At 72.0% G+C, this 114,462-nt stretch carries 96 protein-coding genes and 2 pseudogenes (2 of these 98 cut by a window edge); 53 read left to right on the top strand and 45 right to left on the bottom strand.

Going from position 1 to position 114,462, the window contains the following annotated elements:
* The 5 genes from GFH48_RS07330 to GFH48_RS07310 all read left to right on the top strand — a co-directional run.
* Positions 1–67, top strand: partial view of an SAM-dependent methyltransferase gene (locus GFH48_RS07330; protein ID WP_153287482.1) — the 3' end only. The gene continues 746 nt to the left of window position 1, outside the view; 67 of the gene's 813 nt are visible here — the last part of the coding sequence; the start codon falls outside the window, past its left edge; it ends in the stop codon at positions 65–67.
* Positions 64–2,199, top strand: a complete 2,136-nt coding sequence (locus tag GFH48_RS07325) for a putative bifunctional diguanylate cyclase/phosphodiesterase (RefSeq protein ID WP_153287481.1) — start codon at positions 64–66, stop codon at positions 2,197–2,199. Before GFH48_RS07330 ends, GFH48_RS07325 begins: the two co-directional genes overlap by 4 nt.
* Before the next feature lie 92 nt (positions 2,200–2,291).
* A complete protein-coding gene (locus GFH48_RS07320; protein ID WP_153287480.1) occupies positions 2,292–5,018 on the top strand; it encodes a helix-turn-helix transcriptional regulator in 2,727 nt (908 codons plus the stop codon).
* Between the two features lie 332 nt (positions 5,019–5,350).
* Positions 5,351–6,175, top strand: a complete 825-nt coding sequence (locus GFH48_RS07315; RefSeq protein WP_153287479.1) for an alpha/beta hydrolase — start codon at positions 5,351–5,353, stop codon at positions 6,173–6,175.
* A 119-nt stretch (positions 6,176–6,294) separates the two neighbouring features.
* Complete coding sequence (locus GFH48_RS07310) at positions 6,295–7,074, top strand: oxidoreductase (protein ID WP_153287478.1); 780 nt, start codon at positions 6,295–6,297, stop codon at positions 7,072–7,074.
* A gap of 70 nt (positions 7,075–7,144) precedes the next feature.
* On the opposite strand, the gene GFH48_RS07305 is transcribed toward GFH48_RS07310, so the two are convergent.
* Positions 7,145–8,026, bottom strand: coding sequence for a LysR family transcriptional regulator (locus GFH48_RS07305; RefSeq protein ID WP_153287477.1), 882 nt, complete (start codon positions 8,024–8,026; stop codon positions 7,145–7,147).
* A gap of 120 nt (positions 8,027–8,146) precedes the next feature.
* Between GFH48_RS07305 and GFH48_RS07300 the strand changes: the two genes are divergently transcribed.
* From GFH48_RS07300 to GFH48_RS07280, 5 genes are all read left to right on the top strand, one after another.
* Entirely contained in the window at positions 8,147–8,818 is a 672-nt protein-coding gene (locus GFH48_RS07300) for a succinate dehydrogenase (protein WP_153292763.1), read from the top strand.
* Positions 8,819–8,820: 2 nt separating this feature from the next.
* A complete protein-coding gene (locus tag GFH48_RS07295; RefSeq protein WP_153287476.1) occupies positions 8,821–10,779 on the top strand; it encodes a fumarate reductase/succinate dehydrogenase flavoprotein subunit in 1,959 nt (652 codons plus the stop codon).
* Entirely contained in the window at positions 10,776–11,525 is a 750-nt protein-coding gene (locus tag GFH48_RS07290; RefSeq protein WP_153287475.1) for a succinate dehydrogenase/fumarate reductase iron-sulfur subunit, read from the top strand. The genes GFH48_RS07295 and GFH48_RS07290 overlap by 4 nt, the downstream gene beginning before the upstream one ends.
* Positions 11,526–11,770: 245 nt before the next feature.
* The gene (locus tag GFH48_RS07285; RefSeq protein ID WP_153287474.1) at positions 11,771–12,541 is read left to right on the top strand and encodes a GNAT family N-acetyltransferase; all 771 of its coding nucleotides are present in this window, start codon (positions 11,771–11,773) and stop codon (positions 12,539–12,541) included.
* Positions 12,541–13,374 (top strand): lysophospholipid acyltransferase family protein, encoded by an 834-nt coding sequence (locus GFH48_RS07280; RefSeq protein ID WP_153287473.1) that lies wholly within the window; start codon positions 12,541–12,543, stop codon positions 13,372–13,374. Before GFH48_RS07285 ends, GFH48_RS07280 begins: the two co-directional genes overlap by 1 nt.
* Before the next feature lie 189 nt (positions 13,375–13,563).
* On the opposite strand, the gene GFH48_RS07275 is transcribed toward GFH48_RS07280, so the two are convergent.
* Positions 13,564–15,918: an ATP-binding cassette domain-containing protein gene (locus GFH48_RS07275; protein WP_153287472.1), complete on the bottom strand. Its 2,355-nt coding sequence runs from the start codon at positions 15,916–15,918 to the stop codon at positions 13,564–13,566.
* Positions 15,919–16,045: 127 nt separating this feature from the next.
* Complete coding sequence (locus GFH48_RS07270; RefSeq protein ID WP_153292762.1) at positions 16,046–17,077, bottom strand: LLM class flavin-dependent oxidoreductase; 1,032 nt, start codon at positions 17,075–17,077, stop codon at positions 16,046–16,048.
* Positions 17,078–17,421: 344 nt separating this feature from the next.
* On the opposite strand from GFH48_RS07270, the gene GFH48_RS07265 reads away from it, so the two are divergent.
* The 3 genes from GFH48_RS07265 (at position 17,422) to GFH48_RS07255 (ending at position 23,128) form a co-directional block, all read left to right on the top strand.
* Positions 17,422–19,203, top strand: a complete 1,782-nt coding sequence (locus tag GFH48_RS07265; RefSeq protein WP_153287471.1) for an FAD-binding dehydrogenase — start codon at positions 17,422–17,424, stop codon at positions 19,201–19,203.
* A 484-nt stretch (positions 19,204–19,687) separates the two neighbouring features.
* Entirely contained in the window at positions 19,688–20,656 is a 969-nt protein-coding gene (locus GFH48_RS07260) for an aldo/keto reductase (RefSeq protein ID WP_153287470.1), read from the top strand.
* 564 nt (positions 20,657–21,220) lie between these two features.
* Positions 21,221–23,128, top strand: a complete 1,908-nt coding sequence (locus GFH48_RS07255) for a ricin-type beta-trefoil lectin domain protein (RefSeq protein ID WP_153287469.1) — start codon at positions 21,221–21,223, stop codon at positions 23,126–23,128.
* A gap of 79 nt (positions 23,129–23,207) precedes the next feature.
* Here the strand turns inward: GFH48_RS07255 and GFH48_RS07250 are convergent, their stop codons facing one another.
* The 3 genes from GFH48_RS07250 to GFH48_RS07240 all read right to left on the bottom strand — a co-directional run bounded on the left by GFH48_RS07250 (position 23,208) and on the right by GFH48_RS07240 (position 27,006).
* Positions 23,208–24,464 carry a polysaccharide deacetylase family protein gene (locus tag GFH48_RS07250; protein WP_194280520.1) on the bottom strand — a complete coding sequence of 419 codons (1,257 nt, stop codon included), beginning with the start codon at positions 24,462–24,464 and terminating at the stop codon, positions 23,208–23,210.
* A 325-nt stretch (positions 24,465–24,789) separates the two neighbouring features.
* On the bottom strand, positions 24,790–25,503 hold the full coding sequence (locus GFH48_RS07245) for a DUF4232 domain-containing protein (protein ID WP_153287468.1): 714 nt from the start codon (positions 25,501–25,503) through the stop codon (positions 24,790–24,792).
* Positions 25,504–25,623: 120 nt separating this feature from the next.
* A complete protein-coding gene (locus GFH48_RS07240; RefSeq protein ID WP_153287467.1) occupies positions 25,624–27,006 on the bottom strand; it encodes a serine/threonine-protein kinase in 1,383 nt (460 codons plus the stop codon).
* A gap of 46 nt (positions 27,007–27,052) precedes the next feature.
* Here GFH48_RS07240 and GFH48_RS07235 point away from each other — a divergent pair, with 46 nt between their 5' ends.
* Positions 27,053–27,604, top strand: coding sequence for an RNA polymerase sigma factor (locus GFH48_RS07235; RefSeq protein ID WP_153287466.1), 552 nt, complete (start codon positions 27,053–27,055; stop codon positions 27,602–27,604).
* 193 nt (positions 27,605–27,797) lie between these two features.
* Positions 27,798–28,289 carry a phosphatase domain-containing protein gene (locus tag GFH48_RS07230; protein ID WP_153287465.1) on the top strand — a complete coding sequence of 164 codons (492 nt, stop codon included), beginning with the start codon at positions 27,798–27,800 and terminating at the stop codon, positions 28,287–28,289.
* Between the two features lie 376 nt (positions 28,290–28,665).
* On the opposite strand, the gene GFH48_RS07225 is transcribed toward GFH48_RS07230, so the two are convergent.
* Positions 28,666–28,881 carry a dodecin gene (locus GFH48_RS07225; protein WP_153287464.1) on the bottom strand — a complete coding sequence of 72 codons (216 nt, stop codon included), beginning with the start codon at positions 28,879–28,881 and terminating at the stop codon, positions 28,666–28,668.
* A 217-nt stretch (positions 28,882–29,098) separates the two neighbouring features.
* On the opposite strand from GFH48_RS07225, the gene GFH48_RS07220 reads away from it, so the two are divergent.
* Entirely contained in the window at positions 29,099–30,358 is a 1,260-nt protein-coding gene (locus tag GFH48_RS07220; RefSeq protein ID WP_153287463.1) for an extracellular solute-binding protein, read from the top strand.
* Positions 30,359–30,386: 28 nt separating this feature from the next.
* Here GFH48_RS07220 and secY read toward each other — a convergent pair whose 3' ends face one another.
* From secY to egtA, 5 genes are all read right to left on the bottom strand, one after another.
* Positions 30,387–31,694, bottom strand: a complete 1,308-nt coding sequence (gene secY, locus GFH48_RS07215; protein WP_153287462.1) for a preprotein translocase subunit SecY — start codon at positions 31,692–31,694, stop codon at positions 30,387–30,389.
* A gap of 449 nt (positions 31,695–32,143) precedes the next feature.
* Positions 32,144–33,106 (bottom strand): L-histidine N(alpha)-methyltransferase, encoded by a 963-nt coding sequence (gene egtD / locus GFH48_RS07210; protein WP_153287461.1) that lies wholly within the window; start codon positions 33,104–33,106, stop codon positions 32,144–32,146.
* Positions 33,103–33,930: an ergothioneine biosynthesis protein EgtC gene (gene egtC / locus GFH48_RS07205; protein WP_153287460.1), complete on the bottom strand. Its 828-nt coding sequence runs from the start codon at positions 33,928–33,930 to the stop codon at positions 33,103–33,105. Before egtC ends, egtD begins: the two co-directional genes overlap by 4 nt.
* Positions 33,930–35,252 carry an ergothioneine biosynthesis protein EgtB gene (gene egtB, locus GFH48_RS07200; RefSeq protein WP_153287459.1) on the bottom strand — a complete coding sequence of 441 codons (1,323 nt, stop codon included), beginning with the start codon at positions 35,250–35,252 and terminating at the stop codon, positions 33,930–33,932. Before egtB ends, egtC begins: the two co-directional genes overlap by 1 nt.
* Positions 35,249–36,607: an ergothioneine biosynthesis glutamate--cysteine ligase EgtA gene (gene egtA / locus GFH48_RS07195; protein ID WP_153287458.1), complete on the bottom strand. Its 1,359-nt coding sequence runs from the start codon at positions 36,605–36,607 to the stop codon at positions 35,249–35,251. Before egtA ends, egtB begins: the two co-directional genes overlap by 4 nt.
* A 279-nt stretch (positions 36,608–36,886) precedes the next feature.
* On the opposite strand from egtA, the gene GFH48_RS07190 reads away from it, so the two are divergent.
* Positions 36,887–37,780 (top strand): TIGR02452 family protein, encoded by an 894-nt coding sequence (locus GFH48_RS07190; protein ID WP_194280519.1) that lies wholly within the window; start codon positions 36,887–36,889, stop codon positions 37,778–37,780.
* 146 nt (positions 37,781–37,926) lie between these two features.
* On the opposite strand, the gene GFH48_RS07185 is transcribed toward GFH48_RS07190, so the two are convergent.
* From GFH48_RS07185 to GFH48_RS07170, 4 genes are all read right to left on the bottom strand, one after another.
* Entirely contained in the window at positions 37,927–38,382 is a 456-nt protein-coding gene (locus GFH48_RS07185; protein ID WP_153287456.1) for a type II toxin-antitoxin system PemK/MazF family toxin, read from the bottom strand.
* Positions 38,383–38,622: 240 nt separating this feature from the next.
* Positions 38,623–40,110, bottom strand: a complete 1,488-nt coding sequence (locus GFH48_RS07180) for a flotillin family protein (RefSeq protein ID WP_153287455.1) — start codon at positions 40,108–40,110, stop codon at positions 38,623–38,625.
* Between the two features lie 145 nt (positions 40,111–40,255).
* A complete protein-coding gene (locus GFH48_RS07175; protein ID WP_153287454.1) occupies positions 40,256–40,474 on the bottom strand; it encodes a hypothetical protein in 219 nt (72 codons plus the stop codon).
* Positions 40,475–40,500: 26 nt separating this feature from the next.
* Positions 40,501–41,925 carry an amidase gene (locus GFH48_RS07170; protein WP_153287453.1) on the bottom strand — a complete coding sequence of 475 codons (1,425 nt, stop codon included), beginning with the start codon at positions 41,923–41,925 and terminating at the stop codon, positions 40,501–40,503.
* A gap of 169 nt (positions 41,926–42,094) precedes the next feature.
* On the opposite strand from GFH48_RS07170, the gene GFH48_RS07165 reads away from it, so the two are divergent.
* Genes GFH48_RS07165 through GFH48_RS07155 form a run of 3 tightly spaced genes read left to right on the top strand, consistent with a single transcriptional unit; the run spans position 42,095 to position 45,206 of the window.
* Positions 42,095–43,129: a LacI family DNA-binding transcriptional regulator gene (locus tag GFH48_RS07165; RefSeq protein ID WP_153287452.1), complete on the top strand. Its 1,035-nt coding sequence runs from the start codon at positions 42,095–42,097 to the stop codon at positions 43,127–43,129.
* Positions 43,126–43,731 carry an FAD-dependent monooxygenase gene (locus tag GFH48_RS07160; protein WP_322747024.1) on the top strand — a complete coding sequence of 202 codons (606 nt, stop codon included), beginning with the start codon at positions 43,126–43,128 and terminating at the stop codon, positions 43,729–43,731. Before GFH48_RS07165 ends, GFH48_RS07160 begins: the two co-directional genes overlap by 4 nt.
* Before the next feature lie 38 nt (positions 43,732–43,769).
* Complete coding sequence (locus GFH48_RS07155) at positions 43,770–45,206, top strand: aldehyde dehydrogenase family protein (RefSeq protein WP_153287451.1); 1,437 nt, start codon at positions 43,770–43,772, stop codon at positions 45,204–45,206.
* A 60-nt stretch (positions 45,207–45,266) separates the two neighbouring features.
* Here the strand turns inward: GFH48_RS07155 and trxA are convergent, their stop codons facing one another.
* Positions 45,267–45,653 (bottom strand): thioredoxin, encoded by a 387-nt coding sequence (gene trxA, locus GFH48_RS07150; RefSeq protein ID WP_153287450.1) that lies wholly within the window; start codon positions 45,651–45,653, stop codon positions 45,267–45,269.
* Between the two features lie 128 nt (positions 45,654–45,781).
* Between trxA and GFH48_RS07145 the strand changes: the two genes are divergently transcribed.
* Positions 45,782–47,215: a dihydrolipoyl dehydrogenase family protein gene (locus tag GFH48_RS07145; protein ID WP_153287449.1), complete on the top strand. Its 1,434-nt coding sequence runs from the start codon at positions 45,782–45,784 to the stop codon at positions 47,213–47,215.
* On the opposite strand, the gene GFH48_RS07140 is transcribed toward GFH48_RS07145, so the two are convergent.
* Together GFH48_RS07140 and GFH48_RS07135 are read right to left on the bottom strand one after the other, a co-directional pair.
* Positions 47,130–48,833 (bottom strand): ABC-F family ATP-binding cassette domain-containing protein, encoded by a 1,704-nt coding sequence (locus GFH48_RS07140; RefSeq protein WP_153287448.1) that lies wholly within the window; start codon positions 48,831–48,833, stop codon positions 47,130–47,132. The genes GFH48_RS07145 and GFH48_RS07140 overlap by 86 nt on opposite strands.
* A gap of 271 nt (positions 48,834–49,104) precedes the next feature.
* Positions 49,105–49,758, bottom strand: coding sequence for a peptide deformylase (locus GFH48_RS07135; RefSeq protein ID WP_153287447.1), 654 nt, complete (start codon positions 49,756–49,758; stop codon positions 49,105–49,107).
* Between the two features lie 202 nt (positions 49,759–49,960).
* On the opposite strand from GFH48_RS07135, the gene GFH48_RS07130 reads away from it, so the two are divergent.
* From GFH48_RS07130 to GFH48_RS07110, 5 genes are all read left to right on the top strand, one after another.
* Entirely contained in the window at positions 49,961–51,352 is a 1,392-nt protein-coding gene (locus GFH48_RS07130) for a PepSY-associated TM helix domain-containing protein (RefSeq protein ID WP_153287446.1), read from the top strand.
* A 36-nt stretch (positions 51,353–51,388) separates the two neighbouring features.
* Entirely contained in the window at positions 51,389–51,817 is a 429-nt protein-coding gene (locus GFH48_RS07125) for a BlaI/MecI/CopY family transcriptional regulator (RefSeq protein ID WP_153287445.1), read from the top strand.
* Between the two features lie 6 nt (positions 51,818–51,823).
* Complete coding sequence (locus GFH48_RS07120; protein ID WP_153287444.1) at positions 51,824–52,801, top strand: M56 family metallopeptidase; 978 nt, start codon at positions 51,824–51,826, stop codon at positions 52,799–52,801.
* 368 nt (positions 52,802–53,169) lie between these two features.
* Positions 53,170–54,504: a hemolysin family protein gene (locus tag GFH48_RS07115; protein ID WP_153287443.1), complete on the top strand. Its 1,335-nt coding sequence runs from the start codon at positions 53,170–53,172 to the stop codon at positions 54,502–54,504.
* A complete protein-coding gene (locus tag GFH48_RS07110) occupies positions 54,501–55,520 on the top strand; it encodes a CNNM domain-containing protein (RefSeq protein ID WP_153287442.1) in 1,020 nt (339 codons plus the stop codon). Before GFH48_RS07115 ends, GFH48_RS07110 begins: the two co-directional genes overlap by 4 nt.
* Positions 55,521–55,856: 336 nt before the next feature.
* On the opposite strand, the gene GFH48_RS07105 is transcribed toward GFH48_RS07110, so the two are convergent.
* The 3 genes from GFH48_RS07105 to GFH48_RS07095 form a co-directional block, all read right to left on the bottom strand.
* Positions 55,857–56,204, bottom strand: a complete 348-nt coding sequence (locus GFH48_RS07105; RefSeq protein ID WP_153287441.1) for a tetratricopeptide repeat protein — start codon at positions 56,202–56,204, stop codon at positions 55,857–55,859.
* A 150-nt stretch (positions 56,205–56,354) separates the two neighbouring features.
* The gene (locus GFH48_RS07100) at positions 56,355–56,807 is read right to left on the bottom strand and encodes a MarR family winged helix-turn-helix transcriptional regulator (RefSeq protein ID WP_153287440.1); all 453 of its coding nucleotides are present in this window, start codon (positions 56,805–56,807) and stop codon (positions 56,355–56,357) included.
* A gap of 107 nt (positions 56,808–56,914) precedes the next feature.
* Positions 56,915–57,379, bottom strand: a complete 465-nt coding sequence (locus tag GFH48_RS07095; RefSeq protein ID WP_153287439.1) for a MarR family winged helix-turn-helix transcriptional regulator — start codon at positions 57,377–57,379, stop codon at positions 56,915–56,917.
* Between the two features lie 205 nt (positions 57,380–57,584).
* Between GFH48_RS07095 and GFH48_RS07090 the strand changes: the two genes are divergently transcribed.
* From GFH48_RS07090 to GFH48_RS07065, 6 genes and pseudogenes are all read left to right on the top strand, one after another.
* Positions 57,585–58,550 (top strand): pirin family protein, encoded by a 966-nt coding sequence (locus GFH48_RS07090; protein ID WP_153287438.1) that lies wholly within the window; start codon positions 57,585–57,587, stop codon positions 58,548–58,550.
* Between the two features lie 240 nt (positions 58,551–58,790).
* Complete coding sequence (locus tag GFH48_RS07085; RefSeq protein ID WP_153287437.1) at positions 58,791–59,216, top strand: ATP-binding protein; 426 nt, start codon at positions 58,791–58,793, stop codon at positions 59,214–59,216.
* Positions 59,217–59,335: 119 nt separating this feature from the next.
* Positions 59,336–59,937: pseudogene (gene nthA / locus GFH48_RS07080) on the top strand (nitrile hydratase subunit alpha).
* A complete protein-coding gene (locus tag GFH48_RS07075; RefSeq protein ID WP_153287436.1) occupies positions 59,934–60,407 on the top strand; it encodes a nitrile hydratase accessory protein in 474 nt (157 codons plus the stop codon). The pseudogene nthA and the gene GFH48_RS07075 overlap by 4 nt, the downstream one beginning before the upstream one ends.
* A 138-nt stretch (positions 60,408–60,545) precedes the next feature.
* Positions 60,546–62,135 (top strand): glycosyltransferase family 39 protein, encoded by a 1,590-nt coding sequence (locus GFH48_RS07070; protein ID WP_153287435.1) that lies wholly within the window; start codon positions 60,546–60,548, stop codon positions 62,133–62,135.
* 454 nt (positions 62,136–62,589) lie between these two features.
* The gene (locus tag GFH48_RS07065; protein WP_153287434.1) at positions 62,590–62,973 is read left to right on the top strand and encodes a hypothetical protein; all 384 of its coding nucleotides are present in this window, start codon (positions 62,590–62,592) and stop codon (positions 62,971–62,973) included.
* 37 nt (positions 62,974–63,010) lie between these two features.
* Here GFH48_RS07065 and GFH48_RS07060 read toward each other — a convergent pair whose 3' ends face one another.
* Positions 63,011–63,382 (bottom strand): PRC-barrel domain containing protein, encoded by a 372-nt coding sequence (locus GFH48_RS07060; RefSeq protein ID WP_153287433.1) that lies wholly within the window; start codon positions 63,380–63,382, stop codon positions 63,011–63,013.
* Positions 63,383–63,680: 298 nt separating this feature from the next.
* Between GFH48_RS07060 and GFH48_RS07055 the strand changes: the two genes are divergently transcribed.
* From GFH48_RS07055 to GFH48_RS07045, 3 genes are all read left to right on the top strand, one after another.
* Positions 63,681–64,034, top strand: coding sequence for a PRC-barrel domain-containing protein (locus tag GFH48_RS07055; protein ID WP_153287432.1), 354 nt, complete (start codon positions 63,681–63,683; stop codon positions 64,032–64,034).
* A gap of 750 nt (positions 64,035–64,784) precedes the next feature.
* Complete coding sequence (locus GFH48_RS07050) at positions 64,785–65,144, top strand: ANTAR domain-containing protein (protein ID WP_228120431.1); 360 nt, start codon at positions 64,785–64,787, stop codon at positions 65,142–65,144.
* Between the two features lie 379 nt (positions 65,145–65,523).
* Positions 65,524–66,348: a hypothetical protein gene (locus GFH48_RS07045; protein ID WP_153287431.1), complete on the top strand. Its 825-nt coding sequence runs from the start codon at positions 65,524–65,526 to the stop codon at positions 66,346–66,348.
* An 88-nt stretch (positions 66,349–66,436) separates the two neighbouring features.
* Here the strand turns inward: GFH48_RS07045 and GFH48_RS07040 are convergent, their stop codons facing one another.
* Together GFH48_RS07040 and GFH48_RS07035 are read right to left on the bottom strand one after the other, a co-directional pair.
* Positions 66,437–69,166, bottom strand: a complete 2,730-nt coding sequence (locus GFH48_RS07040; RefSeq protein WP_153287430.1) for a cation-translocating P-type ATPase — start codon at positions 69,164–69,166, stop codon at positions 66,437–66,439.
* 137 nt (positions 69,167–69,303) lie between these two features.
* Positions 69,304–70,257 carry a polyphosphate kinase 2 family protein gene (locus GFH48_RS07035; protein WP_153287429.1) on the bottom strand — a complete coding sequence of 318 codons (954 nt, stop codon included), beginning with the start codon at positions 70,255–70,257 and terminating at the stop codon, positions 69,304–69,306.
* 290 nt (positions 70,258–70,547) lie between these two features.
* Here GFH48_RS07035 and GFH48_RS07030 point away from each other — a divergent pair, with 290 nt between their 5' ends.
* The 3 genes from GFH48_RS07030 (at position 70,548) to GFH48_RS07020 (ending at position 73,761) form a co-directional block, all read left to right on the top strand.
* On the top strand, positions 70,548–71,690 hold the full coding sequence (locus GFH48_RS07030; RefSeq protein WP_153287428.1) for a PP2C family protein-serine/threonine phosphatase: 1,143 nt from the start codon (positions 70,548–70,550) through the stop codon (positions 71,688–71,690).
* Positions 71,691–72,468: 778 nt separating this feature from the next.
* Positions 72,469–72,855 (top strand): lamin tail domain-containing protein, encoded by a 387-nt coding sequence (locus GFH48_RS07025; protein ID WP_407698617.1) that lies wholly within the window; start codon positions 72,469–72,471, stop codon positions 72,853–72,855.
* A 420-nt stretch (positions 72,856–73,275) separates the two neighbouring features.
* Complete coding sequence (locus GFH48_RS07020) at positions 73,276–73,761, top strand: hypothetical protein (RefSeq protein WP_153287426.1); 486 nt, start codon at positions 73,276–73,278, stop codon at positions 73,759–73,761.
* A 70-nt stretch (positions 73,762–73,831) separates the two neighbouring features.
* Here the strand turns inward: GFH48_RS07020 and GFH48_RS07015 are convergent, their stop codons facing one another.
* The 7 genes from GFH48_RS07015 to GFH48_RS06985 form a co-directional block, all read right to left on the bottom strand.
* Entirely contained in the window at positions 73,832–74,428 is a 597-nt protein-coding gene (locus GFH48_RS07015; protein WP_153287425.1) for a cysteine hydrolase family protein, read from the bottom strand.
* Complete coding sequence (locus GFH48_RS07010; protein WP_153287424.1) at positions 74,425–75,903, bottom strand: MFS transporter; 1,479 nt, start codon at positions 75,901–75,903, stop codon at positions 74,425–74,427. The genes GFH48_RS07015 and GFH48_RS07010 overlap by 4 nt, the downstream gene beginning before the upstream one ends.
* Complete coding sequence (locus tag GFH48_RS07005; protein ID WP_153287423.1) at positions 75,900–76,370, bottom strand: MarR family winged helix-turn-helix transcriptional regulator; 471 nt, start codon at positions 76,368–76,370, stop codon at positions 75,900–75,902. Before GFH48_RS07005 ends, GFH48_RS07010 begins: the two co-directional genes overlap by 4 nt.
* Positions 76,371–76,541: 171 nt before the next feature.
* On the bottom strand, positions 76,542–78,035 hold the full coding sequence (fumC, locus tag GFH48_RS07000; protein ID WP_228120429.1) for a class II fumarate hydratase: 1,494 nt from the start codon (positions 78,033–78,035) through the stop codon (positions 76,542–76,544).
* Entirely contained in the window at positions 77,999–79,672 is a 1,674-nt protein-coding gene (locus tag GFH48_RS06995) for an NAD-dependent malic enzyme (RefSeq protein ID WP_153287422.1), read from the bottom strand. The genes fumC and GFH48_RS06995 overlap by 37 nt, the downstream gene beginning before the upstream one ends.
* Before the next feature lie 545 nt (positions 79,673–80,217).
* A complete protein-coding gene (locus tag GFH48_RS06990) occupies positions 80,218–81,057 on the bottom strand; it encodes an RNA polymerase sigma factor SigF (protein WP_153287421.1) in 840 nt (279 codons plus the stop codon).
* Between the two features lie 203 nt (positions 81,058–81,260).
* Positions 81,261–81,842: a DUF2231 domain-containing protein gene (locus GFH48_RS06985; RefSeq protein ID WP_153287420.1), complete on the bottom strand. Its 582-nt coding sequence runs from the start codon at positions 81,840–81,842 to the stop codon at positions 81,261–81,263.
* A gap of 410 nt (positions 81,843–82,252) precedes the next feature.
* Between GFH48_RS06985 and GFH48_RS38485 the strand changes: the two genes are divergently transcribed.
* Positions 82,253–82,408, top strand: coding sequence for a DUF6131 family protein (locus GFH48_RS38485; protein WP_187286150.1), 156 nt, complete (start codon positions 82,253–82,255; stop codon positions 82,406–82,408).
* A gap of 420 nt (positions 82,409–82,828) precedes the next feature.
* Here GFH48_RS38485 and GFH48_RS06980 read toward each other — a convergent pair whose 3' ends face one another.
* Entirely contained in the window at positions 82,829–83,182 is a 354-nt protein-coding gene (locus GFH48_RS06980; RefSeq protein WP_153287419.1) for a PRC-barrel domain-containing protein, read from the bottom strand.
* 257 nt (positions 83,183–83,439) lie between these two features.
* Between GFH48_RS06980 and GFH48_RS06975 the strand changes: the two genes are divergently transcribed.
* The 6 genes and pseudogenes from GFH48_RS06975 to GFH48_RS06955 all read left to right on the top strand — a co-directional run bounded on the left by GFH48_RS06975 (position 83,440) and on the right by GFH48_RS06955 (position 90,782).
* Entirely contained in the window at positions 83,440–83,616 is a 177-nt protein-coding gene (locus GFH48_RS06975; protein ID WP_153287418.1) for a CsbD family protein, read from the top strand.
* A gap of 342 nt (positions 83,617–83,958) precedes the next feature.
* Positions 83,959–84,447: a DUF5709 domain-containing protein gene (locus GFH48_RS06970; protein ID WP_153287417.1), complete on the top strand. Its 489-nt coding sequence runs from the start codon at positions 83,959–83,961 to the stop codon at positions 84,445–84,447.
* Positions 84,448–84,492: 45 nt separating this feature from the next.
* A pseudogene (locus tag GFH48_RS40075) lies at positions 84,493–84,588 on the top strand (plasmid stabilization protein); the annotation flags it as partial.
* Positions 84,589–85,136: 548 nt separating this feature from the next.
* Positions 85,137–85,535, top strand: a complete 399-nt coding sequence (locus GFH48_RS06965) for a lamin tail domain-containing protein (RefSeq protein ID WP_407698616.1) — start codon at positions 85,137–85,139, stop codon at positions 85,533–85,535.
* Between the two features lie 461 nt (positions 85,536–85,996).
* Complete coding sequence (locus GFH48_RS06960) at positions 85,997–86,728, top strand: dienelactone hydrolase family protein (RefSeq protein ID WP_153287415.1); 732 nt, start codon at positions 85,997–85,999, stop codon at positions 86,726–86,728.
* Between the two features lie 268 nt (positions 86,729–86,996).
* Entirely contained in the window at positions 86,997–90,782 is a 3,786-nt protein-coding gene (locus GFH48_RS06955; RefSeq protein ID WP_407698615.1) for a S8 family peptidase, read from the top strand.
* A gap of 72 nt (positions 90,783–90,854) precedes the next feature.
* Here the strand turns inward: GFH48_RS06955 and GFH48_RS06950 are convergent, their stop codons facing one another.
* Genes GFH48_RS06950 through GFH48_RS06940 form a run of 3 tightly spaced genes read right to left on the bottom strand, consistent with a single transcriptional unit; the run spans position 90,855 to position 94,352 of the window.
* A complete protein-coding gene (locus GFH48_RS06950) occupies positions 90,855–91,652 on the bottom strand; it encodes a phosphatase PAP2 family protein (RefSeq protein WP_153287413.1) in 798 nt (265 codons plus the stop codon).
* Positions 91,653–92,606 (bottom strand): YihY/virulence factor BrkB family protein, encoded by a 954-nt coding sequence (locus GFH48_RS06945; RefSeq protein WP_153287412.1) that lies wholly within the window; start codon positions 92,604–92,606, stop codon positions 91,653–91,655.
* Positions 92,607–94,352, bottom strand: a complete 1,746-nt coding sequence (locus GFH48_RS06940; protein WP_153287411.1) for a diacylglycerol kinase family protein — start codon at positions 94,350–94,352, stop codon at positions 92,607–92,609.
* 377 nt (positions 94,353–94,729) lie between these two features.
* Between GFH48_RS06940 and GFH48_RS06935 the strand changes: the two genes are divergently transcribed.
* Positions 94,730–94,900, top strand: coding sequence for a hydrophobic protein (locus tag GFH48_RS06935; protein ID WP_153287410.1), 171 nt, complete (start codon positions 94,730–94,732; stop codon positions 94,898–94,900).
* Positions 94,901–95,180: 280 nt separating this feature from the next.
* Here the strand turns inward: GFH48_RS06935 and GFH48_RS06930 are convergent, their stop codons facing one another.
* Both GFH48_RS06930 and GFH48_RS06925 read right to left on the bottom strand, forming a co-directional pair.
* Complete coding sequence (locus GFH48_RS06930; RefSeq protein ID WP_153287409.1) at positions 95,181–95,606, bottom strand: SRPBCC family protein; 426 nt, start codon at positions 95,604–95,606, stop codon at positions 95,181–95,183.
* A gap of 31 nt (positions 95,607–95,637) precedes the next feature.
* Positions 95,638–96,651 carry an aldo/keto reductase gene (locus GFH48_RS06925; RefSeq protein ID WP_153287408.1) on the bottom strand — a complete coding sequence of 338 codons (1,014 nt, stop codon included), beginning with the start codon at positions 96,649–96,651 and terminating at the stop codon, positions 95,638–95,640.
* A 140-nt stretch (positions 96,652–96,791) separates the two neighbouring features.
* On the opposite strand from GFH48_RS06925, the gene GFH48_RS06920 reads away from it, so the two are divergent.
* Positions 96,792–97,691, top strand: a complete 900-nt coding sequence (locus tag GFH48_RS06920) for a LysR substrate-binding domain-containing protein (RefSeq protein WP_153287407.1) — start codon at positions 96,792–96,794, stop codon at positions 97,689–97,691.
* A gap of 356 nt (positions 97,692–98,047) precedes the next feature.
* On the opposite strand, the gene GFH48_RS06915 is transcribed toward GFH48_RS06920, so the two are convergent.
* The 3 genes from GFH48_RS06915 to GFH48_RS06905 form a co-directional block, all read right to left on the bottom strand.
* Positions 98,048–99,991 (bottom strand): ATP-binding cassette domain-containing protein, encoded by a 1,944-nt coding sequence (locus tag GFH48_RS06915; RefSeq protein WP_153287406.1) that lies wholly within the window; start codon positions 99,989–99,991, stop codon positions 98,048–98,050.
* Positions 99,988–100,731, bottom strand: a complete 744-nt coding sequence (locus tag GFH48_RS40070) for a phosphotransferase (protein ID WP_407698701.1) — start codon at positions 100,729–100,731, stop codon at positions 99,988–99,990. The genes GFH48_RS06915 and GFH48_RS40070 overlap by 4 nt, the downstream gene beginning before the upstream one ends.
* A gap of 902 nt (positions 100,732–101,633) precedes the next feature.
* Positions 101,634–103,070: a cellulose binding domain-containing protein gene (locus GFH48_RS06905; protein ID WP_153287405.1), complete on the bottom strand. Its 1,437-nt coding sequence runs from the start codon at positions 103,068–103,070 to the stop codon at positions 101,634–101,636.
* Between the two features lie 409 nt (positions 103,071–103,479).
* On the opposite strand from GFH48_RS06905, the gene GFH48_RS06900 reads away from it, so the two are divergent.
* Complete coding sequence (locus GFH48_RS06900; protein ID WP_153287404.1) at positions 103,480–104,325, top strand: GntR family transcriptional regulator; 846 nt, start codon at positions 103,480–103,482, stop codon at positions 104,323–104,325.
* Here the strand turns inward: GFH48_RS06900 and GFH48_RS06895 are convergent.
* From GFH48_RS06895 to GFH48_RS06885, 3 genes are all read right to left on the bottom strand, one after another.
* Positions 104,285–104,767 carry a group III truncated hemoglobin gene (locus tag GFH48_RS06895; RefSeq protein WP_228120426.1) on the bottom strand — a complete coding sequence of 161 codons (483 nt, stop codon included), beginning with the start codon at positions 104,765–104,767 and terminating at the stop codon, positions 104,285–104,287. The genes GFH48_RS06900 and GFH48_RS06895 overlap by 41 nt on opposite strands.
* A 134-nt stretch (positions 104,768–104,901) precedes the next feature.
* The gene (locus GFH48_RS06890) at positions 104,902–105,990 is read right to left on the bottom strand and encodes a dipeptidase (protein ID WP_153287403.1); all 1,089 of its coding nucleotides are present in this window, start codon (positions 105,988–105,990) and stop codon (positions 104,902–104,904) included.
* Positions 105,987–107,312 (bottom strand): amidohydrolase family protein, encoded by a 1,326-nt coding sequence (locus GFH48_RS06885; RefSeq protein ID WP_153287402.1) that lies wholly within the window; start codon positions 107,310–107,312, stop codon positions 105,987–105,989. Before GFH48_RS06885 ends, GFH48_RS06890 begins: the two co-directional genes overlap by 4 nt.
* 158 nt (positions 107,313–107,470) lie before the next feature.
* On the opposite strand from GFH48_RS06885, the gene GFH48_RS06880 reads away from it, so the two are divergent.
* Both GFH48_RS06880 and GFH48_RS06875 read left to right on the top strand, forming a co-directional pair.
* Positions 107,471–108,247, top strand: coding sequence for an IclR family transcriptional regulator (locus tag GFH48_RS06880; protein ID WP_153287401.1), 777 nt, complete (start codon positions 107,471–107,473; stop codon positions 108,245–108,247).
* Positions 108,244–109,197 carry an ornithine cyclodeaminase family protein gene (locus tag GFH48_RS06875; RefSeq protein WP_153287400.1) on the top strand — a complete coding sequence of 318 codons (954 nt, stop codon included), beginning with the start codon at positions 108,244–108,246 and terminating at the stop codon, positions 109,195–109,197. The genes GFH48_RS06880 and GFH48_RS06875 overlap by 4 nt, the downstream gene beginning before the upstream one ends.
* A gap of 101 nt (positions 109,198–109,298) precedes the next feature.
* On the opposite strand, the gene GFH48_RS06870 is transcribed toward GFH48_RS06875, so the two are convergent.
* Positions 109,299–109,898 carry a TetR/AcrR family transcriptional regulator gene (locus GFH48_RS06870; RefSeq protein ID WP_153287399.1) on the bottom strand — a complete coding sequence of 200 codons (600 nt, stop codon included), beginning with the start codon at positions 109,896–109,898 and terminating at the stop codon, positions 109,299–109,301.
* 79 nt (positions 109,899–109,977) lie between these two features.
* Between GFH48_RS06870 and GFH48_RS06865 the strand changes: the two genes are divergently transcribed.
* The 3 genes from GFH48_RS06865 to GFH48_RS06855 all read left to right on the top strand — a co-directional run.
* A complete protein-coding gene (locus GFH48_RS06865; protein WP_153287398.1) occupies positions 109,978–111,279 on the top strand; it encodes an MFS transporter in 1,302 nt (433 codons plus the stop codon).
* Positions 111,280–111,723: 444 nt separating this feature from the next.
* Entirely contained in the window at positions 111,724–112,548 is an 825-nt protein-coding gene (locus tag GFH48_RS06860; RefSeq protein WP_153287397.1) for an NPP1 family protein, read from the top strand.
* 603 nt (positions 112,549–113,151) lie between these two features.
* A protein-coding gene (locus GFH48_RS06855) for a helix-turn-helix transcriptional regulator (RefSeq protein ID WP_322746981.1) crosses the window boundary here: on the top strand, positions 113,152–114,462 show its 5' portion. Its footprint extends 1,374 nt past the window's final position; only the first 1,311 of its 2,685 coding nucleotides appear in the window; the start codon lies at positions 113,152–113,154; the stop codon falls past the right edge of the window.

Genomic DNA, 114,462 nt, shown 5'->3' with positions numbered 1-114,462 from the left:
CACCGCGCCCGAGGACGAGGATCCCTATTCCTTCTCCGGGTTCGCGGGCGTGGGGCGCACGGCGTGATCGCGGAGCCGGACGGGCCGGAGGACAGACTCCGCAGGTTCGCGACGATCTGGAGCCGGGCGGTCTTCCCGGTCACCTCGACCTCGCTGACCCGGCCTGAGTTCGAGCAGCAACTCGTACCGCTGGCAAGGCGGTTGAGCGAGGCACTGCGAGCCAGGACCTTCCAGGCGACCGAGGGGCACGCGGTCGGCGCCGCGATCGTCTCCGCGCACTGCACCGATCCGGAGGCACTGAGCCGCACCCTCGACTGCGTGGACGCCTATCTGGTGCTCTACTGCGGCGAGGACGGACCGCAGGAGGCCCTGCGCACCCGCTCGGCCCGCCTGCAGCACGCCATGGCCGCCGGATTCGCGCAGGCCCTGCGGGAGCGGACGCTCAGCGAACAGGAGGCCATCTACCAGGCCGCGTTGAACGCGCGCAGCACGGTGGCCGAGGCACTGCACGCCAGTGAGGCCCGCTTCCGCGCGGTCTTCGAGGGCGCGGCCATAGGCATCGCCATCGCCGACCTCGAAGGCAACATCCTGCAGGCCAACGGAGCCCTGCTGCGGATGTTCGGCGGCTCCGAGCAGACGATGCGCGGCCGCCGGGTCCCCGAGTGGACACACCCCGACGACGCGCCCCAAGTCTGGAAGCTCTACGAGGAGTTGGTCAGCGGCGAGCGGGAGCACTACCACGTCGAAAAGGCCTTCTACCGGCCCGACGGCACCGCCCTGTGGACCAATCTGACGGTGTCCCTGCTGCGCGACCCGGACGGTGAACCCCAGTACCAGCTCGCCCTCATGGAGGACACCACCGAGCGCCGGCTGCTCAATCTGCGGCTGCGCTACGAGGCCACGCACGACGCGCTCACCGGACTGCCCAACCGGACCCTCTTCTTCGAGCGGCTGGAGAAGGCGCTGTCCGCGGGCGACAACCAGCGGTTCGGGCTGTGCTATCTCGACCTCGACGGCTTCAAGACCATCAACGACAGCCTTGGGCACGCCGCGGGGGACCGGCTGCTCGTGGAGGTCGCCGACCGGCTGCAGTCCTGCGCGACCGCGCCCGGTGAGATGGTCGCCCGGCTGGGCGGCGACGAGTTCGTGGCCCTCACCATCGGCCCCGACACCGAGCGCGAGGTCGACGAACTCGCCGGGCGCATCATGAACGCCCTGGTCACCCCGATCAGCATCGACGGCCGCGAACTGGCCGTGCGCGGGAGCATCGGCATCGTCGAGGGACCGGCGGGCGAACGCGGCCCGGCGGAGGTGCTGCGCAGCGCCGACATCACGATGTACCGGGCCAAGTCCGCGGGCGGCAACCGCTTCGAGCTCGCCGACCCCGAGGCCGACGCGCGCGCCATCACCCGGCACGGGCTCACCACGGCGCTCCCGGCGGCCCTCGACCGGGGCGAGTTCTTCATCGAGTACCAGCCGCTGGTGCACCTCGGCGACGGCAGCGTGCACGGCGCGGAGGCGCTGGTGCGCTGGCTGCACCCACAGCACGGCGTACTCGGACCCGACCAGTTCATCCCGCTCGCCGAGCACACCGGACTGATCGTGCCGCTCGGCCGCTGGGTCCTGGAGCAGTCGGTCCGGCAGGCCCGCCAGTGGCAGGAACGACGTGCCGGGGCCGGCCCCCTGCGGATCAACGTCAACCTGTCGCCGTGCCAGTTGACCCATCCGGGTCTCGTCCAGGACACCGTGGACATCCTGGAGCGCGAGGGCCTCGACGCCGCCGCGCTGTGCCTGGAGGTCACCGAGTCCGCGCTGATCGGCGCCGACGACGACCTCCTCAAGCCGCTGCGCCGACTCGCCGAGATGGGCGTGGACATCGCCCTCGACGACTTCGGCACCGGCTACTCGAACCTCGCCAACCTGCGCCGGCTGCCCGTGAGCATCCTCAAGCTGGACCGCTCGTTCACCCAGGGCATGCAGCAGTTCCCGGCGGACCCCGTCGACCTCAAGATCGTCGAGGGAATCGTCTCGCTCGCCCACAGCCTCGACCTCGCGGTCACCGTCGAGGGCGTCGAGACGGGCGCCCAGGCGGAACAGTTGCGGATACTGGGCTGCGACACCGCCCAGGGCTGGTACTACGCCCGGCCGGGCCCGCCGGAGCGCCTGCACGAACTGGCCCTGGTCGACGCCACCGGCTGAGGCTTCGCGCGCCCGGTGGTCTCCTGGACAGGAGACCACCGGGCGGTCCGGAGCGGGTGACGAGGCACCGGGCAGGAGCGGGAGGCAGGGGCATGGCGGACGAGGGGCCGATCGTCGGCCGGGAGACGGAGCTCTCCGCGCTGTCCGGGCTGGCCGAGTCACCCGACGGACGGGCCCTGCTGCTGCGGGGCGAGGCGGGCGTCGGCAAGAGCGTCCTGCTGGACGCCGCCGCGGCACGGTCCCTCGCCCTCGGACACCGGGTCGTCCGCACGGCCGGCGTGGAGGCGGAGTCGGAGCTGCCGTTCGCGGGCCTGCACCAGATCCTGCATCCGCTGCTCCCGCAGGCCGCCGGCCTCGACCGGGTCACCCGCGCGGCCTTCGACACCGTCTTCGGGCGTACGGCGGGCGAGGCGCCCTCGGTGATGGCGCTCGGCGTCGCCGTACTCGACCTGCTGGCACTGGTGTCCGGCGACAGGCCGCTGCTCGTGGTCGTCGACGACGCCCACTGGTTCGACCCGCAGAGCGCCGAGGTGGGCCGGTTCATCGCCCGCCGGCTGTCGGCGCACGCCGTTCGGATGGCCATCGGGGTACGGGCCGACGTCGCCTCGGCCTGGGACGCGGCGGGGCTCCCCGAACTGACGGTCCCGGCCCTGGACGCGCACGCGGCCGCCCTGCTCCTCGACGCGCACGCCCCGGACCTCGCCGACGGCGCCCGCCACCAGATCCTCGAGCAGGCCCGCGGCAACCCGCTCGCCCTGCTGGAACTCCCGCGCGCGCTGCGCGAGGGCTCGGCCCCCGGCACCGGGCCCGGCGAGCTGCCCCTGTCCCGGCGCCTCGAACAGCTCTACGGCGACCGGATCAGGACGCTCGCCGCCGCCGAGCGCACCGAGCTGCTGCGAGGCGCCCTCGACGGCACCGGCGCGGCACCGTCACCGGCCGACCGGGCCCGCTACCGGCTCGGCGACGTCGACGGCGCGCTGGCCGCCGGACTGCTCACCGTGGACGCGGCCACCGGCGACCCCGTCTTCCGCCATCCGCTGGTCCGCTCGGCACTGCTCCAGTCCGCCACCCCGAACGAGCGGCGCGCCGCGCACGCGGAACTGGCCCGGCTGCACCACGCCGACGTCGAACGCCACGCCGCCCACCTCGCGGCCGCCACCGTCGACCCCGACGAGGCCGTCGCCGCCGTCCTGGAGCGCGCCGCCCGCTCGGCCACGGCCCGCGGCGCGGCGGCGTCCGCCGTCGCGCTGCTGACCCGCGCCGCCGAACTGAGCCCCGGCTCCGCGGCGCGCTCCCGCCGCCTCGGCGACGCGGCCTACGTGGCGGCGCAGTCCGCGCTCCTCGACCAGGCGCAGGAACTGCGGGAGGTCTCCGACCGGCTGGCCGGCGCCCACCAGTCGCCCACCGCGGTGATCACCTCGGCGTACGCGGCGCTGTACCGGGACGGCGACGTCAACTCCGCGCACCGCCGGGTCGCCGCGGCGCTCGGGTCCCTGCCCCCGGACAGTGACCCGGAGACCCGAACCCGGCTGCTCAACCTGCTGCTCGCCATCAGCCTGTTCGCCGCCGATCCGGCCCTCTGGACGGTCACCGACGCCCTGGTGGACGCTGCCCCGGTCACCCCGGCCACCTCGCTCTACCGCGACGCGTTCGGCGATGTCGCCCGGCGCGGGGCGGGTGCACGCGAGCGGGTCCAGGACGCGTTCGCCCGGCTCGGCGAGGAACAGCCGTGGGACGTCATGCGGCTCGGGGTCGCGGCCTACCACCTCGACGCGCTGGGCGACCAGCGCCTGCTGGTGCGCCGGGTCGCCGACCGGGAGGTGGGCAGCGGAGCCGTCACCAACGCGATGACCCTGCTGCAACTGGTCATGCTCGACCAGATCGACAGCGGCGAATGGGACGACGCCGAGCGCACCGGCGGACGCGGCCTGGACCTCACCGCCGCCCACGGCTACGCGCTCTTCGCGCACCAGTACCACGGCTTCCTCGGACTGATCGCCGCCTGGCGGGGCGACACCGAACGCGCCACCGCTGCGCTGAACCGCCTGGACCGCTGGGCCCGGCCGCGCGGTGTCGGCCACCTCACCCAGCTCGCCGAGGCCATCGGCGCCGCCGCGCACCTCACCGCGGGCGACTTCGAAGGGGCGTACGCCTATGCCGGGGGCCTCACCGCGCCCGGCACGTTCGCGCCCTGCTCGCAGCAGGCCCTGCGCACCCTGCTGGACCTGGTGGAGTCGGCCGTCCACACCGGCCGCGCCGAACAGGCCCGGGCGCACGCCGAGGCGGCCCGGGACCAGGGACTTCCCGCGATCTCACCGCGCCTCGGCTTCCTCACCGCCGCCGCCCTGGCGATGACCGCCGACGACACGCAGGCGCGGGCCGCGTACGAGCGGGCGGTGGCCCACCCCGCCGGGGCGGAGTTCCCCTTCGAGCTGGCCAGGGTGCGGCTGGCCCAGGGCATGTGGCTGCGCCGGGCCCGGGAGAGGGCGGCCGCCCGGACCGTTCTCGAACAGGCCGCCGAGGTCTTCGACCGGCTCGGCGCGGTGCCCTGGGCCCGGCGGGCCCGGGCCGAACTGCGCGCCGCCGGCGCCGCCACGCCGCAGAGCGCGCACGGCGCGGCCTCGGCGCTCACCGCGCAGGAGCGGCAGATCGCCGAACTCGCCGCGAGCGGACTGAGCAACAAGGAGATCGGCGCCCGGCTCTTCCTGTCGCCCCGCACGGTCGGAGCGCACCTCTACCGGGTGTTCCCCAAGCTCGGCATCTCCTCCCGGGCCTCACTGCGGGACGCGCTGGCGGGGAACTCCACCGAGGCCGGATGAGTCCCCGCCGGGACGCTCGCCCCCGGGCCCCACAACCGCATGCCGGTCACCGCGGTCACCGGCGTGTCGTCGTGTCGGTGGGTGGTCGTGGTGGTGGGTGTGTCGTTGTGTCGGCCGTCGACCGTGGTCGCCGGTGGGTCGCCGTGTCGGCCGTCCACCGTGGTCGCCGGTGGCTCGCCGTGGCGGCCGGTCGCCGTGGCGGTGGGCCGGTGACCCCGGGCGTCAGTCGGTCACCAGAGTCATTCGACCGATGCGGTACCCGTGACCGCCCGGCGATGGTGGACCCGTCGCCCCGCCCCCGGAGGCGGCCCCGAGGAGTCCAGGAGAAGGCCATGCCCGACTCGCGCACCCCCGTCGTCCTCATCCACGGCCTCTGGCTGCACGCCACCTCGTGGCAGCCCTGGGCCGACCTGGCCGACGAGCACGGCTACGCGCCGCTGGCCCCCGGCTGGCCCGGCGAGGCCGCCACCGTCGCCGAGGCCCGGCGGCACCCCGAGGCCGTCGCGGGACTCGGCATCGACGAGGTCACCGAGCACTACGCCGGAATCATCCGTGCCCTGGAGCGCCCGCCGGTGCTCGTCGGACACTCCTTCGGCGGCCTGATCGCGCAGAAGCTGCTCGGCGCGGGCCTCGGCCGGGCCGCGATCGCCATCGACCCCGCCCAGATCAAGGGCGTCAAGGCGCTGCCCCCGGCGCAGCTGCGCGCGGGCTTCCCCGTCCTGGGCAACCCCGCGAACCGGCGCCGCGCGGTCTCCCTGACCGCCGCGCAGTTCCGCTACGGCTTCGGCAACGCGCTGGAGCGGACCGAGTCGGACGAACTGTACGAGCGCCACACCATTCCCTCGCCCGGACGGCCGCTGTTCCAGGCCGCGTTCGCCAACTTCGCCCGGCACTCCCCGGCGGCGGTGGCCACCGGCAACGCGGACCGCGGCCCGCTGCTGCTGATCTCCGGCCAGGCCGACCACACCGTTCCCGACGTGGTGACCCGCTCCGCGTACAAGCTCTACGGCGACTCACCGGCGGTCACCGAGCTCAAGCAGTTCCCCGACCGCGGCCACTCCCTCGTCGTCGACCACGGCTGGCGCACGGTGGCCGACCACGCGCTGCGGTGGCTGGCCTGTCAGGGGATCCCGGGCCGGGGCACCTCCCGCACCTGACCGAACCCGAACCGGCCGCCAGCGGCCTCCCCCTCCACCCCTCCACACAAGACCCCCAGCCACCCGCACCACATCCGACGCCCTTCGAACCGGGCGCCGCACAAAAGGAGTTGAGAAGAATGAGCACGGAACTTCAGGGCCGGACCGCCATCGTCACCGGTGCCAGCAAGGGCATCGGACTGGCCATCGCCCAGGCGCTGGCCGGAGCGGGCGCGACGGTCGTCGCCGGGTCCCGTACCACGACGGAGGAACTGGACACGCTGGTCAAGGAGGGACCGGTCACCTGGGTCCCGGTCGACCTCGCCGAACCGGGCGCCGCCGAACACCTGGTCGCTGCGGCCGGCGGACGCGTCGACATCCTCGTCAACAACGTGGGCGCCGCCCCCGCCCGCACCGGCGGTTTCCTCTCGGTGACCGACGAGGACTGGCGGCGCACCGTCGACCTGAACCTGCTGACCGCCGTACGGGTGACCCGGGCCGCCCTGCCGGTGATGCTGGCCGCCGGCGACGGTTCCGTGGTGACGGTCGCGTCGGTCAACGCCACCCTGCCCGATCCCCTGGTGATCGACTACAGCGCGGGCAAGGCCGCGTTGGTCGCCTTCTCCAAGGCGCTGTCGAAGGAGGTCGGCCCGAAGGGCATCCGGGTCAACACCGTCAGCCCGGGTCCGGTGGAGACCGAGCTGTGGCTCGGCGGCGGAGGAGTGGCCGAGACCGTCTCGGCCGCCGCCGGGATCACCCCGGACGACGTGGTCGCGCAGGTGTCCGGCGCCACCGTCACGGGCCGCTTCTCCCAGCCGTCCGAGGTCGCCGAACTGGTCCTCTTCCTGGCCGGTGACCGCGCCCGCAACATCACCGGCAGCGACCTGGTGATCGACGGCGGTTTCATCCCCACCCGGTGATCCTCGTCCCCACGCGGTGATCTTCATCGGCACCCGGTGATCTCCGCGCCCCCGTGGTGACCGGACCGGTTCAGCGCTCCAGCAGCATCCGCTGGAGCTCCCGGGCGGCCCGCGGCGGCGCGACGTCACTGCGGTGCGCGAGCGCGATCGTCCGGTGCAGTCCGGGCGGGGCCAGCGGGGTGACCCGCAGGCCCCGCCCGGACCGCGTCGCGACCATGCGCGGGACGACGGCCAGTCCCAGGCCCGAGCGGACGAAACCCAGTACGGCGTCCATCTCGCCGCCCTCCACCGCGAAGTCCGGCTCGAAGCCCTCGGCACGGCACGCGGCCACCGTCAGTTCCCGCAGGTCGTAGCCGTGCCGGAACATGACCATGCGCGCGCCCTCCAGGTCGGGGACGCGGACCGTACGGCCCCCACCGGGCGCGGGTGACTCCGGCGAGGACACCACCACCAGATCCTCGCGCAGCAGTTCCACCGTGGTCAGCGCCGGGGACGGAGTCGGCAGCGGGAGCACGACCAGGGCGAGGTCGAGCGCGCCGCGGGCGAGCTCCCGGACGAGGTCGTGGGAGCCGCCCTCCTCGATCAGTAGCCGGATGCCGGGATACCGGTCGTGGAAGGCGCGCAGCACATCGGGCAGCAGGCCGGTGCACACGCTCGGGGTGGCGCCGAGGCGGACCCGGCCGCTGCGCAACTGGGCCAGCTCCTGCACCTCCTGCCGAGCGGTGTCCGCGTCGGCGAGGATGCGGCGGGCCAGCGGCAGCAGTGCCTCGCCCGCGTCGGTCAGCGTGATGTTGCCGCGCGCCCGCAGGAAGAGATCCGCCCCCAACTCCCTCTCCAGCGACTTGATCTGCTGGGACAGGGACGGCTGGGCGACATGCACCAGCTCGGCGGCCCGGGTGAAGTGCCGGGTCTCGGCGACCGCCACGAAGTACTGGAGCTGCTGGAACTGCATCCCCTCATGATAGGTCGCCCCTATCGAAACGAGCCATTCCATGTCTTGGACCGATCGGCCCTCCGCGGCCTACCGTGCTGAGCCATGGCACTGGCAACGCGGACGGACCGACGACCGTCCATCACCCGCACCGTGTGGGACAGCTCGCTCGGGAAGAAGACCGTGATGGCGGTGAGCGGCCTGATCATGCTGCTCTACCTGGTCGTCCACATGCTCGGCAACCTGAAGATCTTCTTCGGCGCGGGCGATTTCAACCACTACGCGCACTGGCTGCGCACCATTGGTGAACCGTTCCTGCACTACGAGTGGGCCCTGTGGATCATCCGCGTGGTCCTGGTCCTCGCCGTCGTCGCGCACGCCACCGCCGCCTACCAGCTGAGCCGCCGCGACATCCGGGCGCGCCCCAGCCGGTACGTCCACACGAAGCCCCGGTCGAGCTACGCCACGCGCACCATGCGCTGGGGCGGGATCATCCTCGGCCTCTTCATCGTCTGGCACCTCCTCGACCTGACGACCGGCACCGTGCACTCCGGTGGCTTCCAGTCCGGACACCCGTACCAGAACGTCGTCGACACCTTCTCGACCTGGTACGGCGACGTGATCTACATCGTCGCCATGCTCGCGCTCGGCCTGCACATCCGGCACGGCTTCTGGAGCGCGGCTCAGACCCTGGGCGCCGGCAGCCACACCCGCGACCGCGCCCTCAAGACCATCGCCAACGTCCTCGCGCTGGTGCTGACCGCGGGCTTCATCGCCGTACCCGTGGCCGTGATGACCGGAGTGGTGAGCTGAACATGACCGCATCGTCCGCATACACCGACTACGCGACCGGTGAGCCGGTCGCCGACGACAAGGCTCCGCGAGGACCGATCAACGAGCGCTGGGACACCCGCCGCTTCGAGGCCAAGCTGGTCAACCCCGCCAACCGCCGCAAGCACCGGGTGATCGTCGTGGGCACCGGCCTCGCGGGCGGCTCCGCCGGCGCCACCCTCGCCGAACAGGGCTACCACGTCGTCCAGTTCTGCTACCAGGACTCACCCCGCCGGGCCCACTCGATCGCCGCCCAGGGCGGCATCAACGCGGCCAAGAACTACCGCAACGACGGCGACTCCGTCCACCGGCTGTTCTACGACACCGTCAAGGGCGGGGACTTCAGGGCCCGGGAGTCCAACGTCCGCCGGCTCGCGCAGATCTCCGTCGAGATCATCGACCAGTGCGTCGCCCAGGGCGTCCCCTTCGCCCGTGAGTACGGCGGCCTGCTCGACACCCGCTCCTTCGGCGGCGTCCAGGTCTCCCGCACCTTCTACGCCCGCGGCCAGACGGGCCAGCAACTGCTGCTCGGCGCCTACCAGGCGCTGTCCCGCCAGATCGCCGCGGGCACCGTCGAGATGCACCCGCGCACCGAGATGCTCGACCTGATCGTGGTGGACGGCAGAGCGCGCGGAATCGTCGCCCGCGACCTGGTCACGGGCCGCGTCGACACGTACTACGCGGACGCGGTCGTCCTGGCCAGCGGCGGCTACGGCAACGTCTTCTACCTCTCGACGAACGCCATGAACTCCAACGCCACCGCGATCTGGCGGGCCCACCGGCGCGGCGCCTACTTCGCCAACCCCTGCTTCACCCAGATCCACCCCACCTGCATCCCGCGCACCGGCGACCACCAGTCCAAACTGACGCTGATGAGCGAGTCGCTCCGCAACGACGGCCGCATCTGGGTCCCGAAGGCCGCCGGCGACACCCGCCCGCCGAACGAGATCCCCGAGGACGAGCGCGACTACTACCTGGAGCGCATCTACCCGTCCTTCGGCAACCTGGTGCCCCGCGACATCGCCTCCCGCGCCGCGAAGAACGTGTGCGACGAGGGCAGGGGAGTGGGCCCCGGCGGACAGGGCGTCTACCTGGACTTCGCCGACGCCATCGGACGCATGGGCAAGGCGAAGGTCGAGGAGAAGTACGGCAACCTCTTCGACATGTACGCCCGGATCACCGCCGAGGACCCGTACACCGTCCCGATGCGGATCTACCCGGCCGTGCACTACACGATGGGCGGACTCTGGGTCGACTACGACCTCCAGACCACCGTCCCCGGCCTGTTCGCGATCGGCGAGGCCAACTTCTCCGACCACGGGGCCAACCGCCTCGGCGCCTCGGCCCTGATGCAGGGCCTCGCCGACGGCTACTTCGTCCTGCCGGCCACGATCAACGACTACCTCGCCCGAAACCCGCACCACGAGGAGGTCACCGACGAACACCCCGCCGTCCAGGAGGTGATGGCGGAGACCGAGGACCGGCTGCGGCTGCTCCTCGCCGTCGACGGCGACCGCACCCCCGACTCCTTCCACCGCGAGGTCGGTGAACTCATGTGGGAGTTCTGCGGTATGGCCCGCACCGAGACGGGACTGCGCAAGGCACTGGAGCGGATCCCCCAGATCCGCGAGGAGTTCTGGCGGCGGATCAAGGTCCCCGGCACCGGCGAGGAGTTCAACCAGTCGCTGGAGAAGGCCAATCGCGTCGTCGACTACCTGGAGCTCGCCGAGCTCATGTGCCTCGACGCGCTGCACCGGGCGGAGTCCTGCGGCGGCCACTTCCGCGAGGAGTCCCAGACCCCGGACGGCGAGGCGGAACGCCGGGACGAGGAGTTCTCGTACGCGGCCGCCTGGGAGTTCACCGACACCGGCGCCGCACCCGTCCTGCACAAGGAAGACCTCGTCTTCGAGTACGTACACCCCACCCAGCGGAGCTACGCATGAAGCTCACCCTGCGCGTCTGGCGCCAGAAGAACGCCGACGCCGACGGAGCGATGTCCACGTACGAAGTGGACGACATCTCGGCCGACATGTCCTTCCTGGAGATGCTCGACACCCTCAACGAGGAGCTCATCCTCAAGGGGGAGGACCCGGTCGCCTTCGACCACGACTGCCGCGAGGGCATCTGCGGCGCGTGCTCGCTCGTCATCAACGGTGACGCCCACGGCCCCGAACGCACGACGTCCTGCCAGCTGCACATGCGTTCCTTCCGGGACGGCGACACGATCGACGTCGAACCGTGGCGCGCCGCCGCCTTCCCCGTCGTCAAGGACCTGGTGGTCGACCGGTCGGCCTTCGACCGGATCATCCAGGCCGGCGGCTACATCACCGCCCCGACCGGTGCCGCCCCCGAGGCGCACGCCACGCCCGTGCCGAAGCCGGACGCCGACCTCGCCTTCGAGCACGCCGAGTGCATCGGCTGCGGGGCGTGCGTGGCGGCCTGCCCGAACGGCGCGGCGATGCTGTTCACCTCCGCGAAGATCAACCACCTGAACGTGCTGCCGCAGGGGGCGCCCGAGCGCGAGACCCGGGTGCTCGACATGGTGGCCCAGATGGACGAGGAGGGCTTCGGCGGGTGCACCCTCGCCGGGGAGTGCGCCACCGCCTGCCCGAAGGGCATCCCGCTGGTCTCCATCACCAGCATGAACAAGGAGTGGCTGCGGGCCACGCGCAAGGCCGGACGACGCTGACGCCGGGGTCACTTGTTCACGGAGCGTTCGCCGGACAGGTGCGGACGGGCGGGGCCGGGAGTGGTGCTCATCCCCGGCCCCGTCTCGCACACGGGGGCAGCCCCTGGCATTCAACATCCCCACATCCCGGCTCCTGGCACAGGTCACGCGCACGCCAACCGGTATCGGAAGAACAGGAGCGCGCGGACCGCACCGACACGGCCCGCCGCCGCACCGCCGAACCGGCCCGTGACCAGGAGAGTGCCATGACCGGCGTTTCCACCCTCGACAGCCCCCCGCAGCCGCTGGCCCCCACCCGCTACACCGTCTCCCTCGCCCGCTCCGAGGAGGACGTCCGGGCCGCCCAGCGGCTGCGCCACGACGTCTTCGCGGGAGAGATGGGCGCCCTGCTGACCACTCCGCAGCCGGGCCTCGACATCGACTCCTTCGACGCCTACTGCGACCACCTGCTGGTCCGCGACACGCTGACCGACCAGGTCGTCGGCACCTACCGGCTGCTGCCGCCGGACCGGGCCGCGGTCGCCGGCCGGCTCTACTCGGAGAGCGAGTTCGACCTCCGCCCGCTCGACGCGATCCGCCCCGGGCTCGTCGAGGTCGGCCGCTCCTGCGTACACCCCGACCACCGCGACGGCGCGGTCATCGGCCTCATCTGGGCCGGCATAGCGCGGTACATGGTCGACGGCGGCCACGAATGGCTCGCGGGCTGCTGCTCGATCCCGCTCGCCGACGGCGGCGCGCTCGCGGCGGGCACCTGGGACCGGGTGCGGGCCAAGTACCTGGCGCCCGAGGAGTACCGGGTGTCGCCACGGCTGCCCTGGTCCGCCGAGGGCGTCGCCCGCCCGTCGCGCACCGAGCTGCCCCCGCTGCTGCGCGGCTATCTCCGGCTCGGCGCCTGGGTCTGCGCCGAACCCGCGCACGACCCGGACTTCGGGGTCGCCGACCTGTACGTGCTGCTGTCGATGCGGCGGGTCGACCCGCGCTATCTGCGGCACTTCCTCTCGCTCGTACCGGCCTGATGGCGCTCACCGACGCCGGGGTACGGAGCGTCTGGCTGCCCAGCGCGCCCTGCACCCCGGGGGCCTGCGTGGAACGCACGGGATCCGTCGCGGCCGTACCGCGGGCCGTGCTGCGGCTCACCGCGGTCGTCGTCCTGCTCGTCGTCGGCGTCGCGCTCTGCCCGGTCGGCGGACGGATCCCGTCCCGGGCGGTGCGGACCTGGGCCCGCGGTGTCGCGCGCGCGGCGGGCGTCCGGGTCCGGATCACCGGCGCCGCCGCACCCGGCGGCGGTCTGCTGATGGTCGCCAACCACATCTCGTGGCTCGACATCCCCCTGCTCGCGGCCGTCCGGCCGGCCAGGATGCTCGCCAAGTCGGAGATCCGGCGGTGGCCGGTCGCGGGTCCACTGGCCGCGCGCGGCGGTGTCCTGTTCATCGAACGCGACCGGCTGCGCGCCCTGCCGGGCACGGTCGCGCACATCGCCGGGCTGCTGCGCGAGGGTGCCGCCGTCGTGGCGTTCCCCGAGGGCAGCACCTGGTGCGGCAGGGCGCAGGGGCACTTCCGGCGGGCCGTCTTCCAGGCGGCGCTGGACGCCGGCGTGCCGGTCCAGCCGGTGCGTCTGCACTACCGGTTCGCGCGGGGGGCGGCGAGCACCGCGCCCGCCTTCGTCGGGGACGACTCCCTGCTCGCCTCGCTGTGGCGGGTAGTCTCGGCGCGCGGGCTGGTCGCGGAGGTCGAGGTGCGGCCCGTGCTCGCGCCGGGCAGCCATACCGACCGACGAGACCTGGCGCGCGCCGCGCAGGGAGGCCCGCATCCCCGGGACGGCCTCGCGTCGACGGCCGCCCATCTCTGATGAACCGTCACCGGCCGGACGTACGTCGCGCCGGCGGCCCGGGGCGTACGACCCGGCCGGACCGGCCGTCGCCACCACGGGCGGCGGCCGGACCGTTCGCGTACGGCCGGACCGCCGTCGTCGCCGGGACCTCGCACACGGCGGGGCCGTCGCCTACGGCCGGACTCTCGCGTGCGCCTTGACCCTCGCCTACGGCCGGACCCTCGCGGCGAGCGCGCGGGCCAGATAGGGGGCCGTCGTGCTTCCCGCCGCCCTCGCGACCTCGGCCGGTGGTCCCACCGCCACGATCCGGCCGCCGGCGTCCCCGCCGCCCGGCCCCAGGTCGATCACCCAGTCCGCGCCCGCGACCACCGCCATGGTGTGCTCGACGACCACGACGGTGTGGCCCGCGTCGACCAGTCCGTGCAACTGGCGCATCAGCACCTCGACATCGGCCGGATGCAGCCCGGCCGTCGGTTCGTCGAGGAGGTAGAGCGTGTGCCCGCGGCGGATGCGCTGCAACTCGCCGGCCAGCTTGATGCGCTGGGCCTCGCCGCCGGACAGCTCCGTCGCGGGCTGGCCGAGGCGCAGATAGCCGAGGCCCACGTCGAGGAGCGTGCTGAGGCTGCGGACCGCGGCCGGGGTGTCCCCGAAGAACTCCGCCGCGGTCTCCACCGTCATGTCCAGCACCTGCGCGATGTTCCTTCCCCGATGGGTCACTTCGAGGGTCTCGGGGTTGTAGCGGGCCCCGCCGCAGTCCGGGCACGGCGTGTACGTGCTCGGCAGGAAGAGCAGTTCGACACTCACGAACCCCTCGCCCTGACAGGTCTCGCAACGACCGCCGGCGACGTTGAACGAGAAGCGCCCGACACCGTAGTCCCGCCGGCGTGCCGCCCCGGTCCCGGCGAACACCTTGCGTACGACGTCGAAGAGGCCCGTGTAGGTGGCCAGGTTGGAGCGCGGGGTGCGCCCGATGGGACGCTGGTCGACGGAGACGAGCCGGCCGACCCCCTCCAGCTCCTCCGTCACCTCGCCGATGAGTGTGGACTTGCCGGAACCGGACACGCCCGTGACGGCGGTGAACACGCCGAGCGGGATCTCGGCGGTCGCTCCCCGCAGATTGTGCCGGTGCACCGGACCGACCTTCAACTGTCCGCGCGGGGAACGGACTTCACGTGACGGCGCGGGCGATCGGTCGAAGAGGAAGCGGGCCGTGGCCGACGCCTCGACCCCGGCGAGCTCCGCCACCGGACCGCTGTGCAGCACCCGGCCGCCGTGCTCGCCCGCCCGCGGACCGACGTCGACGAGCCAGTCCGCGGCACGTACGACGTCGAGGTGGTGCTCCACGACGAACACCGAGTTGCCCGCCGACCTGAGCCGGTCCAGGACCGTGAGCAGGGCCTCGGTGTCGGCCGGGTGCAGACCGGCGGACGGCTCGTCGAGCACGTAGACGACACCGAACAGTCCGGACCTCAACTGCGTGGCCAGCCGCAGCCGTTGCAGCTCCCCCGTGGAGAGGGTGGGGGTGGCGCGGTCGAGGCTGAGGTATCCGAGGCCGAGTTCGACGACGGGGGCGATACGCGCCCCGAGGTCGTCCGTGAGTACCCGGGCCGTCTCCCCGTCCGGGCGCAGCGTCGTCGCCAGCTCGGTCAAGGGCAGCGCGGCGAGCTCCGCGATCGTCCGCCCGGCGAAGGTCACCGCCAGCGCCTCGGGACGCAGTCGGCCGCCGCCGCACACCGGACACGGGGCGCTGCTGAGGAACCGCTCGGCCCTGGCCCGCAACGGCGCGCTCTTCGAATCCGAGAAGGTCTTCATGACATAGCGCCGTGCGCTCATGTACGTGCCCTGGTACGGGCGTTGGATACGATCCGCGTCCCGCACCGGGTGCACGGTGACGACCGGCTGCTCGTCCGTGAACAGGATCCACTCCCGCTCTCCGGCGGGCAGTTCGCGCCAGGGACGGTCCACGTCGTGGCCCAGCGCGTCGAGCACGTCGCGCAGGTTCTTGCCCTGCCAGGCACCGGGCCACGCGGCGATCGCGCCCGCGCGGATCGACAGTGAGGGGTCCGGGACCAGCAACTCCTCGCTCGTACGGTGGACGCGGCCGAGTCCGTGGCACTCCGGGCAGGCTCCGGCCGCCGTGTTCGGCGAGAAGGCGTCCGAGTCGAGGCGTTCGGCGCCGGCCGGATGGTCGCCGGCCCGGGAGAACAGCATCCGCAGGGAGTTGGAGAGATGGGTGACCGTGCCGACGGACGAGCGTGAGGTCGGCGCCGAACGGCGCTGCTGGAGCGAGACCGCGGGCGGCAGCCCGGTGATGTCCCCGACCTTCGGCGCCCCGACCTGGTGGATCAGCCGCCGCGCGTACGGCGCGACCGACTCGAAGTAGCGCCGCTGGGCCTCCGCGTAGATCGTCCCGAACGCCAGCGAGGACTTGCCCGAGCCCGAGACACCGGTGAAGACGGCGAGGACGTCCCGCGGAATGTCGACGTCCACGCCGCGCAGATTGTGCTCACGGGCGTTCCGTACCCGGACGTAGGGGTCGTGGGGGCCGTGCGGATCGGACATCGACGGGACTCCTGGGAGGGTCTGCGACCTGGGGACGTGCGGAGTGGGGACAAACCCCACCATTCTAATGTCGCGGCAGCTGGGCCCGCCGTTCGGATCAGGGGGCGGGGTGCGGGCCGGCCGCACGTCACCGCGCCGTGGTGTCACCCGGTCCGGACGGCGGGTCCTGGGCCGGGGTGAGTCCCGCGACCCGGGCGAGCGCGCGGAAGGAATCGAGCAGAGCCCCCCGGTCGTAGGTGCTCGTCGTGACGAGCACCTCCTGCGCACCCGTCTCGTCGAGCACCGCGGCCAGCTCGTCGGCGACCCGCTCCTCGGTTCCCGCGAGCTGACCGGTGAGCCCGGACTCGTAGAGGTCGCGCTCCTTGGCGGTCATCGCCAGGGTCTCGACGCGCTCGGCGGGCGGCAGCGGCGGGAAGGTGCCGTGCGTGCGCGCGTACGCCATCGACCAGGCCTCCGGGACCAGCAGCCGGTGCGCGTCGGCCGGCGTCGCCGCGACCGCGACCGTGCCGGAGACGACGACGTACGGTTCGCGCCCCCAGTCGGACGGACGGAACGCCGTACGGTAGTGATCGATCCCGCGCCGCATCCTGTCCCGGTTCCTGAGGTCGCCGATGACCAGCGGCAGGCCCGCCCGTGCCGCGATGTCCGCGCCCTCGCCCAGGGCGAGCACGAACGCCGGCACCGTCAGCCCCTCGGCGGGGCGCGCGTGCACCCCGGTCGGGGACGTGCCGCGGAACCAGCCCAGCAACTCGTCGAGCTGGGCCGCGAAGTCGGCGGAACCGGCCGCCTCCTTGTCCCGTCCCAGTGCCCTGCGCACGCCGGCGGTGAATCCGACGGAGCGGCCGAGGCCCATGTCGATCCGGCCGGGGAAGAGGGACTCCAGAACGCCGAACTGCTCGGCCACGACCAGGGGCCGGTGATTCGGCAGCATCACTCCGCCGGTCCCGACCCGGATGGTCCGGGTGGCCGCGGCGACCGCGGCGGCCAGTACCGTCGGGGCGGACCCGGCGACGCCGGGCACGCCGTGATGCTCCGAGACCCAGAACCGGTGGTAGCCGAGCCGTTCGAGTTCCTGGGCCAGACGCACCGTGTCGCGCAGCGCCTCGGCGGCGTCGTGCCCCTCCCGGGTGCGGGAGCGGTCGAGGACGGAGAAGCGCACACCGGCCCCGGTCGGGCGGTCCTTTCGCGCGAAGGCGCGCCGCTCCCGGTCGTGCCTCACCGGCCCCGAGTGAACGGCCTCGGCTCCGGTTCCGCTCCCGTTCCTGTCGGTCGTCACCGTGCTCACTCCCCACTGCGGCTTCCATGATCCGCCCGCTGTCCGGGACGGGCAAGGCCAGGGTGATCCCCGCGACCCGGGTCGGGTCGTGCACCACCGCGGCTTCCGGTCCAACACCGTTGCGGCCGCGGTGTTTCCCGAAGTGCTACCGGCGGTAACAACACGGGTGTCGCAGCAACACCGGCGGCGTCTCCCGCACCTCACGTACCTCCTACGGAAGGCAGCCCATGGAGAACTCTGTGCCCCCCACCGCGATCAGCAGACGCCGGGCCCTGACGGCGGCGGGCGGTGTACTGGCCGGTGCCGCCCTCGCGGCCCACACGGCACCCGCCTTCGCGGCCGGGTCGTCGGACGCGGACGCGATCGTCGTCGGCGGCGGGCTCGCCGGTCTGGTCGCGACGGCCGAACTGGCCGCCGCCGGCCGCAAAGTACTGCTTCTGGACCAGGAACCCGAGACCAACCTGGGCGGACAGGCCTTCTGGTCCTTCGGCGGTCTCTTCCTGGTCGACTCCGACGAGCAGCGCCTGATGGGCATCAAGGACTCCCGGGAACTGGCGTGGCAGGACTGGCTGGGGGCCGCCGGTTTCGACCGCGGTGTCGAGGACCCGGCCGGCCAGGACCACTGGGCCCGCAAGTGGGCCGAGGCGTACGTGGACTTCGCGGCGGGGGAGAAGCGGTCCTGGCTCTACGGGCTGGGCGTGCGGTGGTTCCCGATCGTGGGGTGGGCCGAACGCGGCGGCGGCCTCGCGGACGGACACGGGAACTCGGTTCCCCGCTTCCATGTCACCTGGGGAACGGGACCCGCCGTGGTCGAGCCCTTCGAGAAGCGGGTACGGGCCGCGGTCGCGGACGGCAAGGTCACCTTCAGGTTCCGGCACCGCGTCGACGAGATCGTGCGCACCGGCGGCGCCGTGACGGGGGTCCGGGGCGCGGTCCTCGAACCGAGCAACACGGCTCGTGGCAAGGCCAGTTCGCGCACGGTGGTCGGCGACTTCGAACTCCGCGCGCCGGTCGTGATCGTCACCTCGGGAGGCATCGGCGCCAACCACGACCTCGTACGGCGGAACTGGCCGGCGCGGCTCGGCACCCCGCCCAAGTTCATGGTCACCGGTGTGCCGGCCCATGTGGACGGCCGGATGCTCGGGATCACCGAGGCGGCGGGCGGGCGCATCGTCAACCCCGACCGGATGTGGCACTACACGGAGGGTCTCAGGAACTACGACCCGATCTGGGCCAACCACGGCATCCGGATCCTGCCGGGACCGTCGTCGATGTGGTTCGACGCCACCGGCAAGCGCTTCTCCGCCCCCGACCTCCCCGGCTACGACACCCTCCACACGCTCAAGTCGATCACCGACACGGGCTACGGCTACTCCTGGTTCGTGACGACGCAGAAGATCATCGCGAAGGAGTTCGCGCTCTCCGGCTCGGAGCAGAATCCGGACCTCACCAACAAGGACGTCTGGATGCTGCTCTCGCGCATCTGGCAGACCCCGGAGCCCATCGAGAAGTTCAAGAAGAACGGGGCCGACTTCGTGGTCGCCTCCACGCTGTCCGAACTGGTCACCGGCATGAACAAGCTGACGGGGGACGGACTGATCGATCTCGCCGGCCTCAAACGGCAGATCGACGCGCGGGACCGGGAGATCGACAACCCGTACACCAAGGACGCCCAGGTCATGGGCATACGCAACGCGCTCGCCTACACCGGGGACTCGCTCAGCCGGACCGCGCCGATCCACAAGATCCTGGACCCCGGCGCCGGACCGCTGATCGCCGTACGGCTCAACATCCTCACCCGCAAGACCCTGGGCGGTCTGCAGACCGACCTCTCCGGCCGCGTCCTGGACGCCGCCGGCACGCCGATTCCCGGTCTGTACGCGGCCGGTGAGGTCGCGGGATTCGGCGGCGGGGGAGTGCACGGATACCGCTCGCTGGAAGGCACCTTCCTGGGCGGCTGCCTGTTCTCGGGGCGGCAGGCGGGACGGGCGGCGGCCGCCGCGATCTGAACCCGGCGTACGGACCGCCGACGTATGGACCGTCGGCGTACGGACCGCCCGCGCGCGGACCCTCGGCGTGCGGATCGTGCCCGAGGAGCCCTGCCCGGCGGTCCGTGCGCCGGGCAGGGCACCGGTCCGCCGATCCGCGTGCCGATCCGCGTGCCGATCCGCGTGGCGGTCCGCGTGGCGGTCCGCGTGGCGGTCCGCGTGGCGGTCCGCGCGGCGGTCCGCGTGGCGGTCCGCGTGGCGCGGTGTCCGTAAACGGGGTCGGGCGTGTTCGGGCGGGTTCCGGAGAGGGAGTGCGTGGACCGGGGGTGCAGGGGCGTGCGAGCCGGTGCGGTGCGCGGGGGCCGCGTCCGTGCGGCCGATCGGCGGAGGCTGGGCGACTAAGCGAACCGTGACCGGGAAAATGGCAGTCCCGGAGCCCTTGCCGCCGGCTCGCGCGGTCGCGGAGGCAGGAGCGGCTCCACCCCCACGAAACGCGGGAGTACGCATGCAGTACGTGAAGCTCGGTTCGACGGGCCTGGACGTGTCCCGGATCTGCCTCGGCTGCATGAGTTTCGGGGTGCCCGGCCGGGGGACCCACGAGTGGACCCTCGACGACGAGGCCTCCCGCCCGTTGATCCGCCGGGCCCTCGAAGCCGGCATCACCTTCTTCGACACGGCGAACGTCTACTCGGACGGCACCAGTGAGGAGATCGTCGGCCGTGCGCTGGCGGAGTTCGCCCGCCGCGACGAGATCGTCCTCGCCACCAAGGTCAACGGCGCGATGCACGACGGTCCCAACGCGCGCGGTCTGTCCCGCAAGGCCGTCATGACGGAGATCGACAACAGCCTGCGCAGGCTGGGCACCGACTACGTGGACCTCTATCAGATCCACCGCTTCGACCCCGCGACGCCCGTGGAGGAGACGATGGAGGCCCTTCACGACGTCGTGAAGGCGGGCAAGGCCCGTTACATCGGGGCGAGTTCGATGTACGCCTGGGAGTTCTCCAAGGCGCAGTACACGGCACGGCTGCACGGCTGGACCCGGTTCGTGTCCATGCAGAACCACTACAACCTGCTCTACCGCGAGGAGGAGCGCGAGATGCTGCCGCTCTGCGCGGACCAGGGTGTCGGCGTACTGCCTTGGAGTCCGCTCGCGCGTGGCCGTCTCACCCGCGACCGGGACGTCACCACCGAGCGCAGCCGGACCGACGAGTTCGGCAGGAAGCTCTACCAGGAGGGTGACCGGGACATCGTCGACGCGGTCGGCCGGATCGCCGCAGACCGGGGCGTCCCGCGCGCCCTGATCGCCCTCGCCTGGCTGCTGGGCCGCAGCACCGTGACCGCTCCCGTCATCGGCGCCACCAGGGCGGGCCATGTCGACGACGCGGTGGCCGCCCTCGACGTGGAACTCACCGAGAAGGAGGTCGGTGAACTGGAGTCGCCGTACACGCCCCGGGCGATCAGCGGGCACTGATCCACGGCGCCGATCCGTTCGCCGCGCCAAATCCCTCATCGGGCAAAAGCAATGCGCACATGAGCGGCTCCTGGCGGGCGGCGAATCCGGTGCCGCCGCCGCAACAGACGGCCGTGATATTGGGAGCGCTCCCAATTGGGGGCGCTCCTTGCGTGTGTCTCACCGCCGGTGGCCGGTGAAGGCCCTTCCCGCCTGCGTGTCCTCGGGAGACGAGTGCCGCGCGCGACGGCCCGGCGGAAGGCCGGGGATTTCTGTTTCCTTTTTACGGGGGCTTCTATTGACGTTTCGTCAATCTTGGTCGCGCCCGGCGGAATGGGGAAAACGAGGCCATCACTTGTTTCTGCAAGGTCCGCTGTGCAAAGGTGTGCCTTGTTGGCGTGCAGACAATATTTACTTCCTTCTGTGCGTGCACGGTGTGGCCGCCCGGCCCGCTTCCGGAGAGTCGTCGAAGCGGGTGTTCGCGGCGGCACGGTCCCCCATGGGTGGCCCCTTCGCCTGGCCGCGCGGGCTGCCTGTCCATGGGTATGGACCAATTGACGTGTTGCCTTTGGGAGGAAAGCGGACGTGAACGACCCCGCCCTGTCTCAGTCCCCGGAATCCGCTCGCTTGTTCGAGATATCGGATGAGCGACTGGCGGCCGAACTGAAGAAGAGCTCGGGGAACACGCCCGCGCAGCATCCCGTCGGAGAACTCCTCGACCGCCACTGGGAAGCGGTCTTCGGCTACGCGCGGTTGTGCACCAACGGCGTGCGTCCCGCCGGAATGCTGACGACGGCGGCATTCACCCGGCTGTTCGGCGAATCCCTGCGGCAGACCGGACCGACGGCCGCCTGGCGGCCGCAGTTGCTGGTCACCGTGCGCCGCATGACCGCCGAATGGCTCGCGGACCAGCGGCGGGAATCACTCCACCCCGAACTCCTGGCCGGCCCGGACGGCGAGGAGGGGGTCGTGGCGCGGCTCCTTCCGCCGGAGAGCATGCGACTGCTGTCCCGCGCGTTCCAGCGGCTCCCGGAGCCCGCCCGCTGCCTGCTCTGGCACGCCGAGGTCGAGGCCGAGCAACTGAGCGTGCCCGCAGCGCTGTTGGGCATCCGCGAGGACGCCGCCCTGGTCGAGCTGACCCGGGCCCGGGACCGCCTGCGCGAGGGCTGCCTGGAACTCCACCGCGAACTGGCGCCCGAGGAGGAGTGCCGCCAGTACCACCGCATGCTGGATGTGTCGCTGCGGCGCGGCGGTGACGAACTCGACCCCGATCTGCGGCGGCACATGGGTCGCTGCCGCCACTGCCGGCACACCGCCGCCCAGTTGAACCACTTCAACGGCGAACTCGCCCTGCCGCTCGCCGAGTCCGTCCTCGGCTGGGGCGCCGAGGCCTATCTCGCCTCCCGTCCCGGACGCGCCGCGATCGTGGAGGTGATGGCCGACGTGCCCGGCGACCTCGGCGTCCACCCGGCCCTCCCTCTTCCCGCCGACGCCCCCCTCCCGCCGAGCCGGCCTCCGCGCGTGCCGCCGAGCGGTCAGTCGCCCGCCCACTCCCGCCCGGCGGCACACAAGGCGCCCCGGCGCTCGCCGGGCCGCCGCAACATCGCGCTGGCCGCACTGACCGCGAGCGGTCTGATCCTGGTCCCGCTGGCCCTGTGGGCGGCCCAGGGCTCGGACGGCGCCCCCGAGGGCGCCGGGCCTTCCGGCAGGCCGAGTTCGGGCCCCGTCAAGGCACCCGGAGCGAAACCGTCCTGGATAGGGGACGCGGCGAACGGCACCGTGCGCGGCCGGTTGCGCAACCTCAAGACCGGACTGTGTGTCGGCATCGTGGGCGGGAAACTCGTGAAGGGCGCGGAGACGGCGCTCACATCGTGCTCCTCGGACGCGGCGCAGGAATGGTCGTATGAGGCGGACGGGGTGCTGCGTGACGTCGCCGACCCGGGCCTGTGTCTCGACTCCCACCTCGGCTACTCGGTCCAACTGGCGCCCTGTACCGCCGAGTCGGGAGCGGCCGGCAAGAACGTGCGCTATGACTTCACCCTTCAGGGAGAGCTGGTGCCCCGCGGCAATCAGGACCTCGCCCTCACTCCCGCCGCCACCAACGGCGCGGGAGCCCTGGTCCTCAAACTCCGCAAGGACCAGGCCGTCCAGCACTGGACCCTGGACACCTCGTCGCCCTCGCTCCAGATGGCGGCGGTGAACTGGGACGCCGACGGCGCGACCACCGGGTCCCCGACCCGGGAACCCTCCGGATCCCCGCGACCGGGTTCGCCGAACGGTACGTCCGGGGCGTCGCCCGAACCCACGGCCGGGCCGTCGACGTCCGCCCCGGGTCCCACGCCCTCCTGCTCTCCGTACGACTGCTCGTCGGCGGGCGGCCAGTACGGCACTCCGGACTACGGCGACGGCGGCTCATGGGGGAACGGCGGGTACGGGTACGGCGGGTACGGCGGCGGTCACGGCTACGGATCCGGAGGCGGCGGCCACCGCTGACGCCGTCCGCTGCGGCCCCACCGCCGGGGACCACACCGCCCGGGGCCGGCACCGGGCGCGGACCGCCCGCGCCGAGAGGTCACCCCGCGGTGGGCGACCCCCCGGTGGCCGGCGCGGAGGCGGCCGTGCCCAGGAACTCCGCCCAGCCGCCGAGGGGCGACCGCCCGGGTTCGAGCGTGCGCAGCTTGCGCAGCACCGCGGGGTCCTGGGCCTCCAGCCACTCCACGAGCTGGCGGAACGAGACCAGGCGCACCTCGTCGTGCCCCGCTATCCGCTCGACGGCCTGCTCGACCGCGTCCATGTATATGCCCCCGTTCCACCGCTCGAAGTGGTTGCCTATGAAGAACGGGGCCCGGTTGCTCTCGTAGGCCCGCTGGAATCCGGCGAGGTAGCTGTCGCGGGCCTGTGTGCGCCAGGCGTCGTACTGGGAACGGTCGCCGAGCGGGTTGGCGTTCGACTGGTTGGCCATCAGGTTGTAGTCCATGGACAGGACCTGGAAGGTGTGGCCGGGGAACGGGATGGACTGCAGCGGGAAGTCCCAGACGCGGCCGTTGTGGACCTTGCCCGGCCACATCTGGAGGCCGCCGGGAGAGCTGGCGTCGTACTTCCATCCGAGGGCGGCGGCCGTCGGCAGCAGATTGGACTGGCCCTCCAGACACGGGGTGCGGCCACCGATCAGCTCCTTGTCGTAGTCGAAGGGGAGCGGTTCGAGATCGGTGAAGCCGGTGTTGGTCTTCCACTCGGTGACGAACTTCTTCGCCTGGTCGATCTCGCTGCGCCACTCGGCGGGGGACCAGCGGCGCACTCCGTCCGCGCCGCAGAAGTGACCGTTGAAGTGGGTGCCGATCTCGTGTCCCTCCAGCCAGGCGCCCCGGATCTGCTGGAGCGTCGCGTGGATGTGCCGGTCGGAGAGGTAGCCGATCGCGGAGGCGCCGACCGGGTGCTGCGGAGGGCTGTAGAGGTGCTTCTTCGACTCGGGCAGCGTGTAGATGCCGCTGAGGAAGAACGTCATCGACGCGCCGTGGTCGGCGGCGACCTTGCGGAACCGCGAGAACAGCTGGTTGCTGAGTTCGCCCGCGCCGTCCCAGGAGAACACCACGAACTGCGGCGGACGCTCGCCGGGCTTCAGCCGCTCGGCCTTCGGCTGCTTGGGCTGGGCCCCGGTGTCGGCGGTGGAACCGTCGCCGATGAGCCGGGGCCGCGGGGTCGCGTCCCGCACCTCCCCCTTGCCGTCGCCGCCCACGGACCAGTCGTTCGCCGAGCAGGCGGAGAGCGCGCCGAGCGCTCCCGCCGCGGCCGTCGCGGTCAGCAGACGCCTGCGTGAGATGCCGGTCATGGTGAACCCCCGATGTCCTCGATGCCGCTCCCGCGCCGCGCCGGAGCCTCCGTTGCTGTGACGCGCCGCTCGGTGGAGGGTGCGTCAAACGGTGTGATGCGGGGATGCCGGGGAAAGGTCGCCCGCGGCGGCACGTGTTGCCGTTCCGTGACAAACCCCGCCGGTCCGCGGGGCGGACGGCGGGGCGGGGGCGGACGGGGACGGACGGGGACGGACGGGACGGACGGCGGGGAGCGGCCGGGAGCCGCCGGGAGCGGTGAGGCGGCCGGGAGAGGTGGCGCGGCCGGGAGAGGTGGCGCGGCCGGGAGCGGTGAGGCGGGCGGGATCAGGCGCCGGTACCCGCCCGGACGACCGTCAGGGAGACCGAGGAGGAATTCCCCGACACCGGGACCTTGCCGCCCTTCCAGGTCGCCTTGAGCGGGTCCCGCTCGTCGGGCGGCGTGACGACCAGCGACGCCGGGGTGGCCGTGTGCGCCCCGCTGATCTCCGGGTTCGAGAAGGTCAGACCGGCCCACGCGCTCTGTCCGGGGGCCAGTGCGACCGTACCCGGCGATCCGGGGGAGCGCTTCGGGTCGGGGCCGAGCTGCTTGCCGGAGGCGTCGACGAAGGCCGCCCCGGGGTAGCCGCGCAGGGTGCAGGTGCGGTGGGAGGTGTTGGTGAGGACGACGGGGAAGTTCTCCTGGCCCGCTCCCGGGTCGTTGGCGCCGACCGTCGCGCGCAGCTCGGAGGTGTGGCAGCGGGTGGTCGCCGTACCGCTTCCCGTCGAGGCCGTGGCGGAGGCGGAGCCCGACACCGGTGTCGAGGTCCTGCCGTCGCCGGCCGACGCGGTACCGGTGCCCGAGGAGCCGTCCGGGGTCGTGTCGCCGGAGGCCGGCCGGGCCGTGCCGGGGAGTCTCTGCGGGGTGCCGCCCGTGCCGTTGTCGGTGCCGCAGGCCGAGAGCGTGCCCAGCAGCGCGATACCCGCGACCACCGCCGCCCAGTGCGCGCGGGAGGACGTACGGCGTACGGGAACCTCGTCGCCGTGCCGGAAGGTCGCCATGTCAACACTCCTTCGAATTCACCGCACGCCGTGACCCGTGCGTACGGCGCTCTGTGCTCCGTCACCAGTGTCCGATGCGCGCCGGCCGGAGAAAGTTCGCGGGTCCGGCACACGTTCTCGTCAGGTGCCTACCCGTACCGACCCGAGCACACGGTCGGTGGCGTCGCTGTCGCCCTTCTGGCGGATCTGTACGTAGAGCCGCGGCTGTGCGGCGCCGCCCGCGGGCGTGAGCCCGGCCTCCGTGAGCGAGCCGTGAGCGCCGGGGCAGTCGCTCCAGGTCCTCACCGGGCCGTGCCAGTGCGCGCCGGCGTAGCTGCGGCTGCCGTCGTAGTGGCAGCCGGTGTGGGCGAGCGAGGCGACCTCGGCCCGTACGTCACCGTGCTCGCTCAGGCCGACGAACACCCCGTCGACACCCGAGCGCAGGTCCTGCCACGCGGCCAGGTCGTCCGCGACCGCCAGCCCCGGCTCGTGCGCGTCCGGCAGACCCACGGTCCGCGGGTTCCACCCGGAGTCGCGCAACTGGCGGGCCCAGCCGCGCGGCACCTCGACGGTGAGCCGTCCCGAGGCGTCCGAGACCCGCACGGACCCGCCGGAGGAGTGCCGGGTCACCAGCGCGGCGGTCACGCCGCCGGCTGCGACCACGACCGCGAGGGCCACCGCGGCGACCACGGTCCGTCGACGGCGCCGGGTCGTACGGGCCGCCGAGGCCGGCGTCACCTCGGCCAGCCGCTCCAGCTCCTCGGCCAGGTCCAGGGCCGTGGGCCAGCGCCGCTCCCGGTCCGGTTCCATGGCACGCAGCAGCGCCCGCTGGACACCCGGGGCCAGGCCGGTACGGAGCCGGTCGGGGCGTACGACCTTGCCGGGCGGCCCGGGGACCGTGCCCGTGACCAGGTGGTAGCCGAGGGCTCCCAGGCTGTACACGTCGGCCCGCGCGTCGATCCCGGACCCGGGCCGGGACTGCTCCGGAGGGGTGTAGCCCGCGGAACCCGCGGCCATCGTCAGCCCGGAGGCGTGCGCCAGGCTCTTGGCCAGACCGAGGTCCGCCAGCAGCACGCGGTCGCCCGCGCCGGGTGCCGTGCGCAGCAGTACGTTGGACGGCTTGATGTCGCGGTGCACGATCCCGGCCTTGTGCAGCGCGGCCGCGCCGCGGGCCGCGAGAGCGGTCAGCCGCAGGGCCTCGGGCACCGGGAGGGATCCACCGCCGACCCGGTCCTCGAGGGTGCCCCCGTCCGCGTACTCCATGACGAAGTAGGGCCTGCCGTCAGGGAGCTCGCCGATGTCGTAGACCTGGACGACCCGGTTCGAGTCGGCCTTGCGCAGCAGCCGGGCCTCGGAGAGGAAACGCTCCCGGACGTCCAGGTGGTCGGCCCAGTTCTCGGACAGCACCTTCACGGCGACGACCGCGTCCAGCACCTCGTCGTGGGCGAGCCAGACCACGCCGAAGCCGCCGGCGCCCAGGCGCCGGTCCAGACGGTAGCGGCCGATCCGCTGCGGAGGGTGCATGCGACTATCATGCCTGGCCTCTGATCGACACCGAGGGGAGCACCCAGTGCAGGACGCGGCGGGAACCGAAGAGCTCGCGCTGCGGGCGGCCGCGGGCGATCCGGGCGCCCTGGATCTGCTGCTCCAGCGACTGGGGCCGGAGGTCATGCGGCGCTGCGCACGTTTCCTGCCGTGCCGCGAGGACGCCGAGGAGGCGGCCCAGGACGTCCTCCTCCAGGTGGCCCGGAAGATCGACGGGTTCGAGGGCCGCAGCCGCTTCAGCACCTGGCTGTACACGGTCGTCGCCAACTGCTCCCGCCAGAAGTACCGCGAGCTGAAACGGCGGGCCGCCGAGCAGCCGGACGTCATCGACGCCTCGCAACACGTCGACCCCCGCACCACGAGCGTCATCGCCGGCTCCCGCATCGACCTCCTGGAGGCGCTGGAACGGCTGGAGCGCGAACACCCGCACCTCGTGGCGCCGTTGGTCTACCGGGACATCTGCCAGCTGGAGTACGCCGAGGTCGCGGAGCGGGTCGGTATTCCGCTCGGCACGCTCAAGTCCCGTCTGCACGAGGCCCGTAAGCAGGTCAGGCCCTGGCTGGCCGACGCCTCCTGACGCGACGGCGCTCGTACGGTGGCGCCAACACCCCTTTCGGGGAAGGGAGTCGGAGCGGGGGGTGAGTCCGTCGGGGCCGGGAAGCGCGGGCGTGCTCGGAGGTTCCTCCGCCGGACGCGTTCACGGGGTTCCGCGTCCCCGGGCGCACCGGGAGCAGCGGGCCTTCGGGGGCGGGCCCTTTAGGGTGGTCGGCGTGACGCAGAAGAACAGCAGACCGCTCGCCGTGTTCGACCTCGACGGTACCCTCGCGGACAGCGGGCACCGGCAGCGGTTCCTGGAGCGCACCCCGCGCGACTGGGACGCGTTCTTCGCGGCCGCGCCGCAGGACCCGCCCCTGGCGGAGGGCGTGGCCCTGGCCACGGAGAGCGCGCGCGAGTGCGACGTGGTCTACCTGACCGGCCGTCCCGAGCGCTGCCGCCGTGACACCGTCGCGTGGCTGGCCGCCCAGGGGCTGCCCGAGGGGCCGGTCTGGATGCGGCGCGACGACGACCGCAGGCCCGCCCGCCGTACCAAGTCGGAGACCCTCCGCCGACTCGCCCGCGACCGTGAGATCCGGGTGCTCGTGGACGACGACGAACTCGTCTGCGACGAGGCGGAGCGGGCCGGGTTCACGGTCGTACGGGCACGCTGGGCGACCGCGTCGGCGACCCTGAAGGACGCGCAGGGCCGCGAGGGGCGGACCTGACCCGCGCGGTGCGGCTCGTCCGGCCGGGACGCACCCCGACCTGAGCCGCCTGCCGGGCTCGGACCTGGCCAGGCGGGCCAGGCAGGTCAGGCCAAGCCGGGCGGACAGAGCACTCAGACGGGCGGGTCAGGGAGGCAGGCAGCGCGGGACGGGTGGCATGGTGCCGAACCGGCCGGTGTGCCACTGGCAGGTGTGTGACGGCCCGGCCCGGACGGCCCGGCCTGCACCGGACGGCCCGGCCCGGCCCAGTAGGGACGGCCCGGACCGCACCGGAGCGGTCCGCGCTCTCGTGGCGGCCCGACGCGCAGCTCGGCGAGGACGTGGCATGTGGCCCCGCGTCGGGGCCACATGCCGGGCCGTCCGGCGCCCGGTCGCGTCAGGCGTCGTCCTCCAGACGGAAGCCGACCTTCAGACCCACCTGATAGTGCTCGACCTCGCCGTCCACGATCTGCCCCCTGACCTGGGTGATCTCGAACCAGTCCAGGTTGCGCAGGGTCTGCGAGGCGCGGGCGATCCCGTTGCGGACGGCCTGGTCGATCCCCTCGGGGGAGGTGCCGACGATCTCGGTGACCCGGTACGTGTGGTCGGTCATGCGGGTGCTCCTCTCCGCCGTGGCGGGTGTGCCACGCGTCATTCCACGGTGCCTCACGGCGCCGCCGTACGCGAGATGGCCGCGGTCCGGTGGCCGGTCGCCCTTGACGGGTCTGATTGGTCCATACCAAAATCAGAACACCCGTACGAGCGCTGCGCTCGTCCCCCACGCCGGGTTCCCATTCCGCTGTCCGCAAGACAGAACAGGACCCTTCTTCGTGACGCGTCGTCTGCTCGCCCTCGCCTGTGTGACCGCCTCCCTGCTGACCGCCTGCGGAGCTCTGCCGGGGGAGGGCGGCGGACGTCACACCGTGACCGTGTGGCTGATGAAGGACAGCGCGTCCGAGGATTTCCTCAAGCGGTTCACCGAGGACTTCGAACGCACCCACCGGGGCATCGCCCTGGACATCCGCATCCAGCAGTGGACCGGGATCGTCCAGAAGGTCCAGGGAGCGCTGGAGCGCGAGCGAGGCGACGGCCCGGACGTCATCGAGGTGGGCAACACCCAGGTGGCGCAGTACGTGGACCGGGGCGGCCTGAGCGACCTGACGCTGGAGTCGGTGCGCGACTGGGGCATGGACGACTGGCTCCCGGGGCTCGCCCAGCCCGGCCGGTTCAGCACCCGCCAGTACGGCGTCCCGTGGTACGCGGCGAATCGCGTCGTCATCTACCGCAAGGACCTCTTCGACCAGGCCGGGATCAAGAAGCCGCCGAAGACCCGCGACGAGTGGATCGAGGACACGAGGCGGCTCGACTCGGCCGGGAACCAGGGGATCTATCTGGCCGGGCAGGACTGGTACACCTTCGCCGGGTTCGTCTGGGACGAGGGCGGCGAACTCGCGACGGAGTCCGCCGGGAGCTGGCGGGGCTCCCTGCGGACGCCCGCGGCCCTGCGCGCCATGGACTTCTACCGGCGGCTCCAGGCGCTCGGCTCCGGACCCGCCGACGCCGACGAGGAACACCCGCCGCAGGCCGGGGTGTTCGCCGGCGGTCGGGTCGCTCAGATCGTGGCCGTACCGGGGCTGGCCCAGGCCGTCGTGGAGCAGAACCCGGCGCTCGGGAAGAAACTCGGGTTCTTCCCCGTCCCCGGCAGGACGGCCGCCGAGCCCGGCGCCGTCTTCACCGGCGGCTCCGACCTCGTGGTGCCCAAGAACACCGACGACAGAAGGGCGGCCACGGCCGTCGTCTCGGCCCTCGTCGGCGCCAAGTGGCAGACCCGGCTGGCCCGGACGATGAACTACGTGCCCAACAAGACCACTCTCGCGGGCGCGGTGGCCGGCGAGGAGGGTGCCGCGGCCATGGCGGTGGGCGCCGCGCACGGCCGGGCGACCCCCGCCTCGCCCCGGTGGGCGGCCGTCGAGGCCGACAACCCGATCAAGTCCTACATGACCAAGGTCCTGACCGGGGCCGACCCCGGGACCGAGGCGGAGCGCGCCTCCCGGCTGATCACGGAACGGCTGGCGGAGACCGGGGGATGAGTCCTTGGCCCGCGGTCCGCGGCGGGCGTCACCGCAGGAAGCCCGCGTAGTTGTGCTGCTCGATCTGGCTGCTGATCTGCTTCACGGTCTCCAGGCCCACGCTCACGATGATCAGGATGCTCGTACCGGTGAGCTGGTTGGCGCCGCCGAAGCTCGCGAACGCCACGGTGGGGACCAGGGCGATCAGGCCCAGATACAGGGCGCCCGGCCAGGTGAGCCGGTTGAGGACGTAACCCAGGTACTCGGCCGTGGGCCGGCCGGCCCGCAGGCCCGGGATGAACCCGCCGCTCTGTTTGATGTTCCCGGCCACTTCCTCCGGGTTGAACGTGATCGCCACATAGAAGAACGCGAAGAACACGATCAGCAGGAAGTACGCGATGACGTAATACGGATGGTTTCCGCGGACGAAATTCTGGGTGACCCAGGTGGCCCACGCGGCGTGCGAGTTGGAGAACTGTGCGATCAGCGCGGGGATATAGAGGAGCGAGGAGGCGAAGATGACCGGGACCACACCGGCCTGGTTGACCTTCAATGGGATGTAGGTCGCCGTTCCGCCGTACGACTTACGGCCGATCATCCGTTTCGCGTACTGCACAGGAATGCGGCGCTGTGCCTGTTCCACGAAGACGACCAGGGCCACCATCGCGAACCCGACGAGAATGACGACGCCGAAGCCGAACCAGCCGTCGGCGATCTGGCCCTCCTCTTTGACAGTCCACAGCGCGCCGGGGAACGTGGAGGCGATGGAGATGAAGATGAGCATCGACATTCCGTTGCCGACACCGCGTTCTGTGATCATCTCTCCGAGCCACATCACACAGGCCGTCCCCGCGGTGATCGTCAGCACCATCACCACCGTGGTGAGGACCGAACCGTCAGGGACGATGCCCGCCGCCGTCGGGCAACTGGGGAACAGCGCGCCGCTGCGGGCGGTCGCGACCAGGCCCGTGCCCTGGAGCACGGCGAGGGCCACCGTCAGATAGCGGGTGTACTGGGTGATCTTCCCCTGCCCGGCGGCGCCCTCCTTCTTCAGCGCCTCCAGCCTCGGGATGACCACCGTCAGCAGCTGAAGAATGATGCTCGACGTGATGTACGGCAGAATGCCCAGCGCGAACACGGTGATCTGGAGCAGGGCCCCGCCGCTGAACAGGTTGACCAGGCCCAGCAGACCGCCGTTCTTCGTCGCCGCGTCCACACACGTCTGCACGTTCCGGTAACTCACGCCGGGGAGCGGGACATGCGAACCGACGCGGTACAGCACGATGATGCCGAGCGTGAACAGCAGTTTCTTACGCAGGTCCGGGGTTCTGAAGACCTTGGTGAATGCGCTCAGCAAGGGTTCCTCCTTCGCCCCCGCGCCAGCACGCCAGAGGTGAACAGAAGCAGATGTTCCGAGCCCGGGAACACGCTCGGGAACGCAACGCGAAGCAATCCTTCGCGACGTAGGGAAATTCAAGCCCCATCATCGAATGCGGCATCCCGGTCGGCAACCGGAAAGACCCCGGCGGACACCGCCGGCAGCGGGGCTGTTCACCGGGCCGGCGTATCCCGGGCGTCATTCGGTGAGCACGATCGGGCGCGCGGAAAAGCCACGCCGGTAGCCGGTAGCCGGTAGCCGGTGCCGGTGCCGGTGCCGGTGCCGGTGCAGGTGCCGGTGGTCGGCAGCCGGACGCGGACTCCGGGCCGTACACGCGCAACGGGCGCCGGCGGTGTGCTGCGCCGGCGCCCGTTGCCCGATGGTGCCCGGGTTCACCGCCCGGGCGGTCTGTCACACCACGTGCGACCTCACCTGACCACGCTCAACGACAGCGCGAAACGGCCCTCGCGGTCCGTCCACCAATGGGCCAGGTCGAGCCCCGCGGCGGCGAGTTCGCGCCGCACCCCCTCCTCGCGGAACTTCGCCGAGATCTCGGTGCGCAGGTCCTCACCGTCGGCGAAGTCGACGGCGAGGTCGAGGGCGGGGATCTTCACGGTCTGCTCGGTGCGCGAACGCAGCCGCATCTCGATCCACTCGTGCTCGGCGTCCCAGAGGGCCACATGGGTGAACGCGTCCGGATCGAAGTCGGCGCCGAGTTCACGGTTGACGACGGTCAGGACGTTCTTGTTGAACTCGGCCGTCACTCCGGCCGCGTCGTCGTACGCGGCGACGAGCACCGACTCGTCCTTGACCAGGTCCGTGCCCAGCAGCAGCGTGTCGCCGGGGGAGAGCAGGGCCCGTACGGAGGCCAGGAACGCGGCGCGTTCGCTCGGCAGCAGATTGCCGATGGTGCCGCCGAGGAACGCCACCAGACGCGGTCCGGGTGTGCCCGGGAGCGCGAGACCGCCGGTGAAGTCGGCGATCAGCGCGTGCACACCGAGGTCCGGGCGTTCGGCGATCAGCGCGTGTCCGGCCTGCGTCAGCGCGCTCTCGCTGACGTCGACCGGCACGTACGTGTGCAGCCCGGGCAGCGCGTCGAGCAGATGACGGGTCTTCTCGGACGAGCCCGAGCCGAGTTCGACGAGGGTGCGCGCACCGGTCACCCGGGCGATCTCCCCGGCCCGGGCGGCCAGGATCTCGCGTTCGGCCCGGGTGGGGTAGTACTCGGGCAGTTCGGTGATCTTGTCGAAGAGCTCGCTGCCGTGCGCGTCGTAGAACCACTTCGGCGGCAGCGTCTTGGGCGTGTGGGACAGGCCGTGCAGGACGTCGGCGCGCAGCGCGGCCTCGGTGGCGTCCTCGGGCAGGGTGCGGGTGAGAAGGAACGGACTCACGTGCTGGGCTCCTTCGGACGTGCGGATGCCATGGGGTGGTGGGGGGCGTCGTGGGCGGGCACGCCTTGGCGGTCGTGCGGGTCCTTGAGGGGGGTGAGCAGGACGTCGGTGCGGGTCGCCACGAGCAGCGTGCGGTCCGGCACCTCCTGCCACCGTGGGTCGTCGTCGTACGGCTCGGAGGCCACGACGGTGCCGTCACCGGGTGCGGCGAGGTACCAGAGGGTGTCGCCCCAGGCCGTCGCGGTGATCGTGGCGCCGTCGGTGAGCAGCAGGTTGAGCCGGGAACCCGGGGCGGCCTCGGCGACCTCCAGGACCGTGTCGGCCAGCGCCCGGCTCGTGTCGTCCCCGGTGCGCAGCCGCTGCAAGGCCAGCGCCCAGACGAGCGCCGAGTCGCAGCGGGCCTCCAGCGACAGCAACTCCGCGGCGGGCAGGCCGCGGGCCAGCGGGGCGAGGGAGTGGGGCCAGCCGAGAACGGCGCCGTTGTGGCTGAACAGCCAGGTGCCCGCGGCGAACGGTGCCGCCGCGGCCTCGCCGTCCGCTCCCGCCCGGGTGGCGTCCCGTACGGCGCCGAGCAGCGCCCCGGTCCGTACGACACGGACCAGGTCCGCGAAGGACTGGTCGCCCCAGATGGGTCCGGCGCGCCGGTACCGCGCGGGCACCGGATCGCCTTCGGCGTACCAGCCGATCCCGAAACCATCGGCGTTGACCGTCCCGTACCGCTGCCGGCGGGGCGCCCACGACTGCCGGAACAGACTGTGCGGCGGTTCCGTCAGCAGCGCGCCGATCGGCGTCTGGGGACCCAGGTACGCCAGATGACGGCACATCAGGCGTTCCCGTCGCGGGCGGTGCGGAACCCGGAGAAGATCTGCCGCCGGATCGGGTAGTCCCAGTTGCGGAAGGTGCCCCGGCAGGCGACCTTGTCCACGGCGAACGAGCCGCCGCGCAGTACCTTGTGCTCCGGCCCGAAGAAGACCTCCGAGTACTCCTTGTACGGGAAGGCGGCGAAACCGGGATAGGGCGCCAGGTCGCTCGACGTCCACTCCCACACGTCGCCGATCAACTGCCGTACGCCGAGCGGGGACTCGCCCGCCGGATAGCTGCCGGCCGGGGCCGGTCGCAGATGGCGCTGGCCGAGGTTGGCGTGCTCGGGGGTGGGGTCCGCGTCGCCCCAGGGGTAGCGGGTGGAGCGGCCGGAGGCCGGGTCGTGGCGGGCCGCCTTCTCCCACTCGGCCTCGGTGGGCAGCCGGCGTCCGGCCCAGCGGGCGTAGGCGTCGGCCTCGTACCAGCACACGTGCAGAACCGGCTCGTCCGGCGGTACGGGCTCGGTGACGCCGAAGCGGCGCCGCAGCCACTGTCCGCCCTCCCGGCTCCAGAACAGCGGCGCCTCGATGCCATGGGTCCGGATGTGGGTCCAGCCCTCCGGGCTCCACCAGCGCTCGGTGGCGTAGCCGCCGTCCTCGATGAAGGCCCGGTAGGCGGAGTTGGTCACCGGAGTGGTGTCGATGAAGAACGCCGGGACCTCGCGCCGGTGCGCGGGCCGCTCGTTGTCCAGTGCCCACGGCTCGGTGGACGTGCCCATCGTGAACGGGCCGCCCGGGACGAGCACTTCGGCCGGTCCCGTGAACGGCGGGGCGGGGTCGGGGTCCGGCGCGGTGAGGGCGGCCGGTCCCCTGCGGAGCTGATGGGTGATCAGCATCGTCTCGTCGTGCTGCTGTTCGTGCTGCGCGATCATGCCGAACGCGAAACCCGCCTCGGTCAGCGGAGTGCCGCGGAAGGCGGTGCCCTCCAGGACGTCCAGTGCGCGCCCGCGCACCTCTGCGGCGTACCGCCGGGCCTCCGCGGGCGGAAGCAGCGGCAGTGAGGGCCGCTCGGCGCGCGGATGCTCGAACGCGTCGTACAGCCCGTCTATCTCGGGCCGCATGGCGTCACGCCCCGCGACCGCGCGCAGCAGCCACAGCTCCTCCTGGTTGCCTATGTGCGCGAGGTCCCAGACCAGCGGGGACATCAACGGCGAGTGCTGCGCGGTCAGCTCGGGCTCCTCCACACAGGACGTGAGGAGCGCGGTGCGGTCACGGGCCGTGGTCAGTGCGTCGAGCGCGCGCTCCCTGAGCGACTCGGGGTCCGTGGGTGATGTGGGGGCGGTCATGTGCGGATGTCCTTCCCGTGGGACCGGTCCTGGGAGCGGTCTTCGGACCGGTCTGCGGACAGGTCGTGGGACCGGTCGTGGAGCGAACCGTGGAATTGGCTGTGGAACTGGCTGAGCAGGTCGTCGGCGGGGCAGCGCCCCCGGGCCACGTAGCGGTCCGTGAACCGCGCGACGGCCTCCCGCACCTCCGTGGTGGCACCGAGACGGGGCAGCGCCTCGGCGGCGGCCGCGAAACAGGTCACGGCGGCCTCGCGCAGCTCGGGGTCGGTCAGGCCGTGCCGGGCGGCGTCGATCCACAGCGGATTGCACGGAGCCGGCAGACCTTCCGCCCGCTCCGCGAGGGGCTTGACGGTCCGGTAGGCGATCTCCGCCGCCTCCGGGTCGTCGAACAGTGCCGCCGTCACCGCGAGCGGCACGATCCACCCGTCCTCGCCCGGCTGCGCGTCGATCATGCGCAGTTCCAGATGCCCGCGGGGGCGCACCGGCGGGAACAGGGTCGTGAGGTGATAGTCCAGATCCGCCCGGTTCGGCGGGGTGCCGGACCGGGTCCACTCCCGGAAGGTCAGCCCCTCGGGCACCTCCCAGGGGCCTTCCGGCGCCCGGACGCACATCACCGGTGCGTCCAGGACGTGCCGGGCCCAGGCGGCGCGCGGATCGCCGTCCAGCGCGGGCGCGGCGGACCGGCCCGGGTCCATGGCCGTCCACAGGGACTGCCGCGTGGAACGCCAGCCGGTGTGGCGGCCCTGGGCGAGCGGGGAGTGCGCGAACGCGGCCACTAGGACCGCGCCCAGCTGGTTCGCCAGCCACCAGCGGCGCCCGTGGCCGAGCGGGCCGGGCTCCTCGTACCCGGCGTCCAGGCACACCTGGACCGAGGCGGAGGAACACATCATCGCCCGGCCCTCGGGGCCCGTGCGGTCCAGGTAGCGCTCCATGGCGTCGTAGCGCGGCTCACGGAGGTAGCGGTTCGGGGGGTTCCAGGGTTCGTGGCCGAGGCCGCTGAGGCCGAGGCCCGCCTCGCGCAGTACCGCGCGTACCGCGTCGAGATCGGCGGACACGGACCCGATGCACTCCATCAGGGAGCCGGCGGGTGCGGAGCTGAGCTCCAGCTGGCCGCCGGGTTCGACGGTGAGCGCCGAACGCAGGGTCAGGGTCCGCAGAGCGGCGTAGGCCGCTTCGAGCTGTTCAGGTGTTGCGGGGAGCCGCGGCGGCCGCAGCTCGTGGACGAGCCATTCCACTTCGACACCGAGGGTGCGGGGTGGTCCGGTCTTGAAGCAGATGCCTCGGACCAGCGCTTCCACCTCGGCCTCGGTGACGGCGGAGCGTCGCTCCGTACAGTCACTCACCGAATCGGACATGTAGGGATCCTCCTGAGATTCCACCATGCCGCCGGCCCGGCGTCTGTGGTGCCGGACCGGCATTGCTCGTCCCACCCAAGACCCTCTCGCCGGTTCGCACAAGGGTGCAAATCGACGTGCCCGGGATCCAGGGGCACTCTCGACGCGGCCCACACGCCACTCCGCGCGGAGCCGCGAAATTCTGTTGCGCCGCACGACCAGCATCGCTCACGATGCGTCCGTGGGCACGACGGGGGAGATCGCGCGGGGCGTTCGCATGGCGTGTACGGGGGTCGCGCCATGAGCGCACGCCTGCGCGCGATCGCGCGGCAGACCGAGGACGCCGTTGCGGCGGGTTCGTACCGCGGTCCGCACGGACGGGTGGTGCCCATCGCCGCGGCGGTCGAGGCCGCCAAGGCCGGGACGCGGATGTACGGGCCGGGTCCGGTCGGGCTGCCCGCCGGCGGCCCCGCGGCACCGGCCGCGGGCTTCGCGCGCACGTCGTTCGAGGTCACGGGCGAGAGCAGCACGCGGGCCGCGAGACGGCTGACGGGCGAGCGGGCCGAGGGCCCGCCGGGCCCCGTCGCCGTGCTGAACTTCGCCTCGGCGCGCAACCCCGGCGGTGGCTACCTCAGGGGCGCGCAGGCCCAGGAGGAGGATCTGTGTCGGGCGTCGGCGCTCTACACCTGTCTGCTGCGGGCCGGTGAGTTCTACGACCACCACCGCGCCCACCGGGACCCGTTCTACACCGACCGGGTCATCCACTCGCCGGCCGTGCCCGTCTTCCGTGACGGCCGGGGTGAGCTGCTCGACGAGCCGTACACCGCCGGCTTCCTGACCGCCGCGGCCCCGAACGCCGGAGTCGTGCTGCGCACGGCCCCCGAGCGCGCGGACGAGCTGCCGCGCGCCCTCGCCGTCCGGGCCGAGCGGGTCCTGGAGACCGCCGCGGTCCAGGGGTACCGGCGCCTGGTCCTGGGCGCCTGGGGCTGCGGCGTCTTCCGCAACGACCCGGCGCAGGTCGCCGCGGCGTTCCGCGGCCTGCTGGTCGGGGGCCGCTTCGAGGGGTACTTCGACCAGGTGGTGTTCGGGGTCCTGGACCGTACCCCGCGCGCGGCGACCCGAGCCGCATTCGAACGGGCGTTCTCGTCGGTGGCGGACGGACATCCGGACACCGACGCCCCGCCGATCGGGTGAGGGAGACCGCGTGACCCGCCGGCCGCGCGGTCCGCGCGGCCGCGCGGTCCCCGGCGCGTCCTTCTCCGGAGCGGAAGTCGGGAGAGTTCCCACGGCTCCCCGGACTCCCGGGGCCGAGATGCCCCGCCCCTCCGGTGCCCGGGCGCTCAGCGCCAGCCGTAGCGCTCCCGCAGGCGGTGCACCACCAGGTTGAACCGCATCCGGTCCAGCGCGCACGCCTCGCGCCGCATGCCGTCCTCGTGCAGCCGCAGGACCCGGTCCACGGCCACCCACGAGTCCCGGCCCGTCCGGTCCCACGGACCGCTGCCTATCGGTACCCACTCCCGGTCGCCGTCGTGTCGCTTGCTCGACAACTGGACGGCGAGCAGGGTGCCCCCGTCCTCGCGCGCGACGACGAGCACCGGACGGTCCTTGCCCCGTCCGTCGTTCTCCTCGAAGGGCACCCAGGTCCAGACGATCTCGCCGGGATCGGGGTCGCCGTCGTGCGCGGGCGAGTACTCCGTCCGCACCCGGCCCACCTCGCGGGGCTCGGCCTCCGTGGTGGCCGAGGGGCCGTAGCGGCCGGGGACATGCTCGTCGGTTTCATCGGTAAAGGCGTTCACGCGGGCCACGTTAGAACCCGCGCGACCGCGGCTCGTCGACGGGGCCCCACGGGACGGACCCGACGACGCACACACGCCCCCGCACGGCACGCGCGTGGCCCCGGGCGGAGCGGCCATTGGCCCTGAGCGGAGCAGCCATTGGCCCCGCGCGGCACGCACATGGCCCCGCGCTGAGCCGACTTCGGGCGTACGGGAGCCAACTCCCGTACGCCACCCTCGTACGCCCGAAGCCTCAGCGGGTCACTTGCCGTCCCCCTCCACCTGCACCTTCTCCGCGCGCGGCGGCACGACTCCGTTGACCGCCGCGCCGTTGCCCGCGGTGGCCCCGTCCTGGTTCATCGACGAGAGCAACTGCCGGGCCAGACCCAGGCCCGTACCGCCCATGGTGAGCGCCTTGGCGAACATGTCCGACATGCCGTCGGCGCCGTTGAGCAGCACCATGTGGTCGACGTTGCCGAACGCGCTCGCACCCGCCTGGACGATCTCCGGCCAGTTCTCGGCGAGTTGCTGGGCGACCACCGCCTCCTGGTTCTCCGCGAGGGCCGCGGCCCTCGCCTTGATGGTCTCCGCCTCCGCGAGACCCTGCGCACGGGTCGCCTCGGCGGTCGCGAGGCCCTTGGCCTGGGCCGCGGCGGCCTCGGCCTCACCGGTGGCCCTGGTCGCCATGGCGGCCGCGGCACCCCGCGCCTTCGTCGCCTCCGCCTCGGCGTTCGCGGCGGTCTTCACCCTGTTCGCCTCGGCCGCCGCCGCGAGTTCGGTCTCCTTGGCCTTGGCCTGCGCTGCGGAGATCCGCGCGTCGCGTTCCGCCTCGGCCCGCGCACGGGTCTCGTACGCCTGGGCGTCCGCCGGCTTGCGGACGTCCGCCTGGAGCTGCTGCTCACGACGGAGGGCATCGAGCTCGGCGATCCGGGTCTCCTGTACGACGACGTCCTGCCGGGCCGCGGCGTCGGCGAGCGGACCGGCCTGCCGCGCCTTCGCCGCCGCCTTGTCACGCTCGGCCTGGTAACCGGCCTGGAGGATCTCGCTGTCCCGGGTCGCCTCCGACATCCGGGCCGCGGCCTTCTGTTCGGCCTCGGTGGCGAGACGGTTCGCCTCCGCCTGCGCGATCCGCGCGTCCCGCTGTACGGCGGCGGCGTGCGGCATCGCGAGGTTCTTGATGTAACCGGTCGGGTCCTCGATCTCGTGGATCTGCAGCGAGTCGACGATCAGACCCAGCTTCTCCATCTCGGTACCGCACGCGGCCCGCGTCTGACCGGTCAGCTTGTCCCGGTCGCGGATCATGTCCTCGACGGTCAACCCACCGACGATGGACCGCAGATGACCGGCGAAGACGTTGTGCACCCGCTCCGACATCATCTTCTGCTGGTCGAGGAACCGCCGACCCGCGTTGGCGATCGACACGAAGTCGTCGCCCACCTTGAAGATGACCACGCCCCGCACCTTCAGCGGAATGCCCTGCGTGGTCACGCAATCGACGTGCAGCTCGGTCTCGTTGAGGTCCAGCGAGATCTTCCGCACCGCCTGCACACCCGGTATCACCAGCGTGCCGCGCCCCGTCACGATACGGAATCCCATGCCCTCTTCGAGGCCCTCGGTCCGATGCTTCGAACCGGAGATGATCAGAGCCTCGTTGGGCTCCGCGACCCGCCACATGAGCTTGAAGACCACGATCACGAAGATCAGTGCGAGGACAACAGTCCCCGCCACGACGCCGACAACCATCGGCATACGCCCCCTTTTGATGGTGCCCTATCGGCACCGAACGAAGGGAGTGTGCTCCTGTGCGGGACCAGGGTGAAGACGCTGACGGTTCCTTGTTGCAATCTTGACGCACACCGCTCTCACCTGGGACGGAGTGCGCACTGACGAGCCGTCAACTGTCATACGCGGCCGAGACGTACACCGTGCGTGGCGCCAGGTACTCGACGACCATCACCACGGTGCCGCGCTCGATCCGCTCCCGCGCGACGGCGGGGTAGGCGAGGAAGTGCTCGGCGCCGCCGCGCACGCGGACGATCACCTCACCGACCAGCCCGGGGCCGACCGTCCCGGTCACCCGCCCCATCAACCCGACCATCGACGCATCGTCCATGACCCCAGCGTACGGCGCGAAGTCGGCTACACAGCAGGGGAATCCGCCGCCGCCTCGTGCGGCGGCCAGCGTTCGTGCCAGCGCTGGTCGTCCTCCAGCTGGGAGGCCAGCGCTACCAGCAACGGCTCGCTGTGCGCCGGGCCGAGGAGCTGGGCACCGACCGGCAGCCCCTCACCGACGAAACCGGCGGGCACGTTCACACCCGGCCAGCCCAGGATGTTCCACGGCCAGGCGTACGGGCAGGCGGCGATCATGGCCCGATCGGTGTCCAGCCCGCTCATGTTCGCCATCGAACCGACGCGCGGCGGGGGAGCGGCCGTGGTGGGCGCCAGCAGGACGTCGTACGTGTCGAAGAGCGCGCCGATCCGGCGGTGCAGGGTCGCCTCGGCACGCCGGGCCACCCGCAGGGGCGCGCCGGCGAGGAGCCGGCCGAGGCGGGCGGCTTCCAGGGTGCGCGGGTCGAGGAGGTGCGGGTGCGGCGCGTCGCGTACCCGTTCGGCGATACCCGCCGTCGCGCGGGGGACGAACGTGAGCCCGATCCGCCCGTAGCGCGGCTCCGCCTCCTCCACCGTGTGGCCCAGTGCCGCGATCCGCTCCGCGAGCGCCACCACCTTCGCCCGGACGACCGGGTCGAGCCGGGCGGGCACCGCGGTGAACGGCGGCTTCAGCGACAGTGCGATCCGCAGCCGGCCGGGCTCGCGGCCCACCGCGTCGGACACCCGCAGGACGGGCGGGCGGTGCAGGTCGCCGTCGTGGTTGCCGCTCGCCGCGTCCAGGAGCAGCGCCGCGTCCGTCACCGAGCGGGCGAGGGTGCCGTTGACCGTGATGCCCTGGAAGGACTCCGGGCGCGGCCAGGTGGAGATCCGGCCGCGCTGCGGCTTGATCCCGATCAGATGGGTCCAGGAGGCCGGGATACGCACGGAGCCCGCGCCGTCCGAGCCCAGCGCCGCCGGGACCAGACCCGCCGCGACCGCCGCCGCGGAGCCGCCGGAGGAGCCACCGGGGGTGTGGTCGGCGTGCCAGGGATTGCGGGTGGCGCCGAAGGCCGGGCCCTCCGTGAACGGCCACTGGCCGAGTTCGCAGGTGTTGGTCTTGCCGATGACGATCGCCCCGGCCGCGCGCAGCCGGCGTACCGCCTCCCCGTCGCGGGCCTCGGGCGGGAAGACCCCCCGGCAGCCGAACGCGGTCGGTTCCCCGGCCACGTCCATGTCGTCCTTCACCGCCACCGGCACCCCCAGCAGCGGCCTGCGGTGTCCCGCCGCGAGTTCCCGGTCCGCCGCGTCCGCCTCGGCGAGCGCCGCCTCGGCGCGCACCAGACGGAAGGCGTTCAGGGACGGCTGGGTCGCCTCGATCCGGGCCAGCGCCCGTTCGACCAGTTCACGCGAGCTCACCTCGCCCGCGGCGAGGGCGCGGGCACACTCCGCCAGACCTGCGGCACGGTCGTCAGCCATACGGGACACCTCCGAAGGCGCATCGTCCACCGCACGGTAACCGCCCGAGGCGGTATCCCGCACGAGGGACGGAAGTTCCTTCGTGCAAGCGGGTGTTCCTGGCGCGGGGGCCGGGTGGTTCACCCGGCGCCGAGGGGCGTGCGGGGCTTCTGCAAGGATGCGGGGCGTCATGGTGCAGATACCGAATCAGCCCGTCCCGCCGTCGCCCGCACAACGCCCGGTGCCGACGAGCGCCGATGTGGCCCGCCTGGCGGGCGTCTCCCGGGCCACCGTCTCGTACGTACTGAACAACACCAGCGCCGTCCGGATCAGCGAGCCCACGCGCCGCCGCGTCCACGAGGCGGCCAAGGATCTCGGGTACGTTCCGCACGCGGCGGCCCGCAGCCTGCGCGCGGGACACAGCCGGATGGTCCTGATGCCCGCCCCGGCCGTGCCCGTGGGCCCGCTCTACAGCCGGTTCTTCAGCGAGCTGCAGGGGGCGCTGGGCCGTCTGGACTACACCGTCGTCCAGTACGGCAGTGCCGGACTGCACGGCGACGAGGCCGCCCGCGCCTGGGCGGAGCTGCGGCCGGTCGCCGTGCTGGTGCCCGGCAGCGGTCTCGGCCCGCAGGGCGTGGCCGTCCTCAAGCGCTCCGGGGCCCGGGCGGTGGTGACGCTGGGCCCCGAGCGGGTCGAGGGCGCGCACGCGCTCCTCATGGACCACGACCGGGTCGGCCACAGCGCGGGGGTCCATCTGGCGGCCCGCGGCCGGCGCCGCGTCGGTGTGGTGGTGCCCGAGGAACCCGGCCTGGAGATCTTCTCCAGGCCCCGTCTCGAAGGTGTACGCCGGGCCCTGGGCGGCACCGGCGCCACGACGACCGAGTTGCCGCTCGCGTACGAGGAGGAGGCCGCGGCCCGGCTCGCGGCCCGCTGGCGGGAGCTCGGCCTCGACGGTGTGTTCGCCTACAACGACGAGTACGCCATGCTGCTGATGAGGGCGCTCCAGGACGCGGGCATCGCCGTGCCGGAGGAGACGGCCGTCGTCGGCGCGGACGACCTGATGCTCGGGCGGCTGCTGCGGCCCCGGCTCAGCACCGTTCACATCGAGCTGCCGTCCGGTCGGGACCTCGCGGAGCTGGTCGACCGCGCGGTGCGCGAACCCGGCGCGGGGCCCGAGACCCACGAGGTGCTGGGAGCGCGGGTCGTGCACCGCGACTCGAGCTGAGAGAGGCTGGAGCTGGTCGCCGCGCGAAGCCGCGGAGCGGACGCGGCCGGTGTGGACGCGGCCGGTGTGGACCCGGCCGGTGTGGACCGGCCCGCCGTCGAGCGGCCCGGACCGGAGCCGACCGGCCCGACCGGCGCATCCGGGACGAGCCGGCCGCGCGCTTCGCGGCCGACGGCGACCGGCGGCTGTACCTGGGTCCCGTCACGGCCAAGTCCGTGCCGTCGCTGCGCAGTCGTGTCCCTGAGCCGATGCGCCACGGACGGCTCCTCCTCGTCGGGGACGCCGCCCACATCGTGCCGCCGACCGGCGCCGAGGGGGCTCAACCTCGCGGTCTCCGGCGTACGGGTCCCGGCCCGCGGTCTCATCGAGCCGCGCCGCGGCGGGTCCACCAACTCCCGGACCACTACGCACAGTTGTTTCTCGACCGGGTCCGGCGGCCCACCCGCTTCTCGTGCGGCACGACTAGGATGTTGCACGCTCAACCAGATGGGGACGTCTTCGGCCACCGGATCCAGCTCGCCCGGCTCCGCAGGCTCACGACACGCCGCCCGGCGGCCGCGGAACCGGCCGCGCACCACACGGGACTGCCGCCCGGACGGTGAGCCCCGCGTACTGATCAGCGAACGATCGGAGCCCCGACATGCCGCTGCTCGACCCCAGGACCTGGCAGTCCCGCACTCTGGCGGGCGGTGAGCACGCCGTCACCGAGCCCGCCACCGGTGAGAAGCTCGCCACCGTCACCCTCGCCGCCGCCGAGGACGTCACGACGGCCGCGCGGGAGGCCCACGCGGCCCAGGCCGCGTGGGCCGGCACACCGCACTTCGTCCGCGCCGCGGTCCTGCGCAGGGCCGGCGACCTGTTCGCCACGCACGCGGACGAACTGCGCGAGTGGATCGTGCGGGAGTCCGGATCCATTCCCGGCAAGGCCGACTTCGAGCTGCACGTCGCGGCCCAGGAGTGCTACGAGGCCGCCGCCCTCGCCTCCCGCCCCACGGGCCAGATCCTGCCCTCGGAGGCGCCGCGCCTGTCGTACACCCGGCGGGTCCCGGTCGGCGTCGTGGGCGTGATCGCCCCCTTCAACGCCCCGCTCATCCTCTCCATCCGTTCGGTGGCGCCGGCGCTCGCGCTCGGCAACGCGGTGGTGCTGAAGCCCGACCCGCGCACCGCGGTCTGCGGAGGCCTCGCGCTCGCGGCCGTCCTCGCCGAGGCGGGCCTGCCCGAAGGACTGCTGCACGTCCTGCCCGGCGGCGCCGGGACGGGCCGGGCACTGGTGGCCGACCCGCTGGTCCCGGTGATCTCGTTCACCGGCTCGACGGCCGCCGGACGGGCGGTGGGTGAGGCGGCCGGCCGGCTCCTCAAGCGCGCACATCTGGAACTGGGCGGCAACTCGGCCCTCGTCGTGCTGGAGGACGCCGACATCGACGCGGTCATCTCGACGGCGGCCTGGGGCTCGTTCTTCCACCAGGGCCAGATCTGTATGACCACAGGCCGGCACCTCGTCCACGCCTCCCTGTACGAGGAGTACGTCGAACGGCTCGCCGCCAAGGCCGACTCGCTCGCCGTGGGCGACCCCCACCGCGAGCGGGTGCATCTCGGGCCGGTCATCGACAGCGCCCAACTCGCCAAGATCCAGGGGCTGGTGGAGGCCAGCACGGCGCGCGGGGCGAAGCTGGCGGCGGGCGGCACGCACGAGAGGCTGTTCTACCGGCCGACCGTGCTCGCCGGAGTCGACGACACCACGCCCGCGTACGCCGAGGAGGTCTTCGGCCCGGTCGCGCCGGTACGGTCCTTCGCGGACGCCGACGAGGCCGTGGCCCTCGCCTCGGCCGGCCCGTACGGCCTCTCGCTGGGCATCGTCACCCGGGACACCGCGCGCGGCCTGGACCTGGCCGAACGCATCCCGACCGGGATCGCCCACATCAACGACCAGACGGTCAACGACGAGGCGGTCGCCCCGTTCGGCGGCACGGGCGCCTCCGGCACCGGCGCGCGCTTCGGCGGCGAGGCCAACCTGGAGGCCTTCACCGAGGTGCGCTGGACGACCGTACGGGGCGACGTGGCACCGTACCCGTTCTGACCCGCACGCGGGCCCCGGCCGGAACGGCACCGGCCGGGGCCCGCGGTTGGTTCCCCGAGGTCACTCGCCCTGCTGCGCCTGCTGCGCCTGCTGCTCCGCGATCGACTTGCGGACCTCGTCCATGTCCAGCTTCCGGGCCTGTCCGATGACGTCCTCCAGGGCGGCCTCGGGCAGCGCGCCGGGCTGGGAGAAGATCGCGACCTGGTCGCGGACGATCATCAGCGTCGGGATCGACTGGATCTCGAAGGCCGCTGCCAGCTCCGGCTGGGCCTCGGTGTCCACCTTGGCGAAGACCAGGTCGGGGTTGGCCTCGGCGGCCTTCTCGTAGACCGGGGCGAACTGGCGGCACGGCCCGCACCACGAGGCCCAGAAGTCGATCAGGACGAACTCGTTGTCCGTGACCGTCTGGTCGAAGTTCTCCTTGGTCAGCTCCGTCGTCCTGCTCATGGCGTGACTACCTCTTCCTGCTCTCGGGCCTCGGGGTGAAGCCGGTGTGCACAACACCGCCCCCCGGCGGCGTATTCCGCGCGCGTACCCGTGTGGCCACGGCGCACACCAACAACCAGACTGTGCCCATGACGGAAACGGAATCCATCGCCTACGACGTAGTGGTGCTCGGCGCCGGTCCCGTGGGGGAGAACGTCGCCGACCGCGCCCGTGCGGCCGGCCTCTCCACCGCGATCGTGGAGAACGAGCTGGTCGGAGGCGAGTGCTCGTACTGGGCCTGCATGCCCAGCAAGGCCCTCCTGCGCCCGGCCATCGCCCGCGCGGACGCCCGCCGCGTGCCCGGCCTGAGCGCGGCCGTGCAGGGGCCGCTCGACGCCGCCGCGGTGCTCGCCCACCGCGACTACTACACCTCCAACTGGAAGGACGACGGACAGGTCGACTGGCTGAACGGCATCGCGGCCGATCTCTACCGCGGGCACGGGCGTCTCGCCGGGCCGCGCCGGGTGAGCGTCGAGGGCCCGGACGGTGCGGTGCGGTTCCTCACCGCGCGGCACGCGGTCGCCGTGTGTACCGGCACCCGCGCGCTGCTGCCGCACCTGCCCGGACTCGCCGAGGTCAAGCCCTGGACCAGCCGTGAGGCCACCAGCGCCCACGAGGTCCCGGACCGGCTCATCGTGGTCGGCGGCGGTGTGGTCGCCGTCGAGATGGCCACGGCCTGGCAGGCGCTCGGTTCCCGGGTCACCGTCCTGGTCCGCGGCCACGCGCTGCTGCCCAGGATGGAACCGTTCGCCGGTGAGCTGGTCGCCGACGCGCTCAAGGAGTCGGGCGCCGACGTCCGTACCGGCACCTCGGTGACCGGGGTGACGCGCGAGGGGTCGACGGTGGTTGCCCTGACGGACACCGGCGACCGTATCGAGGCGGACGAGATCCTCTTCGCCACCGGCCGGGTGCCCCACACCGAGGACATCGGCCTCGACACGGTGGGCCTGGAACCGGGCTCGTGGCTCGACGTCGACGACAGTCTGCGGGTGACCGGCAGCGAGTGGCTGTACGCCGTCGGCGACGTCAACCACCGCGCGCTCCTCACCCACCAGGGCAAGTACCAGGCGCGGATCGCGGGTGCCGCCATCGCCGCCCGCGCCGCCGGAGTGCCGCTCCTGGAGACCGACCCCTGGGGCGCGCACGCCGCGACCGCCGACCACGCGGCCGTCCCCCAGGTCGTCTTCACCGACCCGGAGGCCGCGGCCGTGGGCCTCTCCCTCGCCGAGGCCGAGAGCGCGGGCCTGCCGGTCCGCGCCGTCGACGTCGACATGTCCTCCGTGGCGGGCGCGGGTCTGTACGCCGACGGCTACCGCGGCAAGGCCCGCATGGTCGTCGACACCGACCGCGAGATCGTGGTCGGCCTCACCCTCGTCGGACCCGGTGTGGGCGAACTCATCCACTCGGCGACGGTCGCGGTCGCCGGCGAGGTCCCGGTCAGCCGCCTGTGGCACGCCGTGCCCTCCTACCCGACGGTGAGCGAGGTGTGGCTGCGGCTGCTGGAGGCGTACCGGGACGCGTGACCGGGGCCGCCACGCCGGTGGCCCCCGCGTCACGCCGGGGCCACCGGCTCAGTTCCAGGTACTCCTCGCTCCACAGGTCCTCGTCCCCGTCCGGGAGCAGCACCCGGTCCGGGCGCAGGGCCCGCAGCGCGCCCTCGTCGTGGGTGACCATGACGATCGCGCCCGGACAGGTGTCCACCGCCGCCAGCACCTCGGCGCGGGAGGCCGGGTCCAGGTTGTTGGTGGGCTCGTCGAGCAGCAGGACGTTGGCGCCGGAGTGGACCAGCCCCGCCAGGGCGAGCCGGGTCTTCTCGCCGCCGGACAGGACGCCGACGCGTTTGTCCGCGTCGTCACCGGTGAACAGGAACGCGCCGAGCACGCTCCGCACCTGCCCGTCGGTGAGGTGCGGGGCGGCCGCGGCCAGATGACCGCGGACCGTGTCCGCGGGGCCGAGCGTGTCGTGCTCCTGCGCGAAGTAGCCGATCCGCAGCCCGTGACCGCGGACCACGCGGCCGCCGTCCGGGGTCTCCCGCCCGGCGAGCAGCCGCAGCAGGGTCGTCTTGCCCGCGCCGTTGGGGCCGAGGACCACCAGCCGGCTGCCCCGGTCGACGGCCAGGTCGACGCCGTCCAGGACGCGGTGGCCGCCGTACGACTTCGTGAGGGCGACCGCACCGAGCGGCGTCCGCCCGCAGGGGGCGGGTTCGGGCAGCCGGATCCGGGCGACCTTGTCCCGTCGCCGGACCGGTGCGAGCTCGGCCAGCAGGCGGTCGGCGCGCCGGGCCATGTTCTTCGCCGCCACCGCCGTCGCGACGTTCGCGCGCATCCGGTCCGCCTGGGCGTTCAGCGCCGCGGCCTTGCGCTCGGCGCCGGCCCGCTCCCGCGCCCGGCGCCGCTCCTCGGAATCCCGCTGGGCCAGGTAGGTGTGCCAGCCCGTGTTGTGGACGTCGAGCGTGGCCCGGTGCGGGTCCAGGTGGAAGACGCGGTTGACGACGGCGGCCAGCAGCGAGGTGTCGTGACTGATCAGGACGAGACCTTCCCGCTGGTTCGCCAGGAAGGAGCGCAGCCAGCCGACCGAGTCCGCGTCCAGGTGGTTCGTCGGCTCGTCCAGGAGCAGTGTGCCGTGGTCCGCGAAGAGGACGCGGGCCAGCTCGGCCCGGCGGCGCTGCCCACCGGACAGGACGCCGAGCGGCTGGTCCAGCACCCGGGTCGGCAGCCCGAGGCCCGCGGCGACCCGGGCCGCCTCCGCCTCGGCCGCGTAGCCTCCGCGCGCCTGGAACTCCGCCTCGGCGCGCGCACAGGCGTCCATCGCGCGCTCGGTCCCGTCGGCCATCGCGGCCTCCGCCGTGCGCAGGGCGCGGACGGCACGGTCCAGGCCGCGCGCCGACAGGATCCGGTCGGTGACCGTGACCTCGGGGTCGGCCGCCCGGGGGTCCTGGGCGAGGTGACGGGGTCGCCCGGTGACCGCGACGGACCCGGCCTCGGGGCGTACCCGTCCCGCGAGGGTGTTCAGAAGGGTGGTCTTGCCCGCGCCGTTGCGGCCGACCAGGCCGATGCGGTCGCCGGGGGAGACGTGGAAGGAGAGGTCGGACAGCAGCAGTCGTGCGCCGACACGCACGTCGACACCGCGCACGGTGATCATGGGAAACACTCCGGGAATCAATCGGCAGAAGGACACACCTGTGGCGTGGAAGCGGGTCCTTGAGCTAACAGATCCGGGGCGTGGACATGTGGTCAGGCTAGCCGGGGCGTTCGGGCCGGCGCCTTTGAATTTCCGGGCGGGGGAGGGAGTTTCGACCGGCGTCGGGGGGGGTGGACCCGAGCGGCGGCCCGACGGGAGACGGGCTCAGGAGCGGACCCCCGTGGACCTCGGCCCCCGCGGACCGCAGCCCGTGACGGCGCACCCCGGCGCCTCAGTCCGGCAGCGCGAAGCCCAGCGCCGCCGCCGCCTCGGCCGGGGTCGGCTGGGTCCAGCGTTCGGCCATCGCCTGGTTCGAGGAGAGCGAGCGCACCTCCGCGCGGTCGAGGTACAGCACACCGTCCAGATGGTCCGTCTCGTGCTGCACGATCCGCGCGGGCCAGCCCGTGAACACCTCGTCGACCGTACGGCCCAGCTCGTCCAGCGCGGTCAGCCGCACCTCGGCGTGCCGGGCCACCACGGCCTGCCAGCCCGGCACGCTCAGACACCCCTCGAAGAACGCCGCCCGGCCCGCGCCGACCCCCTCGTACTCCGGATTCACCAGCACCCGGAACGGCTGCGGCACCCGTCCGCGCACCACCCGTACTTCCTCGGACACCGGCGCCGGATCCTCGATGACCGCGAGCCGCAGCGGCACGCCGACCTGGGGCGCCGCGAGGCCGACCCCCGGCGCCGCGTGCATGGTCGCGCGCAGCGCGGCGACGAATCGGCTCAGCAGCCCCGGATCCAGCTGACCGTCGAACCGTTCGGCGGGGCGGCGCAGCACCGGGTTCCCCGCCGCGACGATGGGCAACGGGCCTTCCCGGTCGAGCAGTTCACCGACCAGGTCGTTCAGCGGGCGGGCGGCGCGGTCACGTTCGGATGCCATCGCGCCAGCATGCCAAGAGGACGCGCCACGTGCGAGTCGGCGCCCCCCGCACCCCACCGATCCGGCTCTGTGACCCACACCACATCACCGGCCGGGAACTCGACGCCCTCCGGTCCCGACTTCTGGACCACCGCCGGCCGGAAGCCCAACTCCCCGGCCCACGGCCCGAGTCCGTCCCCAGGCCCACCGGAGATACCCACCGATGCCCACCGCTCCCACGATCACGACGGACGACACCCCGCGCCCCGTCGCCCCGACCTCCTCCCGAAAAGCCCCCCTGCGCCCCCTGATACTGCGCCTGCACTTCTACGCCGGAGTGCTCGTCGCCCCGTTCCTCCTGGTCGCCGCCGTGACCGGCCTGCTCTACGCCGCCTCGTTCCAGGCCGAGAAGATCGTGTACGCGCACGAGCTGACCGTCCCGGTCGGAGACCGCGAACTGCCGCTCTCCGAACAGGTGGCGGCCGCCCGCAAGGCCCACCCTCGGGGCACGGTCTCCGCCGTACGTCCCTCGCCCGCGGCGGACGCGACGACGAGGGTGCTGCTCTCCGGCGTGCCGGGCGTCGACCCGGACCACACCCTCGCGGTGTTCGTCGACCCGTACACCGCCGAGGTGCGCGGAGCCCTCGAACAGTACGGGTCCACCGGCGCGCTCCCACTGCGCACCTGGATCGACGGGCTCCACGCCAACCTCCAACTCGGCGAGACCGGACGTCTGTACAGCGAACTCGCGGCCAGTTGGCTGTGGGTGATCTCGGGCGGCGGCCTCGTGCTGTGGTTCGGACGCAGGCGCGCCCGGCGCAGGACACGGGGCACGACAGGACGCCGCCGCACGCTGGGCCTGCACGGCACGGTCGGCGTCTGGGCGGCCGCCGGGTTCTTCTTCCTCTCCGCGACCGGACTGACCTGGTCGACGTACGCCGGCGCGAACATCGATGAACTGAGGACCTCCCTCGGGCAGTCGACGCCCTCCGTGTCGGCGGCGGTCGGCGGCGAGCACGCGGGCCACGGCGGCACGGAGTCCGCAGGAGGCGCCCAGGCCGGCCCCGGCGACGTCGACGGGATCCTGCGGGCCGCCCGTTCCGAGGGCCTCGGAGACCCCGTCGAGATCGTCCCGCCCGCCGACGCCGCCTCCGCGTACGTGGTGCGGCAGATCCAGCGGAGCTGGCCCGAGAAGCAGGACGCGGTCGCGGTGGACCCGGCCACCGGCGAGGTCACCGACGTACTGCGGTTCGCCGACCACCCGGTGCTCGCCAAGCTGACCCGCTGGGGCATCGACGCCCACACCGGTGTCCTCTTCGGCCTCGCCAACCAGATCGCCCTGATGGCGCTCGCGCTCTGCCTGATCCTGCTGATCGTGTGGGGCTACCGCATGTGGTGGCAGCGCGGTCGCGCCTCCGCGTTCGGCCGGCCCGTCCCGCGCGGTGCCTGGCAGCAGGTGCCGCCCACGGTCCTCGTCCCGCTGATGGCGGCCGTCGCCGTCCTCGGCTACTTCGTCCCCCTGCTCGGCATCCCGCTCGTGGCGTTCGTCGCCGTCGACGTCCTGCTCGGCGAGATCGCCCACCGGCGGGGCCGGGGCACGCCCGTGGCCAGGTAGCGTGATCGTGGACGCGAACGCCGGAGGGAGACGGACATGGCGCAGCGCAACCGCGAGGTCCCGGACCGGCCTTCCAGACGTCGCGGGCAGGGCGAACTGGAGGGCCAGGTCCTCGGCGCGCTGCGCGAGGCGGACGCCCCGGTGACCGCCGCCTGGGTGCAGGAGAGCCTCGGCGGCGACCTCGCCTACACGACCGTCGTCACCATCCTGACCCGGCTGCTCGCCAAGGACGCGGTGGCCCGTGAACGGCGGGGCCGCTCCTTCGTGTGGCGCCCCACCGCCGACGTCGCGAGTCTCGCCGCGCTCAAGATGCGCCGGCTCCTCGACGGCGAGAGCGACCGGGAGGCGGTCCTCGCCAGCTTCGTCACCGCGCTGCCGCCGGACGACGAACAGGTGCTGCGCACGCTCCTGGAGTCGGCGCACGCGACCGACGCGGCAGGAGTGGCCGGCGATACGGAAGACTGACGTCTCATGGGGGTCTTCGTCTTTCTGCCGCTGGTCCTGCCGCTCAGCGCCTGGCCGGTCGCACGCCTCGCCGAACTGCATCTGCACCCGCGCACGGCCACCCGCCTGCTGACGGCCTTCGCCACCGTCATGGCCGTGTGCAGCACGCTCTGCCTGGCCCTGCTGATGGTCGTCGGAACCGCGCAACTGCCCGGCAACCCGCTGCCGGACGGCTGGTCGGACCCCGAGGTGCGCGCGGCCGTGCCGTACGACGAGATCGCGGGCAAGGCGGCGATCCCGGCCCTGGTGCTCGTCCTCGCGGTCTGCGCGCGGACCCTGTGGCGGCACCACCGGATCGCCCGCGGCGCCCGCCGGGCCCTCACCGGACTGCCCGCCCCGTCGGTGGTCGTGCTCCCCGAGGAGAAGCCCTACGCCTACGCCCTGCCCGGCAGACCTCGTGACCGGGTCGTGGTCACCACCGGCCTGCTGCGGGGCCTGGTCCCGCCCGAGCGCCGCGCCCTCTTCGCGCACGAGCGGGCCCACCTGACCGCCCGCCACCACCGGTATCTGCTCGCCGTACGACTCGCGGCACGCGCCAACCCCTTCCTGGGCCCGCTGCGTACGGCCGTCACCTACACCACGGAGCGCTGGGCGGACGAGGACGCGGCACGGTCGGTGGGAAGCCGCACGGTGGTGGCGCGGGCGATCGGCAAGGCCGCCCTGCTGTCCGGCGCGGACGCGACGCCCGCTTCCGTCGGCACCTCGGGATTTCCGGGGTTCGCGGCGTTCCCGCGGTCCCCGGGGTTTCCGTCCGCGGGTCCCGTGCCGCGCAGGGTCGCCGCCCTGCTGGGTCCCGCGCCCGTGGCCCGCAGCTGGCCGTCGGTGTTCACCTCGGTGGGGCTGGCCGCCTGGGGCGCCGCGGTCGGCACGCTGGTCTCCGCGATGTCCTCCGCGAACTCGGCGGTGACCATGTTCCTGATCCTGTACGCGGCCACGCCTCTCTGACGGTTGTCCCGTGATCCCCGGTGGATCGGCGCGCGGCGTCGGAAGCGGTGCGTCGCGAGGCGGAGGGGCGTCCTCGTGCCGGGTCTGTCCGGGCGACCCCGACGACACGGCGAGGTGCCGCAGCCGTCGTCGTGCGCCCGCCGGGGACTACGGGACAGCCCTCGGGCACGCCGTGCCGGCTCCTACATCCGTGTAGAAACAATGCGGTGGTCAGGGAACCCGTCCGCGAACGGAATCGTTCTCCAGGACACACACCCGACGCGAAGGAGCGCTTCCGTGTCCGCCAGACCGACGGACCCCCCGGGGCACAGTCCCGGACCATCCCGCCCGATCTCTCCTGATCGCGGCACACGGCGGGGTGGTGTTCGATGAGTGCCGTACCGGGCCTCCTGGCCGTCCTCGTCCTGACCGCCGGCACCGGCTATTTCGTCGCCCAGGAATTCGCGTACGTGGCCGCCGACCGCCTGGCGCTGGCACGGGAGGCGGCGGCGGGCGACGAGCGGGCCACCCGCGCCCTGAAGGTGCTGGAGCGGCTGTCGTTCATGCTCTCGGGCGCCCAGCTCGGCATCACCGTGACCGGCCTGGTCGTGGGCTTCCTCGCCGAGCCGTCCGTATCGGCCCTGCTCACGCCCCTCCTGCGGGGTTCCGGCCTCCCGGACGCCGCGGTCACCGGCATCTCGGTCGTCCTCGCCTTCGTCCTGGCGACCGTGCTGCAGATGGTGCTCGGCGAACTGGCACCCAAGAACCTCGCCCTGGCCGTCCCGGAGCGCCTCGCGAAGTCCCTGGCGAACTCGACGCTCACCTATCTCAGGATCGTCGGCCCGGTCGTACGCCTCTTCGACGGCGCGGCCGGCGGACTGCTGCGCAAGGTCGGCGTCGAGCCCGTGGAGGAACTGCGCCACGGCGCGACCCTCGAAGAGCTCGGTCATCTCATCGGTGAGTCCCACGAGCACGGACGACTGCCCCGGGAGACCGCGGACCTCCTCGACCGCACGCTGGAGTTCTCCGACCGCATCCTCGACGAGGTCATGGTGCCGCGCGCCGACGTCGTCTTCGTCCGCGGGGACGCGACAGCCGCGGAGGCCGTCCTCCTGGTCGCCGAGCACGGACACTCGAACCACCCCGTCCTGGGCGACCACCCGGACGACATCACCGCGGTCATCGGCGTACGTGAACTGATGCGGCTGCCGGCCGGCCGGCTCGCGCGGACGACGGCGGGCGCGCTCGGCAGGCGACCGCTGCTGCTCCCGGACACACTGCCGTTGCCGGACGCGGTGACGCAGATGCGCGCGCACGACGACGAGTTCGCCGTCGTCCTCGACGAACACGGCGGTGTGGCGGGCGTCGTCACCTACGAGGACATCGCCGAGGAGCTCGTCGGAGACATCGCGGACGAGACGGACACCGTCAGGGAGATCGCGGTCGCCGACGGCGCGGGCTGGCTCGTGGACGCGGGCCGGCGGCTGGACGAGGTGGCCGAGGCCACCGGCCTCGACCTGCCCGAGGAGGACGACTACGACACCGTGGCGGGCCTCGTCGTGGACCGGCTGGGCCGCTTTCCGGCGGTGGGGGACCGGGTGACGGTCGAGCTGTCCGACGGGCGCCGCGTCTCGGTCGACGTACAGGCCCTCGACCGGCATGTTCCGGAGCGGGTGCGCCTGGAGCGACTGCCGGTCACGGACCGTGAGAAGGAGCGGGCATGACCATCGGGACGGCTCTCTTGGTCACCGTCCTGCTGCTGATCGGCAGCGGGTTCTTCGTGGCCGCCGAATTCGCGCTGGTCGCCGCCAGGCGCCACCGGCTGGAACAGGCCGCGGCGGCCGGACGGCGCGGGGCCGCGGCGGCGCTCGCGGGTACGCGTGAACTGTCGTTGATGCTCGCGGGCGCCCAACTCGGCATCACCGTGTGCACCCTGGGCCTGGGCTCGGTCTCCAAGCCCGCGATCTCACACGAACTGGACCCGATGCTGCACCGGTTGGGCCTGCCCGCCGGGGTGAGCTACGGCGTGTCCTTCGCGCTCGCGATGTTCGTGGTGGTCTTCCTGCACATGGTGCTGGGTGAGATGGCCCCCAAGTCCTGGGCCATCGCGCACCCCGAGCGCTCCGCGATGCTGCTCGCACCGCCCTTCCGGGCGGTGATCCGGATGGTCCGCCCGCTGATCGTGGTGCTCAACAGGATGAGCAACGCGCTGGTGCGGCTCTGCGGGGTCACCCCGCGCGACGAACTGACCTCGGTCCACAACCGCGAGCAACTCACCCAGCTCGTCCAGGAGTCGGAGCGGATCGGCCTGATCAGCAGGAAGGACTCCGTACTGCTCACCCGGTCCCTGACCGAACCGCAGCAGCCGGTCGGCGAGTTCCAGACGCCGGCCGACCGCATCGCCTCGGTGCCCGCGGACGCCTCCGTCGACGCGGTGCTCGCCGTCGCGACGGACAGCGACCGCACCCGGCTGCTCGTCCGGGACGGCGACACCGTCCTGGGCTCGGTGCATGCCCGCGACGCCTTGGTCGCCCGCGCCCGGGGCCGCGCCGCGACAGCCCGCGAACTGGCCCGCCCCGTACCGGAACTGGCTCCGCACGACACGGTCGCCCACGCCGTCGAACAGCTCCGTCTGCGACGCGCCTCACTCGCGGTCGTACGCGACGCGTCGGGCACCCTGACCGGCCTGGTCAGTCTGGACGACGTGCTGGGGCGGTTGATGGAGCCGAGGGCGGTGTGACGGGTGTGGCCGTGACGGATCGACCGGGTGGCGCGAGGGTGACTGTGACCGCGGTGGTGCGACGAGGGCCGGGGCTCCCCGGCGCCGAGTGCCGTGACGGGACCGGTAGCCCGTGGCGCGGAGGCCGGACACCACGACGTGGGCCCGGACACCACGACGTGGGCCCGGACATCACCACGCGGGCCGGACACCACCGTGTCCGGCCCGCGTGCTGAGGCACCGGCCTTTTCCCCCGGCAGCCGGAGGGCCGCTCCCGCGAGCAACTCCGGGAGCGTCCCGTGGCCAGGTGCTCCGCGCGGAGAGGGGCCCCCGGCGCCGGGTTCACCCAGCCGGTGATCAGACCTGCTCGAAGTCGCCCGCGAGGGCCGAGGCGATCCGCAGATGCGACTCGGCCTCGTCCTGGCGCCCCTGGCGCTGGAGCGTGCGTCCCAGCATCAGCCGGGCGTAGTGCTCCACCGGGTCGATTTCCACGAGCGTGCGCAACTCCGTCTCGGCGCGGCGCAGTTGGGCGGAGTGGTAGTACGCACGTGCCAGCAGCAGCCGGGGACCGACCTGCTCCGGCACCTCCTCCACCAGCCCGGCCAGGACCCGCGCCGCCCCGGCGTAGTCCCTGGCGTCGAAGAACATCCGCGCCCGCTCCCAGCGCTCCGCGGCCGTCCCGTGGTCGTAGTACTCCATGTCCACTGCTGACCTCCTTCGAGCGCCTCAACGGAGCGGATTGGTTGAATATTCCACGAATGCGGGTGGGGGGAGGTCCTCCGTGCGTCCGATACCCGTGTCCCCGCCGGAGCCGGAGCCGGAGCCGGAGCCGGAGCCGGACCCGGACCCGGTGGCCTAACGCCCGCGCTGCGCTTCCGCGAGCTCGGCGTCGGCCCGTTCCGTGACGAGGGTCAGCACCCGGCCCGCGGTCGCCAGATCCTCGGCCGGGATGCCGGCGTAGAGCCTGGCCGCGATCTCGCTCCCCTTGGTGCGGATGCGCTCGAACAGCTCGCCGCCGTGCTCGGTCAGCGCCACCTGACCGGCGGCGGGCTCGGCCAGCAGTCCGAGAGCCGTCATCTCGTCGACGGTCCCGCGGGCCGCCGCTTCCTCGATCTTCAGTGCCTCCGTCAAGCGGGCCACGAGCTGGGCACGCGTGACGGTTCCACCCGCGTCCGAGACGGCGCGCAGGGCCACTGACTGGTTGAAGGTGGTCCCGGTGCGGGCCAGCACGGTCTCCAGAACCGCGCGGCTCGCGTAGTGGGCCAGGCCTATGACCTGCCCGTTGACCGGGGGAGTGGTGACGGTCATGACTACTCCTCGTCAGAACGTTGCTGATCGGAATGTCTCTGGGCGGTGGGTGCCTGATCGGAAGGCGTGTGGCGGGAACCCGTCGGGCCGGCGTCGGAGCCGGCGGATCAATCGGCGCGGGGGCCGAGCGATACGCCGAGCAGGGCCGCCAGCTCGCCGCTGAACGCGCGCGTGCGCTCGCCGTCGAGCCCACCCAGGGGATCGAGCAGCTGATCGAGCAGCCCGTGGACCACCCCGATCGCGCGGCGGGCGACCGCCTGCCCGTCCTGTGTGAGCGACAGCCGGACGGCCCGGGGATCGGCCGGATCGCGCGTGCGGTCGACGATGCCGGCCATCTCCAGGGCGCGGGCCAGTTTCGAGACGTAGAGCGGTTCGAGTCCGGTGTGGTCGGCGAGCTGCCGCTGGCTCGGCCGCAGCCCGGCGTGGTGCATCCCGTACAGCGACGCGACCAGCGAGTACTGGGCGTGGGTCAGACCCAGCGGCGCGACCGCCCGGTCGACGGCCACCCGCCACTTCATCGACAGGCGCCAGACGAGGAAACCGGGGGTCGCGTGCTCGAATTCCGAACTCATGCAGAAAACCGTACATGGCTACTATGTACATGGCTACTGTTTTCGGGGAGATCGGACCGACGCCGTAGTCCGCTCCGCCCGTAGTCCGCTCCGCCCGTGGTCCCGGGACCGTCCGGGCGCCCGCGTCGGTTCTGAGCCACGCCCCCGTCCCGCCGGGGGGACGATGACCTGACGGACGGTCCTCGACGGGGCTAGGTTGTGCGCCATGAGCAATCTTGATCGCGACGCAGTTCCCGCCCTGTGCGGTGGCCGCGGGTTCGTGGTGGCCGAGCCGGTGCGTGAACTCCTCAGTCCCCGCCGGGTCAAGCTCGGCGAGTCCACCGAAGTCAGGCGCCTGCTGCCCAACCTTGGCCGCCGCATGATCGGCGCGTGGTGCTTCGTCGATCACTACGGTCCCGACGACATCGCCGACGAGCCGGGCATGCAGGTCCCGCCGCACCCGCACATGGGACTGCAGACCGTCAGCTGGCTGCACGAGGGCGAGGTGCTGCACCGCGACTCCACGGGCAGCCTGCAGACGATCCGCCCGCGGGAACTGGGCCTCATGACCTCCGGCCGCGCCATCAGCCACTCCGAGGAGAGCCCCGAGTCGCACGCCCGCTTCCTGCATGGAGCGCAGCTGTGGGTCGCCCTCCCGGACAGCCACCGGCACACGGACCCGCACTTCGAGCACCACGCCGAGCTGCCCCTCGTCACGGCACCCGGCGTCAAGGCCACGCTCATCCTGGGCACCGTCGACGGCACGACCTCGCCCGGCACGACGTACAGCCCCATCGTCGGTGCCGACCTGGCCCTGACGAGCGGCGCCGACGTACGCCTGCCGCTGGAGCCCGACTTCGAGTACGCCGTGCTGTCCATGTCGGGCGAGGCCCACGTCGACGGCGTACCGGTGCTGCCGGGCTCGATGCTCTACCTCGGCTGCGGTCGCACCGAACTGCCCCTGCGCGCCGCGTCGGACGCGTCCCTCATGCTCCTCGGCGGCGAGCCGTTCGAGGAGGAGCTGATCATGTGGTGGAACTTCATCGGGCGGTCCGGCGAGGACATCGCACAAGCACGTTCGGACTGGATGTCCGGGTCGAGGTTCGGCGAGGTGAAGGGCTACGACGGTGGTCCGCTGGCCGCTCCCGAACTGCCGCCGGGGCCGCTGAAGCCCCGAGGGCGAGTGCGCTGACCCGCGTGGACAACCGGAACGTGTGGGCTCGGAGTCCTTCCGGCCACCCCGCTCGCCCCGGCATCGCGCGCACGGTGTCGCGGTAGCGGCCGACGACAGCCGAGGCCGGTGTCGGGGGTGCCGTCGTGTCGTCGTCGAGGACGGCCGGCCCGCGTGATCGGGGCGCCTGTCCGCACGGGCCCGGGGTACCCGGCTCCTGTACGGATCTGAGCGGCCAACGGCAAGGGGAGTGAAGGCACAGTGGCAGTCAAGGCCATGGGCTGGGCGCACTCGTTCGCGGTGTCGGGAGGCGTGCGGACCGGACGGCAGTGGACACGCGACCATCTCAGGTCCCTGCCATGGTCCGCCGAAGAGCCCGACACGGCGGACGCGGTCGTCCTCTGCGTGTCCGAACTGCTCACCAACGCCCACGTCCACGCCCGCAGCGACGCCCACCTCGTCCTCACCTGGGACGGTGACTGCCTGCATGTGAGCGTCCACGACGAGGACCCCACCCTGCCCCGCCCCCGCGACCCGGAGGCCGGTGCGACGTCCGGACGGGGAATGGGCATAGTGAGCACCCTGGCGGACGACTGGAGCATGAAGTGCCAGCGGCACGGCAAGACCGTGACCGCGTGCTTCCGCCCGGCCGCCGCCCACCGGGAGAACGCCCCCGGCAACCCGTGACGGGCGCGGGCGCTCCCGCGTCGGACGGCGGAATGCGGTGAGGCGTACTCATCCCCTCGCGGCCCCGGTCGCGCACGCCGTCGTCACGGGCATCCAGAAGGGCGGCGGTCCCACGGCGTGTGCGGCCCGCCGGACACTCCCGGTCCGGCCTCCGGCCGATCCGGACTTCCTGGGCGCTCGAACAACTCCTCACCGAACGGGGCCTGATCGACCCGAAGATGATGGACGGCATCATCACCACCTACGAGGCCGGCGTGAGCCCGCTCAACGGGGCCAAGGTCGTCGCGAAGGCGTGGACCGACCCGGAGTAGCGGCGGCGGCTGCTCGACGACGGCACCGCCGCTACTCCGGGGAACTGGGCTTCTCGGGGCAGCAGGGAGAGCACATCGTCGTCGTGGAGAACACCGCGACCACCTACAACGTGGTGGTCTGCACGCTGTGTTCGTGCTACCCGTGGCCGGTGCTCGGCCTGCCGCCGAGCCGGTACAAAGACCCCGCGTACCGCGCGAGGATCGTCCGGGAGCCGCGTACGGTGCTTGCCGAGATGGGACTCGACCTCCCCGACGACGTGCGGATCACCGTACGTGATTCCACGAGCGAGGTGCGCTGGCTGGTACTGCCCCAACGCCCGCCCGGCACCGAGCGCTTGTCCGAGGAGGAACTCGTGCCGCTGGTGACGAGGGACGCGATGGTGGGCGTGGCGAAGGTCGACGGCCCGTGAGCGCGCCGCTGGGCGTCGAGGGCCCGGGCGCACCGCCCCGCTCCAGCGGCGAGTTGGTGTTCGGCGAGCCGTGGGAGAGCCGCGCCTTCGGCATGGCCGTCAGCCTGTACGAAGCGGGCGCGTTCACCTGGCCGCGGTTCCGGGCCGCGCTGATCGCCCGGATCGCCGCCTGGGAGGACGCGTCGACGGGCGAGGAACGCTACGACTACCACCTCCTCTGGCTGGAGGCTCTGGAGGACGTGCTCGTCGACCTGCGCGCCGTGTCCGCCGACGAGGTCACCGTACGCGTCGCGGCCCTGGCGCGACGCCCCGAGGGCCACGACCACCGTCGCGATCAGGACCGTCCAGCCACCTCTTGGGAGACGGAGGGGGAGCCGGGCGCGGGGGCCGGACCTGACCGGAACGGCGACCGCTTCGCCGGCCGGGCCGGGCACCACCTGCCCGTGGACGAGGCGAAGGACCGGGCCTAGAAATTTCCTTAGGGTGTCCCGGCCTGCCCATGAGGACCACCGTGTCGCCTCGCATACTGCGTTGAGCCGATTTAATTTAGCGCGCAACGACCTGTTCATGGGCACCTGAGGTTTCATGTGCCTCCATGATCGAGGAGCATGGTGGATCTGACCATTCCGCGAAACGAGAAGGCGCCCCACGTCCTTCACCCTCCCGCGAACGACCGGCAGGTCGGTCATGAGGTTCCGTCCCCCCTCGCTCCCCTCGCGAGAAGGCCGGTCCTCGCCGTCGCCGGAACCGTCGTCGTCGTTCTCCTGCTGGTGAGCGACAGATTCGGCTTCTTCAGCGACGAGTTGTACTTCATCGCCGCCGGAAAGCGTCCCGCCTGGGGATACGTCGACCAGCCACCCCTCGTGCCCCTGCTGGCCCAGGGAATCGAATACCTCACCAACGGTTCGCTGGTGGCCCTGCGTCTGCTGCCGGCTCTTGCCGCCGGCGGGGGAGTGGTGGTGTCGGCGCTCGCGGCACGGGAGCTGGGCGGCCGACGGACCGCCCAGGTCCTCGCCGCCGTCGTCTACGCGGTGACTCCGGCCACCCTGATGACCGGCCACGTCCTCGCGACCGGCGGTCTCGACATCAACCTGGCCGCCTGCACGGCCTGGCTGCTCATCCGGTGGATCCGGCTGCGGGACGACCGCGTGTTCCTGGCGATCGCCCTCGTCACCGCCGTGGAGCTGCAGGTCAAGTTCGTCAGCGCGAGCTTCTGGGTCGTCTTCGTCCTCTGCGCCCTGGTCTTCGGGCCCAGGGGCATCGTGCGGCGCCCCAAGTTCTGGATCGGCGCGGGCATCGTGGCCGCCGCGGCCGTCCCCGGCCTCGTGTGGCAGGCACAACACGGCTGGCCCCAGGTCGACATGACCAAGGTGATCGCCAAGGAGGTCGAGGACGCCGGAGCAGGCGGCTTCGGTTTCATCGCCGCCGTCCTGTCCATCTGCGGCATCGCGGGATCGATCTTCCTCGTGCACGGCATGGTGAAACTGATCGGACGGTCGGCCCGCCGCGACTACCGCGTCCTCGGCTGGAGCGTTCTGGGCATCGCGCTCACCTACGCGCTCACCGACGGCCGCGCGTACTACCTCGCCGGTTACCTGGTCATTCCCCTGGCCGCAGCGGCGGTCGACTTCGCGGGGAAGACGTCCCGTCGCCCGTGGAAGTGGATCGCCGTTCCCGTCTCCCTCCTCTCCCTCGCGCTCGTACCGGTCATGCTTCCGATGTATCCCGACTCCGCGCTGAAGCGGATGCCGGACGGCCTGTCGAAGGACATGGTCGGGTGGCCGGAGATGGCGGACACCGTGGCCGGCATCTACAGCTCCCTGCCCGGCAGCACCCGCGAGAACACGGCTGTCGTCACCGACGGCTACCAACAGGCCAGCGCCCTGGACCGCTACGGTCCCGCTCGTCACCTTCCCCCGGCGTACAGCGGTCATCGGGGCTACTGGTACTTCGGACGCCCGGCGGACAGCGTGACGAGCGTCATCTACGTCGGCGCGGACAAGCCGTACCTGGACGGGTTCTTCGAGAGCGTCCGCAGGGTCGGTACGGTCGACAACCACCTGCACGTGCCCAACCTGAACCGGGGGCAGGCCATTTGGCTGTGCCGGGGCCCGCGGCACCCCTGGCCGCAGCTCTGGCCGCGCTTCTACCACCTCACCGCGGTCACCCTGCGAGGAGAAGACGTCCCGGCGAAGTGAACTCCCCGCACGTCGGCGGGTGTTGTCATCCGTGCCGTCCCATGTCCCGAACGGGTGACGTGGGACGGCACGGACATGCCGCCCCCGCGGCCGGCGTCCCGGTGCCGGGTCTCGACACCGGGTAGCCGCCCGCGCGGCCTGACGCCGACGCTCACGCCGACCGCGGACACGGCCCCGCCCGTCACCGCTTCGGCCGTCGAACCCATCCGCCCGCCCCGGATGTGTCAGGGCGCGAAAATGGGCTATGCGGAATATATGGTTCGTATGGGTTGTGCGGTGATGGCCGAGAGGGCCGGGCCCGCCACCCTCGTCGAGCGCATGGCCACGGCGGAGCGGACCGGCTTCGGCCGCGCCGTCATCTCCGACCGATCCTGCGCCCGGCCGGAGAGGCCGGGGCCACGCGCCTCACGCGTGGAGCGTGCTCGACGCCGCCCGGAAGAAGAGCGAGGACACTGTGAACGACACATCGACATCGGCCGGCCAGGCCGCCACCCCCGACCTGGTACAGGTCGTCCTGGGATCCTGTTCCGTCGAGGACGCCGACACCGTGCTCCGGACCCTGGGTGCGCGGTTGACGCCCGAAGGCGGACACGACGAGCCGCATCACGACACGGGGGTCCGCGTGGACACCTGGACAGCGGCCTTCGCTGTCCCGCACGGCGCCGTACTCTCCCCGGACGTCTCCCTGGCCGGGACCGTTCTCGTGGACCTTCAGGGTGGCCCGGTGGCCGTCGGTCATATGTGCGAGGCGCTCGCTTCTGCGTTCGACGTACAGATCGCCGGGTCGGTGTCCGGAGACCAGGAGATCGACATGCAGGTGACGCTCACGAACGCCTGACGGCTCGACGCCTGACGGCCGGACGCGGTGGCCGGCCTCAGCGCCGCAGGTGGCGGTCGTAGTAGGCGCCGATGATCCGGTGGTACTCCGCGTCGCGGAGGTGTTTGTCCTCGTTGAATCCGGGAGCGCCCTCGATCTGTTCCCGCGTGAGCCCGATGTAGATCTTCTGGCCGTCCGTGTCCATACCCCGGATTACTCCGGCGGGGAGCAGGCACAGTTTTCCGAAGAGCCATGTACTGGTGTTCACCACGAGGTACGCGGCTTCGGTGCCTTCAATGAATTCGGCGTCCTCGAAATGCTTCTCGACCTTACCGACGCTCCCGTCCGTCGCTTCGACCTTGAAGCCGTCCAGGCTTGTACCGGCCGTGTATCCGGCATTCTCAGGGTATTCCCAGACCGTCGCGCTCATGACGAGTTCCATCCCTTCGTCGGCAGGTGAAGAGGGCCGCGGAGGGCGGAATGCGCGCCGCTCGCCCACCGCCCCCATTGCGGATGCCCGACCGCCACGACCCCAAACTGCACCGCGCGGGAGAGTGACTGGTCGCGATCTCATCGGGGAGGGCTCGGGCGGAGTCGCGGCCGACCGCCGGATTCGGTGGGTGTGGGGACCGGTCCCGGGGGCACTCGCCTTTTCGAGGGTCCGGAAGATCCAGAAGCGCAAAGGCTGTTGAATTTCGGATCGTTGTCGAAATATGAAGGGGTTTTTCATGTCTGACAATGTGTGGGGATACCGCGAGACGTCCGGCCGTCTTGAAGGCGCCGTCCTGACGGGTTACAAGGTCGAGGCCGTGGACGGTTCCATCGGCAAGGTCGACAAGCACTCGGACGAGGTCGACTCCTCCTACCTCGTGGTCGACACCGGCCCGTGGATCTTCGGCAAGGAAGTTCTTCTGCCGGCGGGCACGGTCAACCGCGTCGACGTGGACGACCAGAAGATCTACGTCGACCAGACCAAGGAGCAGATCAAGAACGCTCCCGAGTTCGACAGGCAGAAGCACCTGGGCGACGCCGACTACCACCGGCAGCTGGGTGGCTATTACGGCGGCCCGCAGGGCTTCTGACGGGGCGGCGCCGCGACGTTTTCGGGGCGGGGGCGACAACCGGGACGGTTGTCGCCCCCGCCCTCGCGCGTGGTGGACGGTTGTCCACCCGGCCCGGCCTTTCCTCATCGGTCCGATATGTGCTGGTCGCACGTTCCCCCATCGCCTCCGACACCCTCCGCACCCCGGCCCGGGTCATCGCCCTCTTCGGCATCCGCTGAGCGAAGAAGGCGAAGAAGGCGAAGAAGGCGAAGAAGACGGAGTGGCCGAGAGGCCGACACCCGGAGTGGCCGAGTAGCCGCACCGCACCTCCACCGGGCCGTCCGCCCACGAGGACGCTGTCGGTACCCGGACCTGCAGTCGGACGCATGGCACTCTCACGCGAAGAACGCGAAGCCTTCCTGGCCCAGCCGCGTGTCGCCGCGCTGGGCGTCACGGCCGGCCACGACAGGCCGCTCGGGCGGCTCCCGGGATTGTCGGCGGCGGGCGCCGAGTGGCCGCCCCGATGGCCCGCGTCCATGGCGGGGTCCTGCGAGGAGGGTGCCGTGGAAGGCCGACGGAGCTGCTGTTCGCGGGCCCGCGGAGTGACGTGGTGTGGTCCGGGCGCCGGTCACGGCAACGGCACCCTGTTCGACGCACTCCGTCGAGTCGGCCGTCAGCGTCGCCCCTGACGGCGTCCCGCAGGGGATCCCGGTGCGCATCAGGTGGTCTTACCGTGTGCGGACAGGGCAGCTGTAGTGAAAAGCCCCTGATACCGCCGTAGGACGTGCCGTGTCCCTGCCTCGTGAACGACGAACTCAGCCGTGCCCGCCGGAGGGTGAGCGGGCCGCGACCGTTGCGCGTCTCAGAGCGGAGAACGCGCGGCTCCACCAGGCCCTCGACTCCCACGCGGTCGTCGACCAGGCCATCGGCGTCCTTATCGCTCTCCACAGGCTCTCGGCCGGCAGCGGGTGGGAGATCCTGCGCGAGGTGTCGCGGCACAGTGACATCACGGTGCGGGAGGTCGCCGACCTCGTCATCGGCTGGCCCCAGGGCCACCCGATGCCCGCCCCGGTCCGTGACGAACTGGATGACGCCCTGCGCAGACGACGGCGCGACTCCGGTGCCACGCCCGAGCACGGGTGCCCGTGAACTGATCACCGACGTCCCCGCCCGCCCTTGGACCGCGACCCCCTCAGGGCCGCCGTGTCCGCTGTCTCGGAGCAGACCGGACACAGGCACGCGCAAGAGGCTCGTGGTGGGATTCCGCCGACGGGCGCACCGGAGGTGACGGTCTTCACGGGTTGTGGCTCACGGCCCTTCGAGCGAGGCGTGCGTGTCGCCCTCCGTCCGCCCCACGACCGTCCGTTAGGCTCGCGCGGCCACGACAGGTTCCGATCTTCTCGGGGAGGGCAGGGCGGCGAGGATCAACCGCGAACGCCTCGTCAGGACGCTGACGTTCTGGCTGCGTCCCGCATTCGCCCTGCGGGTCGTCAACCGCTTCCAGAAGATCGCCGGGTTCGACCGCTCGATGGCGCTGGCATCCAGCGCGCTGACGACATTGGTCCCGCTCTCCCTCCTCGTGGGCGCCGTCCTGAGCAACTTCGTCCACTACGACGCCGCGGAGCGCATCATCAAGCGCTACGGGCTCACCGGGGCCGGCGCCACCGCGGTCGACTCCCTCTTCTCCCCCGCCGAAGGCGCGGGTGTGAGCGTGGGCGTCTTCGGAGTGGTGTTCCTGACGATTTCCGTCCTGAGCTTCGCGCGCGCCTCGCAGCGACTCTTCGAACAGGCGTGGGAACTGAAGCCCCTCGGCGTGCGCACCACGCGCAAGGGCCTGTGGTGGATCCTCACCCTCGGTGGCTACGCGGTGGTCAACGGACTGCTCTCCGCGGTCGATGGCGGGGGCGGGACCCGCCTGGCGGCCGCGGTGGGACAGGCACTGGTGACCGCCGCGTTCCTCGTGTGGAGCGGCTGGATCCTGTCGGCGAAGCGGATCGACCCTCCGGACCTGCTTCCCTTCGGCATCACCGCGGCCGTCCTGACGGCGGCCTGTTCGGCCGGCGCGAGGATCTACCTGCCGCGTCTGTTCAACTCCTACGCCTCCCGCTACGGAGTGGTCGGTGCCGTCTTCGCGATGATCTCGGCCATCTTCGCGGTCATGCTCGTCACCGTCGCGTCGGCGGCACTCGGACGAGAGGTACGCGACGAACTCGGCCGCATTCGTCAGGGCCACCGTCCGTCCGACCACGAGGTACGGCGGCAATGGGACAGCGTGGTCGAGCAGACCCGGTCGCGATGGCGCACAGCCAGGGAGCAGGTCTCCCCTCGTCGGACCAGGGACTCGGACCACTGACCAGCGGGACCGGCCACTCCGGGCGTCCCCGTCAGGAGACCGGAGACGGGAGACGGGAGAACGGAGAGAGTCGGGGCCTGCGCCGGCCTCACCCGGTGCCTCTGTACCTGCGGGTCAGCAGCTTGCCGAGTTCCCACACCAGCAAGAGCGCGACAGCGGTCAGCAGCGCCCACCCGAACTGACCGGCGTCGATCGAGGTCGTCCCCAGGATGCGGCGGAATCCGTCGAGTTGGGTCACCAGCACCGAGAGCACCAGCTGGGCCAGGGCCACCCAGTTCATCTGCCTGCTGTCGAACGTGGACGGCGTCAGGACGGATTCGGTCTCGCTGCGGCACTCGAACGCGGCCACGACGAGACAGAGCGCGAAAGCGGTGAACGCGACCGACCGGCCTGTCTCGACACTGCCGAAGCGGGCCTGGCCGAGCTTGATCAGCCCGAGCAGACCACAGGTGATGGCCAGCCCGCCGAGCCCGACCGTGACGAGCACGGGCCGGGTGAGTACCGACTCCCCGCGCGGACGCGGCCTGCGGCGCATGAGCCCCGGGTTCTCCCGGTCGAAGCCCAGTGCGAAGCCGAAGGAGGCGTTGACCACGAAGTGGATCCACAGCACCTGCGGCGGGGTGAAGGGCTCACCCGCCGCGATGTCCAGGACCGTGGCGCCGAGAAACGTCAGGACGAAGGTGACCAGCAGGAGCAGGACGAACCGGATGTACTTGGTGAGGTTGTCGTAGATCGTCCGGCCCTGTTCCACGGCGTAGACGATGGTGGCGAAGTTGTCGTCGGAGAGGATCATGCGGCCGGCGGTCTTCGCCACGTCCGTGCCGCTGCCCATCGCGATGCCGATGTCCGCGGCCTTGATGGCGGGCGCGTCGTTGACGCCGTCCCCGGTCATCGCCACGACGTCGCCCCTCTTCTTGAGCGTGTCGGCGAGCAGCACCTTGTGCTCCGGGGCGACCCGCCCCACCACGCCGATGGCGTCGATGCGGGCCAGCCGTTCCCGCTCGCTCATGGCGGCGAAGTCCGCGCCGAGCACCGCCTCGCCGGGGATGCCGATCTGGCGGGCGATCGCCGCCCCGGTGGTCACGTCGTCGCCCGTCACCAGGCGGACCCGGATGTGTGCCGCCCGGGCGTCCGCCACGGCGGCTTTCGACTCCTTGCGGGGCGGATCGACCATGGCGACGAGAGCGGTCATCCGCAACTCGGTGACGTACGCGAGCAGATCGCCGTCGGGATCGAAGCCCGCCGGATCGAGGTCCCGGGTGGCCGCGGCCATCACCCGGCGGCCCTCGCCGCCCATCCGCTCGGTCTCCGCCTCGGCGCGGCCCAGCAGTTCGGCGTCCCAGGGGACGGTCCCGCCTGCCGCGAGCGCGGTGGTGGCCCGTGCCATGACCGCCGGTGCGGCGCCTTTGACGAAACAGCGCACGACCGGCAGGCCGGAGGCGCCGACGGCCGAATGGAAGGTGGCCATGAGCTTGTAGCCCGGGTCGAACGGCAGGGTCGCGACACGGGGGAGACCGTCCCTGGTGGCGTCCGTGTCCAGACCCGCCTTGTGGGCCAGCACCAGCAGCGCGCCCTCGGTGGGATCGCCCACCACCTCCCCGTCGACCAGCTTCGCGTCGCTGGCCACGACGAACGGCAGGATGGCCTCCTCGATGCCCGCGGCGGACCCCGCGGCATGATGGACCTTCCCCGCCAGTCCGTAGCCCGTGCCGGAGACGGTGTACTTGTCGGTGGGACTGAGCACCTCGACGGCGGTCATCTGGTTCATCGTGAGGGTGCCGGTCTTGTCCGAGTTGATCGCCGAGGTGAACGCGAGGGTCTCGACCGACGGCAAGTCCTTCACGATGGCGTTCCGTTTCGCCAGGTTGAGGCTTCCGACGGAGAGGATCGCCTGCGTCACCGTCGGCAACGCCTCCGGAATGGCGGCGACGGCCAGGGAGACCGCACTGACGAACAGCAGGTCCCAGGCCTGGTCCCGGCCGCGCCCCAGGGCGAACATCACGACCATGGTGAGCCCCGCCGCCGCCGTGATCCACAGCGTCAGACGGTCCAGTTCCCTGGCGAGCGGCGGTACCTCCCTCTCGGTGGCGGACAGCATTCCGGAGATCTTGCCCAGCTCGGTGTCCGCGCCGATGGCGGTCACCACCAGCACACCGCTGCCATGAGTGACCGGGGTGTTCATGAACGACGTGTTGGTCCGGTCGCCCGGCGGCAACTGCCGCCCGCCCGGCAGTGTGCCGGCGTCCTTCGCGGCGGGCACACTCTCGCCGGTGAGTGCCGACTCGTCGATCTGCAGGGCGCTGGCCTCGATGATGCGTCCGTCCGCCGGCACCTGGTCCCCGGCGGAGACGAGCACGATGTCGCCGACAACGAGTTGCTCGGCGGGGATCTCGGCCTCCGAACCGTCCCTGCGGACCCGGGCCGTGGCGCGCATCATCGATGTGAGCGCGTTCATCGCGCTCTCGGCCTTGCCCTCCTGACGCAGGCCCACGACGGCGTTCAGCACGGTCAGCACGAGGAGCAGGACCGCGGTGGTCCACTCCCTGATGCACAGCGAGACCGCCCCGGCGACCACCAGGACGATCTGCATGTTGCTGCGGTACTGGGCGAGGAACCGGCGCCAGACCGGGACCCGTTCCTCCTCAGGCAGTGCGTTGGGGCCGTACGCGGTGCGGAGTTCGGCGGCCCGCGCCGCGCTGAACCCGACCGCCGGATCGACACCGAGGGCCGTCACGACCTCCTCGGGGGAACACGCGTACCAGCAGCGGTCCCGCGCGGCCCGGCCGTCCTCCCCCACGGAATCCGGATGCACCGTCATCGCCCTGCCTCCGTTCCTGGCCCGTCGTCCCGCACCGTCCGCCGGTCTGCGGGCCCAGGGCGTGCCGTGGAACTCCCGCCTGCCTCACGACGCCCGGCACGGCCTCCGGACGGACGGCGCGACGTTCGCGACACGCCCTAACGGCGCTTGTCCTTCGGCGCCGACGCATGCCGTGCGGCGTACGGATCGGGCGGCAGACCCGGGGGAGCCTCCCGCTCCAGCTTCCGCTTGGCCGCGAGCAGTTCCTTCCGCGCCGCGTCCCCCACCTCCGGGTACCGGGGGTCGATGTCCATCAGGGTGTGCACGAGGACCGCCGCCGTACAGATCCGCGCGAACCACTTCCGGTCCGCCGGCACCACGTACCAGGGCGCCCACTTCGTACTCGTGGCCGACAGCATCTCGGAGAACGCGTGCTGGTAGTCGTCCCAGTACTGCCGCTCCCGGACATCGGCGGCGGAGAACTTCCAGTTCTTCTCCGGCAGGTCGAGACGCTTCATGAAGCGGGTGCGCTGCTCCTCCTTCGACAGGTTCAGGAAGATCTTCACCACCTTGAACCCGTTGTCCGTCAGATACCGCTCCCAGTCGTTGATCTCCCGGTACCGCCGCTCCCACACGCCCGGTCCGTCGGGCAGCCTCTGCCGCGTGAGGATCTCCGGGTGCACACGTACGACGAGGACCTCCTCGTAGTGCGAGCGGTTGAAGATGGCGATCTCACCGCGTTCGGGGAGCCGCCGGGCGTAACGCCACAGGTAGTCGTGGTCCAGTTCCTCGGCGGAGGGCACCTTGAAGCTGCTGACGCGCACACCCTGAGGATTGACGCCGCTCATCACATGACGGATCGTTCCGTCCTTGCCCCCGGCATCGAGCGCCTGGAGGCACAGCAGCACGCCGTAGGAGTCCTGGGCGGCCAGTCGTCCCTGGTACTCGGCCAGCAGATCCACCCCGGTCCGCAGCAGTCCGACTCCGTCCCGCTTCTTCAGACCGGCCTTGAAGCGCGGGTCGAAGTCCCTGCCCAGCCTGACCTTCGACCCCGGGGGCACCCGCAGCGGCTCGATGAGATCCGCGATGCGTTCGGCTCTCCTGTCCGGCATGACCCATCCTCTCCGCGGTGTCGGGACCGGGCGACGCCTCCCTCTCGCGACACGCTCATTCTCGGGTCGAAGGGACAAGATCGCCCCCTGGAGCAAGTCCCGGCGACCGGTCGGGACGTCGCTTTCCGCCGTCGCCCTCCGCCGTCGCCCTCCGCTGTCGCCCCCACCGTCGCGACCGCCGACGGAGACCCCGTTCCCCGGGGTCCGCCGCCCGCGTGCGGAGGTTCTTGACCGGAGCCACCCGCCGCCGGAGCTCGTGGGGCGTCGCGGCCGGGTGCATGGTGGATTACATGACCCACGGGCTCCCTCGTCCCGGACCGCGGCCGTTGTGGCAGCGACGGTATGCACTGCTCGTGATACCGCTGGGACTCATCGTGGTGATCAGCGTCGCGGACCTGCTGGCTCCCCAGGACATCCACCTGGGGCCCCTGCTCGTCATCGCACCCGCGGTCACCTGCTCCTTCGCGGGTCCCCGGCTGACCGCTCTGACGGGCGCCCTGGCCGTGGCCGCCCAGGCACTCATCGGCGCGGGTGAGGAATTCACCAGGAACAACGCGGTGCAGCTGGTGTCCCTCGCCCTGCTCACCTGCCTGACCGTGTTCTTCAGCCTGCTGCGTGAGCGGAAGGGCCGGCAGCTGGAGCAGGTGCGGTCGGTGTCCGAGGCCGCGCAGCGGGTACTGCTGTGGCCGCTCCCGGACCGGATCGGTCCACTGAGGACGGCGTCGCTGTACCTGGCCGCCGAGGAGGAGGCCCAGATCGGCGGTGACCTGTACGCGGCGATCCGCGACGACGACGGAGCCCGCCTGATGATCGGTGACGTACGGGGCAAGGGGCTGAACGCCATCGGCGAGGCCGCTCTGCTGCTCGGGGCCTTCCGCGAGGCCGTCCACCTGCACACCACCCTGCCGGCCCTGGCCGCTTCCCTGGACCGCAGCGTCAGCCGCCACCTGGCCGACCTGACTCCCGACAGCGAGACCGGCGAGAGCTTCATCACCGCGCTGCTCGTGGAGATCCCCGACCGGGAGGGCGTCGTCCGGATGACCAGCTGCGGCCACCCGGCCCCTCTCCTGCTCAGGCCGCGGAACACCGTCATCGTGCCGGACCTGCACCCGGCGCCGCCGTTCGGCATCGGTACGGGTGAGGCGACCCCCGACGACTACACCGTCGACGAGGCGCCGTTCACGTCGGGCGACACCCTCCTCCTGTACACCGACGGCGTCGTCGAAGCCCGCAATTCCGCCGGCGACTTCTACCCCTTCGCCCAGCGCGTCGCGCAGTGGTCCGACAGCCGTCCCGAGGCCCTTCTCCACCGTGTCAGGCGCGACCTGCTCGTCCACGCGGGCGGACACCTCGGCGACGATGCCGCCCTCGTCGCGATCCACCACGCGCCGACCCGCGACGGCCGCCGTCCAAGGGCCACTACGGCACGGTGAGCGAGCCCGCGGGCCGGACCGCGCGGAAGGCGACCGGCTTGGGCTGAGGCACGCGTGGACGCGCTGCGGGAATCGCCGGATGACCGTGGGGTGACGGCAACGGCGCCCGTCCGGCGGCCCCTTCACGGCCGCCGCGCGGATCCGCGACGGCGAGCGCCGCTCCGCCGGTGTGCCTCTCGGCGCGGTCCGGTTCCTGGGAACCGACTCCCCGTCATCCCGCCGTACGCGCGGACGCCGACCGGTGAGTCACGGGGAGCCGCGTCGAGGAGCACTCCCGCGCGTGGCTGTCGCCGCGGTACGGAACGGTGGCATGCGGTGGCCGTGATCCACTTTCGGGTGATGGGTGGGGGTGGGGTGGGGTGGCGTGTGGTGGCGGTTTGGGGGTGGGGGTCGGTGTGGGTGGGGGGTGTGGGTGGGTGGGGGCGTCAACTTTGTGGGTTCATGGTTTGAATGGACGTTACATGTGAGTGTTACGGCGATATGGATGGTCCGTAACGTGGCTCCGGGTTTCGCCTGTATCGGGTGGTGGTGGGGGCATGGTGTGGGTGTCGGTCCGTCAGGGGCCGGCCGTATCACTCGCACACGCAGCCTTGTTCCGTGCGGCTTGCTTGTCCAGGTCGTGGGGGGTGGGGGTGCCGGCATCATGTAGGGGGACTTCATGTCCGCATCTGTGTCTGTCCGTCGTTTCGCGGCTGCCGCGTTGTCCGTCGCGGCGGTGACGGGGGCGTCGGCGCTGCCGGCTTCCGCGGCCGATCACGCTCCCCGTCCTCGTGCGGCGGTGCAGATCACGCACGTGCACTACGACTCCCCGGACCGTCACCGCCGTTCCGATTTGAACGAGGAGTGGGTGGACATCACCAACACCACTCGTCGTGCGGTGGATCTGGACCGTTGGACGCTTTCGGACCGTGACGGGCGTACGTACACGTTCCGTCACTACCGTCTGGGTGGCCGTGCCACGGTCCGGGTCCACACCGGTGTCGGCCGTGACACCTTCCGTGACCTGTACCAGGACCGTCGTTCCTCGGTGTGGGACAAGCGCGCGGACACCGCGACCCTGCGCAACGACCACCGTCGCCTCGTCGACACCGTCACCTGGGGCGGCCACCACGGCGGCGGCCACGGCGGCGGTCACGGCGGCGGCCACGGCGGCGGTCACCGCTGACCCCATCCCTGACCGGGTGACCCGCACACCCCCACCCCACCCGACGGCGCGCCACCGGCCCACCCGGCCCCGGCGCGCCGCCGGCGTGTTCCGGGACGCGTCCACAGCGCGGCGCTCAACTCCCGTTCCGCGAAGCCGATCAGCCGCGGGTCCGAAGACAACTCCACCCAGGCGGCAGAGGTCCCTTCCCCGCTCGACGCGAGTGGGTGCGGCACCCGTGGACCGCGGTTGTGGCTCGTGCGCGTGGTGGTGGTCCGTGCGAGTGGTGGATCTCCCGGTGGGGTCGTAGCGTCGTGGGAGGAGGCATCCTCCGTGTGGGACGGCAGCCGGTCGTCGTCCGCCGTGCAGGCGGGGCCCGGCGGGCGGGCCGTTCCGGACGCGGGGGCCAGTGAGTCCAAGGAGAACACGGCGGGAGCGGACATGCGAAAACTCACCGTCAGGGCGGCCGTCACGTTCTGTGCCGCGGTGTCGCTGGCCACGGTCATGGGAACGGCGGACGCCGCTCCGGTGGCGTCGCCGCGGTCCGCGCACACCATCGCGCAGGAGTCGACGCGGCCCGCGGTGCCGACGCAGCCCGTCATCGTCGACTGCTTCGGGCGCCCTCAGGTGGAGCCCGGCGCGTTCGTGCTCGCCTGCGGTGACGGCAACAGCCGTCTCACCTCGCTGCGGTGGTCGCGCTGGGACGCCGGTTCCGCGGTGGCCACGGGCGTCAACGTGGTCAACGACTGCAAGCCGTACTGCGCGGCGGGGACCTTCCGCAAATATCCCGTGACCGTGCGCCTCGACCGCCCGCAGACGTGGAAGAAGGACCCCCAGGCCGCCCAGTACACCCGGCTGAGGCTCGTCTACACCGACAGCAGGCCCGCCGGATACGGTCAGAGCGTCGCCTACCCCCTGTGGAACTGAGGGCCGCGACCGCGCCGTCGGCCCCGGCTTCCGCCCGCCGGTGCGACGACCGGCCGGCGGGCGGAGTGCGTCAGGCGGACCGCAGCAGCTCGCGCAGCCCGGCGACGTCGAGGATGTGGGCCCGGGTCGGGAACACGTTGTCGAGCAGCACCCGATGGGTCTCGGGATCCGGGTCGGCGACGCCGTCCGCCAGCACGACGACGCGGTAGTCGCGGTCGGCGGCGTCGATGAGCGTGGACAGGACGACGCCGCTGGTGCTGATCCCGGTGAGGACCAGGGTGTCGATACCGCGGTCGCTCAACTGCTGGTGGAGATCGGTCGTCGAGCCCGAGCCGAAGCGGATCTTGCGGACGACGATGTCACCGTCCTGCGGCGTGAGCCGCTCGTCGATCCGGGTCGCGGAGTCCTCGTGGTGCAGCATCTTCGCCGCGGCGACGGCCGTGAACGCCTTGTTGGTCTCGGGAACCCGTGTCCAGTCGTCCTCGGTGAAGGCCACGCGGACGTAACCGATGGTCCCGCCCGCGGCGCGGACGTCGGCGATGGCACCCCTGACCCGCTCGACGAGCGCGTCGGAGTCGGGGGCGAGGGGGACGATCCCGTTCTGGAAGTCCATCGCCAGCAGGGCGGTCCGCCCGGGGACGATGGTGTGCAGGGTGGTGGTGCTCACGCGGGGTGCTCCTCAGTGGGGTTCTCAGAGTCGCCGACGTGGCCGGAGGTGTCCGGACGTCGGGCTGTGGTGCGGTACATCAGGCGACGGTCGAGGACGGTCAGCAGGAGGACCGCCAGACCTGCCGCGACCAGGACGAGGCCGAGGCTGTGCAGACCGTGGTCGCTCGCCCCGTCCCGGAAGACGATGCCGCCGATCACGGCGGAGGTGATGGTCCCGAGGTATCCGAAGGTCCGGAACAGCCCGGAAGCGGTGCCGATCTGTTCGGGCGGCGCCGCGAGGTAGAGCGCGGTCTGGTTCCCGACCGTGGTGGTCGCGGACGTGACGCCGAAGACGAGGGAGACCAGCACGATCGCGATCGCCGGACTGCGCGAGGTGAGCAGTACGACGCCGGCGGAGCCGAGCAGCATGGTCGCCGCGGAGACGATCAGCGGACCGCGCACCAGGTTGCGGCGGGCGAGCGGGCGCGCGAGCAGCGCGGAGACGGCGCCCATCGGCAGGAGCAACAGGCCCGACTCCACGGTGGAGATGCCGTGCGCGGCCTCCATCCACTGGGTCATCCCGTACATCACGGAGTAGACGCCGAGCAGGGTGAGCGCCTGCCGCAGGTAGGTACGGGCGAGGGCGCCGTTGGCGGCGAGGCCGCGGAAGTCGAAGAACGGCGCCGTCTTCCGCAGCTCCCACACGACCGTGGGCGCGCCGGTCAGGACGAGGACGGCGAGCGCGGCCCATCGGACGCCGGGAAGGCCCGTCACGAAGACGACCAGTGCGCTCATCGACACGGCGAAGCCGAGGATGCCGGGCAGATCGATCCGGGCGGCGACCTCGCGAAAGCCGGTGTTCCCGCGGCCGGGCGCGGGGTCCTTGGGCAGCCCTCGCACGGCCATCAGCATCGCGATCGCGGTGACCGGGATGTTGATCAGGAACGCCCAGCGCCAGCCCGCGGAGCCCACCAGCAGTCCGCCGATCGGCGGACCGACGGCGACGGTGGCCATGCCCGCGATCGCGATGCCCCCGAGCACGGCGCCCGGCGGGGCGTCCGCTCCGGCCTCCTGGGCGCGGCGCCGGATCAGCACCATGGCGCAGGGGAAGGCGGCCGAGGTGCCGATGCCGATCAGTACGCGGGCCACGGTCAGTGTCGCCAGGTTCCGGCCGAGACCGCCGACCAGGCCGCCGAGCAGCACCAGCACGATGCCGGACAGGAAGATCCGGCGCGGCCCGAGCACTTCGGCCAGTCTGCCCGCGGTGGGCTGCGCGACGGCGCTGGCCAGGTACAGGGAGGAGACCAGTACGGCGGTACTGCCCACCGGGACGTGCAGATCGGTCGCCATGGGCACCAGGGCGGTCGCGATGACGGAGCTGTTGATCGGATTGAGGGCGGCGCCGACGTACAGCGGCGCTGTGAACGTCCGTGCGAACGGCTTGTCCGGGAGGCCGGGCGACGCGGTGCGGGTCTCGGCGGGCGAGGCCCTCATGCGCCGCCGTCGCTCAGGTCGGCCGCCGCGAGACGTTCCAGCAGGCCGATGGCCTTCGCCACGTCCTCGCGCTCCTCCAGGGGGACGACCTGTTCGATGGCCCGCGCCAGGAAGGAGGCGCGTCCCGTGAGCAGCTTGTCGACCAGTTCGGTCGCCGACGGGGTGGCGGTCATCAGCTTCTTGCGGCCGTCCCGCGGATCAGGGGTGCCGTGAATGAGGCCGGCGGCCTTGAGGACCGCCAGGCTCTGCGCGATGGACTGCGCGCTGACGTGTTCGAGCGAGGCGAGCCGGGCCGCGGTGACCGGGCCCTCCCGCACCACGCTCAACAGCACGGCCAGCTGCGTGGCGGTCAGGCCGGTCGCGTGCTGTCCCGACTCCACGCGCAGGCGAGCGCGCAGCCGCTTCATCGCGTCGTTGAGGCGCTGCGCGTTCACGGCGGATTCCTGCGGTCCGGACTTCGAGGTCATGGCGCCAGCCTAAAACTCGACAAGCTACTTTGCCAAGTTACTTGTCTAATTTAGGCGCGTGCGGGCGCGTGGTGACCCGCGTCCGGTGACCCCTGACCCCCAGGAGGCGACTCTCCAGTCGTTGGCGCTCGCCCCGACCGGGGAGCACGCGTCCGTGACCGGCGGGCGTGGTCAGGGGCGCCCGGACGGTCCGACCATGGCCGCCGGATCGACGATGCGGTCGAATTCGGCCGCGCTGACATAGCCACTGGCCACGGCGGCTTCGCGCAGGGTCGTGCCCTCGTCGTCGGCCTTGTGGGCGATCGCGGAGGCCTTGTCGTAGCCGATCTCCGGTGACAGGGCGGTGACCAGCATCAGGGAACGGTCGACGTAGCCGGTGATCTGCTCACCGTGGAGTTCGGCGCCCTCGACGCAGTACTCGCGCAGCTTCTGGCAGGCGTCGGCGAGGATCGTGGCCGCGTGCAGGAAGTTGTTGATGATCACCGGGCGCATCGCGTTGAGCTCGAAGTTGCCCTGGGAACCGGCGAAGGCGATCGCGGAGTCCTCCGACAGGACCTGGATGCAGACCATCACCATGGCCTCGCACTGGGTCGGGTTGACCTTGCCGGGCATGATCGAGCTTCCGGGCTCGTTGGCCGGAAGAACCAGTTCGCCCAGCCCGCAGCGGGGCCCGGAGGCCAGCCACCGGATGTCGTTCGCGATCTTCATCAGGGGCACCGCCAGGGCCCGCAGGCCCGCCGACGCGTTGACCATGGCGTCCAGGCCGCCCTGCGCGGCGAACTTGTTCGGCGCGGTGACGAACGGGTACCCGGTCGCCTCCGCGATCTCGTGAGCGATCTCTTCGGCGAAGCCCTCCGGCGCGTTCAGGCCGGTGCCCACCGCCGTTCCGCCGGCGGCGAGTTCGAACAGACCCTGGGTGGACGCGGTCGCCACGGCCATGGCCTGCTTGAGCTGGTGGGCGTAGCCCGACCACTCCTGCCCGACGGTCAGCGGGACCGCGTCCTCCAGATGGGTACGGCCGATCTTCACCACGTCCTGCCATCGCTCGGCCTTGGCCTCGATGGAGCGGTGCAGTGCCTGCACCGCCGGCAGCAGGTGTTCGTGGACCTCCTTGACGGCGGCGATGTGCATCGCGGTGGGGAAGGTGTCGTTGGAGGACTGCCCCATGTTCACATGGTCGTTGGGGTGCACCGGGGTCTTGCTCCCCAGCCGGCCGCCGGTCAGCTGGACGGCACGGTTGCCGATCACCTCGTTGGTGTTCATGTTGGACTGCGTGCCCGAGCCGGTCTGCCAGACGTAGAGCGGGAAGTTCTCGTCCAGCGCCCCGCTGATCACCTCGTCGCTGACCCGCTCGATCAGGTCCGCCATCCAGCCCGGCAGGCGCCCGGCGCGTCCGTTGACGATCGCGGCGGCCTTCTTGACGTGGCCGTACGCGTGGTAGACCGCCTTGGGCATGCGGTCGTCACCGATCGAGAAATGGATCAGCGACCGCTGGGTCTGCGCACCCCAGTACCGGTCCGCGGGTACGTCGACGGTGCCCATGGAGTCGGTCTCCTGCCGTGTCCCGGCCGCCGACAGGCCGATCGGCAGGTCCAGCACCGTCGGCACGGGTTCCCCGTCCGCGCCGGTCACGCCGCGCCGCCGTCGGAGTACGTCGGCTGCCACATGGCGTCCTGAACCGCCTGCACCACGTTGTCGATCTTCGCGGTGGCGACGCCTTCCGCCTGGGCGGCACGCACCACGGCGACAGCGGTGGTGGCGGTGGAGGCCCGCAGGTTCTCGACCTCGGGCAGCAGCGAAGCGCCCGGGGCGCTCACGTCCACCTGGCCGGCGACCGCCTCGGCGGCCGCGATCAGCATGCCCGGAGTCACCGTGCCGGCGCCGGACACGATGGTGCCCAGCCCCAGCCCGGGGTACACGAGCGCGTTGTTGGCCTGGCCGAAGTGGTAGTTCACGCCCTCGTACCGCATCGGTCCGAACGGCAGCCCGGTCGCGACCAGCGCCCTGCCGTCCGTCCACGCGATGACGTCCTGCGGCTCGGCCTCGATCTTCGAGGTGGGGTTGGAGATCGGCAGGATGATCGGCCGCTCGACCCCCCGCGCCATGGTCCTGACGATCTCCTCGGTGAACGCGCCGTGCGCGGTCGAGGTCCCCAGCAGGATGGTCGGAGCCGCGTGGCCGACCGTGTCCAGCAGCGAGATCGCTCCTCCACCGCCCCATCCGCCGACGTCCTCGGGCCTGCGGGCATAGGGCTTCTGGAAGTCGCGGAGGTCGGTCATGTCACTGGTCAACAGCCCCTGTTTGTCCACCAGCCAGATCCGGGAGGTGGCCTCCTCCGCCGTGGCGCCGTCGCGCACCATCGCCGCGTGGATCTGGTCGGCGATGCCCACGCCCGCGGTTCCGGCGCCGAACACCACGAGCTTCTGGCTCCGCATCGGCACGCCGGTCACCTTCACCGCCGACAGCACGGAGGCCAGGGTGATCGCCCCGGTTCCCTGCAGATCGTCGTTGAAGACGCGGTACCGGTGACCGTAGGTCTCCAGGATCCGGCGGGCGTTGCCCGGTCCGAAGTCCTCGAAGTGCAGCAGCGCGTTCGGGAACATCGTGGACGCGGTCGCCAGGTACTTCTCGATGAACGCGTCGTACGCGGCGCCGCGGACCCGCGCGTGCCGGTTGCCCAGGTACAGCGGGTCGTTGAGCAGGACCTCGTTGTCGGTTCCGACATCCAGTGACACCGGGATCACCCGGCGCGGGTCGATCCCCGCGGCCGCCGTGTAGATGGCGAGCTTGCCGATCGCGATCTCGATGCCGCCCACGCCCCAGTCGCCGATGCCCAGGATCTCCTCGGCGTCCGTGCACACCAGCAGTTCGACGTCCTCGGACCTGAGCCCCAGGGTGCCGAAAGCCGCCTCGATGTCGTCCGGCGCGTCGATCGACAGGAAGATGCCCCGCGGGCTGCGGAACTCCTCGGAGTACTGCTCGATGGCGTCACCGACGGTCGGGTCGTAGACGACCGGGAGCAGTTCGGCGAGGTGGTCGGCGAGCACCCGGTAGTAGAGGGTCTCGTTGCGGTCGTGCAACTGTTCCAGGAACACATACTTGGCCAAGTCGTCGCGCTGGCCCTGTAGTTGCCGGTACGCCCGCTGGGCCTGCTGTCCCAACGTCAGTACGTTGGAGGGCAGTCGGCCGGTCAGCCCGTACTCGTCCCGTTCGGACGCGCTGAACGCGACACCGTGATTGCTCATCGGGTCCTGAAGGACGCCCGGTGTCGCCGGCGTCCGGACCGCATGCGTGGTGCTCATCCCATTCCCCTAGCCATGGCTGGTTCACGAACCGTCGGAGGCCGAACGCCCGGGTCACGCCGAACGTGTCGCGCTCGCGTCGAGCGTGCCGTGCCGATGCCGTACGTCGCGGCCGATGCCGTACGTCGCGGTCGTGTCGGGCGCGCGGTCACGCCGGACCTCACGGTCACACCGGACGTCGCGCTCGCGCGGGCGGCACGCTCTCGGCGCACACCTCACGACCCGTCGCACGTCACGTGCGGAGGGCGATGAGCGGCGCGTCCAGGGCCTCGCTCATGACTTCAGGCTACGCCCGGCCACCGTTCACGACATCTGCGACGCGGGTATCCCGCGGCGGGGCCGAGCCGTCGCGCACGGCGGCTGACCTGCGGATACGTGATCCGTGCCGGTTCCCGTACCGGCGTGGAACGGCTCGCGCCGGGCAACGCCGCGCATGCCACGCCCTCCCGGGCGGTGGCGCACACACGATCCCTGTGGGCCGGGTACCACCCGCGCGACGGCGGGGACGGCCGTCGCCGCCCCCGCCGCTGCCGTCGGTGTGCGGGTCAGCGCGTGGTGAGCATGCCCGCGCGGAGCTTGGTGAGGGTGCGGGTGAGAAGGCGGGAGACGTGCATCTGGGAGACGCCGAGGTGCTCGCCGATCTGCGCCTGGGTCAGTTCGTCGACGAACCGCATGTGGATGATGCGCCGTTCACGGTCGTCGAGTTCGGCGATCAGGGGGGCCAGGGCGTTGAAGTCCTCGACGAGTTCGAGGGCGCTGTCGTCGGCGCCGATGAAGTCGGCCAGTACGGCCTCTCCCTCGTCGCCGGAGCCGAGGGCGGCGTCGAGGGAGGAGGAGGTGTACCCGTTGGAGGCGAGGCGGGCCTCGTCGACCTCCTGCTCGCTGAGGCACATCAGCTGGGAGAGTTCCTTGACGGTGGGGGTACGGCCCAGCCGGCAGCTCAGTTCCTCGGTGGCCCTGGCGAGCTGGATGCGGGCTTCCTGCAGACGCCGGGGCACGTGAACGGCCCAGCTGGTGTCGCGGAAGAAGCGCTTGATCTCGCCGACGATGTACGGGACGGCGAAGGAGGTGAACTCGACCTCGCGGGTGAGTTCGAACCGGTCGATCGCCTTGATGAGCCCGATCGTGCCGACCTGGACGATGTCCTCCATCTCGTCCTGGTCGCGGCTGCGGAACCGCGCGGCCGCGAAGCGGACGAGGGAGACGTTCATCTCGATGAGCGTGTTGCGCGCGTACTGGTACTCGGGCGTGCCCTCTTCCAGGACGCCGAGTCGGTCGAAGAACAGCCGGGACAACTGCCGGGCGTCCCTGGGGGCGACGCGTGACGGGTCGGCGATCTCCGGCAGCACGGTCGGCCGTGCCTCCGTCGTCTCGGTCACTGTCATGCCAGGCCCCTCCCATGTGATCCGGCCCCCGTGCCGCCGGCCTGATGCGGGCCGACAACCGTTCGCGTACCCGCCATGGGGAAATGCATGCCGGCCGATTCGACAGCGAGCCCGAGACCCCGCGAGGGCCGGCGCCGGGCGGGGACCGACCGTGACGGACACCGGCCCGGCGCTGCTCCCGGGCGGGGGCCCGCGAGCAGGCCTCAGGCTGCGGGATGTGGTCCGACGGCCTGCCGGTAGGCCACATGCCCGCCCAGCGCACCGCTCATGGCGACCGCCGCGAGCCCGCCCAGCGACCACAGCCGGCCCTTCGCCGAGTGACCGCGCAGTCGCGCCGCCAGGGAAGCGGTGTAGCAGGCCACGGCCGCGACGTTCGAGACCGCGTGGACCAGTCCGACCCGGGCCTGCTCGGGCGGCAGGTCCGCCCAGTCGGCCCAGCCGGCGACCGCCGCCGGGGCGGCTCCGGCCAGACCGACGGCCGTGAGGGTGGTGGGCGCGCTCCGCCCCGCCGGCGCGATGTCCAGTACGGCGGCCGACAGCCAGCAGCCGATCGGTACCTGGACCAGGACGGGATGCACGGGATGGCCCAGTGGCCTGCCGCGCAGCAGATCGCGTGCCTCGCCCAGCGGGAGCGAGCGGATTCCCCGCTGGAGAAGCCGGATCGCCGGATCCGCGGCCCCCGACCGTTCGATGCGGTCCAGGGCCGTCAGCCACCATGCCGACGCGGTGTCCAGGACCGACGGCGTCCAGGAACGGGTGGAGGTGTCGAGGACGTGAGTGTTCATGCACAACGACTACCCGGCAGCCCGTCGCCGTCCCGCCGTCGCCGCGACTGCACCCGAACGGTCCGCCTCCCGACGGGGAGTCGTGATGCGTCCACGGCCCCGGTCACGTCGCTCCGCGGGGACGAAGCCGGCCGGATCGTCACCGCGCCGCCGGACGGCCGCCTCACCGAGCGCGTGAGGCAGCGCGAGCACCTCGACGTCCATCCGCTGACCACCTGCGCGGAAGGGCGGCATGAGTGGCCCGGAGCGGGGCACTCGGACGTTGCACGACAGGGATCCAGTGGCCGTCGATCGGGTGGCCGACCGGATTTCACCTGTCCCGGGTTACGCAGCGGGCGGGAAGAGGGTGCTGTGAGCCCGGCGAGACACGGGTCCGCACGCATCGAAGAGACGTGAAGATCGGAATCGAAATGATTGTCCTTGGCGCCATTCTGCTCGTCATCGGCCTGCTGGTCGGTGTGTCACTGCTGACGACCGTGGGCGGTGTGCTCGTCGTGGTCGGCGCGGTCCTGTGGATCCTGGGTGCGAGCGGCCGCACGGTCGGCGGCCGCAAACACTACTTCTAGAACGGCACTTCGGGACCCGCGCGTCGCGCGGGCGCGGCGGCGCGAACGCCCTGCCGGGGACGGTCCCCGGCGGGCGCGCCGCGGACCGAGCCGAAGGCCCGTCCTGCCCACCGGCATTCCCTTTGTACGGCCCCGGGGCCCGCGGAGAAGCACCTTCCGCCGGCCCCGTCGGCATGCCCGGCGCGGGCCCCGGACGGACAGACCCGCAGGTTCCGGACATACCCACCGGTTCCGGCCGGGGCACGGTCGCACGACAGCGCTCCAGGGACGCGAGAAGCCGTACGTACGCGAGACGCGGCACGCCGTACGCGCGACGCGAGACGCGAGACGCCGGACCGTGTCATCGTGCCGTCGGACGGGAAGTGGGGGCCGGACGAAGGGTCTTCGTCCGGCCCCCACTGTCGGGGTGGTGTCGCGGGGTCAGGCGCGGCGCCGGCCCTGGTAGTAGGTGCCGACCTGCTCGTGGTACCCGGTGTCGCCGATGTGCTTGTCCTTGTCGAACTCGGGGGAGTCCTTGATCTGGTCCTTGGTGAGGGCGACGTAGATCTTCTGTTCGGCCTGGTCGATCGTGGTCACGGTGCCGGCGGGCAGCAGGACGTGCTTGCCGAAGATCCATACGCCGGTGTCGACGACGAGGTACGAGGAGTGCACGTCGTCGGAGTGCTTGTCGACCTTGCCGATACTTCCGTCGGTGGCTTCGACCTTGTAGCCGATCAGGTCGGTGCCCGGGGCGTGGCCGGTGGTCGGCTGGTAGCCCCAGATGTTGTCGCTCATAAAACGGCTCCTTCTTCGATACTTTTCGCTTCCCCGCGTTCAGGAATTGCGGGGCTGTGCAGGCGCCATCGAATTCGGTGACGTTTTCCCGGGACGGCGGGTGCCCTGTGTCCCGGGTGCTACACATCGAATGTTCCGGGAGACCGGAGGTGGCGTGGCCGATGTTTTCCCTGTGGAAACTTTCCGGGTTTGGGGGCCGGGTATCGGGTGAGACGGAGGGTGCAACGATTTCCGAATACGACAGGGTGTGAGTGGTTGTGGCTGCGGACGAGAAGGCTCAGGCCAAGGGCGAGCAGGCCAAGGGCAAGGTCAAGAAGGTCGTCGGTGGCGCGGTGGGCAACGAGTCCCTGCGGGCCGAGGGCCGTGCCGAGGAGTCCAAGGGTGACCTGCGGGAGGCCAAGGAGAAGGCCAAGGACGCCGTCAAGCCCAAGTAGCACCACGGCAGGCCCACGCGAGGTCGATGTGTCCGATCCCGGCAGCCCGATTTCCCTTCGGACTGCCGGGATCCGTGCTGTTCCCGGACCCCCACCCCCGGAAGCGGCGAAGAAAGCACAGCCCTTGCGGACGATTTCGCGCCATGGTCCCGAGTTCCGGATCTGTCGTCAGGACCCTGGTGGGCGCAGGTGTTCCCGCCGAGTCGTCGAACCGGCGGGAACGCGGTGGGAACCCCGCGGATCTCGCCGCGGCCGGCGGACCCGGCGTGCCGGAAGGTGTGGTGTGGCGCAGCCTGGATACGCGGGCGACGACGCACGCAGCCGTCCCGGAGGTCACACGTCATGGACAGTCAGGACAACGAGGAAGTCATGGGCGACGAGGTCTACCAGCCCGACGGCCCCGAGGGGCGCGACGACGAGGGCATCCTCGACCCGGAGGACTCGCTCGACGACCGCGGCGCGGACCCGTACGACGAAGGCTGGTCACCGCCCGAGCGCCCGCTCGGGGTGGAGCACCTGGGCACGACCGCGCGGGAGCAGCGGGAGGGCGAGAGCCTGGACCAGCGACTGTCGGAGGAACTGGCGGACCCGGCTCTGGCGGAACCGGAGACCGACGACGGTCTCGGTGACCTCCCGGACGGTGAGGGTGAACCGCTGGACGACGAGGTGGGCCAAGACCGCGCGGGCCGTCTCGTGGCACTGGACGAGGGGGCCCACGAGGACGCCGAGAAGGACATGTTCGCCGAGGACGTCGGCATCGACGGCGGCGCCGCCTCGGCGGAGGAAGCGGCCGTCCACCGGATCCGGGACGACGGCCCCGACGGTCTCTGAGGCGTTCCGGTGTGCGGGCGCCGGCGTGACCGTACGCGCCGGTCCACGAGGCATCAGCTGTACGCAGAGGCCAGGAAGAAGGGCGTCGAGGGGCGCTCCACGATGAACAAGCGGCGGCCGCGCGACGCGCTGGGCCGCTGAGCACCGGCCCCTTCCGGCCCATGGGCCGGCGGATCACCCCGGCGCGGGCGCCGGTGCGGTGTTCCGACGCCCGTCCGCGTCCTCCTGGGCCGTGATCCACTTTCGGGTGATGGGTGGGGGTGGGGTGGGGTGGCGTGTGGTGGCGGTTTGGGGGTGGGGGTCGGTGTGGGTGGGGGGTGTGGGTGGGTGGGGGCGTCAACTTTGTGGGTTCATGGTTTGAATGGACGTTACATGTGAGTGTTACGGCGATATGGATGGTCCGTAACGTGGCTCCGGGTTTCGCCTGTATCGGGTGGTGGTGGGGGCATGGTGTGGGTGTCGGTCCGTCAGGGGCCGGCCGTATCACTCGCACACGCAGCCTTGTTCCGTGCGGCTTGCTTGTCCAGGTCGTGGGGGGTGGGGGTGCCGGCATCATGTAGGGGGACTTCATGTCCGCATCTGTGTCTGTCCGTCGTTTCGCGGCTGCCGCGTTGTCCGTCGCGGCGGTGACGGGGGCGTCGGCGCTGCCGGCTTCCGCGGCCGATCACGCTCCCCGTCCTCGTGCGGCGGTGCAGATCACGCACGTGCACTACGACTCCCCGGACCGTCACCGCCGTTCCGATTTGAACGAGGAGTGGGTGGACATCACCAACACCACTCGTCGTGCGGTGGATCTGGACCGTTGGACGCTTTCGGACCGTGACGGGCGTACGTACACGTTCCGTCACTACCGTCTGGGTGGCCGTGCCACGGTCCGGGTCCACACCGGTGTCGGCCGTGACACCTTCCGTGACCTGTACCAGGACCGTCGTTCCTCGGTGTGGGACAAGCGCGCGGACACCGCGACCCTGCGCAACGACCACCGTCGCCTCGTCGACACCGTCACCTGGGGCGGCCACCACGGCGGCGGCCACGGCGGCGGTCACGGCGGCGGTCACGGCGGCGGTCACGGCGGCGGTCACCGCTGACCCCATCCCTGACCGGGTGACCCGCACACCCCCACCCCACCCGACGGCGCGCCACCGGCCCACCCGGCCCCGGCGCGCCGCCGGCGTGTGTTCCCCGCCCCGATGCGCGCGGTACAGCCGGGGCGGATTCTCCTTCGCCGATGGCGATGGCGATGGCGATGGTGATGGCGTCGGCGATGGCGATGGCGTCGGCGCCCCGTGGAACCGCGACTCCCACGCATAACGCCGTGTGGGCCGTCGCGGGCCGGGGACTTCAACCAAAGCCGTATCAGGCGCCCTTGGTCCTGACCACGTGGTCGTTGCTGACGTGGGTGGGCGTGTCCGTGATACCTTCGGCGCCGCCGTACGCGTCCGCGAACCGAGGAGGTGAGACCGATCAACGCTGTGACAGGTCGGGCCTCCCTCTCCCGTATGGCCTAGGGAGTTGCCCGCAAGAGGCATCCCGAAAGGCCCGGAACACCATGCGCTTCACCTCTCGGACGTCGTTCGACGGCGTCCTCGAACAGCTCTTCACCCTCGATGAGATCCCCGGCGTGCTGTGGACGCCGGAAGGTGCCGTCGGCACACGTCCGCTCGTCCTGATGGGACACGGCGGCGGGCAGCACAAGAAGACCCCCGACCTCCTGGCCCTCGCGCGCCGCATCGTGGCCGAGTGCGGATTCTCGGCCGTGGCGGTCGACGTGCCCGGCCACGGAGACCGGCCGGTGGACGAGGAGTACGACCGGATCGCGACCCGGAACCAGGCTCGCGTGGCCGCCGGAGAGGAGTTGGCTCCGCTGATCGCCGGCTTCCAGGCGCTCGTGGCTCGCCGGACCGTCCCGGAATGGCGAGCGGTCCTCGACGCGGTCCAGCGGCTCGAACACGTCGGTCCGGGTCCGGTGGGCTACTGGGGGGTCTCACTGGGGTGCGGACTCGGCGTTCCGTTCGTCGCCGCCGAACCCCGGGTCCGCGCGGCGGTCCTGGGGCTCGGCGGGGCGTCGGCGTCGGCCGAGGACGCCGCCCGCGTCACGGTGCCGGTGCAGTTCCTGGTGCAGTGGGACGACGAGCGAGTGCCGCGGGCCCAAAGCCTGGCCCTGTTCGACGCGTTGGCGTCGGCCGAGAAGACGCTCCACGCCAACGTCGGCAGGCACGGCGAGGTCCCGGCCTTCGAACTGGACAGCACCCTGGGGTTCTTCGCGCGGCATCTCGCCTGACACCCGGCGCCGGACGACCCGTTCGCCCCGGCCCGTCCGCCGTGTCGCGGCGGGCGGGAGCAGGCGCGGCGACGGCGCCGCATCCTGCCCCTGTCGCCGTTGGGACATGTCGCATCCGTGACAGCTGAGAGCAGTGACATGTCCCGCGACACCAGCGGATTCTGTCGAACAGCGCATGACCTCAAGCTGTATGAAAGGTGCTTGACTGATGGCATGGATGCGCCTATCGGCGGCTGTATCGACCGTACTGGTGGCAACGATCGGGGGTGTGTCGCCCGTCTCCGCCGGGACGAGCGCGGAGGGAACGCCGCGCATCACCGCCCATGACAAGGTGGTCTCCGCCACCGTGCGGCTGCTGACCGGCGACCGGGTGACCGTGACCACGCTGCCCGGCGGACGCCACACCGCGTCGGTGCAGCCCGCGCCGGGGCGCGAGGGCATCGCCTTCCGGACGCTGGAGGGCAACGACAAGGCGCTCACCGTGCTGCCGTCCGACGCCGAGGCGCTGGTGACCGCGGGCACCCTGGACCGTCGGCTCTTCGACGTGACGGCCCTGGTGGCCGAGGGCTACGACGAGGCGCACACCTCCGCCCTCCCCCTGATCGTCTCCTCCAAGCCGTCGGCGACCGGGGCCAGGAGCACCGCTCGGGCGACACAGGCCGCCGGGAACACCGCCGACCGGCTGGCCGCGCTCAACACGTCCGCGACGCCCGTCCGTGACCTGACCAGCATCGACGCGCGGTCGCTGCGGGTGGCCGACGACGACCTGGGCACGTTCTGGAAGACGCTGAACACCGGCCCGGCACCGGACGCCGCCCGCGCCGCCGTCACCCCGAGGGTCTCGCTCGACGGCAAGGTCAAAGCCGTACTGGACCGCAGCACCGCGCAGATCAACGCCCCCGTCGCCTGGAAGGCGGGCTACGAGGGGCAGGGCGTCAAGGTCGCCATCCTCGACACCGGCGTCGACGCGAACCACCCCGACCTGGCCGGACGCGTGGCGCAGGCCAAGGACTTCTCCGGCAGCGCGAGCACGAACGACGCCTTCGGCCACGGCACGCACGTCGCCTCGATCGTCGGCGGCACGGGCGCCGCGTCCGGCGGGACCCGGCGCGGGGTGGCGCCCCGCGCCGACCTGCTCATCGGCAAGGTGCTGGGCGACGACGGCTACGGCAGCGAGTCGTCCGTCATCGACGGCATGGAGTGGGCCGCCTCGCAGCACGCCAAGGTCGTCAACATGAGCCTCGGTTCGGGCACCCCCACCGACGGCACCGACTCCATGAGCGAGGCCGTCAACTCCCTCACCGCGTCGACCGGCACGCTCTTCGTCGTCGCCGCGGGCAACGAGGGTCCCGGCATGGCCACCGTCAGTTCGCCCGGCGCGGCCGACGCGGCGCTGACCGTCGGCGCCGTCGACCGCGACGACTCCCTCGCCTCCTTCTCCAGCCGCGGCCCGCGGCTGGTCGACGCGGCGGTCAAGCCCGACGTGACCGCCCCCGGTGTCGGCATCGTCGCCGCCCGCGCCTCCGGCACCACGATGGGCACCCCCGTCGACGCCAACTACACCGCCGCGTCCGGCACTTCGATGGCCACCCCGCATGTCGCCGGAGCCGTCGCGCTGCTGGCCCAGCAACACCCCGGCTGGGGGGCGCAGCAGCTCAAGGACGCCCTGATCAGCACCGCGCACGAGGTGCCCGGCACCAAGGTGACCGAGCAGGGCGGCGGTCGCATCGACCTGGCCACCGCCATGGGCGCGGTCACGGCCACCGGTTCCGTCACCCTCCCGCCGGTCCAGGTCGGTGGCGCCAAGAAGGTGCAGCAGGCGGCCACCGTCCGCTACACCAACACCGGTGACCACGCGGTCACGCTCACCCTGGCCGTCTCCCTCGCCACCAACACGGGGCGCGCGCTCCCGGACGGCGTGGTCGGCGTCGGCAGCGGCAAGGCGCAGCTGGCGCCGGGCGCCACGGCCGAGGTGCCGCTGAGCCTCGACGGCGCCAAGGCCACTCGCGGCCAGTACTACGGATACGTCACCGCCACCTCCGCCGACGGCTCCGTGCTCACCCACACCACCGTCGCCCTGAACGCGCACGGCCCGCTGCACAAGCTCACCGTGGTCGCCCGCGACCGCGACGGCAAGGTCATGGAGGGCGCCGCCCCGACGATCTGGGGTGCCGACGGCTTCGTGAACTACACGAGCCTCGAACCGGCCGTCGCCGAAGTGGAAGAGGGCACCTACCAGGTCAGCTTCAACACGATCGACAAGGCGGCCGACGGCGAGGAACTGCGTGAGGTCGTCAACCCGGAGGTGAAGGTCACCAAGGACATGTCGGTGACACTCAACGCCGCCGACACCGTCCAGGTGCAGATCCGCACGCCCCGCCCCGCCGAACAGCGCGGGGTGCTCAGCTACCAGACGTACCGGAAGATCGACGGCAACGGCCTGATCCAGGGCGTGATGTACTTCGACGTCGCCCAGCGGATCTACGTCAGCCCCACGGCGCGCGTCACCGACGGCGACTTCGAGTTCGCCTCGCGCTGGCAGATGGTGGCCCCGCAGCTGCGGGCAGCGGTCCCCGGCACGTCGCTCGGCTTCACCCCGTACTACGTGGACGCCTCCCCGGCCTTCGGCGACAAGGGAGCCCGGCTGACCGCCGTGGACGCCGGCGCGGGCACGGCCGCCGACCTCCGCGCCGCCCACGTGCGCGGCAAACTGGCCGTCGTACGCTGGCACTTCTCCGACGACCGGGCGCTCGCGCGGGCGGCGGCGGACGCCGGGGCCAAGGCGCTGATGCTGGTCATGGAGGACGGCTACTACCCCTGGACGCGGTGGAGCCCCACCGGAGACCGGATGGCCCTGACCACCATGCGCGCGGGCGCGGCGGAAGGCACCGCGCTGCTCAAGCGCGCCAAGGCGAGATCCACCACGGTGGAGTTCACCGGCACGGTCCGCAGCCCGTACCTCTACGACGTGATGCAGGTGTCCAAGGGCTCCGTCCCCAAGCCGCTGGTGTACACCGTCTCCGAGCGCGAGAGCGCCGTGGTCCGGAGCACCTACACCCGCACGGGTGCCACGTCCTGGGCGGGCGAGCAGCGATTCGGGTGGCGGCCCTACCAGGACACCGCCTGGAACCAGTACACCCGCTACGTCCCGACCGGCCAGGAGCGCGTCGAGTACGTGACCGGCGGCGACACCCTGTGGCGGCAGACCGTCCGCCACAACGTGGTCGGTGACCCGGACATGCCGCTCATGGCCGGCATGAGTGATGTGCCGCGTACCTACCGGCCCGGCGAGAGCGTCTCGCAGCGGTGGTTCGGAGCGGTGGTCCGCCCGTCCATCCCGCGTGGCGCGGCCTGGCAGTCGGTGCGCAACGGCGACACCCTGTCCGTGTTCGTCCCGGAGTTCACGGACTCCGCGGCGGGCCACTGGGCCTTCGGTGAGGTCCCCAGCGGCGGCGTCGGCAGTGGCGTCCGAGCCGGCTCCCCGTCGGCCGCGGCGGACGACCTGCCCGACACGGCCACGGCGCTGCTGTACCGGAACGGGAAGCAGATCGCCGCGTCCGACAACGGCGCGTGGGGTGACATCGAGGTTCCCGCGGGCGACGCCGCGTACCGCCTGGACCTGGCCACCGCCCGCACGTCCGGCGACTGGGACTTCGCCACCGGCACACGCACGTCGTGGACGTTCCGTTCGGACACCGCGGCCCGGCCGGCCATGCTGCCGTTGCTCCAGGTCGACTACGCCGTCCCCGTCGACGCCCGGAACGCGGTGAGCCGGGAGCGCAGGCACCACCTGGGTCTGACCGTCCGTATGCAGGACGGCATGACGGCACCGCGTGGCGTGACGCTGAAGGTCGAGACGTCGTACGACGGCGGGCGGACCTGGACCGCCGCGTCCACGGCCCGCGAGGGCAGCGGCTTCAGCGCCACCGTGGAGCGGCCGGCCCGGGTGCACGGCGACGCGTACGTGACACTGCGCGTCACCGCCAGGGACGCGGCCGGCGACACCGTCCAGCAGACGGTGGACCGCGCCTACCTGCACCCCGGCACACGGTGACGGTGACCGTGGATCGTCACGCGTGACGACGGGGTGGGTGCCGGGGGAGTCGTCCCCGGCACCCACCCCGTCTCAGTGGGACACCTCCCGGTCCGCCCGGCCCGGTTCCGGGTGGGCGCCGGTGAGCTCCGGCTCCAGGCCACCGGTCAACGCGGCGTGTCCGCGGCCGGAGTCGACACGCCACGCCTCGAAGGCCCACGCCGTCAGGGCGACCACCGCGAGCCCCAGCAGCCAGCCGCCCACCACGTCACTGAACCAGTGCACGCCGAGCGCGACGCGGGTGAAGCCGACACCGAGCACCGACACGACGGCGAGGCACCAGCCCAGCGGCCGCCAGGCGCGCGGGACCAGGGGGAGCAGGACGAGCAGCAGCACCGCGAACGAGGTGGTGGCCGTCATCGCGTGCCCGGACGGGAACGAGAACCCCGGGGCGTGCGCCACCGGATCCTCCAAAGACGGTCTGGCCCGCTCGACCACCGTCTTGACGAGCAGCCCGATCAGTCCGCCGGCCACGGCCGTCACCGCGGACCAGGAAGCCAGCCGCCACGCCCTGCGGTACACGAGCCAGATCGTGAGCAGGGCGACGACCGTACGCAGGGTGACGGGATCCCACACCCGGTCGGAGAGGAAGCGCAGCGTGCTCGTCCAGGCGGGGTGTTCCAGCGCCGTCTCGTGCAGCCGCCGCGCGGTGCCCGCGTCCAGCCGGCGGAGGGGCCCCCAGTGGCCCTCCAGGAGTACGAGCAGCAGCCCGAAGGGCACGGCGGCGACCGCGGCGACGGCGGCCGACCCGAACAGCCGGACACCGAACCTGCGGTCGGCAGCCCGGCGCTGCCGGTCACGCAGGCGCAGGGCAACGGTTCGCACCGGCATTCACACTCCAGGGTCGGGGTGGATCGGACCGGGCCGCAGGGCCCGTGAGGCCTCCAGTTGCGCGGCGAACGCCAGTCCGAGGAACAGGGCGATGGAGGTCAGATAGGCCCAGAGCAGCAGCGACATGAACGCGCTGAGCGGGCCGTAGATCGTGTCGAAGGACCCGCTCACCCCGAGGTACAGGCTCAGCAGCCAGGTCAGCAGCGTCCACAGCACGAGGTAGACGGTGGCGCCGAAGGCCAGCCAGGTGTATCCGGGCTGCCGCCTGCGGGGAGAACGGCGGAAGATCGCGCTGGCCGAGATGAGCGCGAGCAGGAAACCGACCGGCCAGCGGATGATCTCCCACGCGGTTCGGGCGGCGCCGTCCAGCCCGTACACCGTCACCGCCGCGGAGGCCAGGTCGCCTCCGGCGACCATGACGACGAACCCCAGTCCCAGCGGGATCCCGGCGCCGAGCGCCATCACCAGTCCGCGCAGGTACTTGCGGTGGAAGGGGCGGTCCCGCTCGTTGCCGTAGATCCGGTTGGCGCCGCGCTCGATCTGGCACATCGCCGTCGTGACGTTGACCAGGGAGAAGAGCAGACCGAACCAGAGGGCGACCTGCGCGCCGTCGCCCGCCGTGTGCCGGCTGCGCCGCAACGCGTCGTCGACCACCTCGGCGCTGGGGCCCGCGGCGATCCGGTGGATCGTCAGCTCGGCGAATCTGCCGATGTCCTCCGAGTGCAGGGCGGTGGAGAGTCCGACGAACGCGATGGCGAGCGGGATCACGGCCAGCACGGTCTGCAGGGCGAGCGCCCGGGAGTGGCTGAAGCCGTCGGCGTAGCGGAACCGGACGAACGAGTCGCGCAGCAGTGGCCAGCGGCCGTAACGGCGCAGTGACGCCAGCGCCTCGTCCGCCGACAGTTCCTCGCCGGCCATGTCACGGGTCTCGGGGACCCTGGTGGCGGTGCCCATTCACTTCTCCCGGGACGGCAGCAGCACGGTCAGGGCGCCGGGCCTGACCTCGGCGGTGAGCCTGCGCCCGGGACCGACCGGGTCGCCGTCGAGTTCGCGCGACTGCGGGGAGTCGAAGACGAGTTCGGCACGCCGGAAGGTGAAGAACTCGACCGGTACGCCGGTCCGGTCCCCGTCCCGGGTGGCGAGGGTGTCCAGGGTGGTGGCCCGGGGTGCCCGGGACCGGCCGCGCAGCAGCGTTCCCACCGCGCGCAGCCAGCCGCCGGGCCCCCGCGGGTCGAGGACCAGCAGGTCGAGACGTCCGTCGTCGGGACGGGCGGACGGCAGGAGCGTCAACCCGCCCTGGACGGTGCCGACATTGGCGACCAGGACCATGCGGGCGGTACGGCGGACGGCGGGCGCGCCGTCGAGTCGGATGGTCAGACCCATGCGCGGGGTGCGCAGCGTGCTGATGCCCGCCAGCAGATACGCGGGCCAGCCCACGGCCGACTTGGCGCGCTCGTCCGTGTGCTCGATCATCGCGGCGTCCAGTCCGGCCCCGGACATCGCGGCGAAGTGGGTGGCGGGGAGGTCGTCGCCCTCGATGCGCCCTAGGTCCAGTGGGTGCGACGTACCGCGCAGCGCGGCCTCCAGGGCCTCGGCGGGGGAGAGCGGCAGACCGAGGTTGCGGGCCAGCAGATTGCCGGTGCCGCACGGTACGACGGCCAGCGGGACCCCGCTGCCGGCCAGGGCGTCGGCCACCGTCCGGACGGTTCCGTCCCCGCCGCAGACGACGACGAGCGTCGCGCCGTCACGGATCGCGCGGGCCGTCTGTCCGCTGCCCGGGTCGTCGCGGGTGGTCTCGACGAACACCGGCGCCCGATGGCCGTTGTGGTCCAGGACCCGTCGCAGGGACACCCGGGTGGCTTCGTCGGTCACCGTGGGATTGAAGATCACGATGGTGGTGCCGTGGTGCGGCTCGGCGCGGGTGCCGTCGGCGACGGGCAGCGAACCGGCCGGGGGCGGCGCGGTCACGGACTTGTCGACCAGCAGGGCGCGCCCGACGATCAGCAGGGACAGGCAGCCGTTGACGATGCCGCCCACGACGTCCGTGGGGTGGTGCATGCCGCGGTAGAGACGGGCGACGCCCACCAGCAACGGTATGAGGAGCAGCAGCACTCCCACGGCTCTGCGCCAGGGACCGCGGCCGCGTGAGAGCACCACCACGGCGACGCCCGCGTACAGGGCGGTGGCGGCGCCGGTGTGGCCGGAGGTGTAACTGGACGTGGGCGGGGACGCGTCCAGGCGGTCCACGTCCGGACGGTCGCGGTCCACCGACAGGGTGATGACCAGGAAGACCAGTGCCTGGGAGGAGACGGCGACGGCGAGGAAGACCGCCTGCCGCCACATCGGCAGCCGGGGCAGCAGGACCAGCACCAGACAGGCCGCCAGGGTGAGCGTGATGACCGTCAGGGTGTTGCCGGCCTCGGAGCCGATGAAGGACAGGGTGGTGAGTGTGCCGGTGCGGCCCCGTTCGAAGGCCTCGTCGACGTGGTCCTCGACCGTCAGGGGCCACCGGTCACGCGCGGGGCCGGTGATCAGGAGTCCGAGTCCCACCAGCAGCCCGGCCTGACACGCCGTCAGCGCGGCGATCCGCGCGGCGGTCCGCCCGACGCCCCGGGGCAGGGCGACCCCCTTGCCTGAGCCGGCCCCCGCCGATGGGGCACGGGAGAGTCCGGCAGGTCTTTCCGGCACGGCGGTCGGCATCGGGGCTCCCACGGATCGGCGCCGTTCGGCGGCGTTCGGCCGGGGGCGGCTCCCCCGGTTAACGCCGTCTGCCCCGGCAGCCGCCGTGCAGACCTCCCGGACGCGGAATCGTCCGCCGGACCGTGACGCCGGGTGCCGGTCGTGACCCCCGTGTACGTGTGGGGCGGCCGCGGCCGCGGCCCCGTGCACGCGGGGGCGTCCGGGCCGTCGTAGCCGTCGTAGCCGTCGTCGTCGTCGCCGTCGGTCCTGTCCGGGAACGGCGCCGCTCGCGGTCGGGGGCCGTTCCGTGTCGCCGGTCCGAGGGACGGGAGACAAATGGATTCCGGGCGCATGGCTGGGTACCGGCAGGGCACCCGGAGCTTCGGAGGTCGATAACCATGGTTCCCCTGCTCCTTGTTCTTCTGCTCGCTCTGGTCCTGTTCGGTGCCGGCTTCGCCTTGAAGGCCCTGTGGATCGTCGCCGTGGTCGTGCTAGCCGTCTGGCTGCTCGGTTTCGTCATGCGATCCGCCGGAACCGGTGGCGGTCGTGGCCGCTGGTACCGCTGGTAGAGAGCGCCAGTTCCCACCCGGTGGTGGTGCGGGGCGGCCCCGGACGATCAGGTCCGGGGCCGCCCCGCGTTCGTGTGCCTCTTGCGTGAAGATGCCGGTGTCGGTGCGCGGATGCTGCCCGGCGGGGCAGGAGGACCGTGTGGCCGGGAGGTCCGCCGTGCGCGCGGGGAACCGCGTACCTCCAACCCGTCGGGCTTCCCGGACACGTCCGCACGTGGGGCGCGCCCTCCCTCGACGGCCGTCGCCCGGGGACCGGTTGGTGGTGGACCCCGCGCTCGTGTCAGCCCGCGGGCGGCGTCAGGGTCCGGTGCAGCGCGGCGAGACCGTCCGTGTAGATGCCCTGGAACAGGGCGATGGCCTCGTCGTCGCCGATGCCGTCCGGTGTGAAGGCGCCGGACCACTCCACGCGGGCCCTGTCCTGCCGGGAGGTCTCGTGCACCGTGAGGGTGGAGAGGTAGCCGGTGACGGGGAAGGGCGCCTGGAGGATGGAGTAGCTGTAGGTCCTGGCCTTGTGGTCGAAGGCTTCGAGGCGCTCGACGATCACGCCGCCTTCCTCGTTCGTGAGACGCCGGACGCGTCCGCCTTCGCCGAGTTCGCTGGTGGGGATGTACGGCAGCCAGTCGGGCAGTGAGCCGAAGCCGCCGATGAGCCGCCAGACGCGGTCGGGCGAGGCGGGGACGTCGAGGGACGCGGTGGTCGTGGCCACGGGATTCTCCATTTGGCTCGGGGTGAACGGGTCAGGCGGCGGCGGGCACGGGAGCGTCCTGTGCCACCAGCCGCTCCGCGCGCAGATCCGCCCAGAACCCGGCGGGGATCCTCTCGGTGAGAGCGGCGACGTCCTCCGCGATGCGACCGGGCCTGGTGGCTCCGGGGATCGCGGCCGTCGTCGCCGGATGGGCGAGGGAGAACTGCAGCGCGGCGGACTTGACCCCCACCCCGTGCCGCTCGGCCAGCGCCTTGATGCGCTCCACCTTGTCGATGATGTGGGCGGGCGCCTTCTGGTACTCGAAGTGCGTGCCTCCGGCGAGGATTCCCGAGCTGTACGGGCCGCCGACCACGATGTCGACGTCCTGGGCAGCGGCGGCGGGCAGCAGACGCTGCAGGGCACGCTCGTGGTCGAGCAGGGTGTAACGGCCGGCGAGGAGGAAGGCGTCGGGCTTCGGTTCGTCCAGGTCGAGGGTGATCTCCAGGGGCTCCACCCGGTTGACACCCAGCCCCCACGCCTTGATGACGCCCTCTTCGCGCAGCCTCTGCAGAACGCGGAAGGCGCCGGTGCGCGCGCTCTCGTAGACGGCCGTCCACTCGTCTCCGTAGAAGTCCTGCGCGACGTCGTGCACCCACACGATGTCGAGACGGTCCGTCCGCAGGCGCTTGAGGCTGTCCTCTATGGAGCGGAGGGTGGCGTCGGCGGAGTAGTCGTTGACCATCTTGTTCGGACGGCCGTGTTCGAAGAGGCCGCCCTTCTCGCCGAGGTCACGGGCGGACGGATCCTCGGCCTCGTCCAGGATGACCCGGCCGACCTTGGTGCTCAGCACGAACGCGTCACGGGGGTGGTGGGCCAGTGCGTCGCCGAGCCGGATCTCGGAGAGGCCGGCGCCGTAGAAGGGTGCCGTGTCGAAGTAGCGGATGCCCTGGTCCCAGGCGGCCTCGACGGTGGCCGCCGCCTCCTCCTCCGGGATGGCGCGGAACATGTTGCCGAGCGGTGCGGTGCCGAAGCCGAGCGAGCCGGGCAGCAGGGACTTGATGCTCATGGAAGATCCTCAGGGGTGGAGATCGGGGCGGATTCGTCAGGGAACGGGCGATCCGCCGGTCTTACGTGTTCGAGGCTAGGATCTGTACATGAGACTGTCCAAGACTTGCTTGGACATAGTTGAGTCCTTTGAGGTCCTACATGCTTGACCTGCGACAACTCCGCTATTTCGTCGCCGTCGCCGAGGCCGAACACGTCGGTCGAGCCGCCGAACGGCTGCACATCTCCCAGTCACCCCTCAGCAGGCAGATCGCCCAGCTGGAGAAGAACCTGGGACTCACCCTCTTCGAACGCAGCCAGCAGCGCATCCGGCTGACCTCCGACGGCCGGGTCTTCCTGACCGAGGCGCGGGCCCTGCTGCGCCACGCCGACCGGCTGGAGAACCTCGGCCGACGGCTCGGCCGCGGGGAGGAGGGCGGCCTGTGCATCGGATACGTGGCCGACGCGATGCATACGGGCATCCTGCCCTCCGCCCTGCGCACCCTGCGCGACCGGCGGCCGGGCATTCACGTCGCGCTGTACGACCAGGAGTCGGGCGAGCAGTTCGAGGGACTGCGGCAGCGCAGCCTGGACATCGCGCTGGTACGCACCCCACCGCCCGAGGACGACCCGGACCTCAACTCGGCGCCGTTGCTGCGGGATCCGCTGCTGCTCGTACTGCCCGCCGGACATCCCCTCGCGGAGCGGCGGGAGTTGACGCCGGAAGCCCTCGACGGGCAGCCGTGGATCGTGGTGGGCGATGCCCCGGACCCGGCCTGGCGCGACACGTTCGTCGCGTCGTGCGTCGCCTCCGGCTTCACGCCCGACATCCGCCTCGACGCGGCCGATCCCCTCACCGCGCTGGGCCTGGTCGCCTCCGGCCTCGGCCTGGCGCTCATCCAGAGGAGCATGGTGCGCGGCACGTCGGACGGCGTCGCGATCCGTGAACTGCCCTGGGACGGGGGGTCCGTTCGGCTGTGGGCGGCGTGGCACCGGATCGATCTCCGGCCCGTGGTGGCCGAGTTCCGCGAAACGGTCCTCGCGGGACGGGACGCCGTGTGAGCGTGGGGCGCACGAGGGAGGGTCCCTCCGGGGGTGACCGAGGGTGACCGGGGGTGCTTGGGGTGTTCGGGGGCTTGAGGGTGTTGGGAGTGTCCGGGGTGCCCGGAGGCTTGGGGTGCTGGAAGTGCCCGGGATGTTCGGAGGTGCCCCCCATCTGACCTACGACGCCACACACCCCAACACCCCGGGCAGCCTCAAATCTCCAAGCACTGCCGGATGGCGGGTGCGGGCGGGTGTCGGACGGGCCGGCCAGGGGGCCGTGCCGGGGTGTGGCAGGGCCCCCTGGTGTGGGACCCGGCCCAGGAAGGCCGTGCCGGGATGTGGCGCGGCCCCTGGTGTGGGACCCGGCCCAGGAGTCAGCGGTCCTTGGAGAGGGCGTGGAGTTCGCCCAGGAGACTGCCCTCGGCGGCCACGAGATCCTCGAAGCGTCCTTGTTCGCGGATGCGGCCCTGGTCGAGCACGACGACCCGGTCGGCCATCCGCACGTCGTCGAGCCGGTGCGTGACCACGATCGTGATGCGGTCCGGGGCCATCTCGCGCAGCTCGCGGAAGATCGTGTGCTCGCCCCGCGCGTCCATCTCGCTGGTCGGCTCGTCCAGGACGAGAACGGCCGGCCCCCGGTACATCGCCCGCGCACAGGCCGGCCGCTGCCACTGGCCGCCGGACAGCTCGTGCCCGCCCCACACGGACCGGGCCAGCAGGGTGTCGAGCCGGCCGGGGAGTCCGTGCAGGGTGTCGTCCATGCCGACCCGGTTCGCGACCGCCCAGATCCGGTCGTCGCCGTCCTCGCGCGGCTGGCCGAGGGTGATGTTCTCCCGGGCGGCCAGCGGCCAGCGCCCGGTCCGCTGCGGCACGAGGCCGACGTGCCGCCACACCGATTCCGCGTCCGCGGTGGCCAGATCGGTGTCGTCCCACCGGACAGCGCCCTCGCCGGCCGTGGTCAGGCCGGTGAGCAGCCTGATCAGGGTGGACTTGCCGGCGCCGTTCTCGCCGACCAGGGCGACGACCTCACCGCGGTCGAGGGTGAGATCGACCGGGTGCAGGGCCGGTGCGTCCTTCGAGGGGTAGGTGTATCCGGCGCCTTCGAACCGGATCTGCCTCGGTGCCTCGACCCGCGTCGCGCCGCGGGCCGTCACCGTGGACCTGACCTCGTCGACGAAGGTGTAGTAGTCGTTCAGGTAGAGGCCGTGATGGAACATCACCGCGCCGTACCGCACGATCGAGTTGAGCGCGCGCCCCGCCGTCCGGGAGGCCACGACCGCCGTGCCCGCGAGCGCCGCGGACATCGCTCCGGCCAGTACCAGAGCGGCCGGCGACGCCCACATGCCGAGGGTGAACACCCCCGCCAGTGAGGCGGCCAGCAGAGTCACGAGCAGGTACGGACGGGCGCCTTCGAGCTCGCGGCCCTCGACCCGGTCGCACATCGTCCGGTACCAGAAGTGCAGATACGGGCGCATCGTGTTGGCGCGCAACTCGTCGGCGAGATCCGCGGTGGTCAGCCACCAGCGCATCATGCCGCGCACGGTGCGGGCGGAGAGCGTGCGGTCGTGGACGCGGTAGTCGATGCGCGCCGCGATCACCCCGCCCATCCCGCGCGGGATCACGGACAGCAGCAGCACGCCCAGGAGCAGCGGATGCAGCGAGGTGAGGACGGTCGCCGCGGAGGCCAGTTGGACGAGTCCGTTGGTGAGGGTCTTCGCGTCGTCGGCGAGGTCGACGGCCCGCAGTGACCCGATCTCCGCCGCCTGGCTGCGGTCGCTGAATCCCTCGGTGTCGTAGGCGAAGAGGTCGGCGCGCATGTGGAGGTCGACCAGGGTGAGATCGGCCGCCGAGGCGATCTTCGGGTTGAGTCGCCGGGTCGCCCAGTCGGCGATGATCCACATGGCAGCGCCGCCGGCCATCGCCACGATCGCGACGGCCAGGGCCGGCCACGCGTGGGTCAGCCCGTCGCGGGGGTCGGAGGCGGCCAGCCGTGGCAGGGCCCGGGCGACGGCGCCGAGCATCACGGCCGTCGCCACGCCGGACAGCAGCTGGCATCCGACGATCGTGGCCGCCATGCGCCGGTCCACGGACCAGGCCAGCCGGGCCGTCTGCGCGAGTGCCCGCGGGATTCGGCGGGCCATGTCCATCAGCGTGGCGTCGTCCATGGCGCGCCTGTGTCTGCGTCCGTTGTAGTCGAGTTCGGGCGGTGCGGCCGGCTGCGGGGCCCCGTCGCGTGCCGCGGGGAGCGACACCGTCCTGCCGAGGCCGCCGGCGATCTCCACGACGGGGGTGGCCTTCTCGCCGCGGGGCGCCGTCATGCGAACACCCCCGTCATGAGCCGGTCCAGGGTGCGCCGTCCGCGCGCGGTGACCTCGTGATCGCCGAGCGCGGGGCCCCGGGCGAGACAGCCCACCGCGTCGAGAGCGGCCAGCGCGCTGAGCGCGTACCGCTCCTCGGGTACCAGGCCGCGGCCGTATCCCTGGAAGCACGCGGCCCGCAGGTCGGGCCGGTCCGCCCAGATCCCGCAGCTCATCGGTACGAAGTCCCGCACCGCCGGGGCGAACCGGGCCCGCTCGAAACCGATCCAGGCGGCCTGCTCCGTGGACCGGGACCACAGCAGGTTCCGGGGCCCGGCGGCACCGTGGATGAACGCGAGCGGCAGGGGCGGAAGGACGCGCAGCCGCTCGGTCAGACCACGCACGTACCCGTGCTCCGCGGACGTGATCCGGTCGCCGGCCTGCCGCAGCAGCGGACCGGCGCCGTCGGCCACGGCGCGCAGGGCCTGCTCGGCCTCCGTACGCCGGGGCCCGGACAGGTCGCCGGCCGCGTGCAGCCGGGCCAGCAGGACCCCGCCCTGGCGGTGCGCCCGGACCTCCTTGGCGGGGGAGAGGGCCGCCTGCCGGAGCGGGCGGCCCGGGACGGTGGTCAGCAGCAGGGCCAGGTGCTCGGCGTTCGAGGCGCGCAGCTGGGGTGCGCGGCCGGCTCCGAGGGCCGGGACCGCGTGCCGCAGCGCGAGGGTCTCCCTCTCGTACGCCAGGGGCCGGGGCGAGACCTTCAGATGGAACCGGGCGCCGTCGGGGCGGTGGAGAACCCAGACACGGGGGTTCCCGTGGGGGGGTCCGACGGGGGTGGGGGGTGTCGGCCGTGACGGAGACCCGTACGCCGAGTTCCTGGCCGGCCCAGGTGAGCAGGGCCGGTGCGGGCATGGTCGAGTCGGTCACGCACCCCACCTCGACGACGGTCGTGACGCGGAGACGAACAGAGCGCGGCGCGCGTCGACCGGGCGCCGGAGCGCGGCCGGGGAGATGGTCCGGGTGGGAGGGTTTTCGAACACGGGCCGGAGGGCGGCGAGGACGAGTACGGGATTCACGGGATTCTCCTTGGTCGGGGAAGCGGTCGAAGCAACTCGGACAACTGCACTGATCACAGGACCGATACGGGGTGCGCGGAGCGAATGATCGGGCGGAAGTTCGATTCGTGGCGGTGTGGGCAAGTGCTGTCGGCCTGATCGTCCGGCGTCGGCCCGTTCGATTCACTCGTCAAGGCGACGGTGATGGCGATGTGGCCCGAACGGGGGATTGCGCGGGGCGTCGACCGCATCGGTCTCCTCGGGTACGGCGTGTGCGGGGACCGCGACGGCACTCTCGTGCACACCACTGACAGTCAGCGGGGGAGGGGGCCGCGATCCGGCCGGCCGGGGCGGGCGCCGCGACGGCGGCCGGCCGGGGCCGCCCCACGTCCTGGCCTGGGCCGGGGGCGGACGATAAGGATTCTTCAACCGTGGTGCGGGATCCCGTGGTGGAGCGGCGGCGAGGACGGCTCGAACTGTGCCTGTCCGGGACTCGGTCCCCTTCCCCTTGCCGAGGACGTCCCGAGGGCATACGTGCGACGCCGGCCTCCCCTCGGTGGCGGTCTCGGTGAACCGTCACATCAGGGAGGCCGGCGTCGGGGCATGCCGTGTCAGGAGGCCGGGACCTCGTCCACGAACCTCGTTCCCGCGGTGCGGTACGCGGCCACCTTCGCGGCCACCTGGGCCGGGGTGAGGACCTGGTCCTTGACGTGCAACACGTAGTCGACCTGCTCGTCGTAGGCGCGTGCTGTGGTCGAGGTCTGTCCTGCGAGGTCGATCAGCCACTGGTTGAAGTTGATCGACATCGGGCGCTCGGGCAGGTACTGGGCGTCGTGGGTGCCGAAGAGCTGCCCGTCGATGTAGTACTTGATGCTGCTGTTGTCGATGGTGAGCACCAGGTCGTGCCATCCGGCGTAGCTCTGACGGCCCTCGGTGTGCTGGTTGACGGCCTGCCAGGGGTCGGGGTTGTACGTCTCCCAGGACGTGGTGTACAGGATGTTGCCGCTCTCGCCCCAGCCGCCGTTGGGCAGGTACTCGAAGTCGTACTCGGAGTAGTCGTCGGCCATCGGGGCCTTGAGGTCGTTGATGGTGAAGAAGGTCTGCACGAGGTGGTCGCCGTCCGGCCCCGACTTGGGGGTGTCGGAGAACTTCACCCGGGCCGCGTAGGTGCCGTTCTTGAACTTCGTGCTCCTGGAGACGACTTCGGTCTGCCTGGTGGACTCGGCGGTGCCCGCGGTTGAGGTCTCCAGGTTCATCACCGTGTTGCCGGAAGCGGTGGGGAAGGTGACCTTGGAAGGGTCCCAGCCGGCGCCCGGGACCCCGGGACCGCCGGAGTTGGAGCGGATGTTCCAGCCGTGGGCGGCGATGGCGGGGTCGGTGTACGACGCGTAGTTGAAGTCGTCGAACAGGCTCTGGCCTCCGCCGGGCGGGTCGGTCGGGTCCGTGGGGTCGGTGGGATCCGTGGGGTCGTTGCCGTCGGGTGCCGTGCCCCACACGGTGGTGCCGGCGAGCTGCGCGGTGACCTTGTTCCAGTCCGCGTACGAGGTCTGGGAGGGGTTGAAGGAGTAGTCGTCCGCCTGGTTCAGGGTCTGCCAGTTGGACTGGTAGAAGCGGAGTTGCATGTCGCTGGTGTCGGCGCCCGCCGCCAGTGATCCGGCCCCCGAGGTGAAGCCGACCTCCAGGTAGCGGTCCGCGGTGGCGGTGGGGTGGGCCAGTACGCCGAACGTGCCCGTGATGTTGGCACACCCCTTGACCGCCCAGGAACAGGCGAATCGGTAGGAGGCGCTCGCCGAGTCCGCCTTGAAGTAGTAGCGGATCTTCACCTGGCTCAACTGGACGGTGGAGGAACCGGTGTTGCGTACCTTGAACCAGGGCTCGCTCTGATCGGCGGTGGCCCCGGCGGCGCTGGTGCGGTACTGAACGGCGACACCGTCGGCCGCGGCGGAGGCGGTCACGGTCATGGGGAGGGCGGCCAGGACGGTACTGCCCAGCAGTGCCGACAGCGCCAGGGCCACACGGCCGCGGCCGGCGGGGGGACGGGTTCTCATCTGGGGGTTCCTTTCAGGGGGGACTCCCGCTGCGCGCGGGAGGGCCGGGGGGAGGGCAGCCGTCGGGGGCGCCAGGATGAGGAGCGTGCGGTGAGTCCGGCGTGCGGCGATGTGGTGCCGGGCGGGGTGAGCGTGCGGTACTTCGCGATTCGCCTCCGGGGGACCTGACGACGGACGGCACATCGTGGTTGACCAGTTGACCATCCGGGTTTACCAGTTGGTGTCGGTTGAAGGTGGCATAGACCAATGCGTGCGTCAACCCCCTTATCCTGTACGGGATTTGGGGAGCGAACGAGTGGCCGGGAGACCCACTCCGTTGTTTCCTGGCGCTCCCAAACCATTTACCAGCAGACCAGTTATGGTCAGGGCCATACCAGTTCCCCGTCCCGACGACGATCGAGAGTCCCGCATGGAGATCGACCCGGCCGCCTCCCGTGCGCTGCTGAAGCGTGAGAAGGTGCGCGACGCCGTCCTCGAACTGATCGAGGAGCGCCGTCCGGGTGACGCGATTCCCTCCGAGCGCGCCCTGTGCGCCGAACTCGGCGTATCCAGGCCCACGTTGCGGGCGGCGGTGGACCAACTGGTCCTCGCCGGACTGCTCGTGCGCGAGCACGGTCGCGGCATGTTCGTGGCGGGCGAGAAGATCACGCAGGAACTGGTCCCGGACCGCAGGACCTTCAGCCTTCCCCAGGCCGCGGGCACCTGGACCAGCCGACTCCTCGAATTCAGCACGCAGCGGGCCGGTGCGCGGGTGGGCCGCAAGCTGCGCATCTCGCCCGCGGCGGAGATCCGCTACGTGGCACGTCTGCGGCTGGTCGACGGTTCCCCGATGGCCATCGAGTACCTCCACGTCCCGGCGGACCTGGCGCCGGACCTCACCCGGCACGAACTGGAGAACGGCGATCTGTACCAGCACCTCGAAGACCGCCACGGAGTCCAGGTCAGTGAGGCGGTGCAGGCGATCGAGCCCACGGTGGTGACCCGCGGCGAGGCGGACCTGCTCGACGTGCCGGAGCTGTCACCGGCTCTCCTCTTCGAGCGTCTCACCTCGGACACCCGCAACCGGCCGGTGGAGTACGTGCACTCGATCTACCGGGGCGACCGGTACCGCATCGTCTCCCGGCTGGCGCTCGGTCCGCGCGCCGAACACCCCTCCCCGCCCGACGGTCATCACCCCGGCATCCCGCCGGGGGACTTCATGCCGGGCGGGCCCGTCACGTTCTCCACCCGGGGTGTGGTGCAGGGCGACCTGTGACGGCCGGCGGTTCTTCGTGCGGGGTGGGTCTCACCCGGTGGAAGGAGATCACCTCTCCGGCGTCCGCGCCCTGGACCCTGCGCAGCAGCGATCCGCCGATCCGCTCGGCCTGGCGTTTGGTCAGCTCGGCCTTCGGGCCGCTGAACAGACGGTCCACGGTGTCCGTCCACAGGGCCAGCCAGCGCGCGAAGTGTTCGGCCTCCAAAGGGGCGAGCCGGTGCAGTCGCACATGAACCAGCAGGGCGTTGCGGCGGTAGAGGCCCGCCCTGAAGAGGACCGTCTCCCAGAAGTCGCACATCACCGGCAGGTGGGCGGCCAGATCCATGCGGGCGACGTCGGTGAACACCGGCCCGATCAACGGGTCCGTGAAAGCCCGCCGGTAGAACTCGTCGACCAGGGCGGACACGTCGTCGCGGTCCGAGAGGTCATGATCGGGAGCCATGGGTACAGCCTTTCCAGGACGCGGGCGGCGCGGTACGCGACCCCATCCTAGCAAAACTGGTATCCAAGATGCATATTTTCTCTCGGCCCCCGTCGTCACGCCCTCCGGGACGGCGGAGGGCGTGAACGCCTCGTTCACGAACGGGACGAGCCGGTGACCGGCGTCCAGACCCGCTCGGCGTAGTCGAGGAAGTTCGTACCGAGGATCTTCTCGATGCGACGCGAACCGTATCCGCGGGCCTCCAGCAGACGGATCAGTTCCCGGAACTGGTTCACACCGCGCAGGTCGATGACGAAGGGCAGGGTGTCGGCGCGCTCGCCGGCCGCGCCGACACCGGCCTCGCGGCGCAGGGCGACGTGCTCGGCGAGGTGGGCGCGGTAGGCGTCGAGGTCGTCGATCGAGGTGACCGTTCCGTCGGTGCCGATGCCCACGTGGTCCTCACCGCACACGTTCACGGCGTGCGCGATGTGGTCGACGACGTCCTCCGCGCGGGCGTGCCCGGACAGCGAGAGGAACGGCATGAAGTAGATGCCCACGAATCCACCGCGGGAGGCGACCAGACGCAGCTCCTCGTCGGTCTTGTTGCGGGGCAGGTCGGCGAGGGCGCGGCAGCCCGTGTGGTTGACGGAGACGGGCTGCCGGGAGTACGCGGCGGCGTCCAGGCAGGTGCGCTCCCCGCTGTGGGAGAGGTCGACCATGACGTGCCGCTCGTTCAGCGCGTCGACGACACGGTGCCCGAAGTCGCTCAGGCCCCGGTTCTCCGGTGCCATCGAACCGTCGCCGATGTGATTGGCCTGGTTGTAGGTGAGTTGGACGACGCGCACCCCGAGGTCGGCGAAGGTCGCGATCCGCCCGGTGTCGTCACCCACGGCCACCGCGTTCTGGAAGCCGTAGATGACGCCGATCCTGCCCTCGGCGCGGGCGCGGCGGATGTCGGCGGCGGTGAGGACCTTGGTGAGGTCGGCGGAGTGGTCCCGGACGAGCGCGTCCCACACGGCGATCTCGTGGAGGGTGTGCTCGTACGGAGGGAGATCGCCCATCGTGTAGCCGAGCGTGATGTTGACCGCGGTCAGGCCCGAGGCGTGGGCATCCGCCAAGGTCTTTTTGTCGATGGTGAGTTGCTCGCTGGACGGGTTCAGCTGGGCGGCGGCGTCCACCGAGGCGGGGGCGTTGGGGTTGTCCAGCTGCCCGAGCGCGTTGATGATCATCGGAGTGTCGGTCATCGGGATCCCTCGGGGTCGGTGCGCCCGAACTCGGTGCGCTCGAAGCGGCGTCCACGCTTGACGGTGAGTGTGATGCTCCGCAGATTTCCCACATCGTCCAGCGGATTCTCGTCCAGGACCGCGAAGTTGGCGAGCTTGCCCGCCTCGACGCTGCCCATGACGTCCTCGGCGCCCGCGCTCCGGGCGCCCACGAGCGTCGCCGAGTGGAGTACCTGGCCGGCCGGGATGCCGCAGCGGCGGACGAGGAAGTCGAGCTCCTCGTAGAGAGCGGGAAAGGGGGCCCCTGGGTCGGTCTCGTAGTCCGTGCCGGTGGAGATCGCGACGCCCGACCGGTGGGCCTGGGCGGTGAGGGCCGCGGCGAGCTCCACGTCGGCCCGCGCGCGGGCCGCGGACTCGGGAGTGTCACCGGCCAGGAGATCGCTCAGCCACATCCCGGCGGTCGCGTCCAGGACCGTACCGCGTTCCCTCATGCGCGCGAAGAGCGCGGCCAGCCGGGGGTCGTCCCCCGAGGTGAACCGGGCGTGATCGACGGGCGGCTTGTCGCGGTAGCTGATGAGCCGGTCCTCGACCGCCTCGAAGGGCAGCAGGGTGACGTGCGAGAGGCTGTCGGCGCCGGCCGCGACGAGGTCGCCGGGTGTCGCCGGGAAGACCGTCGCGTGGGCCCAGACGTGGATGCCCTGGCGGTGCGCCTCGGCGGTGATGGCGGCGACCGTGTCACGGTCCAGGTCCGCGTAGATCTTGATGGCGGACGCGTGGGTGCCGCGCGCCATCGCCACGGCCAGCGGAAGGTCCGTGTCCGCGGTGACGGCCTGCATCCACGGCACCTCGCCGGGGGTCGCGCCCCGGGTGACCTGGTGGGTGCGCGGATCGTCGAAGAATCCCGGCCCTGCCATCAGGGCGGCGTACCGGATGTCCGGGCCGGGGATCTCGCCGACCAGGGTGGCTCTGGCGAGATCGCCCACGTGGCGCAGGTCGTCGGCCATGTCACGGACGGCCGTGACGCCGCCGAAGGCGAGCCGGCGCAGCACCGCCTCGGCGGCCGGCCGGTCGGGCGGGGTGGCGAGGTGCTGGTGGGAGTCGATCAGTCCTGGTACGACGAAGCGTCCGTCGAGGTCGTGGACCTCGGCGTCGGCGGGCAGGTCGGCACCGATCGCGCGGTCGTCGCCGACGGCGCGGATGACCGGGCCGTCGATGACGATCGTCGTCGAGGGCCGGAGGGGGCCGCCGGTGCCGTCGAACAGAGTGGCACCGCGATAGACCGCGACCGTGCCCGGCGCCGCGGGGGCGTAGGGGGTCGGTGCGCCCGCGTTGTCGTCCGCCATCTTCACCTCTCGGCAGGACTGTTACGCTCAGCGCAACAGTCGTATCGTCACTGGAAACATCCGGCACTGTACCCCCGCTCCGCCCGCCTTCCGCAAGGACCCCGGGCCGGCGGAGATCCGCCGCCACGCCGGGACCCGATGCCACAAGGAGTGCTCCCATGCCCGAAGCCCCCCGTACGGCGGTGGACAAGGCACTGGACCTGGTCGAGGCCGTGGCCCGCTCGCCCCGGCCGCCGCGCCTCACCGACCTGGCCGAGGCCGTGGACCTGCACCGGGCGACCGCGTACCGGATCCTGCTGGATCTCGTCCGGCGCGGCTGGGTGCTGCGCGCCGGCGACCGCTACCTCCCCGGCACGGCGGTCCTCCAGCTGTCCGCCGCCGCCGCGCGCCATTCCCTCGTCGCCCTGGCCCGGCCGGTACTGCTCGGACTTTCCGGGGCCACGGAGATGATGGTCAACCTCCAGGTCCTCGAGGAGGACCGCTCCCGGGTGATCGACGTCGTACGGCCCGAGCGCCTCGGCATGATCACGCGCCTGCTCGGCGAGGCGCTGCCCGTCCACCGGTTCGCGGGCCCCCTGGCCCTGGTCGCCGCGCTCGAACCGGACGCGCGCGGACCCTATCTCCGCCCGGCCGAGGAGGCGGGGCACCCCCTCAGCGGGCCTGGAGGGCTGGTGGCGGAGATCGAACGCACCCGGCGGTCCGGGTTCGCCGTCGAGCACGGCCGCAACGAGAAGCCGGTCGCCTCGCTGAGCCGCGCGGTGGTCGTGGACCAGGGGACCCCTCTGTGCGCCCTCACCGTGGTGGGTCTCGACGCGGAGATCGACACGGCGCGGCTCCTCCTTCTCAAACAGCGGCTGCGTGAGGCCGCCGAGGAACTGGGGCGCCTGCTGTCCTCGACCGGGGCCGTGACCGCCGCGACGGAGGTACCGGCATGACCGGGGTCCTCGTCCTCGACCGGTCCCGGACCCGCGCCGCCCTCGACCCCCCACGCGTCATGGAGGCGGTCGCGACCGCACTCGTCGCCATCGGCCGGGGAGAGGTGTCGGCGCCGCCCAGAATCGCCGCGCGCACCGCGAGCGGACTGCTGGGCGCCATGCCCGGACACGTTCCGGGGCTCGGCCTCGCGGCCAAGCTCGTCTCCGTGTTCGGCGATCCCGACCGCCCCGGCCGCAGCGCGCACCGCGGGATGGTGGCCCTCTTCGACGCCGACGACGGCCGGCCGCTGGCCCTCATGGACGCCGAGTCCCTCACCGGCATCCGGACGGCCGCCGCCGCCACCTGGAGCGCCCGCGCCCTGGCCGCGGCCGAACCGGCCGGACCGGCGACCGTGATCGGCACCGGCGCCCAGGCCCGCGCCCAGGTCGCCCTGCTCGCGGCGCTCGACCCGACCGCGCCCGTCGTCGTGGTGGGCCGTGACCCGCTCCGCGCCCGGCTCACCGCCGACCTGCATCCCGAGGGAAGGACGGCCACGGGTGTCGAGGCGGCGGTCCGCGCGGCGGGCGTCGTCTTCTGCTGCACCGGTGCGACCCGGCCCGTGGTGCGCCGTGACTGGCTCGCGGCCGGCACCCACATCAGCTCGGTCGGCGGTTCGCACGGTCCAGAGCTGGACACCGGCACCCTGCGGGACGCGGCGCTCTTCGCCGAGTGGGAGGGCGCGGCCACGGCCGAACCCCCGGCCGGAGCCCACGAGTTGCAGGATCTGCCCGCGGGGCGGACGGTCACCCTGCTCGGCCGCGTGCTGTCCGGGGACCACCCCGGACGGCGGACCGCGGAGGAGCTGACCGTGTTCAAGTCGACCGGGCACGCCGCCCTGGACGTGGCCGCCGCGCATGTCGTCCACGCCGTCGCCTCGGCCGCCGGGTGGGGGACGAGGGTCGACCTCTGACGACGACGTGGACCGTCCTTCTGGACCGTCCGGACACCGTGGCGGGGCCGCGGCGCCCGCACCCGTACGCCCCCGCTCACCCGGTCGGTGAGCGCCCCCGCTCACCCGGTCGGTGAGCCGCCCGGTCCGAGGGGAGCCTCACGCCGGATCGCCGCCAGCAGCGTCGCCACCAGGCCCCGCGCCCACTCGCTGGACGCGGGCTGCGCACTGAAGATCGCGCGGTAGTACAGCGGGCCGAGGAGCGTGTCGATGGCCCTGCCCACGCTCGGGACCTCGCCGCCGCGCGTCTGCTCCCGCTCGATGATCGCGCCGAGCTGTGCGTGCCGGTCGGCCGAGCAGGCGCACCCGCCTTCCGGACCCGAGCCGATGGCCGCGCGCATGAGGGCGAGGACGTCGGGGTCGGCGAGGTCGGTGGCCACGTCGCCCATCCACCGCTCCAGGTCACCCGACAGGGAACCGGTGTCCGGAACCACCACGTCGCCGCTGAACCGGCTGGTGGCCACATCGTTCAGCAACTGCGCCACCGAACCCCAGCGCCGGTACACGGTGGTCGCGTGCACGCCGGCGCGCGCCGCGATGACGGGGATGGTCAGCGCCTCGACCGGCTCTTCGGTGACCAGTTCCTCGACCGCGTGGTGAACGGCCGCTCGCACCTTCGCGGAGCGGCCGCCGGGACGGGCATGAGCTGTTGCTTCGGTCATACGGAAATTATCGCACTCATCGCTGCGTTAGGGCTACGGTAGTTAACGCAACGATCACTGCATTCGGAGAGGGCGCCGCATGTCTGACGCACCCACGCGCTACAAGAACACCCCGGCAACCCCGGTCATGCCCGAGCCGCCGGGCAGCCGTGCGCGACGGGGGCTGAGCCGCCCGGTGGCCTTCGCCTCCATCGCGGCCGTCTTCATCCTGTTCATGGCCGCGTCGAGCGCGCCGTCCCCGCTCTACGTCATCTACCAGCACGAATGGAGCTTCTCGGCCACCACGCTCACCGGCGTGTTCGCCGTGTACGTGGCCGGCATGATCGCCGCGCTCCTGGTGCTCGGGGCCCTGTCCGACCACATCGGCCGCCGGCCCGTCCTGGCCGCCGCCATCGCCCTCGAAGCCGTGGCGATGGTCCTGTTCATCGTCGCCGGCGACGTCTCGATACTTCTGACCGCCCGATTGGTGCAGGGCATCGCCACGGGTGCGGCCATGACGACGCTCGGCGCGACACTCGTCGATCTCAACCCGCCCCACGCACCGCATCGCGCCGGTGTCATCACCGGAGCGGCCCCGACCTTCGGACTCGGCCTGGGTGCGCTGGGCTGCGGCTTCCTCGCGGAGTACGGGCCGCACCCGACCCGGCTGGTCTACGCGCTGCTGCTCGCGGGAGTGGTCCTCGCCGGTCTGCTCGTCGCCCTGCTGCCCGAGACGGCACAGCGCCGGCCGGGTGCCGCGCGGTCGCTGCGGCCGCGTCTGGGTGTCGCTCCGCGACTGCGCTCCGACCTGATCGCCCTCGTACCGATCCTGGTGGCGAGCTGGGCCCTCGGCGGGCTGTACCTGGCGCTCGGTCCGTCCGTGGCGGCCAATCTGTTCGGTCTGTCCAGCCATGTCATCGGCGGCCTCGTGGTCACCCTGCTCTGCGGACCCGCCTCGGTCACCGTCTTCCTGCTGCGCGGCTGGCCCACCGAGCGGACCCTCGCCCTGGCGGCGGGCCTGCTGCTCGTCGGGACGGCGGTCGGTCTGACCGGGGTGCAGGAGCACTCGCTCACGATGGCCGCCGTCGGCACCGCCATCGCCGGAGTCGGCTTCGGCGGCTCGGCCCTGGCCAGCTTCGGCACGCTGGCCAGGATCGCCGAACCGGCCGAGCGGGGCGAGCTGTTCGCGGTCGCGTTCGTCATCTCGTACCTGGCCTTCAGCATCCCCGCCGTGGTCGCCGGGTTCGCCACCACGAACGTGGGCCTGCACGAGACCTCGGTCGTCTACAGCGCGGCCGTCATCGCCTTCAGCGCCCTCGCGCTCGTCGCCCAGTGGCTGCGCACCGCCCGCGCCAGGAACACCGACCGCCGCGACCGGATCGCCGGAGTCGAGGACTGGTGACAACGGCCCCGCACCGGCCCGTGAATTCCGCGCGCCGGTGCGGGACGGTATGCCTTTCTCCGACTTTCCCCGCCTTTCCGCACCTTTCCCGAGGTCGGCCGGGACCGCCGGATCACCCCGGGAATCGCCTGATATGACGACGTGTCGGATAGCCGCGCCATCGTGGATTCCGGTAGCCCGCGGGACGTCGACTCGGCTGCGGGAAAGCTCATTTCAGACATGGGGTGGTTTAGTTCCGGCACCGGGGGCGACAGGTTCCCCGGGATGGCGGGCGTGATGGTCCGCCGCAAAGTCGCTGTTTCCGAAAGCTCTTGAAAACTTGGCCGGTACATTACAGATTACTCGTCTGCGGGACATGGAGATCACGTCTCATGGGGGCAGGAGTGATCTTGCTGTGAAGCGATGCCGCAGCGAACGGTTACCGAGTTCTTCGAGAGGGCGGAAATGAGAAACCTGTCATCACCCGGAGTACGTCAGCCGGCTCCCGGACGCCTGAAGCGGAAGGCGTCCTGGTTCGGGGTGCTGTTCGGCGCCACCGTCCTGACCGTCGCGCTCCCCTCGGCGGTGGCCCAGGCGGAGAACCTGCCGAATCTTCCCCAGAACGCCGGCGGGTACGAGGCGTCGTTCTCGCCCGCGTACGACTACGACGGCGACGGCTGCTACCCGGTCGCCGCCATCGCTCCCGACGGGACGCTCAATCCCGGTCTGAACACCACCGGTGCCGTCAACGGCAGTTGCCGTGACCAGTCCGACCTCGACCGGACGCAGACCTACGCGCGCTCGAAGTGCAACAACGGGTGGTGTGCCGTCGTGTACGCCAGCTACTTCGAGAAGGACCAGGCGGTGGCCGGCAGCGGCCTCGGAGGACACCGCCACGACTTCGAGCACGTGATCTCCTGGATCAACCAGGCGTCCAACCAGGTGGAGTACGTCTCGACCACGCAGCACTCCAGCCAGAAGACGTACGCGCGTTCCGAGGTCCGGTTCGACGGTTCGCACCCCAAGATCGTGTACCACAAGGACGGCCTGGGCACGCACTTCTTCCGGCTCGCCAACAACAACGACGAGCCTCCGGAGAACCATTACCACAACTGGCGTCAGCCTCCCATCGTGGACTGGAACGGCTGGCCCACCATCGAACTGCGCGACCGGCTGATGAACGCGGACTTCGGGTCGGCCACCATCAAGACCACGGACAAGGACGACCGTTTCCGCAATCTCCTGAACGCCTCCAAGCCCGCCGGGATCCCGTTCGACCCGTGGAACTGACACCGGGAGCGGAACACCTCCTCGGGTGCTCGGACCGTGCCGGGACACGGCACGTCGGCGGAGCACCCGGCAGAGCACCGGGGAGATGTCGAGCAGCGCTCGCGGAGCCCGTATGACGCGACGGGACCCGCGGCCGGCAGCCTCGGGGTGACGGCCCGAACGGTCACTGACCACGGCCGTCACCGACCATGGCCGCCGCCGTGACCGCCCACGCCGGCCGGACGCCGTGGAGCCTGACCCGAACCAGGGCCGGGCTCCACGGCGCGGTGCTGTCCGGTGACCGGATCCGGGGCGCGGTCATGGGGGCGCGGCACGGGGCTCGGATCCGGTGGACGGCACCCGAGCGGCCGAGGGCGCCGTCCTCATGGGCGCCGGCGGCACCGACAGCGCCGGCGGCGCGGACCGAGTCGCCGGCAGCGGTGGCGAGCTTCTCGAGAAGGGCCGGAGAGCCGGTTGGCCGCCGGCCCGGCACCTTCCTAGGCTGACAGAGCGTCAAACGCGTCATGCGCGGTGCCGGGTGGGTGCGCGGTGCCGCCGTGGAGCGCTGCCGGGGCGCTCGTCCGGGGTGCCCCCGCGTGTCTTGTCCTGCCGGGGGGAGCCGGGATGCGGGATCGGATGGGCCGATGGCCGTTGGTGGGGCGCGGGCCGGAAATCGACGCCTTCGCCGTGGCTCTGACCGAGCCGGAGTGCCGGGGGTTCGTGGTGGGCGGTCCGGCCGGGGTGGGGAAGTCCCGGCTGGCGGAGGAGTGCCTGGACCGGGCCGCGGCGGCGGGATTCCGGGTGGGGCGGGCCACCGCGAGCGCCGCGGCGGGCGCGGTGCCGCTGGGAGCGATCGCCCATCTGCTGCCGGCCGGGGTGGACCTGTCCGACCCGGTGGCCGGGTTCGCCGCCGTCGTGCGAGGGCTGGCCGCCGGGCCGGGACAGCGACGGTGGGTGCTGCTGGTCGACGACCTGCACCTGCTGGACGCGGCTTCGGCGGTGCTGTTGCGGCAGCTGATGGACGCCGGCGCGATCCTGCTGATCGGCACCGTCCGCGCCGGCGAGCCGCACGGCAAGGCGGTCGCGGCGCTGCGCGGCGGGGACGAGGTCTCCCGGGTCGACCTGACCGTACTCACCGCGGAGCAGACCGAGGCACTGCTGCCGGCCGTGCTCGGGGGACCGGTCGACCGGCGCACTGTGCACGAACTGTCGCTCGCGAGCGGCGGCAACGTGCTGTACCTGCGTGAACTGGTCCTCGGTGCGCTGACCGCCGGTGACCTGACCGAGGACGGGGAGATCTGGCACCTGCGCGAGGGGCGGCTGCCGGGCACCGCGCGGCTGACCGAGGTGATCGGCGCCCGGCTGGCCGCCGCCTCCGCGGGCCGGCCCGTCCTGGAACTGCTGGCGCTGTGCGAGCCGTTGCCGCCGGCCGATGCCGAGGCCCTCGCTCCGCCCCGGGTGCTGGCAGCCCTGGAAGAGGCGGGACTGATCCGCGTCGTCCAGGACCGGCGGCGCGTCACCGTGACGCTGGCCCACCCCCTGTACGGCGAAGTGCTGCGGGCCGCACTGCCGGTACTGCGCCGCCGGACCCTGTTACTGGACCAGGCCGCACGCGTCGAGGCCCGTGGCGCCCGCCGGCGCGGCGATCTGCTGCGCGTCGCCACCTGGCGGCTGGCCGCCACCGGCACCGCCGACCCCGCCCTGCTCGTGCAGGCCGCCGTGCTGGCCCGCCACGCCCACGACTACCACCAGACCGTCGCACTTCTGACCGCCCTGCCGGAGAAGCACCACACCACCACCACCGGCCTGACGCTCGGCAACGCCTTCTTCGAGACGGGCCGCTGGGACGAGGCCGAGGCGGCGCTCGCACAGGCCGACGCCCGTGCCGTCGACACACGGGAGAAACTGGCGGTCACCTTGGTCCGGACGACGAAT

Source organism: Streptomyces fagopyri (genome assembly GCF_009498275.1).
GTDB classification, from domain to species: Bacteria; Actinomycetota; Actinomycetes; order Streptomycetales; family Streptomycetaceae; genus Streptomyces; species Streptomyces fagopyri.
Note: the sequence above shows the minus strand (reverse complement) of the source record. Positions and strands in the feature narration are given on the sequence as shown.

Excerpts from the sequence above, each read along its gene's own strand:
- GFH48_RS07320 (WP_153287480.1), top strand. The coding sequence starts at position 2,292 with ATGGCGGACGAGGGGCCGATCGTCGGCCGGGAGACGGAGCTCTCCGCG.
- GFH48_RS07315 (WP_153287479.1), top strand. The coding sequence starts at position 5,351 with ATGCCCGACTCGCGCACCCCCGTCGTCCTCATCCACGGCCTCTGGCTG.
- GFH48_RS07310 (WP_153287478.1), top strand. The coding sequence starts at position 6,295 with ATGAGCACGGAACTTCAGGGCCGGACCGCCATCGTCACCGGTGCCAGC.
- GFH48_RS07305 (WP_153287477.1), bottom strand. The coding sequence starts at position 8,026 with ATGCAGTTCCAGCAGCTCCAGTACTTCGTGGCGGTCGCCGAGACCCGG.
- GFH48_RS07295 (WP_153287476.1), top strand. The coding sequence starts at position 8,821 with ATGACCGCATCGTCCGCATACACCGACTACGCGACCGGTGAGCCGGTC.
- GFH48_RS07290 (WP_153287475.1), top strand. The coding sequence starts at position 10,776 with ATGAAGCTCACCCTGCGCGTCTGGCGCCAGAAGAACGCCGACGCCGAC.
- GFH48_RS07285 (WP_153287474.1), top strand. The coding sequence starts at position 11,771 with ATGACCGGCGTTTCCACCCTCGACAGCCCCCCGCAGCCGCTGGCCCCC.
- GFH48_RS07280 (WP_153287473.1), top strand. The coding sequence starts at position 12,541 with ATGGCGCTCACCGACGCCGGGGTACGGAGCGTCTGGCTGCCCAGCGCG.
- GFH48_RS07275 (WP_153287472.1), bottom strand. The coding sequence starts at position 15,918 with ATGTCCGATCCGCACGGCCCCCACGACCCCTACGTCCGGGTACGGAAC.
- GFH48_RS07265 (WP_153287471.1), top strand. The coding sequence starts at position 17,422 with ATGGAGAACTCTGTGCCCCCCACCGCGATCAGCAGACGCCGGGCCCTG.
- GFH48_RS07260 (WP_153287470.1), top strand. The coding sequence starts at position 19,688 with ATGCAGTACGTGAAGCTCGGTTCGACGGGCCTGGACGTGTCCCGGATC.
- GFH48_RS07250 (WP_194280520.1), bottom strand. The coding sequence starts at position 24,464 with ATGACCGGCATCTCACGCAGGCGTCTGCTGACCGCGACGGCCGCGGCG.
- GFH48_RS07245 (WP_153287468.1), bottom strand. The coding sequence starts at position 25,503 with ATGGCGACCTTCCGGCACGGCGACGAGGTTCCCGTACGCCGTACGTCC.
- GFH48_RS07240 (WP_153287467.1), bottom strand. The coding sequence starts at position 27,006 with ATGCACCCTCCGCAGCGGATCGGCCGCTACCGTCTGGACCGGCGCCTG.
- GFH48_RS07225 (WP_153287464.1), bottom strand. The coding sequence starts at position 28,881 with ATGACCGACCACACGTACCGGGTCACCGAGATCGTCGGCACCTCCCCC.
- egtC (WP_153287460.1), bottom strand. The coding sequence starts at position 33,930 with ATGTGCCGTCATCTGGCGTACCTGGGTCCCCAGACGCCGATCGGCGCG.
- egtB (WP_153287459.1), bottom strand. The coding sequence starts at position 35,252 with ATGACCGCCCCCACATCACCCACGGACCCCGAGTCGCTCAGGGAGCGC.
- egtA (WP_153287458.1), bottom strand. The coding sequence starts at position 36,607 with ATGTCCGATTCGGTGAGTGACTGTACGGAGCGACGCTCCGCCGTCACC.
- GFH48_RS07190 (WP_194280519.1), top strand. The coding sequence starts at position 36,887 with ATGAGCGCACGCCTGCGCGCGATCGCGCGGCAGACCGAGGACGCCGTT.
- GFH48_RS07180 (WP_153287455.1), bottom strand. The coding sequence starts at position 40,110 with ATGCCGATGGTTGTCGGCGTCGTGGCGGGGACTGTTGTCCTCGCACTG.
- GFH48_RS07175 (WP_153287454.1), bottom strand. The coding sequence starts at position 40,474 with ATGGACGATGCGTCGATGGTCGGGTTGATGGGGCGGGTGACCGGGACG.
- GFH48_RS07170 (WP_153287453.1), bottom strand. The coding sequence starts at position 41,925 with ATGGCTGACGACCGTGCCGCAGGTCTGGCGGAGTGTGCCCGCGCCCTC.
- GFH48_RS07165 (WP_153287452.1), top strand. The coding sequence starts at position 42,095 with ATGGTGCAGATACCGAATCAGCCCGTCCCGCCGTCGCCCGCACAACGC.
- GFH48_RS07155 (WP_153287451.1), top strand. The coding sequence starts at position 43,770 with ATGCCGCTGCTCGACCCCAGGACCTGGCAGTCCCGCACTCTGGCGGGC.
- trxA (WP_153287450.1), bottom strand. The coding sequence starts at position 45,653 with ATGAGCAGGACGACGGAGCTGACCAAGGAGAACTTCGACCAGACGGTC.
- GFH48_RS07145 (WP_153287449.1), top strand. The coding sequence starts at position 45,782 with ATGACGGAAACGGAATCCATCGCCTACGACGTAGTGGTGCTCGGCGCC.
- GFH48_RS07140 (WP_153287448.1), bottom strand. The coding sequence starts at position 48,833 with ATGATCACCGTGCGCGGTGTCGACGTGCGTGTCGGCGCACGACTGCTG.
- GFH48_RS07135 (WP_153287447.1), bottom strand. The coding sequence starts at position 49,758 with ATGGCATCCGAACGTGACCGCGCCGCCCGCCCGCTGAACGACCTGGTC.
- GFH48_RS07130 (WP_153287446.1), top strand. The coding sequence starts at position 49,961 with ATGCCCACCGCTCCCACGATCACGACGGACGACACCCCGCGCCCCGTC.
- GFH48_RS07125 (WP_153287445.1), top strand. The coding sequence starts at position 51,389 with ATGGCGCAGCGCAACCGCGAGGTCCCGGACCGGCCTTCCAGACGTCGC.
- GFH48_RS07120 (WP_153287444.1), top strand. The coding sequence starts at position 51,824 with ATGGGGGTCTTCGTCTTTCTGCCGCTGGTCCTGCCGCTCAGCGCCTGG.
- GFH48_RS07115 (WP_153287443.1), top strand. The coding sequence starts at position 53,170 with ATGAGTGCCGTACCGGGCCTCCTGGCCGTCCTCGTCCTGACCGCCGGC.
- GFH48_RS07110 (WP_153287442.1), top strand. The coding sequence starts at position 54,501 with ATGACCATCGGGACGGCTCTCTTGGTCACCGTCCTGCTGCTGATCGGC.
- GFH48_RS07100 (WP_153287440.1), bottom strand. The coding sequence starts at position 56,807 with ATGACCGTCACCACTCCCCCGGTCAACGGGCAGGTCATAGGCCTGGCC.
- GFH48_RS07095 (WP_153287439.1), bottom strand. The coding sequence starts at position 57,379 with ATGAGTTCGGAATTCGAGCACGCGACCCCCGGTTTCCTCGTCTGGCGC.
- GFH48_RS07090 (WP_153287438.1), top strand. The coding sequence starts at position 57,585 with ATGAGCAATCTTGATCGCGACGCAGTTCCCGCCCTGTGCGGTGGCCGC.
- GFH48_RS07070 (WP_153287435.1), top strand. The coding sequence starts at position 60,546 with ATGGTGGATCTGACCATTCCGCGAAACGAGAAGGCGCCCCACGTCCTT.
- GFH48_RS07060 (WP_153287433.1), bottom strand. The coding sequence starts at position 63,382 with ATGAGCGCGACGGTCTGGGAATACCCTGAGAATGCCGGATACACGGCC.
- GFH48_RS07055 (WP_153287432.1), top strand. The coding sequence starts at position 63,681 with ATGTCTGACAATGTGTGGGGATACCGCGAGACGTCCGGCCGTCTTGAA.
- GFH48_RS07045 (WP_153287431.1), top strand. The coding sequence starts at position 65,524 with ATGGCGCTGGCATCCAGCGCGCTGACGACATTGGTCCCGCTCTCCCTC.
- GFH48_RS07040 (WP_153287430.1), bottom strand. The coding sequence starts at position 69,166 with ATGACGGTGCATCCGGATTCCGTGGGGGAGGACGGCCGGGCCGCGCGG.
- GFH48_RS07035 (WP_153287429.1), bottom strand. The coding sequence starts at position 70,257 with ATGCCGGACAGGAGAGCCGAACGCATCGCGGATCTCATCGAGCCGCTG.
- GFH48_RS07030 (WP_153287428.1), top strand. The coding sequence starts at position 70,548 with ATGACCCACGGGCTCCCTCGTCCCGGACCGCGGCCGTTGTGGCAGCGA.
- GFH48_RS07020 (WP_153287426.1), top strand. The coding sequence starts at position 73,276 with ATGCGAAAACTCACCGTCAGGGCGGCCGTCACGTTCTGTGCCGCGGTG.
- GFH48_RS07010 (WP_153287424.1), bottom strand. The coding sequence starts at position 75,903 with ATGAGGGCCTCGCCCGCCGAGACCCGCACCGCGTCGCCCGGCCTCCCG.
- GFH48_RS07005 (WP_153287423.1), bottom strand. The coding sequence starts at position 76,370 with ATGACCTCGAAGTCCGGACCGCAGGAATCCGCCGTGAACGCGCAGCGC.
- GFH48_RS06995 (WP_153287422.1), bottom strand. The coding sequence starts at position 79,672 with ATGAGCACCACGCATGCGGTCCGGACGCCGGCGACACCGGGCGTCCTT.
- GFH48_RS06990 (WP_153287421.1), bottom strand. The coding sequence starts at position 81,057 with ATGACAGTGACCGAGACGACGGAGGCACGGCCGACCGTGCTGCCGGAG.
- GFH48_RS06985 (WP_153287420.1), bottom strand. The coding sequence starts at position 81,842 with ATGAACACTCACGTCCTCGACACCTCCACCCGTTCCTGGACGCCGTCG.
- GFH48_RS38485 (WP_187286150.1), top strand. The coding sequence starts at position 82,253 with ATGATTGTCCTTGGCGCCATTCTGCTCGTCATCGGCCTGCTGGTCGGT.
- GFH48_RS06980 (WP_153287419.1), bottom strand. The coding sequence starts at position 83,182 with ATGAGCGACAACATCTGGGGCTACCAGCCGACCACCGGCCACGCCCCG.
- GFH48_RS06970 (WP_153287417.1), top strand. The coding sequence starts at position 83,959 with ATGGACAGTCAGGACAACGAGGAAGTCATGGGCGACGAGGTCTACCAG.
- GFH48_RS06960 (WP_153287415.1), top strand. The coding sequence starts at position 85,997 with ATGCGCTTCACCTCTCGGACGTCGTTCGACGGCGTCCTCGAACAGCTC.
- GFH48_RS06950 (WP_153287413.1), bottom strand. The coding sequence starts at position 91,652 with ATGCCGGTGCGAACCGTTGCCCTGCGCCTGCGTGACCGGCAGCGCCGG.
- GFH48_RS06945 (WP_153287412.1), bottom strand. The coding sequence starts at position 92,606 with ATGGGCACCGCCACCAGGGTCCCCGAGACCCGTGACATGGCCGGCGAG.
- GFH48_RS06940 (WP_153287411.1), bottom strand. The coding sequence starts at position 94,352 with ATGCCGACCGCCGTGCCGGAAAGACCTGCCGGACTCTCCCGTGCCCCA.
- GFH48_RS06935 (WP_153287410.1), top strand. The coding sequence starts at position 94,730 with ATGGTTCCCCTGCTCCTTGTTCTTCTGCTCGCTCTGGTCCTGTTCGGT.
- GFH48_RS06925 (WP_153287408.1), bottom strand. The coding sequence starts at position 96,651 with ATGAGCATCAAGTCCCTGCTGCCCGGCTCGCTCGGCTTCGGCACCGCA.
- GFH48_RS06920 (WP_153287407.1), top strand. The coding sequence starts at position 96,792 with ATGCTTGACCTGCGACAACTCCGCTATTTCGTCGCCGTCGCCGAGGCC.
- GFH48_RS06915 (WP_153287406.1), bottom strand. The coding sequence starts at position 99,991 with ATGACGGCGCCCCGCGGCGAGAAGGCCACCCCCGTCGTGGAGATCGCC.
- GFH48_RS06905 (WP_153287405.1), bottom strand. The coding sequence starts at position 103,070 with ATGAGAACCCGTCCCCCCGCCGGCCGCGGCCGTGTGGCCCTGGCGCTG.
- GFH48_RS06900 (WP_153287404.1), top strand. The coding sequence starts at position 103,480 with ATGGAGATCGACCCGGCCGCCTCCCGTGCGCTGCTGAAGCGTGAGAAG.
- GFH48_RS06895 (WP_228120426.1), bottom strand. The coding sequence starts at position 104,767 with ATGGCTCCCGATCATGACCTCTCGGACCGCGACGACGTGTCCGCCCTG.
- GFH48_RS06890 (WP_153287403.1), bottom strand. The coding sequence starts at position 105,990 with ATGACCGACACTCCGATGATCATCAACGCGCTCGGGCAGCTGGACAAC.
- GFH48_RS06885 (WP_153287402.1), bottom strand. The coding sequence starts at position 107,312 with ATGGCGGACGACAACGCGGGCGCACCGACCCCCTACGCCCCCGCGGCG.
- GFH48_RS06880 (WP_153287401.1), top strand. The coding sequence starts at position 107,471 with ATGCCCGAAGCCCCCCGTACGGCGGTGGACAAGGCACTGGACCTGGTC.
- GFH48_RS06875 (WP_153287400.1), top strand. The coding sequence starts at position 108,244 with ATGACCGGGGTCCTCGTCCTCGACCGGTCCCGGACCCGCGCCGCCCTC.
- GFH48_RS06870 (WP_153287399.1), bottom strand. The coding sequence starts at position 109,898 with ATGACCGAAGCAACAGCTCATGCCCGTCCCGGCGGCCGCTCCGCGAAG.
- GFH48_RS06865 (WP_153287398.1), top strand. The coding sequence starts at position 109,978 with ATGTCTGACGCACCCACGCGCTACAAGAACACCCCGGCAACCCCGGTC.
- GFH48_RS06860 (WP_153287397.1), top strand. The coding sequence starts at position 111,724 with ATGAGAAACCTGTCATCACCCGGAGTACGTCAGCCGGCTCCCGGACGC.